The 111824-nt window shown below is 63.2% G+C and carries 107 protein-coding genes, 1 tRNA gene and 2 pseudogenes (1 of these 110 cut by a window edge); 63 read left to right on the top strand and 47 right to left on the bottom strand.

Going from position 1 to position 111824, the window contains the following annotated elements; all coding sequences use genetic code 11:
* Nucleotides 1-42: 42 nt before the first annotated feature.
* The 4 genes from IB275_RS24300 to IB275_RS24285 all read right to left on the bottom strand — a co-directional run bounded on the left by IB275_RS24300 (nucleotide 43) and on the right by IB275_RS24285 (nucleotide 4559).
* Nucleotides 43-621: a VTT domain-containing protein gene (locus tag IB275_RS24300; protein WP_138216173.1), complete on the bottom strand. Its 579-nt coding sequence runs from the start codon at nucleotides 619-621 to the stop codon at nucleotides 43-45.
* 10 nt (nucleotides 622-631) lie between these two features.
* A complete protein-coding gene (locus tag IB275_RS24295) occupies nucleotides 632-928 on the bottom strand; it encodes a winged helix-turn-helix domain-containing protein (protein WP_024762881.1) in 297 nt (98 codons plus the stop codon).
* 34 nt (nucleotides 929-962) lie between these two features.
* Nucleotides 963-2792 (bottom strand): SLC13 family permease, encoded by a 1830-nt coding sequence (locus IB275_RS24290; RefSeq protein ID WP_192291693.1) that lies wholly within the window; start codon nucleotides 2790-2792, stop codon nucleotides 963-965.
* 111 nt (nucleotides 2793-2903) lie between these two features.
* Entirely contained in the window at nucleotides 2904-4559 is a 1656-nt protein-coding gene (locus IB275_RS24285; RefSeq protein ID WP_192291690.1) for a thiamine pyrophosphate-binding protein, read from the bottom strand.
* A 248-nt stretch (nucleotides 4560-4807) separates the two neighbouring features.
* Between IB275_RS24285 and IB275_RS24280 the strand changes: the two genes are divergently transcribed.
* On the top strand, nucleotides 4808-6712 hold the full coding sequence (locus IB275_RS24280; protein WP_192291687.1) for a M14 family metallopeptidase: 1905 nt from the start codon (nucleotides 4808-4810) through the stop codon (nucleotides 6710-6712).
* Between the two features lie 62 nt (nucleotides 6713-6774).
* Here IB275_RS24280 and IB275_RS24275 read toward each other — a convergent pair whose 3' ends face one another.
* The 4 genes from IB275_RS24275 to IB275_RS24260 form a co-directional block, all read right to left on the bottom strand.
* Nucleotides 6775-9624 (bottom strand): valine--tRNA ligase, encoded by a 2850-nt coding sequence (locus IB275_RS24275; protein WP_192291683.1) that lies wholly within the window; start codon nucleotides 9622-9624, stop codon nucleotides 6775-6777.
* 132 nt (nucleotides 9625-9756) lie between these two features.
* A complete protein-coding gene (locus IB275_RS24270) occupies nucleotides 9757-10116 on the bottom strand; it encodes a DNA polymerase III subunit chi (protein ID WP_192291680.1) in 360 nt (119 codons plus the stop codon).
* Nucleotides 10117-10137: 21 nt separating this feature from the next.
* Nucleotides 10138-10566: a DNA polymerase III subunit chi gene (locus tag IB275_RS24265; protein ID WP_192291677.1), complete on the bottom strand. Its 429-nt coding sequence runs from the start codon at nucleotides 10564-10566 to the stop codon at nucleotides 10138-10140.
* A gap of 34 nt (nucleotides 10567-10600) precedes the next feature.
* Nucleotides 10601-12091, bottom strand: coding sequence for a leucyl aminopeptidase (locus IB275_RS24260; RefSeq protein ID WP_192291675.1), 1491 nt, complete (start codon nucleotides 12089-12091; stop codon nucleotides 10601-10603).
* 190 nt (nucleotides 12092-12281) lie between these two features.
* On the opposite strand from IB275_RS24260, the gene lptF reads away from it, so the two are divergent.
* Together lptF and lptG are read left to right on the top strand one after the other, a co-directional pair.
* A complete protein-coding gene (lptF, locus tag IB275_RS24255) occupies nucleotides 12282-13406 on the top strand; it encodes an LPS export ABC transporter permease LptF (RefSeq protein WP_151188145.1) in 1125 nt (374 codons plus the stop codon).
* Nucleotides 13399-14466, top strand: a complete 1068-nt coding sequence (lptG, locus tag IB275_RS24250; RefSeq protein WP_081516041.1) for an LPS export ABC transporter permease LptG — start codon at nucleotides 13399-13401, stop codon at nucleotides 14464-14466. The genes lptF and lptG overlap by 8 nt, the downstream gene beginning before the upstream one ends.
* 71 nt (nucleotides 14467-14537) lie before the next feature.
* Here the strand turns inward: lptG and IB275_RS24245 are convergent, their stop codons facing one another.
* Nucleotides 14538-15053: an RDD family protein gene (locus IB275_RS24245; RefSeq protein ID WP_081516039.1), complete on the bottom strand. Its 516-nt coding sequence runs from the start codon at nucleotides 15051-15053 to the stop codon at nucleotides 14538-14540.
* A gap of 161 nt (nucleotides 15054-15214) precedes the next feature.
* On the opposite strand from IB275_RS24245, the gene IB275_RS24240 reads away from it, so the two are divergent.
* The 7 genes from IB275_RS24240 to IB275_RS24210 all read left to right on the top strand — a co-directional run bounded on the left by IB275_RS24240 (nucleotide 15215) and on the right by IB275_RS24210 (nucleotide 23459).
* Nucleotides 15215-16762, top strand: coding sequence for an EAL domain-containing protein (locus IB275_RS24240; RefSeq protein WP_192291673.1), 1548 nt, complete (start codon nucleotides 15215-15217; stop codon nucleotides 16760-16762).
* 585 nt (nucleotides 16763-17347) lie between these two features.
* Entirely contained in the window at nucleotides 17348-17737 is a 390-nt protein-coding gene (locus IB275_RS24235) for a type IV pilin protein (protein WP_192223995.1), read from the top strand.
* A gap of 5 nt (nucleotides 17738-17742) precedes the next feature.
* Nucleotides 17743-18294 carry a type IV pilus modification protein PilV gene (gene pilV / locus IB275_RS24230; RefSeq protein WP_081516432.1) on the top strand — a complete coding sequence of 184 codons (552 nt, stop codon included), beginning with the start codon at nucleotides 17743-17745 and terminating at the stop codon, nucleotides 18292-18294.
* Nucleotides 18291-19409, top strand: a complete 1119-nt coding sequence (locus tag IB275_RS24225) for a PilW family protein (protein WP_192291671.1) — start codon at nucleotides 18291-18293, stop codon at nucleotides 19407-19409. The genes pilV and IB275_RS24225 overlap by 4 nt, the downstream gene beginning before the upstream one ends.
* Nucleotides 19406-19894, top strand: a complete 489-nt coding sequence (locus tag IB275_RS24220; RefSeq protein WP_192291669.1) for a PilX N-terminal domain-containing pilus assembly protein — start codon at nucleotides 19406-19408, stop codon at nucleotides 19892-19894. Before IB275_RS24225 ends, IB275_RS24220 begins: the two co-directional genes overlap by 4 nt.
* 2 nt (nucleotides 19895-19896) lie before the next feature.
* Nucleotides 19897-22947: a pilus assembly protein gene (locus tag IB275_RS24215; RefSeq protein WP_225601576.1), complete on the top strand. Its 3051-nt coding sequence runs from the start codon at nucleotides 19897-19899 to the stop codon at nucleotides 22945-22947.
* An 11-nt stretch (nucleotides 22948-22958) separates the two neighbouring features.
* Nucleotides 22959-23459, top strand: coding sequence for a GspH/FimT family pseudopilin (locus tag IB275_RS24210; protein ID WP_192291667.1), 501 nt, complete (start codon nucleotides 22959-22961; stop codon nucleotides 23457-23459).
* Nucleotides 23460-23693: 234 nt separating this feature from the next.
* Here the strand turns inward: IB275_RS24210 and IB275_RS24205 are convergent, their stop codons facing one another.
* The 5 genes from IB275_RS24205 to IB275_RS24185 all read right to left on the bottom strand — a co-directional run bounded on the left by IB275_RS24205 (nucleotide 23694) and on the right by IB275_RS24185 (nucleotide 28043).
* Complete coding sequence (locus tag IB275_RS24205; protein ID WP_192291665.1) at nucleotides 23694-24410, bottom strand: hypothetical protein; 717 nt, start codon at nucleotides 24408-24410, stop codon at nucleotides 23694-23696.
* Nucleotides 24411-24741: 331 nt separating this feature from the next.
* Entirely contained in the window at nucleotides 24742-25608 is an 867-nt protein-coding gene (locus tag IB275_RS24200) for a helix-turn-helix transcriptional regulator (protein WP_192291663.1), read from the bottom strand.
* Between the two features lie 189 nt (nucleotides 25609-25797).
* The gene (locus IB275_RS24195) at nucleotides 25798-26328 is read right to left on the bottom strand and encodes a hypothetical protein (protein WP_192291661.1); all 531 of its coding nucleotides are present in this window, start codon (nucleotides 26326-26328) and stop codon (nucleotides 25798-25800) included.
* A 59-nt stretch (nucleotides 26329-26387) separates the two neighbouring features.
* A complete protein-coding gene (locus IB275_RS24190) occupies nucleotides 26388-27443 on the bottom strand; it encodes a c-type cytochrome (RefSeq protein WP_192291659.1) in 1056 nt (351 codons plus the stop codon).
* 9 nt (nucleotides 27444-27452) lie between these two features.
* Nucleotides 27453-28043: a c-type cytochrome gene (locus IB275_RS24185; protein ID WP_192291657.1), complete on the bottom strand. Its 591-nt coding sequence runs from the start codon at nucleotides 28041-28043 to the stop codon at nucleotides 27453-27455.
* A gap of 431 nt (nucleotides 28044-28474) precedes the next feature.
* On the opposite strand from IB275_RS24185, the gene IB275_RS24180 reads away from it, so the two are divergent.
* On the top strand, nucleotides 28475-28879 hold the full coding sequence (locus tag IB275_RS24180) for a glycine zipper domain-containing protein (RefSeq protein WP_192291655.1): 405 nt from the start codon (nucleotides 28475-28477) through the stop codon (nucleotides 28877-28879).
* A 29-nt stretch (nucleotides 28880-28908) separates the two neighbouring features.
* On the opposite strand, the gene aspT is transcribed toward IB275_RS24180, so the two are convergent.
* Nucleotides 28909-30597 carry an aspartate-alanine antiporter gene (gene aspT, locus IB275_RS24175; RefSeq protein ID WP_192291653.1) on the bottom strand — a complete coding sequence of 563 codons (1689 nt, stop codon included), beginning with the start codon at nucleotides 30595-30597 and terminating at the stop codon, nucleotides 28909-28911.
* A 212-nt stretch (nucleotides 30598-30809) separates the two neighbouring features.
* Between aspT and IB275_RS24170 the strand changes: the two genes are divergently transcribed.
* The 5 genes from IB275_RS24170 to IB275_RS24150 all read left to right on the top strand — a co-directional run bounded on the left by IB275_RS24170 (nucleotide 30810) and on the right by IB275_RS24150 (nucleotide 36316).
* Nucleotides 30810-31406, top strand: a complete 597-nt coding sequence (locus tag IB275_RS24170; protein ID WP_192291651.1) for a paraquat-inducible protein A — start codon at nucleotides 30810-30812, stop codon at nucleotides 31404-31406.
* Nucleotides 31403-32038, top strand: a complete 636-nt coding sequence (locus IB275_RS24165; RefSeq protein WP_192291649.1) for a paraquat-inducible protein A — start codon at nucleotides 31403-31405, stop codon at nucleotides 32036-32038. The genes IB275_RS24170 and IB275_RS24165 overlap by 4 nt, the downstream gene beginning before the upstream one ends.
* A complete protein-coding gene (locus IB275_RS24160; protein WP_192291647.1) occupies nucleotides 32019-33659 on the top strand; it encodes a PqiB family protein in 1641 nt (546 codons plus the stop codon). The genes IB275_RS24165 and IB275_RS24160 overlap by 20 nt, the downstream gene beginning before the upstream one ends.
* A 29-nt stretch (nucleotides 33660-33688) precedes the next feature.
* Nucleotides 33689-34222 (top strand): PqiC family protein, encoded by a 534-nt coding sequence (locus tag IB275_RS24155; protein ID WP_192291645.1) that lies wholly within the window; start codon nucleotides 33689-33691, stop codon nucleotides 34220-34222.
* Between the two features lie 120 nt (nucleotides 34223-34342).
* Complete coding sequence (locus IB275_RS24150) at nucleotides 34343-36316, top strand: BCCT family transporter (protein ID WP_192291643.1); 1974 nt, start codon at nucleotides 34343-34345, stop codon at nucleotides 36314-36316.
* A 98-nt stretch (nucleotides 36317-36414) separates the two neighbouring features.
* On the opposite strand, the gene IB275_RS24145 is transcribed toward IB275_RS24150, so the two are convergent.
* On the bottom strand, nucleotides 36415-37026 hold the full coding sequence (locus IB275_RS24145; RefSeq protein WP_192291641.1) for a hypothetical protein: 612 nt from the start codon (nucleotides 37024-37026) through the stop codon (nucleotides 36415-36417).
* A 344-nt stretch (nucleotides 37027-37370) separates the two neighbouring features.
* On the opposite strand from IB275_RS24145, the gene IB275_RS24140 reads away from it, so the two are divergent.
* The 4 genes and pseudogenes from IB275_RS24140 to IB275_RS24125 form a co-directional block, all read left to right on the top strand.
* Nucleotides 37371-39266, top strand: coding sequence for a DUF1302 domain-containing protein (locus IB275_RS24140; protein ID WP_192291639.1), 1896 nt, complete (start codon nucleotides 37371-37373; stop codon nucleotides 39264-39266).
* 16 nt (nucleotides 39267-39282) lie between these two features.
* The gene (locus IB275_RS24135; RefSeq protein WP_192291637.1) at nucleotides 39283-40653 is read left to right on the top strand and encodes a DUF1329 domain-containing protein; all 1371 of its coding nucleotides are present in this window, start codon (nucleotides 39283-39285) and stop codon (nucleotides 40651-40653) included.
* Nucleotides 40654-40758: 105 nt separating this feature from the next.
* Nucleotides 40759-42975, top strand: a pseudogene (locus tag IB275_RS24130) (winged helix-turn-helix domain-containing protein); the annotation flags it as partial.
* Nucleotides 42976-43134: 159 nt separating this feature from the next.
* Nucleotides 43135-43323 (top strand): annotated as a pseudogene (locus IB275_RS24125) (response regulator transcription factor); the annotation flags it as partial.
* Nucleotides 43324-43335: 12 nt separating this feature from the next.
* Here IB275_RS24125 and IB275_RS24120 read toward each other — a convergent pair.
* Nucleotides 43336-44379, bottom strand: coding sequence for an AraC family transcriptional regulator (locus IB275_RS24120; protein WP_192291633.1), 1044 nt, complete (start codon nucleotides 44377-44379; stop codon nucleotides 43336-43338).
* A gap of 128 nt (nucleotides 44380-44507) precedes the next feature.
* On the opposite strand from IB275_RS24120, the gene IB275_RS24115 reads away from it, so the two are divergent.
* Nucleotides 44508-46091, top strand: a complete 1584-nt coding sequence (locus tag IB275_RS24115; protein WP_192291631.1) for a GMC family oxidoreductase — start codon at nucleotides 44508-44510, stop codon at nucleotides 46089-46091.
* A gap of 136 nt (nucleotides 46092-46227) precedes the next feature.
* On the opposite strand, the gene IB275_RS24110 is transcribed toward IB275_RS24115, so the two are convergent.
* Nucleotides 46228-46875: a TetR/AcrR family transcriptional regulator gene (locus tag IB275_RS24110; RefSeq protein WP_192294849.1), complete on the bottom strand. Its 648-nt coding sequence runs from the start codon at nucleotides 46873-46875 to the stop codon at nucleotides 46228-46230.
* Between the two features lie 341 nt (nucleotides 46876-47216).
* Between IB275_RS24110 and IB275_RS24105 the strand changes: the two genes are divergently transcribed.
* From IB275_RS24105 to IB275_RS24095, 3 genes are all read left to right on the top strand, one after another.
* Nucleotides 47217-48311, top strand: a complete 1095-nt coding sequence (locus IB275_RS24105; RefSeq protein WP_192294848.1) for a TauD/TfdA family dioxygenase — start codon at nucleotides 47217-47219, stop codon at nucleotides 48309-48311.
* Nucleotides 48304-49074, top strand: a complete 771-nt coding sequence (locus IB275_RS24100) for a class II aldolase/adducin family protein (protein WP_192294847.1) — start codon at nucleotides 48304-48306, stop codon at nucleotides 49072-49074. Before IB275_RS24105 ends, IB275_RS24100 begins: the two co-directional genes overlap by 8 nt.
* A gap of 63 nt (nucleotides 49075-49137) precedes the next feature.
* Nucleotides 49138-49722: an HD domain-containing protein gene (locus IB275_RS24095; protein WP_192294846.1), complete on the top strand. Its 585-nt coding sequence runs from the start codon at nucleotides 49138-49140 to the stop codon at nucleotides 49720-49722.
* Nucleotides 49723-49834: 112 nt separating this feature from the next.
* Here IB275_RS24095 and IB275_RS24090 read toward each other — a convergent pair whose 3' ends face one another.
* The 6 genes from IB275_RS24090 to IB275_RS24065 form a co-directional block, all read right to left on the bottom strand.
* Nucleotides 49835-50380: an arsinothricin resistance N-acetyltransferase ArsN1 family B gene (locus IB275_RS24090; RefSeq protein WP_192291627.1), complete on the bottom strand. Its 546-nt coding sequence runs from the start codon at nucleotides 50378-50380 to the stop codon at nucleotides 49835-49837.
* Between the two features lie 7 nt (nucleotides 50381-50387).
* Nucleotides 50388-51089 carry an arsenical resistance protein ArsH gene (gene arsH, locus IB275_RS24085; RefSeq protein WP_192291625.1) on the bottom strand — a complete coding sequence of 234 codons (702 nt, stop codon included), beginning with the start codon at nucleotides 51087-51089 and terminating at the stop codon, nucleotides 50388-50390.
* A 12-nt stretch (nucleotides 51090-51101) separates the two neighbouring features.
* Entirely contained in the window at nucleotides 51102-51572 is a 471-nt protein-coding gene (locus IB275_RS24080) for an arsenate reductase ArsC (protein WP_192291623.1), read from the bottom strand.
* A gap of 27 nt (nucleotides 51573-51599) precedes the next feature.
* Nucleotides 51600-52883, bottom strand: a complete 1284-nt coding sequence (locus IB275_RS24075; protein ID WP_192291621.1) for an arsenic transporter — start codon at nucleotides 52881-52883, stop codon at nucleotides 51600-51602.
* 20 nt (nucleotides 52884-52903) lie between these two features.
* Nucleotides 52904-53251, bottom strand: a complete 348-nt coding sequence (locus tag IB275_RS24070; protein ID WP_192291619.1) for a metalloregulator ArsR/SmtB family transcription factor — start codon at nucleotides 53249-53251, stop codon at nucleotides 52904-52906.
* A gap of 303 nt (nucleotides 53252-53554) precedes the next feature.
* Complete coding sequence (locus IB275_RS24065; protein WP_192291617.1) at nucleotides 53555-54442, bottom strand: LysR family transcriptional regulator; 888 nt, start codon at nucleotides 54440-54442, stop codon at nucleotides 53555-53557.
* Between the two features lie 96 nt (nucleotides 54443-54538).
* Between IB275_RS24065 and IB275_RS24060 the strand changes: the two genes are divergently transcribed.
* The 5 genes from IB275_RS24060 (at nucleotide 54539) to IB275_RS24040 (ending at nucleotide 58823) form a co-directional block, all read left to right on the top strand.
* Complete coding sequence (locus IB275_RS24060) at nucleotides 54539-55039, top strand: lactoylglutathione lyase family protein (RefSeq protein WP_138216959.1); 501 nt, start codon at nucleotides 54539-54541, stop codon at nucleotides 55037-55039.
* The gene (locus IB275_RS24055) at nucleotides 55036-56007 is read left to right on the top strand and encodes a zinc-binding dehydrogenase (RefSeq protein ID WP_192291615.1); all 972 of its coding nucleotides are present in this window, start codon (nucleotides 55036-55038) and stop codon (nucleotides 56005-56007) included. Before IB275_RS24060 ends, IB275_RS24055 begins: the two co-directional genes overlap by 4 nt.
* Before the next feature lie 11 nt (nucleotides 56008-56018).
* Complete coding sequence (locus IB275_RS24050) at nucleotides 56019-57116, top strand: NADH:flavin oxidoreductase/NADH oxidase (RefSeq protein ID WP_192291613.1); 1098 nt, start codon at nucleotides 56019-56021, stop codon at nucleotides 57114-57116.
* A 24-nt stretch (nucleotides 57117-57140) separates the two neighbouring features.
* The gene (locus IB275_RS24045) at nucleotides 57141-58163 is read left to right on the top strand and encodes a YncE family protein (protein WP_225607667.1); all 1023 of its coding nucleotides are present in this window, start codon (nucleotides 57141-57143) and stop codon (nucleotides 58161-58163) included.
* Nucleotides 58164-58310: 147 nt separating this feature from the next.
* Nucleotides 58311-58823, top strand: a complete 513-nt coding sequence (locus IB275_RS24040) for an SRPBCC family protein (protein WP_192292536.1) — start codon at nucleotides 58311-58313, stop codon at nucleotides 58821-58823.
* Between the two features lie 684 nt (nucleotides 58824-59507).
* Here IB275_RS24040 and IB275_RS24035 read toward each other — a convergent pair.
* Nucleotides 59508-63257, bottom strand: coding sequence for a hypothetical protein (locus IB275_RS24035; RefSeq protein WP_192291609.1), 3750 nt, complete (start codon nucleotides 63255-63257; stop codon nucleotides 59508-59510).
* A 441-nt stretch (nucleotides 63258-63698) separates the two neighbouring features.
* On the opposite strand from IB275_RS24035, the gene IB275_RS24030 reads away from it, so the two are divergent.
* A complete protein-coding gene (locus IB275_RS24030) occupies nucleotides 63699-64166 on the top strand; it encodes a hypothetical protein (protein WP_192291607.1) in 468 nt (155 codons plus the stop codon).
* 49 nt (nucleotides 64167-64215) lie between these two features.
* On the opposite strand, the gene IB275_RS24025 is transcribed toward IB275_RS24030, so the two are convergent.
* From IB275_RS24025 to IB275_RS23965, 13 genes are all read right to left on the bottom strand, one after another.
* On the bottom strand, nucleotides 64216-64392 hold the full coding sequence (locus IB275_RS24025) for a hypothetical protein (RefSeq protein WP_192291605.1): 177 nt from the start codon (nucleotides 64390-64392) through the stop codon (nucleotides 64216-64218).
* 167 nt (nucleotides 64393-64559) lie between these two features.
* Nucleotides 64560-64853 carry a hypothetical protein gene (locus IB275_RS24020; RefSeq protein ID WP_192291603.1) on the bottom strand — a complete coding sequence of 98 codons (294 nt, stop codon included), beginning with the start codon at nucleotides 64851-64853 and terminating at the stop codon, nucleotides 64560-64562.
* Nucleotides 64853-66397 carry a DUF3631 domain-containing protein gene (locus tag IB275_RS24015; protein ID WP_192291602.1) on the bottom strand — a complete coding sequence of 515 codons (1545 nt, stop codon included), beginning with the start codon at nucleotides 66395-66397 and terminating at the stop codon, nucleotides 64853-64855. Before IB275_RS24015 ends, IB275_RS24020 begins: the two co-directional genes overlap by 1 nt.
* Nucleotides 66394-67317 carry a toprim domain-containing protein gene (locus IB275_RS24010; RefSeq protein ID WP_225607668.1) on the bottom strand — a complete coding sequence of 308 codons (924 nt, stop codon included), beginning with the start codon at nucleotides 67315-67317 and terminating at the stop codon, nucleotides 66394-66396. Before IB275_RS24010 ends, IB275_RS24015 begins: the two co-directional genes overlap by 4 nt.
* Before the next feature lie 3 nt (nucleotides 67318-67320).
* Nucleotides 67321-67632, bottom strand: a complete 312-nt coding sequence (locus tag IB275_RS24005; RefSeq protein WP_192291600.1) for a hypothetical protein — start codon at nucleotides 67630-67632, stop codon at nucleotides 67321-67323.
* On the bottom strand, nucleotides 67629-67943 hold the full coding sequence (locus tag IB275_RS24000; RefSeq protein WP_192291598.1) for a hypothetical protein: 315 nt from the start codon (nucleotides 67941-67943) through the stop codon (nucleotides 67629-67631). Before IB275_RS24000 ends, IB275_RS24005 begins: the two co-directional genes overlap by 4 nt.
* A complete protein-coding gene (locus tag IB275_RS23995) occupies nucleotides 67930-68601 on the bottom strand; it encodes a KilA-N domain-containing protein (RefSeq protein ID WP_192291596.1) in 672 nt (223 codons plus the stop codon). Before IB275_RS23995 ends, IB275_RS24000 begins: the two co-directional genes overlap by 14 nt.
* Nucleotides 68598-68861 carry a helix-turn-helix domain-containing protein gene (locus IB275_RS23990; RefSeq protein WP_192291594.1) on the bottom strand — a complete coding sequence of 88 codons (264 nt, stop codon included), beginning with the start codon at nucleotides 68859-68861 and terminating at the stop codon, nucleotides 68598-68600. The genes IB275_RS23995 and IB275_RS23990 overlap by 4 nt, the downstream gene beginning before the upstream one ends.
* Nucleotides 68862-69107, bottom strand: a complete 246-nt coding sequence (locus tag IB275_RS23985) for a helix-turn-helix transcriptional regulator (protein ID WP_192291592.1) — start codon at nucleotides 69105-69107, stop codon at nucleotides 68862-68864.
* 112 nt (nucleotides 69108-69219) lie between these two features.
* Complete coding sequence (locus IB275_RS23980) at nucleotides 69220-69609, bottom strand: hypothetical protein (protein ID WP_192291590.1); 390 nt, start codon at nucleotides 69607-69609, stop codon at nucleotides 69220-69222.
* A 303-nt stretch (nucleotides 69610-69912) separates the two neighbouring features.
* On the bottom strand, nucleotides 69913-71082 hold the full coding sequence (locus tag IB275_RS23975; RefSeq protein ID WP_192291588.1) for a tyrosine-type recombinase/integrase: 1170 nt from the start codon (nucleotides 71080-71082) through the stop codon (nucleotides 69913-69915).
* Nucleotides 71069-71518, bottom strand: a complete 450-nt coding sequence (locus tag IB275_RS23970; protein WP_192291586.1) for an Arm DNA-binding domain-containing protein — start codon at nucleotides 71516-71518, stop codon at nucleotides 71069-71071. Before IB275_RS23970 ends, IB275_RS23975 begins: the two co-directional genes overlap by 14 nt.
* A 163-nt stretch (nucleotides 71519-71681) precedes the next feature.
* Nucleotides 71682-71767, bottom strand: a tRNA-Leu gene (locus IB275_RS23965).
* A gap of 105 nt (nucleotides 71768-71872) precedes the next feature.
* Between IB275_RS23965 and queA the strand changes: the two genes are divergently transcribed.
* From queA to IB275_RS23935, 6 genes are all read left to right on the top strand, one after another.
* Complete coding sequence (gene queA / locus IB275_RS23960) at nucleotides 71873-72916, top strand: tRNA preQ1(34) S-adenosylmethionine ribosyltransferase-isomerase QueA (RefSeq protein ID WP_192291584.1); 1044 nt, start codon at nucleotides 71873-71875, stop codon at nucleotides 72914-72916.
* A gap of 12 nt (nucleotides 72917-72928) precedes the next feature.
* Nucleotides 72929-74047 (top strand): tRNA guanosine(34) transglycosylase Tgt, encoded by a 1119-nt coding sequence (tgt, locus tag IB275_RS23955; RefSeq protein WP_138215487.1) that lies wholly within the window; start codon nucleotides 72929-72931, stop codon nucleotides 74045-74047.
* Nucleotides 74048-74085: 38 nt separating this feature from the next.
* Nucleotides 74086-74427 carry a preprotein translocase subunit YajC gene (gene yajC, locus IB275_RS23950; RefSeq protein ID WP_017522301.1) on the top strand — a complete coding sequence of 114 codons (342 nt, stop codon included), beginning with the start codon at nucleotides 74086-74088 and terminating at the stop codon, nucleotides 74425-74427.
* Nucleotides 74428-74491: 64 nt separating this feature from the next.
* Entirely contained in the window at nucleotides 74492-76354 is a 1863-nt protein-coding gene (gene secD / locus IB275_RS23945; protein ID WP_081515992.1) for a protein translocase subunit SecD, read from the top strand.
* Between the two features lie 10 nt (nucleotides 76355-76364).
* Entirely contained in the window at nucleotides 76365-77282 is a 918-nt protein-coding gene (secF, locus tag IB275_RS23940; protein WP_192291583.1) for a protein translocase subunit SecF, read from the top strand.
* Between the two features lie 159 nt (nucleotides 77283-77441).
* A complete protein-coding gene (locus IB275_RS23935) occupies nucleotides 77442-77978 on the top strand; it encodes a glycine zipper 2TM domain-containing protein (RefSeq protein ID WP_192291581.1) in 537 nt (178 codons plus the stop codon).
* A 205-nt stretch (nucleotides 77979-78183) separates the two neighbouring features.
* Here the strand turns inward: IB275_RS23935 and suhB are convergent, their stop codons facing one another.
* A complete protein-coding gene (suhB, locus tag IB275_RS23930; RefSeq protein WP_192291579.1) occupies nucleotides 78184-78999 on the bottom strand; it encodes a type III secretion system regulator SuhB in 816 nt (271 codons plus the stop codon).
* 146 nt (nucleotides 79000-79145) lie between these two features.
* Between suhB and trmJ the strand changes: the two genes are divergently transcribed.
* The 21 genes from trmJ to IB275_RS23825 all read left to right on the top strand — a co-directional run bounded on the left by trmJ (nucleotide 79146) and on the right by IB275_RS23825 (nucleotide 97816).
* Nucleotides 79146-79925, top strand: coding sequence for a tRNA (cytosine(32)/uridine(32)-2'-O)-methyltransferase TrmJ (gene trmJ / locus IB275_RS23925; RefSeq protein WP_017522296.1), 780 nt, complete (start codon nucleotides 79146-79148; stop codon nucleotides 79923-79925).
* Nucleotides 79918-80697: a serine O-acetyltransferase gene (gene cysE / locus IB275_RS23920; RefSeq protein WP_192291577.1), complete on the top strand. Its 780-nt coding sequence runs from the start codon at nucleotides 79918-79920 to the stop codon at nucleotides 80695-80697. The genes trmJ and cysE overlap by 8 nt, the downstream gene beginning before the upstream one ends.
* Before the next feature lie 140 nt (nucleotides 80698-80837).
* Complete coding sequence (gene iscR, locus IB275_RS23915; protein WP_017522294.1) at nucleotides 80838-81332, top strand: Fe-S cluster assembly transcriptional regulator IscR; 495 nt, start codon at nucleotides 80838-80840, stop codon at nucleotides 81330-81332.
* A gap of 28 nt (nucleotides 81333-81360) precedes the next feature.
* Nucleotides 81361-82575 (top strand): IscS subfamily cysteine desulfurase, encoded by a 1215-nt coding sequence (locus IB275_RS23910; RefSeq protein ID WP_045210541.1) that lies wholly within the window; start codon nucleotides 81361-81363, stop codon nucleotides 82573-82575.
* Between the two features lie 27 nt (nucleotides 82576-82602).
* Nucleotides 82603-82989: a Fe-S cluster assembly scaffold IscU gene (gene iscU / locus IB275_RS23905; protein ID WP_015478505.1), complete on the top strand. Its 387-nt coding sequence runs from the start codon at nucleotides 82603-82605 to the stop codon at nucleotides 82987-82989.
* A 26-nt stretch (nucleotides 82990-83015) separates the two neighbouring features.
* Entirely contained in the window at nucleotides 83016-83339 is a 324-nt protein-coding gene (gene iscA, locus IB275_RS23900; protein WP_017522292.1) for an iron-sulfur cluster assembly protein IscA, read from the top strand.
* An 8-nt stretch (nucleotides 83340-83347) separates the two neighbouring features.
* Entirely contained in the window at nucleotides 83348-83869 is a 522-nt protein-coding gene (gene hscB, locus IB275_RS23895) for a co-chaperone HscB (RefSeq protein ID WP_192291575.1), read from the top strand.
* Nucleotides 83870-83913: 44 nt separating this feature from the next.
* On the top strand, nucleotides 83914-85773 hold the full coding sequence (gene hscA / locus IB275_RS23890; RefSeq protein ID WP_192291573.1) for a Fe-S protein assembly chaperone HscA: 1860 nt from the start codon (nucleotides 83914-83916) through the stop codon (nucleotides 85771-85773).
* A gap of 6 nt (nucleotides 85774-85779) precedes the next feature.
* Nucleotides 85780-86118 (top strand): ISC system 2Fe-2S type ferredoxin, encoded by a 339-nt coding sequence (gene fdx / locus IB275_RS23885; RefSeq protein WP_081515975.1) that lies wholly within the window; start codon nucleotides 85780-85782, stop codon nucleotides 86116-86118.
* A gap of 14 nt (nucleotides 86119-86132) precedes the next feature.
* Complete coding sequence (iscX, locus tag IB275_RS23880) at nucleotides 86133-86333, top strand: Fe-S cluster assembly protein IscX (RefSeq protein ID WP_017522288.1); 201 nt, start codon at nucleotides 86133-86135, stop codon at nucleotides 86331-86333.
* Nucleotides 86334-86583: 250 nt separating this feature from the next.
* Entirely contained in the window at nucleotides 86584-87015 is a 432-nt protein-coding gene (ndk, locus tag IB275_RS23875) for a nucleoside-diphosphate kinase (RefSeq protein WP_024762960.1), read from the top strand.
* A 27-nt stretch (nucleotides 87016-87042) separates the two neighbouring features.
* A complete protein-coding gene (rlmN, locus tag IB275_RS23870) occupies nucleotides 87043-88191 on the top strand; it encodes a dual-specificity RNA methyltransferase RlmN (RefSeq protein ID WP_138215443.1) in 1149 nt (382 codons plus the stop codon).
* Between the two features lie 16 nt (nucleotides 88192-88207).
* A complete protein-coding gene (gene pilW, locus IB275_RS23865; protein WP_192291570.1) occupies nucleotides 88208-88966 on the top strand; it encodes a type IV pilus biogenesis/stability protein PilW in 759 nt (252 codons plus the stop codon).
* Nucleotides 88963-90000, top strand: coding sequence for a RodZ domain-containing protein (locus IB275_RS23860; protein ID WP_192291568.1), 1038 nt, complete (start codon nucleotides 88963-88965; stop codon nucleotides 89998-90000). The genes pilW and IB275_RS23860 overlap by 4 nt, the downstream gene beginning before the upstream one ends.
* Before the next feature lies 1 nt (nucleotide 90001).
* Nucleotides 90002-91114, top strand: a complete 1113-nt coding sequence (gene ispG / locus IB275_RS23855) for a flavodoxin-dependent (E)-4-hydroxy-3-methylbut-2-enyl-diphosphate synthase (protein WP_192291566.1) — start codon at nucleotides 90002-90004, stop codon at nucleotides 91112-91114.
* Nucleotides 91115-91132: 18 nt separating this feature from the next.
* Entirely contained in the window at nucleotides 91133-92422 is a 1290-nt protein-coding gene (hisS, locus tag IB275_RS23850; protein ID WP_081515967.1) for a histidine--tRNA ligase, read from the top strand.
* A 23-nt stretch (nucleotides 92423-92445) separates the two neighbouring features.
* Nucleotides 92446-93090, top strand: coding sequence for a YfgM family protein (locus IB275_RS23845; RefSeq protein ID WP_192291564.1), 645 nt, complete (start codon nucleotides 92446-92448; stop codon nucleotides 93088-93090).
* Between the two features lies 1 nt (nucleotide 93091).
* Nucleotides 93092-94234: an outer membrane protein assembly factor BamB gene (gene bamB, locus IB275_RS23840; protein WP_081515963.1), complete on the top strand. Its 1143-nt coding sequence runs from the start codon at nucleotides 93092-93094 to the stop codon at nucleotides 94232-94234.
* An 83-nt stretch (nucleotides 94235-94317) separates the two neighbouring features.
* Entirely contained in the window at nucleotides 94318-95805 is a 1488-nt protein-coding gene (gene der / locus IB275_RS23835) for a ribosome biogenesis GTPase Der (protein ID WP_192291562.1), read from the top strand.
* 80 nt (nucleotides 95806-95885) lie between these two features.
* Entirely contained in the window at nucleotides 95886-97034 is a 1149-nt protein-coding gene (locus IB275_RS23830) for a pyridoxal phosphate-dependent aminotransferase (protein WP_192291560.1), read from the top strand.
* Nucleotides 97022-97816 (top strand): amidohydrolase, encoded by a 795-nt coding sequence (locus IB275_RS23825; protein ID WP_192291558.1) that lies wholly within the window; start codon nucleotides 97022-97024, stop codon nucleotides 97814-97816. Before IB275_RS23830 ends, IB275_RS23825 begins: the two co-directional genes overlap by 13 nt.
* A gap of 154 nt (nucleotides 97817-97970) precedes the next feature.
* Here the strand turns inward: IB275_RS23825 and IB275_RS23820 are convergent, their stop codons facing one another.
* Nucleotides 97971-98924: an aldo/keto reductase gene (locus IB275_RS23820; protein ID WP_192291556.1), complete on the bottom strand. Its 954-nt coding sequence runs from the start codon at nucleotides 98922-98924 to the stop codon at nucleotides 97971-97973.
* A 129-nt stretch (nucleotides 98925-99053) separates the two neighbouring features.
* Between IB275_RS23820 and IB275_RS23815 the strand changes: the two genes are divergently transcribed.
* A complete protein-coding gene (locus tag IB275_RS23815; protein WP_081515953.1) occupies nucleotides 99054-99386 on the top strand; it encodes a DUF5629 family protein in 333 nt (110 codons plus the stop codon).
* A gap of 53 nt (nucleotides 99387-99439) precedes the next feature.
* Here the strand turns inward: IB275_RS23815 and IB275_RS23810 are convergent, their stop codons facing one another.
* The 4 genes from IB275_RS23810 to leuA all read right to left on the bottom strand — a co-directional run bounded on the left by IB275_RS23810 (nucleotide 99440) and on the right by leuA (nucleotide 104621).
* A complete protein-coding gene (locus tag IB275_RS23810; protein WP_192291554.1) occupies nucleotides 99440-100678 on the bottom strand; it encodes an OprD family porin in 1239 nt (412 codons plus the stop codon).
* 80 nt (nucleotides 100679-100758) lie between these two features.
* On the bottom strand, nucleotides 100759-102126 hold the full coding sequence (locus IB275_RS23805; protein ID WP_192291552.1) for a spinster family MFS transporter: 1368 nt from the start codon (nucleotides 102124-102126) through the stop codon (nucleotides 100759-100761).
* A 272-nt stretch (nucleotides 102127-102398) separates the two neighbouring features.
* Complete coding sequence (locus tag IB275_RS23800; RefSeq protein WP_192291550.1) at nucleotides 102399-102875, bottom strand: hypothetical protein; 477 nt, start codon at nucleotides 102873-102875, stop codon at nucleotides 102399-102401.
* A gap of 75 nt (nucleotides 102876-102950) precedes the next feature.
* Nucleotides 102951-104621 (bottom strand): 2-isopropylmalate synthase, encoded by a 1671-nt coding sequence (gene leuA / locus IB275_RS23795; protein WP_081515945.1) that lies wholly within the window; start codon nucleotides 104619-104621, stop codon nucleotides 102951-102953.
* A gap of 400 nt (nucleotides 104622-105021) precedes the next feature.
* Here leuA and IB275_RS23790 point away from each other — a divergent pair, with 400 nt between their 5' ends.
* The 5 genes from IB275_RS23790 to IB275_RS23770 all read left to right on the top strand — a co-directional run bounded on the left by IB275_RS23790 (nucleotide 105022) and on the right by IB275_RS23770 (nucleotide 110295).
* Nucleotides 105022-105486, top strand: a complete 465-nt coding sequence (locus tag IB275_RS23790; RefSeq protein ID WP_192291548.1) for a DUF2946 domain-containing protein — start codon at nucleotides 105022-105024, stop codon at nucleotides 105484-105486.
* Nucleotides 105487-105591: 105 nt separating this feature from the next.
* On the top strand, nucleotides 105592-107703 hold the full coding sequence (locus IB275_RS23785) for a TonB-dependent copper receptor (protein ID WP_192291545.1): 2112 nt from the start codon (nucleotides 105592-105594) through the stop codon (nucleotides 107701-107703).
* A gap of 52 nt (nucleotides 107704-107755) precedes the next feature.
* The gene (locus IB275_RS23780; RefSeq protein ID WP_192291543.1) at nucleotides 107756-109126 is read left to right on the top strand and encodes a PepSY-associated TM helix domain-containing protein; all 1371 of its coding nucleotides are present in this window, start codon (nucleotides 107756-107758) and stop codon (nucleotides 109124-109126) included.
* A gap of 138 nt (nucleotides 109127-109264) precedes the next feature.
* Nucleotides 109265-109753 (top strand): copper chaperone PCu(A)C, encoded by a 489-nt coding sequence (locus tag IB275_RS23775; RefSeq protein ID WP_192291541.1) that lies wholly within the window; start codon nucleotides 109265-109267, stop codon nucleotides 109751-109753.
* On the top strand, nucleotides 109753-110295 hold the full coding sequence (locus IB275_RS23770; protein WP_192291539.1) for a GNAT family N-acetyltransferase: 543 nt from the start codon (nucleotides 109753-109755) through the stop codon (nucleotides 110293-110295). Before IB275_RS23775 ends, IB275_RS23770 begins: the two co-directional genes overlap by 1 nt.
* Here the strand turns inward: IB275_RS23770 and IB275_RS23765 are convergent.
* The 3 genes from IB275_RS23765 to IB275_RS23755 all read right to left on the bottom strand — a co-directional run.
* Complete coding sequence (locus tag IB275_RS23765) at nucleotides 110276-110665, bottom strand: ribosomal maturation YjgA family protein (RefSeq protein WP_192291537.1); 390 nt, start codon at nucleotides 110663-110665, stop codon at nucleotides 110276-110278. The genes IB275_RS23770 and IB275_RS23765 overlap by 20 nt on opposite strands.
* Complete coding sequence (locus tag IB275_RS23760) at nucleotides 110665-111501, bottom strand: M23 family metallopeptidase (RefSeq protein ID WP_192291535.1); 837 nt, start codon at nucleotides 111499-111501, stop codon at nucleotides 110665-110667. Before IB275_RS23760 ends, IB275_RS23765 begins: the two co-directional genes overlap by 1 nt.
* Before the next feature lie 217 nt (nucleotides 111502-111718).
* Nucleotides 111719-111824 carry the end of a M15 family metallopeptidase gene (locus tag IB275_RS23755; RefSeq protein WP_192291533.1) on the bottom strand. It continues 650 nt past the right edge of the window, so only the last 106 of its 756 coding nucleotides appear in the window; its start codon lies beyond the right edge, outside the window; its stop codon occupies nucleotides 111719-111721.

Genomic DNA, 111824 nt, shown 5'->3' with positions numbered 1-111824 from the left:
GGGGCTGGGAGGCGGTGGGCGATTTTCCCACAGTTGCGCGCTTCAGCCGAGCAGCACGTTGCCCAGGCGGTCGAACAGCAGGCAGCAGAGCAGCAGCGGAATCGGCAGGCCGAGCAGGGTGCCGAGCATGTAGGGCCAGAAACCGATGCCCGAAAGCGCGAGGCTGTAGTTCAGCGTCGGCGAGGTGATGAAGGCGTGGCGCAGCAGGAACACGCTGCTCGCCGGGCGCTGGTCAAGGTGGCTGAACACTGCGCGGGTCAGCTTGTTGTTCAGCAGGCGCAGGCCATTGCCGCCGACGGCGCGCACGATCAGGAAGGTGAAGCCGCAGGAGAATACCGCCGCGCAATAGGTGATCAGCCCGCCCCACAGCTTGCCCATGGCCAGCACGGCGGCGGCGAGGAACAGCAGGCCGGGGATGTGCAGCAGGTTGCCCAGGGCGAACAGGCCGACGAACAGCAGCAGGCCGCGCAGGCGGTTGTCGGTCAGCTCGTTGCGCAGGTAGTCGAGGCTGAACTCCTCGTGCAGCCCGCTGGCGCGGTAGAGCAGCACCAGCACCACGGCGAAGGCGAGCAGCAGGATCAGTCGGCGCAAGCGCCAGAGGGCGGGTGGGACGGCAAGCATGCGGGCGGGCTCAGGGGTACTGCAGGATGTCCTTGATCTTTGGCAGGTGCGCGGCGATCCAGCGCGGATCGATGGCGCCCCAGTCGCGGATGCGGTAGTGGCCGGCGTTGTTGCGTTCGCCGTCGTGCTGCTCGAAGGCGCAGTCGATGTCCAGGTCGGCCAGCGCGGCCAGGGTGTCCTGGGCGGTGCGCCGGGGCATGCCGGTGGCTTCCATCAGCGCGGGGACGCTGGTCGCAGTGCCGCTGTCGATCAGCCAGGCGACGTAGAGGCGGCGGTAGAAACTGCTTTTGGTCTTGCTCACTTCCATCGAGACGATTCCTTGGCGATCTTGTAATGGGCGGCTACAGCGGCAGCAGCCAGGGTACCAGCACAACGCTGACGATCATCACCAGAATCGTGAAGGGTACGCCAACCTTGACGAAATCGGCGAAACGATAGCGCCCCGGCCCCAGCACCAGGGTGTTCACCGGTGAGGAAATCGGCGTCATGAAGGCGGCCGACGCGGCCAGCGCGACGATCATCGCGAAGGCTTCCGGGGAGGCGCCCAGGGCCTTGGCCGTGGCGATGGCGACCGGCGCCATGAGCACGGCGGTGGCGGTGTTGGAGATGAACAGGCCGATCACCGCGGTCAGCACGAACAGGCTGGCGAGTATGGCGTAGGGGCCGGCGCCGCCGAGTGCACCGACCAGGCCGTTGACCGCCAGGGTGATGCCGCCGGTCTTCTGCAGCGCCAGGGCGAAGGGCAGCATGCCGACGATCAGCAGCAGGCTCTGCCAGTGGATGGCGCGGTAGGCGCTGTCCATGTCGATGCAGCGGAACGAACCCATCAGCAGGCAGGCGATCAGTGCGGCCATGACGTTGGGCACCAGCCCGCTGACCATCAGGACCACCATTACCGCCAGGCTGAACAGTGCGTGGGGCGCCTGACTGGCGGCAGGGGCGGCTTCGTCCACCTCGGCGGGCAGGCTGAGCACCAGGAAGTCGCGGGCGCGCGCCTGCAGCTGGCGGATTTCCTTCCAGCCGCCGATCACCAGCAGGGTGTCGCCAACCTTCAGCTTGGCGTCCAGCAGGCCTTCCACCAGGGCTTCGCGGTTGCGCCGCAGGCCGACCACGTTGAGGCCGAACTGGCTGCGGAACTCCAGGTCCAGTACGCTCTTGCCAAGCAGGACGGACTCCGGCGGCATCGTCACCTCGGCCATGCCCACTTCGTGGGCGCGTTCGGTGAAGTAGTCACCCTGCAGGCTCAATGGCTCGAGGCCGAACTCGTGGTACATGCCCAGCAGGTCGCTGCGCTCGCCGTAGATATCCACCAGCAGCACGTCGCCGGCGTGCAGCACGATATTGGCGCCGGGGCTCAGTATCTTCAGGCGGAAGTGCACCATGCGCTCGATGGCCACCACGTTGGTGCCGGCACGGGCGCGCAACTCGATGTCGCCCAGGCTCTTGCCCACCAATTGCGAATCGGGGCGGATGCGCAGGCGGCGCTCGCGGCCGGCGAGCTGGTAGTCGCGGATCAGGTCGCCCAGGGTTCGGCGCTTGACGCGCTGCCCGTCGTCGTAGCCGTCATCGCCCAGCCAGCGCCGCGCCACCAGCATATAGCCGACGCCGAGCACCAGCACCACCAGGCCGAACGGCGTGAAGCTGAAGAAGCCGAAACCCTTCGAACCTTCGCGCACCAGCTCGCTGTGGATCACCACGTTGGGCGCGGTGGCGACCAGGGTGAGCATGCCGCTGATCAGCCCGGCGAAGCTCAGCGGCATCATCAGCCGGCGCGGCGACACGTGCAGGCGCGCGGCGATGCTCAGCACCACGGGAATGAAGATGGCGACCACGCCGGTGGAACTCATCACCGAGCCGAGCCCAGCCACGGCGAGCATCAGCAGCACCAGCAGGCGCGTCTCGCTGGCGCCGGCGCGGCGGGTCAGCCATTCGCCGATGCGGTAGGCCACGCCGGTGCGCACCAGGCCTTCGCCGATGACGAACAGCGCGGCGATCAGGATGACGTTGGGATCGGCGAAGCCGGCCAGTGATTCCTGCACGCTGAGGATGCCCGACAGCGGCAGGGCGACCATCACCAGCAGGGCGACCACGTCCATGCGCGGACGGTTGATGACGAACAGCCCGACGGCGGTGGCGAGCAGGGCGAGGACCCAGATCAGTTGCAGACTCATGCGCTTCCCTAGCGATTTCCCGGCGCCATTGTGCCCGCAGGAGCGGGCGCAATGCCTTGACCCGGTGCAGCTTAGCGAAGCCTGCGCTGCTGCGGGGGAAGCGAAAGGTCCTCAGGGCAGCCGTGCGACCGGGGTGATCTGCTGTAGATCGGTGCGCAGTTCGATCAGCGCGGGCTTGCCGCTGGCCTGGGCACGCTCGAAGGCGGCGGCGAAGTCCTCGGTTCTCTCCACCAGCTCGCCATGGGCACCGAAGGCGCAGGCGAGGGCGACGAAGTCGGGGTTGCGCAGCTCGGTCGCGCTGATGCGGCCGGGGTATTCGCGCTCCTGGTGCATGCGGATGGTGCCGAGCATGCCGTTGTTCACCACGATGACGGTCAGCGCCGCGCCGTACTGCACGGCGGTGGCCAGCTCCTGCGGGTACATCATGAAGCAGCCGTCGCCGGCGAAGCACACCACGCTGCGCTGCGGGTCGCGCAGCTTGGCGGCGATGGCGGCGGGAAAGCCGTAGCCCATGGCGCCGTTTGTGGGGGCGAGCTGGCTGCGCGGCGAGCGATAGCGGTAGAAACGGTGCACCCAGACGGCATAGTTGCCGGCGCCGTTGCTGATCACCGCGTCGTCCGGCAGGGTTTCGTTCAGGTACTGGACGACCCGGGTGAGGTCCACACCCTTCGGCGATTCTGCGTTCTGCGGCGGGGTGATATAGCTGAGGTAATCGGCGCGTGCCGCGGCGGTCCAGTCAGCCCAGGGCGTCTCGGCAAGGGGAGCGAGGTCGGCGAGGGCGGCGGCGATCTCCGGCATGCCGGCCTGGATGCTCTGGTCCGCCTGGTAGACGCGGCCCAGCTCGCTGGCGTCGGGGTAGACGTGGATCATGCCCTGCAGCGGGCGTGGGCTCTGGATCAGGCTGTAGCCGGCGCTGGGTGTTTCACTCAGGCGCGAGCCGAGCACCAGCAGCAGGTCGGCTTCCTGCACGCGCGCGGTGAGCCTGGGCGAGGCGCCGAAGCCGAGCTGGCCGGCGTACTGCTCGTCGCGGTTGTCGATCAGGTCCTGGCGGCGGAACGAGGCCACCAGCGGCAGGCGGTTGGCGTGGGCGAAGGCGCGCACCTGCGCGCAGGCCTCCGCTGTCCAGCCGGTGCCACCGACGATCAGCAGCGGGCGCCGGGCCTGGCTCAGGCGCTCGCGCAGTTCGGCCAGTGCGTCGGCGCTGGGGGCCGCACGCGTGATGGGCGTGGGCAGTACATCGGCGACCTGTGCTGCGCCGAACAGCACTTCCTCCGGCAGCCCGATCACCACCGGGCCGGGCCGCCCGGACTGGGCGACGCGGAAGGCGCGGGCGACGATCTCCGGCAGGCGACGGATGTCGTCGACCTCGGTGGCCCACTTGGCCAGGCCGCCGAACATCTGCCGATAGTCCACTTCCTGGAAGGCTTCGCGGCCCTTGAAGGCGCTTTCCACCTGGCCGATGAAGAGAATCATCGGCGTCGAGTCCTGCATCGCCGTATGCACGCCGTTGGCTGCGTGGGTCGCGCCCGGCCCGCGGGTGACGAAGCAGATGCCGGGGCGGCCGGTGAGCTTGCCGTAGGCATCGGCCATGTTCGAGGCGGCGCCTTCGTGGCGGGTGACGATGGTCTGGATGGCGGCCGCGTCGTGCAGGGCATCGAGCACCGGCAGGTAGCTTTCGCCGGGGATGCAGTAGACGGTATCCACCGCGTGGCGCAGCAGGGCATCGACGAGGATCTGGCCGCCGTTGCGGGCCGGAGTATCGGACATGGGCGTGGGGTTCCTTGGCAGGGGAGCGGGTGCAGCTGTGCGCTGATCTTCGGCGAACCGGCGCGGTGATCCAAGCGAGCATTCTTCGCAAGGTCATTCCTCCGGGGAATGAACGGCATTTGAAGAAGGTGCATGCCAGAGCGGGCGCGACGACGAACCGCGCTGGCATTTCCCCATGGTTGTCTATGGTTGTTGCACGGGCGCGGACGCGTCCGCAGGACGATATTGCTGCAAAAGGAGAACCTCCCATGTACCACCTCTCGTCCCGAGCGCTGCTCGCCGGCCTCTTCGCCACCTCCAGCCTGCCCCTGTATGCCGCCCTGCCTTCGGCGCCGGGGTACGTCGATGACAGCGGTTACAGCGCCGCCGCGAAAAGCCGCATCCTCCCGGCGATGTTCGAGCAGAAGCTCACCAGCACGAAGTACATCGCCAAGACCGACAACCCGCTGATCACCCTGGCCGAATCCACGGGCTTCAAGCAGACCTCCGATTACCACCAGACCCGCGCCTGGCTGCAGAAGCTGGCCGATGCCTCCGGCGGCGCCATCACCCTCAGCGACCTGCCGGAGAACAGCGCCACCGGCGAGCCGATGCTGCTGGTGACCGCCAGCCGCGAGGCGGACAAGTCGGCAGCGGGGCTGAACAAGTCCGGCAAGCCGACGATCTTCGTCGAGGCGGAAATCCACCCCGGCGAGGCCAACGGCAAGGACGCCATGTTCATGCTGCTGCGCGACATGACCACCGGCGACAAGCCGCTGGCTGCTCTGCTGGACAAGGTCAACATCCTCTTCATCCCCACCGTGAACATCGACGGCGACCTGCGCCGCAGCCCCTACGGGCGGATCAACCAGAACGGCCCGGACGTCACCGGCTGGCGGGTCAACGGGCTGAACTACAACCTCAACCGCGACTTCACCAAGCTCGACAGCGCGGAGATCCGCAACGTTGCCTCGGTGTTCAACCAGTACGACCTGAGCTTCTTCGCCGACACCCATTCCACCGACGGCGCCATGTATCCCTACGACAGCTCCTATTGCCACAACGGCAACGGCTGGTCGCCGGCTTCCAGCGAGTGGATGGACAAGGTGATGCGCGGCCCGGTTTACAAGGAGCTGGAGGGCGACGGGCATGTGGTCCATGAGTGCATCAGCTTCAACGACAACCAGGACCCGACCCAGGGTTACTACCCGTACCGCACCGACCTGGCGCGCTTCTCGAATCAGTACGGCGATATTCGCAACGTGCCGTCGATCCTCATCGAGCAGCATGCCCTGCACCCCTACGAAACCCAGGTGCTGGGCAACTACGTGATGCTCAAGGCGATGTTCCAGGTGATCGGCGACAACGCCGACTCGCTGAAGCAGGTGATTGGCAAGGACCGCGAACGGCTGGCGGCGCAGAAGGAGGTGATCCTCACCTGGAAGCCGGGCGAGCCGCAGCACACGCCGTTCACCGTGGGTGATTACCGCTATGAGGTGTCACCGATCACCGGCAAGAAGACCATCGTCTGGAGCAACAAGCCCAAGCAGCTGAACGTGCCGGTCACCGACAACTCGGTGCCGGACCTGGTGGTGAAGCGGCCGAAGCAGTATGTGGTGCCGGTGCAGTGGAGCGAGGTGATCGCGCGCCTGAAGTCCCATGGCATCCAGATGAAGACTCTGGACAAGGCGACGCCCATCGAGGTGACCCTGTACCGCATGGACAACATCAAGCTGGCCGGTGGATTCGAGCCCGACCGCGCCGCCACCAACGAGATTCCCGGTTATGAGGGGCATCTGCTGGTCAGTGGCGTCGGCAAGCCGTTCCAGCGCCTGCAGACCTACCCGGCAGGCTCGGTGGTGATCGATACCGACCAGCCGCTGGGCGTGCTGGCGGTCAACCTGCTGACGGCGGAGAGTCCGGATTCGTTCTGGTCCTGGGGCTTCTTCAACTCGACGCTGGTGGTGGCCGAGGAGCCAGAGGAGTACGTGATGGAGCCGATGGCGCGCAAGATGCTCGCCAAGGATCCGAAGCTCAAGGCCGAGTTCGAGAAGAAGCTCAGGGACGACAAGGCCTTCGCCAAGGACGCCCAGGCGCGGCTGCAGTGGTTCTTCGAGCGCACGCCGTTCCATGACGTGAATGCCTACGTGTACCCGGTGGGGGCGGTGTACTGAAGCCCGACCTGCAGAAATGACAACGGCGCCCGAGGGCGCCGTTGTTTATACCGTTCCAGGCCTTACAGGCTGGCGATCTTCTCGCGCTGCTGGATCAGGTTGGTCACGGCCTGCTCGGCTTCAGCCAGCTTGGCGCGCTCCTTCTCGATCACTTCCGGCGGGGCCTTGGCGACGAAGCCTTCATTGGACAGCTTGCCGCCCACGCGTTTGACTTCGCCTTCCAGGCGCTGGATTTCCTTGTCCAGGCGCGCCATCTCGGCAGCCTTGTCGATCAGTCCGGCCATCGGCACCAGCACCTGCAGGTCGCCAACCAGCGCGGTGGCGGACATCGGCGGCTCTTCGCCTTCGTCCAGCACGCGGATGGTCTCGAGCTTGGCCAGCTTCATCAGCAGCGGCTCGTTGTCGGCCAGGCGACGGTGATCCTCGGGGGATGCGTTGTTCAGCACCAGGTCGATGCGCTTGGCCATGGAGATGTTCATCTCGCCGCGGATCTGGCGGATGCCCAGCATCAGGGCCTTGACCCACTCGATGTCGCCTTCGGCGGCGGCGTCGATTTTCGCCTCGTCGGCGATCGGCCAGGGTTGCAGCATCAGGGTGTCACCGGACTTGCCAGCGGCGGTCTTGATGCGCTGCCAGATTTCCTCGGTGATGAACGGCATGAACGGATGCGCCAGGCGCAGTGCGGTTTCCAGCACGCGCGCCAGGGTGCGGCGGGTGCCGCGCTGACGCTCGATCGGCGCGTTCTCGTCCCACAGTACCGGCTTGACCAGTTCCAGGTACCAGGCGCAGTACTCGTCCCAGATGAACTCGTAGAGGGCCTGGGTGGCGAGGTCGAAGCGGAAGGCGTCGAGCTGGCGCGCGACTTCGATCTCGGTGCGCTGCAGGGCGGAGATGATCCAGCGGTCCACCGAGGACAGCTCGACCGGCTCGCCATTCACGCCGGTGTCCTTGCCATCGGTGTTCTCGATGACGAAGTTGGCGGCGTTCCACAGCTTGTTGCAGAAGTTGCGGTAGCCCTCGACGCGGCCCATGTCGAACTTGATGTCGCGACCGGTGGAAGCCAGCGAGCAGAAAGTGAAGCGCAGGGCGTCGGTGCCGTAGCTGGCGATGCCTTCGGGGAACTCGGCTTTCGTCTGCTTGGCGATCTTCTCGGCGAGCTTGGGCTGCATCATGCCGCTGGTGCGTTTCTCCAGCAGCTCGTCCAAGGTAATGCCATCGACTATGTCCAGCGGGTCGAGCACGTTGCCCTTGGACTTGGACATCTTCTGGCCCTGGCCGTCGCGCACCAGACCGTGGACGTAGACGGTCTTGAACGGGATCTGCGCGGTGCCATCGCCATTCTTGATCAGGTGCATGGTCAGCATGATCATGCGCGCAACCCAGAAGAAGATGATGTCGAAGCCGGTCACCAGCACGTCGGTGGGGTGGAAGGTCTTCAGGTAGTCGGTCTGCTCCGGCCAGCCGAGGGTGGAGAAGGTCCACAGGCCCGAGCTGAACCAGGTGTCGAGGACGTCTTCGTCCTGGCGCAGGTTGGCGTCGCCCAGGTTGTGCTTGGTGCGCACTTCGGCTTCGTTGCGGCCGACGTAGACGTTGCCGGCATCGTCGTACCAGGCCGGGATGCGGTGGCCCCACCACAGCTGACGGCTGATGCACCAGTCCTGGATGTCGCGCATCCAGCTGAAGTACATGTTCTCGTACTGCTTGGGCACGAACTGGATGCTGCCGTCTTCCACGGCGGCGATGGCGGGTTCGGCCAGCGGCTTGGTGGAGACGTACCACTGGTCGGTCAGCCACGGCTCGATGACGGTGCCGGAGCGGTCGCCCTTGGGCACTTTCAGCGCGTGGTCGTCGATCTTCTCGAGCAGGCCGGCGGCTTCGAAGTCGGCAACGATCTGCTTGCGCGCGACGAAGCGGTCGAGACCGGCGTAGGCGGCCGGCAGGCTGGAGTCCAGCTCCGCGTTGACGCTGCCGTCGAGCTTGAACACCTGGGCGACGGCGAGGACGGCGGCGTCCTTGTCGAAGATGTTGATCAGCGGCAGGTCGTGGCGCTTGCCGACTTCGTAGTCGTTGAAGTCGTGGGCCGGGGTGATCTTCACGCAGCCGGTGCCGAATTCGCGGTCGACGTAGTCGTCGGCGATGATCGGGATGCGCCGGCCCACCAGCGGCAGGTCGATGAAGGTACCGATCAGCGCGGCGTAGCGCTCGTCTTCCGGGTGAACGGCGACGGCGCTGTCACCCAGCACGGTTTCCGGGCGGGTGGTGGCGACGACCAGGTAGTCCTTGCCGTCGGCGGTCTTGTTGCCGTCGGCCAGCGGGTAGCGCAGGTGCCAGAGGTGGCCCTTCTCGTCGTGGTTCTCCACTTCGAGGTCGGAGATGGCGGTGTGGAACTTGGTATCCCAGTTGACCAGGCGCTTGCCGCGGTAGATCAGGCCGTCCTCGTGCAGGCGCACGAAGGCTTCCTTCACGGCGTTGGACAGGCCTTCGTCCATGGTGAAGCGCTCGCGCGACCAGTCCACGGAGGAGCCCAGGCGGCGAATCTGGCGGGTGATGGTGCCGCCGGACTGATCCTTCCACTCCCAGACCTTCTCCAGGAACTTCTCGCGGCCCAGATCATGGCGGGCGATGCCCTGGGCGGCCAGCTGGCGCTCCACCACCATCTGGGTGGCGATGCCGGCGTGGTCGGTGCCCGGCTGCCACAGGGTGTTGCGGCCCTGCATGCGGCGGTAGCGGATCAGCGCGTCCATGATGGCGTTGTTGAAGCCGTGGCCCATGTGCAGGCTGCCGGTGACGTTCGGCGGCGGGATCATGATGGTGTACGGCTCGCCGGAACCTTGCGGGGCGAAGTAGTTCTCTCTCTCCCAGAGGGGGTACCAGTGGGATTCGATGGCGTGGGGCTGGTAGGTCTTGTCCATGAGCGCGGCGGGACCCTGATAAGGCTAGACGGAAAACCGCTGAGTATAACGGGAGGCGGGCAGTTCAGGCCACCGGGGCGGTTTTCCGTGTGGCCACTGGGCGGCTACAAAAAAGCGGAATGGTTTGGGGCGTCAGGTCTTGCGCTGGGCCAGCAGGCGCTGCATGCGCGCTTCGAGCCGGCGTTGCAGTTCGGCTTCGATCTGCGGGGCGAAGTCGTCGAGGACGTCCTGCAGGATCAGCTGGGCCGCGGCGCGCAGTTCGAGGTCCAGGCGGTTCAGCTCGCTGGCGGCGGGAGTGGCCGGCGGCGCGGCGGCAGGCTCCGGCGCCTGGGGCGCCGGCGTGACAACGTCGGAGAGCAGGGGAATGTTGTCCGGCTCGAAGGATTCAGTGAGCAGGGGCGGCTCGGCGCCCGACTCGTCCAGCAGGTCCTGGATCTTCTTCAGGTCTTCCAGCAGGTGGTCGGGGTCGTGCGGGGGCTTGTGGTTGTCCATGGTGTCTTGGCTGAGACGCTCTCAAGGGCGCGGCAGGCGGTGATCCTGCAAAGGATAGCCCTGCTCGCGGTAGCGACGGAAATTCTCCCGCGCGGCCTGACGAATCGCCGGTTCCTCGATCACCAGCTCGGCGACCCGGTTGAAGCGGTCGACGAAGTCGGGAATGGCCAGGGTCAGGTTGATCAGCAGGTCCCGGTGGCTTTCCGGCGGCTCGCCGAGGGCGAGAACGATCGGCGAGTCGGCATCTTCTTCCACCGCGTTGTGTGGGATGAAGGTTTCGCCCCGGAAGTTCCACAGCCGGGCATCCAGCGCATCGCGCTGGGCTTCGTCGCTGCACAGCACGAAGATACGCATGCCTTGCCGCCAGGCTTTTTCAGCCAGGCGGCAGGCGATGGTCAGGCGTGCGTCGGGATCGGCGCTGGGAATGACGTAGAAATCCACACGCGTCATGCGTTCGATCCCATCGGCAGGTTGCACTGTGCCATTACTTGGCGCGGTCCAGCAGGTACTGGGTCAGCAGCGGAACCGGGCGGCCCGTGGCGCCCTTGTCCTTGCCCCCGCTGATCCAGGCGGTGCCGGCGATGTCCAGGTGCGCCCAGTGGAACTTCTTCGCAAAGCGCGACAGGAAGCAGCCGGCGGTAATGGTGCCGGCCTTCGGCCCGCCGATGTTGGCGATGTCGGCGAACGGGCTGTCCAGCTGTTCCTGGTACTCGTCGAACAGCGGCAGCTGCCAGGCGCGGTCATCAGCGACTTCACCGGCCTTGAGCAGTTGCTTGACCAGTGCGTCGTTGTTGCCCATCAGGCCCGAGGTGTTGGAGCCCAGGGCGACGATGCAGGCGCCGGTCAGGGTGGCGATGTCCACCACCGACTGCGGTTTGAAGCGCTCGACGTAGGTCAGTGCGTCGCACAGCACCAGGCGGCCTTCGGCGTCGGTGTTGAGGATTTCGACGGTCTGGCCGCTCATGGTGGTGACGATGTCGCCCGGACGGGTGGCGCCGCCGCTGGGCATGTTCTCGGCGCAGGCCATCACGCCCACCAGGTTGATCGGCAGCTGCAGCTCCAGCACGGCGCGGAAGGTGCCGAACACGGAGGCAGCGCCGCACATGTCGAACTTCATCTCGTCCATGCCCAGGCCGGGCTTCAAGCTGATGCCACCGGTGTCGAAGGTGATGCCCTTGCCGACCAGTACGTGCGGGGCCTCGTCCTTCTTCTTCGCGCCGTTGTACTGCAGCACGATCAGGCGCGGCGGCTGGTCGCTGCCCTGGGCGACGGCGAGGAAGGAGCCCATGCCCAGCTCGCGCAGTTTCTTCTCGTCGAGAACCTCGACCTTCAGGCCCTTGTATTCCTTGCCCAGCGCCTTGGCCTGTTCGCCGAGGAAGGTCGGGTGGCAGAGGTTCGGCGGCAGGTTGCCCAGGTCACGGGTCAGGGCCATGCCGTTGGCGATGGCCTGGGCTTCTTTGGCGCCTTGTTCGACAGCGGTGGCGTCGGCCTTGTCGGCGAGCAGGGTGATTTTCTTCAGCTTCGGCGCTTCGGCCTTCTGGCTCTTGAAGCGATCGAAGACGTAGGTGCCGTCGGCCAGGGTTTCCACCTGCAGGCGGGCCTTGCCATGGGCATTGCGGCCTTTGACGGCCAGGTCGCCCAGGGCCAGGACGGCGTCGGCGCCACCCAGGTTCTTCAGATTGCCCAGGACGGCGGAAACCAGTTTGCGGTAGGCGCGGTCGGAGAGTTCGCGCTCTTTGCCGGCGCCGACCAGCAGGACGCGCTCAGCCTTAATGTTGGGTAAATCTTGCAGCAGTAGAGTCTGGCCCACCTTGCCTGCCAGATCGCCACGCTTGAGCAGGTTGGCGATGGCGCCGCCAGTGGCTTCGTCGACGGCCTTGGCGGTGGCGCCAAGCTTGCGGCCTTCGCCCACGGCGATGACCAGGGTGGCGGTCTTGAGAGTTTCCGGACGTACGCTTTTTACAAGGAATTCCATGGCTGAGTGTCCCCGGGACAAAGAGCAGAAGGGTCTGCGAATGAAGGTGGACTGCGCAGTGACAGGCCTGGCGAATCGCAGGATAATGCCGGCTATTTGCGCTGGGTCGCGTCCGCGCGCACCCGGCAATGCTTCACGGCGGCTAGTTTGAGCGTAGCCGCCTGAGCGTGACAACCCTGGAGTGTCCGGTTTGATTGTCTTCCGTTACCTGTCCCGTGAAGTGCTGATCACCATGAGCGCGGTGAGCGCCGTGCTGCTGGTCATCATCATGAGCGGCCGTTTCATCAAGTACCTGGCGCAGGCGGCCCAAGGCCTGCTCGATCCGGGTTCGCTGTTCATGATCATGGGCGTGCGCCTGCCGGGCTTCCTGCAGCTGATCCTGCCGCTGGGCCTGTTCCTCGGCATTCTGCTGGCCTATGGCCGCCTGTACCTGGACAGCGAGATGACCGTGCTCACCGCCACCGGCATGAGCCAGCAGCGCCTGCTGGCCATTACCCTGGCGCCGGCGCTGTTCATCGCCCTGCTGGTGGCCTGGCTGAGCCTGTGGCTGGCGCCCCAGGGCATCACCCAGATGCAGTTGCTGCTGAACAAGCAGGATGCGATGACCGAGTTCGACACCCTGGCGCCGGGGCGCTTCCAGTCGATGCGCGATGGCACGCGGGTGACCTATACCGAGACCCTGGCCAACGAGCGCACCGAGCTGGGCGGCGTGTTCATTTCGGACAAGAACCGCCCGCGCAATGGCAAGGACGGCGGCACTTCGGTGCTGGTCGGCACCACCGGCGTGCAGGAAATCCATGCGGACGGCAGCCGCTACCTGATTCTCAAGGACGGCTATCGCTACGACGGCACGCCCGGACAGGCCGATTACCGCGAGATCAAGTACGACACCTACGCCGCCCTGCTGCCCAAGCCGGAAGTGAGCAGCGAGATCGACGACCGCGACGCCATCCCCACCTCCGACCTGCTGGGCAGCGACGATCCTCGCATGAAGTCGGAGCTGCAGTGGCGCCTGTCCATCCCGCTGCTGGTCTTCGTGGTGACCGTGCTGGCCGTGCCGCTGTCGCGCGTCAACCCGCGCCAGGGCCGCTTCCTCAAGCTGCTGCCGGCCGTGCTGCTGTACATGGCCTACCTGGCGCTGCTGATCGCCGGGCGCGGCATGCTCGACAAGGGCAAGATTCCCATGGCCCTGGGCCTGTGGTGGATCCACGGGATATTCCTGGCCATCGGCCTGTTGTTGTTGTACTGGGAGCCGCTGCGTCTGAAGCTGGCCGCCAAGCGAGCGAAGTCGGGCGGAGTGCTGAAGCATGCGTAAGCTGGATCGTTACATCGGCACCACTGTCTTCGTTTCCATTCTCGCGGTACTCGGGGTGATCCTCGGGTTGGCCGAACTGTTCGCCTTCGTCGACCAGCTGGGGCAGATCAGCGACACCTACACCCTCGGCGAGGCGCTCAAGTTTGTCCTGCTGACCGCGCCGAGCCGTGGCTACGACATGCTCCCCATGGCCGCGCTGATTGGCTGCCTGGTGGGCCTGGGTACCCTGGCCAGCAACAGCGAGCTGACCATCATGCGCGCCGCTGGCGTGTCGCTGCAGCGCATCGTCTGGGCGGTGATGAAACCGATGCTGGTGCTGATGTTCGCCGGCATCCTGGTGGGCGAGTACGTGATTCCCTACACCGAAACCGCTGCCCAGAGCGGTCGTGCCCTGGCGCAGAGCGGCAATGGTTCGCAAAGCTCGAAGTCGGGCCTGTGGCACCGCCAGGGGCATGAATTCATCCATATCAACGTGGTGCGCCCGGATGGCGTGCTGCTGGGCGTGACCCGCTACAACTTCGACGACAACCGTCGCCTGCAGAGCGCGAGCTTCGCCCGTCAGGCGGTGTTCGAGAACGACCAGTGGCAGTTGCAGGATGTGACCACCTCGGTGCTGCACGCGGCTGAAAAGCGCAGCGAGGTCGTAAGCAAGCCCAGCGAGACCTGGAACATCCAGCTCAGCCCGCAACTGCTCAACACCGTGGTGATGGAGCCGGAGGCGCTGTCGATCACCGGCCTGTGGAACTACATCCATTACCTGCAGGACCAGGGCCTGAGCTCCAACCGCTACTGGCTGGCGTTCTGGACCAAGATCCTGCAGCCGCTGGTGACCGCTGCCCTGGTGCTGATGGCGATCTCGTTCATCTTCGGCCCGCTGCGCAGCGTGACCCTCGGCCAGCGCGTGTTCACCGGTGTGCTGGTGGGCTTCACCTTCCGCATCGCCCAGGACCTGCTTGGCCCGTCCAGCCAGGTGTTCAACTTCCCGCCGCTGCTGGCGGTGCTGGTGCCGGCGGCGATCTGCGCCTTCCTCGGCACCCTGTTGCTGAAACGAGCAGGCTGAGTCCCATCGCGGGGTAGAACCCGCGCCCGCAAAAAAGCCGGCAATCGCCGGCTTTTTTATTGCCCGGGGTTTCAGCCCCGCCCCTGCGATGCCTTGCGTACCGCCTTGGGGATCTGGATCACCACGCTTTCCGAGTAGCGGTCCTGCCAGGTGCGCTGGTCCTTGTCCCAGAGCATCCAGAGGAAGCCCAGGCCGGCGCAGCCCCAGGAGGCGATGGCGATCACAAAGCGCAGCAGCGCCTGCATCAGGGTGATGCGCGTGCCGTTGGCGTTCTGCACACGAACGCCCCAGACCTGCATGCCCAGGGTCTGGCCGCTGTGGGTCCAGAACTTCGCGAAGAAGGCGAACACGCTGATGAACAGCAGGCTGGACAGCAGCGGGTCGCCGGTCAGCGCCCCCTGGTCGGCCAGCATCCGGAGCTTCTCGCTGCCATAGATCAGGCGCAGGAAGCCCTGCTGATAGGCCAGCGTCACCACCATCAGCAAGGCCACGCAGAGCAGGAAGTCATAGAACATCGCGGCAAAGCGACGGAGGAGCGTGGCGGGCGGGAAGTTACCCGCGGGCTGGAGCTGCTGCGGCTTGGACATGGGCGTCTTCTGTGGCGATCAGGATGGATGGGGCGGGGATTATACGGATTCCGCCGCGTGGCGCCCGGCGGCGGTGGCTGTTCTAAGCTCAAACCACGTCGCTGCCCATGGGGGAGTGGCAATGCGTCGCAGGTCGCGGCGCCGTCAAGCAAGGAACAAGGATGCCGCTTCGCAACTACACCCGGCGCCGGCTGCTGCCTCGCCTGGTCTTCTCCCTCTCCATGGCCCTGCTGCCGTTGCTGCTGGGCAGCGCCATCATCTATTGGCAGGCCTTGCGCACCCTGAGCGTCGAGGCGCGTACTGCCTCGAACGAGGCTGTTCGGCTGTTCGACGTGATGCTGAGCAATGCGGCTGGGGCCGCCCAGGTGGCTCTGCTGCATGTGGATGAGGGCTGCGACGAGGCGACACTCGTCCTGCGCGAACAGGTGGCGGTGGTGCCGTTCGTCCGGTCGGTCAATCTGACTCGCGATGACCAAATCTATTGCACCTCGCTGTTCGGCGACTTCGAGGCGCCGCTGGATTCGAGCCTGTATGTCGCCGGCCGGCTGCGGATGATGGCCGGTAACGAGATCACGCCGAACTACGCGCTGTTGATCCTGCGGCGTGTCGAAGGACGCCACGCCGCGCTGGCGACGGTGGATGGACGTTACCTGAGCAACACGCTGCAACTGGTCGATCAACGCAGCGACCTGCAATTGCAGGTCGGCGGGCAGTGGATGGATGAGGAGGGCAGGGTGTTCGACGGCAAGCCTGTCCGCCTGCCGCTGGGGCATGTCGAGCTGACCTCCGAGCGATTCCCCTACAAGGTCATCGGCGGCTTCCCCGAAGGGGCGCAATGGCGGCACATCCACGAAGACGCGTTGCCGCTGGTGGCGTTGATGCTGATGCTGGGTGGTGCATCGGGCGTGGCCTGCTACTGGCTCTGGGGGCGTTCGGCGACGCCAAGCCTGGAGCTTGAGCGTGCCTTGCTCGCCGGGGAGTTCGTGCCGTACCTGCAGCCGCTGGTCGATGCCCGGGACGGCCGCTGGGTCGGCGCGGAAGTGCTGATGCGCTGGGTCCATCCGCGCGAAGGCATGGTCGGCCCGGACCTGTTCATCCCCATGGCCGAGCGCTCCGGGCTGATCGTGGCGATGACCCGCGAGCTGTTCCACCAGGTCGCCGATGGGCTGGCACCGCACGGGCACCTGCTGGGCGAGGGCTTCCATCTGAGCTTCAACATCAGCGCCCGGCATTGCACGGAGCCGGGGTTGTTCGGTGATTGCCGCGATTTCCAGGCGCGCTTCCTGCCCCATCGGCCGGAGCTGACCCTGGAGCTGACCGAGCGCGAGCTGATTGTTTCCAGCGAGGTGACCGACGAACTGTTCGACAACCTGCATGCTCTGGGCGTCAAGCTGGCCATCGATGACTTCGGCACCGGCAATTCCAGCCTCGCCTACCTGCATCGCTTCAAGGTGGACGCGCTGAAGATCGACAAGAGTTTCGTGGCGATGATTGGCGTGGATGCCCTGTCTTCGCACGTTCTGGACAGCATCGTCGAGCTGTGCGGCAAGCTGGATCTGATGATCATTGCCGAGGGCGTGGAAACCGAGGAGCAGCAGGATTACCTCGCCCTGCGCGGTGTGGAGGTGCTGCAAGGGTACCTCTTCGATCGACCCATGCCGCTGGCCGCATTTGTCCAGGCACTTCAGGGACGGTCACTCGGGGGCTGATGCCGGCTTGCCGTCCCTGTTGCGGTGAGGGGGCGGCGCGCTGGGAAATTTTCCAGCCTGTGGAGTGGATGTGAACAGCCGGCTGTTCCTGTCTGGGAGCTGATTGACTCGATAGTTAGCTGATGAATAGTCGGATAAGCATAGTTTTAAAGATGTAATGGTTTCTCGTTCGTTATTGCGAGATGGCTACTTTTTAATAGGTTATCAGTGCTGATGTTATTAACTTGAAATGCACTATTGAGAGTTTGATTTTACGTTTTTTTCACAACTTCTTCATGTGTATTTCATGAATGGTGCGGTTGTTCTTTATATTGCTTTTCTGGCTGGCTACCGGGTGTTTATTTTGATGCGTAAGTGACTGATTTTCAGGGATTTTGGCCCTGGCGATGTTTCGTTCTAATACCCCGGATTCAGCGGGTGTTGGTATTTTGGCGCTCTGGAATTGGCCCTCTTTTCGTTAGCTATTTTTATATATGGCGATACGTCGGCGACGACTGGTATTGAATTACTGTGTCGGCGGGGTGGCGATTCGCCATTTAACTAATAGAGTCTTTGAAAAAGGCCCCGGCAAAGAGAGTCTCGATAATGCCTGTTAGTTCCCGTGGTTTTACCCTGATCGAGTTGATGGTGGTGGCGGCGATAGTAGCGATCCTGGCTGCAATCGCTTACCCCAGCTATCAGCAGTACGTCATCCGGGGCAAGCGGTCCGCGGCCCAGGCGCAGATGATGGATATCGCCAACCGCCAGCAGCAGTACCTGCTGGCCAACCGCGCCTACGCCAGCAAGTCGGCGCTGGAAAGCGGTGGCTATGCGCTGCCCAGTGAGGTGTCGGGCAACTACAGCTACGACATCACCGTGGGCAGCGGCACACCGCCGACTTTCACCATTACCTTCACCCCGAGCGGCGGGCAGGCCAGCGACGGCAACCTGACCCTGGCCAGCGACGGCACTCGGACGCCATCGGCGAAGTGGTGATCAACATGATGACCTCCCGGCACCGCGGCTTCACCCTGATCGAGCTGCTTGTCAGCATCCTCATCATCTCGCTGGGCCTGCTCGGCCTGGCCAAGCTGCAGATGCGCATGCAGCTGTCGGACATGGAGTCCTACCAGCGCGCCCAGGCGCTGCTGCTGCTCAATGACATGTCCAGCCGGATGAACGCCAACGCGAAGAACTCCTCCAGCTATGTCACCGGCAGCAGCTCGCCGGTGGGAGCGGGCATGTCCTGTCCGACCAGCAGCGGGACCCGTCAGCAGGCGGACCTCGCTGACTGGTGCAACAGCCTGCAGGGCGCGGCGGAAGTGGGCGGCGGCAGCGTGAAGGCCGGCGCCATGCTCGGCGGGCGAGGCTGCATCGAGTCGCTGGGCAGCAATCAGTACCTGATCACCGTGGCCTGGCAGGGCATGTCGCCGATCTCGGCGCCGCCTTCGAGCGTGGCGTGTGGCAGTAACAGCTACAACGGCAGCTCCGGATGCAGCAGCGACCTGTGCCGGCGCGTGGTCACCACGGTTGTGCGGGTGGCCTCGCTATGAGGGGCGCATCCCGCCACAGGGGCTTCACCCTGGTAGAGATGATGATCGCAGTGACCATCAGCCTGCTGATCATGGTCGCGGTGCTGACGCTCTACCTGAACCTGCGCCGGACCAGTGACGACATGGCCCAGACCAACTCGCTGATCGAGAATGGGCGCTTCGCCGTGGGCCTGCTGCAGGAAGACCTCGCCCACGCCGGGTTCTGGAATGGCTATGTACCGCAGTTCGATGACCTGACCGCGACCGATCCGCCGGCCGATTACCCGACGGCGTTGCCGCCGGTGTGCTCGGCCTTCTCGACCTGGACGCAGCAGGACAGGATCAACTCCGTCGGCATCGCGGCACAGACCTTCTCCGCGGTGCCCCCCGGTTGCTCGGCGATAGTCACCAACCTGGCGAGCAACTCCGATGTGCTGGTGGTGCGGCATGTCGATACCTGCTCACCGGGCGTTGGCAATTGCGATGCACTGGCAGCCGGCAAGGTGTATTTCCAGTCGTCCTTCTGCAAGAACGAGACCCTCGGGGCCTTTGTGCTGGACACCACCGGGTTCACCCTGACGAGCCTCAATTGCCTGACCATCGCCGAGCGTCGCAAGTTCGTCATCGATCTGTATTACGTGCGCGATTACGCGGTGAGCGCAGGCGATGGCATACCGACCCTGATGCGCTCCACCTTCGATCTTTCCGGTGGGGCCACGCCGGCCAACGCGCTGCAGGCAGCAGTACCGCTGATCGAGGGGGTCGAGGCCTTCCGCGTCGAGCTGGGCCTGGACAGCCTCAGCAAGTCGAACGATCCGACCGATTACCTCGCGGCGCCGCACTGGGATGACCCCAACACCCGGGTCACTGTGACCAACCGCGGCGATGGTTCTCCCGACGGCAGCTTTGTCCATTGCGGGGCCAGTTCCTGCACGCTGGACCAACTGGCGAACGTGGTGGAGGCCCGGCTCTACGTTCTGGCCCGCGCCCGTGCCCGGACGGCAGGCTACACCTCGGACAAGACCTATGCCCTGGGAGGCTCCACCCTGGGCCCGTTCACCGATGGCTATAAACGGCATCTGTTCACCTCCAGCGCCACGCTGGTGAACATATCCCGGCGGAGGCAGACGCCATGACGACGCAGCGCAATTCGAAAGCCCAGCGGGGCGCGACCCTGGTGGTCGCCCTGGTGATGTTGCTGATGCTGATGCTGATGGTCGGCAGCGCCTACACCCTCAGCGGCACCAATCTGAAGGCAGTGGGCAACATGCAGTTCCGAAACGAGGCCATCGCTGCGGCTGATGTGGGTATCCAGCGGGTCATCGGCTCGGCCTTCACTGCGGCGCCGACCGCCGAGCAGCTCAATGTCGACATCAATAACGACGGCACCACCGACTACCAGGTTTCCATGGCGTCGCCGGTGTGCATGAGCGCCAGGCCGAGTCCCTCCAATCTGGCTTGTGGTGGTGGTCAGGCAGCCATGTGTTCCACGGGGTGGGACACCGTCTGGGGGCTCAACGCCAATGTCACCGATGCCGTGACCGGCACCTCGGTAAGAGTGCGTTCCGGGGTGCGGGTGCACCTGACCGATTCGCAGAAGATCGCCGCGTGCGGAGCATGAACATGAACAAGAGCTGCCAGGCCGGAATGCTCCGGCGGATAGTTGCCCTCTGCCTTCTGTGCGTCGCCCAGTCGGCTGTGCGCGCCGAGGACATCGACCTGTTCGTCGGCACTCCCACAGGCGCCACGGATGCGCCGAACGTCCTGATCATCCTGGACAACACCGCCAACTGGACCACGCCGTTCAGCAACGAGATGACTGCGCTGGCGTCGGTGGTCAACGGGCTGCAGGTGAACAAGTTCCGCGTCAGCCTGATGCTGTTCAGCGAGACCGGGAGCGGCAACAAGGGTGACGACGGCGCCTATGTGCGTGCCGCCATGCGTCTGCTCGACAGTTCGACCAAGCCCAAGTACCAGGCGCTGGTCAGCAGCCTGGATGTGGGGAGCGACAAGTCCAATGGCGGCAAGATCAGCAAGGCGATGGAGGAGGCCTGGCTGTATTACTCGGCGGGCACGCCCAACTCCGGCAACCAGAAGGTCAAGACCGATTTCACCGGCAATGCCAGCGGCACCACGGCGTCCAAAGCCATCTATGCCCTGGGTGGCAACGCCCTGGCATCGAAGGACGCCACCACCTACAACAATCCGATCGTCGCTGGCTGCGCGAAAAACTTCATCATCTACATCAGTAACGGCGCGGCGCAGGACAATACCAACGATATCAAGCAGGCTACCAGCGCATTGACTACTGCCGGGGGCAACACCACGGCGATCCCCATTTCCCCCAGCGGCTCGCAGGACAACATGGCCGACGAATGGGCGCGCTTCATGAAGAAGAGCACCCAGGCCATCACCACCTACACCGTGGATATCAACAAGGAAACCACCGGGCAGGGCCCGGGTTGGACCGCCCTGTTGAAGAGCATGGCCAACGTCAGCAGTGGCAAATATTTCGACGTGACGGCCAGTGGCACGCAGATCTCCGATGCGCTGAATGCGATCTTCTCCGAGATCCAGGCGACCAACAGCGTGTTCGCCTCCGTCACCCTGCCGATCAGCGTCAGTTCGCAGAGCACGTACCTGAACCAGGTGTTCGTCGGCATGTTCCGTCCGGATTCCGACTCCTTCCCGCGCTGGCCCGGCAACCTCAAGCAATACAAGGTGGGCGTGGTCAGCAGCCAGCTCACCACGGTGGACGCCAACGGCGACAGCGCAATCAACAGCGGTACCGGTTTCATCACTGAATGCGCCCGCAGCTTCTGGACGCCGACGTCGCTGGACAGCTACTGGGCGTTCAAGCCCCAGGGCAACTGCCTGACCGTGACCGGGTCCGACGTATCCAACTATCCCGACGGCAACATCGTCGAGAAGGGCGCCCAGGCCTATGTATTGCGCCAGGCCAGTTCGCGGACCATGAAGACCTGCAACCCCACGACCTGCACGGCGCTCACCAACTTCAACACCGCCAACACCGCAGTCACCCAGGCCCTGCTGGGCGCGGCGGACGCCACCGAGCGGACCAACCTGATCGGCTGGGCCATCGGCGCCGACAATCAGGATGAGAACCTCAACGCCAATGTCACCGAGATGCGCTCGTCGGTCCACGGCGACGTCGTGCATTCACGCCCCGCAGCGGTCAACTACGGCACCACGTCTTCACCGCTGGTGGTGGTCTACTACGGCGCCAACGACGGACTGCTGCACGCCATCAACGGCAACCGCAGCGGAACCGTCGCAGGCGTCTCGGCCGGCAGTGAAATCTGGTCGTTCATGCCGCCGGAGTTCTACCCGCGGATCAAGCGCCTGCGCGACAACACCACCACCATCAGCTTCCCCGGCCATACCACGGGTACGCCCACGCCGCAGCCCAAGGACTACGGCATGGACGGCTCGGTTTCCGTGGTGCAGCAGGGCACCAGCACCTGGATCTACTCCGCCATGCGCCGTGGCGGTCGCTCCATCTACGCCTTTGACGTAACCACCCCGGCCAGCCCGACTCTGAAGTGGAAGATCGGTTGTCCCAACATGGCCAATGACACCGGCTGCGGTACTGGCCTCAGCGGCATGGGGCAGACCTGGGCGACCCCAGTTCCTGTCCTGGCGCAAGGCTACGGCAGCGGTGCGTCGACGATCCTGGCCATGGGCGGTGGCTATGATAATTGCGAGGATGCCGACCCCAATACCTGCACGACGTCCTCCAAGGGCAATCACATCTATCTGCTGGATGCCGACACCGGCGCCTTGCTGAAGACCTTCGACACTGATCGCGGAGTCGTCGGCAGCGTCGCCCTGGTCACCAACAGCAGTGGCTTGATCGCCTACGGCTATGCCTCCGACCTGGGGGGTAACGTCTACCGGATCTCCGGCGTCGATGCCTACAGTGCCATCGGCAGCACCGCACCGGCCAACTGGACCATGACCAAGATCGCTTCCCTGGGGTGCGCGACGGCGACCTCCTGTACGGCCAACCGCAAGTTCCTCTACGGCCCGGAGGTGGCCTCCGTCAACGGCGAGTACGTGATCCTGCTGGGCTCCGGCGACCGCGAGAAGCCGCTGCTCACCTACACTTCCGCCGCCAGCGTGGCGAACCGCTTCTATGTCCTGCGCGACAAGCCCAGCGACGTCAACTGGCTGACCCTGGAGAACGCCACCTGCGCCGCCAACCTGATCTGCAACAACTCGCTGCTGCCCATTACCTCCACGGCCACGCCCACCAATACGCAGATCGCGGCCTACCCCAAAGGCTGGTACCTGGGCCTGCAGTCCACCGAGCAGGTAGTGACCTCGGCGCTGCTGCTTTACAACAACATCACCTTCAGCACTCACCAGCCTGCCGTGGCCAGCCCCACCAGCTGCTCCAGCCTGGGCACCGCGCGCGTCTACAACATCAGCTACCTGAACGCCGCAGGCACCGGTGACCAGCGCTTCGGCGTCATCTCCGGCGGCGGCCTGCCTCCGTCACCGGTGGCGGGGCGCGTGCAACTCGACGACGGCAGCCTGAGGGACTTCATCATCGGCGGTTCTTCCGACTCGCCGTTGAAGGTCTCCGAGCCGACTGCGCCGGGCACCAGTCCTCAGCCCAAATCCTGGGTGTTCTGGGATATCGAGCGATAGGAGGGCGAGCCATGAAAGCGACCAACAGACGCCCTGCCAACGGTTTCACCTTGCTGGAACTGATGGTGACACTCGCGGTGCTGGCAATCCTGGTCGGCATCGCCGTGCCTTCGCTTAGTGATGCGACCCTTGCCGGCAAGCTTGCCTCCAGTGCCAACGATCTGGTGGCGGGCGTCGCCGTGGGGCGCAGCGAGGCGATCAAGCGCAACACGGTGACCAGCCTGTGCGTATCCAGCAATGGCACCAGTTGCGGCTCGGGCGGCTGGGAACAGGGCTGGATTGTCATTTCCGGATCTACCGTGATCCAGAAGCATCCCGCCGCGCCGACGGGGTTCAAGGTTACTTCCAGTGTCGCCAAGATCGATTTCCAGCCCAGCGGCGTGGGCAATACCCAGGCAAGCGTCACCGTGTGCCGCTCCGCGCCGTCTGCTGGTGCCCAGGAGCGAGTCGTCAACGTCAGCGCCACGGGCCGTGCCTATGTCAGCAAGACGACGACAGGTTCCTGTTCCTGATGCGATGAAATGCTTCTGCCAGCAACCGGCAGGGCAAATCGCAGACAACAAAAAACCGGCCCGAAGGCCGGTTTTTCGTGGGTTTCGACAGTTCATCGGAACTGCCGGAACGATGTGGTGGTGCCCCGGGAGGGACTCGAACTTATTGATGGAAGGCTCGTGGCATCTGACTTATGTTGAGAGTGGTTCGGGTCAGTGCCCCCAATTATGCCCCCAAAGAGAATTGTGCCCTGGCTACTGAGGTTCGGTAACGGTGGCCATCGTCGAGTTGCGGTCCTCTCGGATGCCGCTGGGAATATGTTCTGGGGTGCTCGGCCCATTGTCTGTGGGTGCTTCATTGCGTTCCAGGTACTTGCGAACGTTGTTCGCGCACTTGGCGCTTAAAAAGTCCTCACCGAGTAGGCGCGCGAGAATAACCAGACCGCCGAATGCAAGCAGCCCAAGCGCCAAGCCGTATGGCATTGTCATAGACAGGGAGAGGTACGCAAAAAAGAAGATGCCGGCGGTGATGCAGTAGAAGAGCGAGAATAGGCCGATCGCGGCGCCAACCCAATCGAGTCGAGTGATCCGGATGACGGGCGCGGCATCTTGTGGCCCTTGCTCAAGGTGCTTTGCCACCCAGCGTAGCTGCGTGCGGTTCCACAGTCCTAGCGAGGCAAGCTCTACTAGAAAATCCATCTTCTGCTTGCTTGCTGTTACGCCAGAGGCGACGCGGAAAGCCTCAAGCTCGATGGCGTCATCCAGGTACTGGGCGAGTGGGCGGTCATCCTTCTTAACACCTGCCCGCAACTCGTTGAGCCGCTTGAAGCGCTTCTGTACGAAGTTCTTGTCGTGAAAGTCGAAGGCAGAGCCAAGTGTCGAGATGGTTTTGGCGAATACCAGCGCGGCTATTACCAGCACGCTGTAGCCGCTGCCTAAAACACTCTGCGCCTGCTGAAGTAACGCTTCCATACACGGACTCCCTTTTCTTCCCTGAGGGTGCTGCTTCTCTTGGGCCGCATCGTACCGCATCAGAGCTCATAAACCCCGGACGAGCACGGCCCATTCTGGCGACCGTTTCCGGTTGGTATAGTGCCGCGCGCCCAGTCATTGCGCGGGTTCCGCTTCAAACCGGAACCGGAAACGGCTTGCCCAGGAAAAGCTGGTATGTAGTCCGAATTCGGGGCTCGAATTACCCGCATCTGCTCCTAATACTCTAGGGACCCTCGTTCGATTCCGACGGCAGCTTCCGACCCATAGCGGACGTCTCAGGAGACAAACAACAGGAATCGATTCTTTCCCGTCAAGCTTGCCCCGCACTTACCAACTGTGCCGAGAACTGGCTGCGAAACTCCGCTGGAGAGACTCCAAACCATCGCTTATGAGCTCTACAGAAGGAGCCTGTACGCCTATAGCCAAGCGCGCTGGCGATCTCGTTAATTCCTATGTTCGTTTGCTGGAGCAAATGGAGCGCTTGGCTGCGACGCACATTGTCTAACAGTTGCTCGAAGTCGGTTCGCTCATCAGCGAGTCGTCGCTGCAGCGTTCGAGGGTTCATACCGAGAGCTTGGGAAACAAGGTCAAGCGTCCCTTGGTGAAGGGGCATGAGTCTCAGAATGTGGGCTGTGACTAGCTCCTGTATATGACCTGAATAACTGGTCTGCGATTCAATGTAGAAGCGCATGATGGAGTGAAGTGTGGGGTCTCGCTCCGTGCAGACCTCATCGAGCGTTGCTGAGGACAGTACCAGCGAATTATTTCTCTGCCTGAAAAGTGCTGGGCAACCGAATCTCTTGAGGTAGTTGCCACGGTCACCTAGGGGCCCGTGGCGAAAGGTAGTCTGTTGAGGAGAGAACGGCCGGCCGAGAAGTATCCCGATCAAGCGGGTTGTGTGGAGCATCCAGGTTTCGACCACCAGTCCATCACCTTGAGAGGGACAGGCGCACTCGAAATGCATCTGAGCATGAGACGGTACGCGCTCCAAACGGCATTGGACTGTCTTTATGCAGCTGCTCATGTATCGAGCGAGTGATTCAAGGGCATCGCCGACTGTCGGGGCAGAGGTCATCAGATAACGAAGCTCACCAAAATGAGCTAGTTGGGAGCCTTCTTTGTCGGAGCATCCGATTGATGGACGGTTGAGATTTACCTTCGTCAAAGAAATTCGCATTGGCCTGACCTTGAGCTGTTCAGAGTATGCCTCTCTTCGGAATCGAAGATGGCATATGTCTAGGCTAGACCATTGGCGCGCAGGTCTACTGTGCCTGCAGCAAGTCGCATCTGCTCAACACCTTATTGAAAAATCGCCATTCACCGCCCTTTGATAGCTGTTACCTGATTTGTTTGGAAGATGCGCCGCCTATGGGACTGGGTTGTCGTTGGCGGTACGAGGTGGAAGCGGGCCGAGGAACATCTTCCTCAGGCGCTCATGGCCGATCACCCGTGCCAGCTCCGAAATGACGCAGTACATAAAGATCAGGGTGATTAACAGTATCTGCACCGCCCAGAAGCGCGGCCAGTTCATGGACGTCCACAGCATGGAGTTGGCGTCCAGCAGGCTGGGCGCTTCCTTCCAATACTCGTAGAGCCGCTCCAGGTAGTGCACGAACAGGGCGACCAGTGCGTACATCAGGGTCTTCCAAGTGACGTTCCAGATCAGAGGCTTCTCGGGAAAGCGATTGATGAAGGGCAGCATGTCGGCCACCAGTACCGACTTGCCGAGCACCAGCGAGGCGATCAGAACCGAAGCCGTCACGGGAAGCGGAACGCCGGTTCCCTTGATCATCAGCGCGCGAATGGCTGCGACGATGTGCAGGATGACGAAGAAGAAAATGGTCGGCGGCAACGCCTTCATGAACTCGTGCTTTGCCTTCTTCAGTATCGATGACATGCGGTCCCCTATTGGTTGTGATCTCTTGAAATTCGCATGGGTGGCGCGGCCTGCGTGGTTCAGTGACCGACGCCTGCTGGGTAGGCCTTGCTGCCCAGCAGCACGCCGTCGACGGATTGGCCGTAGTAGCCCTGGTCGGAGCCGTGAAAGCGTTTGGCTGTGCTGGCGACATTGCCGTCGAAGCGCGGGTCTTGCGGTCGCTCCCGGCTGTTCAGGTAGGCCGCAACGTCCCAGGCCTGCTGGACGTTCAGTTGCACCGCCTTGCCCAGCGGCATGTTCTCGTAGATGAAGGTGGCCGCTGTGTTGACGCGGTGCATGCCGGCGCCCCAGTTGTACGAGTCGGCTCCCCACAACGCCGGGATCACCGGCACGTCGGCCATCTTGCGTCCTTCGCCTTGCGCGCCGTGGCAGACGGCGCAATATTGCGTGTAAACCTCTTCACCACGCTGCGGCGAATACGCCTGGGGCGGCTCGGGCAGGGCGGCGAAGGCGCGCCCAGGCATCCGTTCGCGGCCTTCCATCTTCACCTTGCCGGTCAGCGGTCCCGGCAGCTTGAAGGATTCGTCGCGACCACCGCGCTGCAAAGCTTCATCGCTGAGTTCGGGCACCGGCTTGTCCTGCATGCCGTACATGTCCAGCAGGCCGCCCATGAGCAGCCAGTAGGAGTAGGCGGAGATGGCCACCAGCTCGGGTGAGCCCAGCTCGGGGGCCTTGCCATTCATGGAGTAGTTGAAGCAGCCCTGCACGCGTTCGGCGAAGTTGTTCACCCGGTTGTCTTTCTTGCGGAACGCCGGGTAGGCCAGGTAGGCCGCCCACAGGGGGGCGGCATAGGCCTTGGTGCCCGCATCCAGGTGGCAATTGGTGCAGTTGAGCTGGTTGCCGACGTAGCGCCCCTTGAGCTGTTGGGTGTTGACGATCAGCTGATAGCCGCGGCGGATCTTGTCGCCGAAGGCACCGTCCGGGATTCGTGAAAGATCGCGTGGTGTGAAGTAGTGGGCGTCCCTGGCCTTGGGCTGCGCACTGATTTCTTCCATGGCGGTGGTCACTGCATCGGCGGCATGTGCCGGCAGCGCGATGCATCCCGCCAGCGACAGGTAGAGCAAGGGCCTGTTCATGAGCGCTCCTCAGCGAATCGCTGCCAGATAGCTGGCCAGCGCAGTGATGTCCTTGTCGTTCAGACGCTTGGCGATGGCCGCCATCATGCCGTCGGGATCGCCGCTGCGTTCGCCCTTGCGCCAGGCGTTCAGCTGGGCTTCAAGGTAACTCGCCTGCTGCCCGGCCAGCCTCGGGAAGGGGCCGCCGCCGATGGCCGAGGGGCCGTGACAGCTGAAGCAGGCCGGGATGTCGCGAGCCATGTCGCCCTCGTAATAGAGCTTCTCGGCCGGGGAGGCCGCCAGATTCTGCCCCCGCACCTGCAGCGCTGGGGCCTTGCCCTGGGCGGCAAAATAGGCAGCGGCAGGCTGCAGCAGATCGGCCGAGGCGTAGGCTTCGGCCATCGGCCCCATCAGCGCATTGCTGCGACGTCTTGAATTGAAGTTCGCGATCTGCGCGGAGATGTAGCTGGCCGACAGCCCGGCCAGCACCGGGCCTTGCGCGGTGCCCTCGCCATGCATGCCATGGCAGACGCCACAGGCTTGGACGGCATCCGGGATTTCGTCGGCGACGGCCGCTCCGGCAATACATGAAATCAGTACGACAGAAGGCCATCTGAGCATCGAGTTTCCCGCCTCTACATGCTGCGACTGCGCTGAGTGTAGACGGCGTGATCCAGCGTGGAAGGAGTCCGGTCCTGCGCGAGGACGGACCTTGCTCCGTGGGCGCTGATGCAATAGACCTCAGGGCGCCGGGGTTCAGATGCGCGGCTGCTCGGGTCGGTTGGTCAGGGCCAGTCTTTCAGAAACATCGAGACGGTCGACTGCGTGGCCCGCAAATTGGCAAAAGGCAAGAGTGGGTGCGTCCGGGGTGAGGCGCATGCGAGCCACTGAACGGCCCAGCGCAGATCCCCGTGGAGGGTTCGCCGAAGCGACGGGCGGGGGCAGGGTGGACCAATCCATTGACTCAGGTCCATGAACCGCGAAGGTCGATTTGTTCGTAGGTTTCGCATCCTGCAGACTGGTCGACTTGTATACAGTTTCTGGAGTCGATGATGCGGAAGTCCCTCTCAGCACTTGCTTTCACCATCCTGGCGTCACAAGGCGTCATGGCCGGCGAGAACACCACCACGGCTGTTGGTGGAGGTATCGGAGGCGCCTTGGGCAGCGTAGTGGGTAATGCAGTCGGCGGCAGCACTGGCGCTGCGATTGGCGCCGGAGTCGGCGGTGCGGCGGGCGGTGCGATGTCGGCGAAGGATGGGAAGAAGACCGAGGCAGCACTGGGTGGCGGCCTGGGGGCGGCGGGTGGCCAGGTCATCGGGAGCAAGGTGGGCGGGTCCACGGGCGGCCTGGTGGGTGCAGGGCTAGGCGGCGCGGCAGGCAGCGCCATCGGCAACAATCTGGCCGACGACAAGCACGACCACCACGACAATCACCACAAGCACAAGCATCATCACTGACGCGCTCGCGGGTTCCGGCCGGCGACCATTCAGGGCGCAGTGAAGGCCACGATGATGGGGCCGCAGACTGCCAGCAACACGTTCGAAATGGCGTAGCAGACGGTGAAGCCGATGACCGGGGTGTTGCTGCCGGACTGCTCGATGATCTTGTTCATCGATGCAGCTTCCGTCTGGGCGCCGGCCAGGGCGCCGAACAGGATCATCGGGTGCAGCCCGAGCACATAGCGGCCGAAGTAGAGCGTTACCAAGGGCGGGACGATCGTGACTATCGCGCCTGCGATCAGCAGGGCGGCGCCCTGTTCCTGGATGGCGGTGATCGCGGCAGGCCCGGCCAGTAAGCCGACAACGGCGCCGAACGCCGTCAGACCGAACTCGGAGAAGGCCCATTGAGCGGCCGGAGGCAGCGCACCGAGTTCGGGGTGCCGTGAGTTGAACCAGCCGATCAGCAGGCCCGCCAGCAGCACGCCGCCGCCAATTCCCAGTTCTATCGGAATCATGCCGATATGCGTTGAGAGCATGCCGGCCAGGGAGCCGATCACCATCCCCAGAGCGTGGATGGCGATGTCGCTCTTGTAGTTGCTCGTGCGGATGCGGCCAATCTGCTCTGCCAGCGCTTCCACGCTGGCGGTACGGCCGACCAGGGTAATCACATCGCCCCGGTGCAGGACGGTTTCGGGAAGCAGCGGCAGGTCCAGTCCCTGGCGGGTAATGGTGCGGATGTAGCAGCCCATGCGCTCGGAGCCGATCAGCAGGGTCTTGATCTGGTGAATGGTCTTGCCGGCCAGCCTGCGGGAGGTCAGCACGATGTCGGCATCACGGGTGGGAAAGGACATGCTTTCCGGATTGTCTATTTCCGGGCCGATCCACTGGTTCAGCTGCGGCACGGCCTCGCGCAATGCGTAGACGGCGAGTATGTCGCCGGCGCTGAGCGTCAGCTCCGGTGTGCGCTCCAGTATCCGCCCATCTCGAATGACCCGTTCGATGCTCAGCGATGCATGCAGCGCTTCGATGTCCTCGATGCGCTGGCCAATGGCGGCAGGCACGCTCAGGCAGTGGGCCCGCACGACGATACGGGTATAGGGGATGCTGATGGCGTTTTCTTCCCGCTCGATACCCAGTTGAAGTTCCAGTTCCCTGGCCGAGTCCTTCAGGTCGACCCGCAGCAGTCCGGGGGCGATGGTCCCGACGAAGACGACCAGTCCGATGGTGCCGAATACATAGGTAATGGCGTAGGCGACCGCCATGTGGCTGTTGAGTTGGGATTTTGCGGCTTCATCGATGGCCAGTTGGGCAATCGCGCTGCTGGCGGTCCCCATGATCGCGGTATCGGTCAACGCACCAGCCCCCAGCCCTGCGGTAAAGCCCGCGTCGAATCGGAACAGGCTGTTCATGATCAGGATGGTGGCCAGCGCGGTGCCGCACAGTACGACGGACAGCACGACGAGCTTCAGCGTGCCGCGGTTGAGGCTGCCGAAGAACTCCGGCCCGCTCTTGAATCCGACGGCGTAGATGAACAGGGCGAAAAACACCGATTTCAGGACGTGCGGCACCTCCAGGCCGATCTGGCCGATCAGCAAGCCCATCAGCAGGGCGCCGGCAACCGATCCCAGATGAAATTCCCCGATGCGGACTCGACCCAGCAACACGCCCAATGCGATAGCCAGAAAGACCGCTATCTCAGGGTTGGCGCGCAACGCATGCAACATGAAGTCGACCATCGACGAATCTCCCTCTCGTAATGGGCCGCTATCGGAAAGCCTGGGCTGCACTCAGTATGGCTGGCGATGCAGAAACCGTGAGGCAGCTCGCCAGGCATTCAGCCCGGCCATCTTTACGGGTTCCCCGGCGATTATTCGACTAGTCTTCCCCCGACCTAAGCGTGGCGCGAATCGGGGGCAGTAGCGCGCACACGGAAATATCGAGAGTTCGTATGTCGACCTCCGTAGATCTGATCATTTGCGAATACTGCGATGCGGTGTACCGGCGCGAGCCGCTCCAGCGCCATCAGCGCGCCCTGTGCGAGCGCTGTGGCGGAGTGCTTCACCGACACAACGCGCTGACTGTTCAGCAGCGGCTGGCCCTGGCGATTACCGGTGCGATCCTGCTGGCCTTCGCCCACAGCTACCCGGTGATGACCATCAGCATGCAGGGGCTGAGCAACTCCGCGACGCTGTGGGATTCGGTGATGATCCTCAGCAGCGGCAGCATCACTCTCATCGCGCTGGTCGTGGCGCTGGCAATCATCCTCGCCCCGTTATTGCAGATAGCACTGCTGATCTGGGTGCTGGCGTACGCCCAGGCCGGGCGCCGGGCGCCGGCTTTCGCCTTCAGCATGCGCTGGCTGGAGGCATTGCGCCCCTGGAGCATGCTGGAAGTCTGCCTGCTGGGGACCATGGTCGCGGTGATCAAGCTGGCAGGCCTGCTCGATGTTATTCCCGGTATCGGCCTGCTGGCCATGGCGGCCCTCAGCGTGCTGATCCTCTACATCGCGGGCAAGGACATCCGCGAACTCTGGGAGCGGGTATGAGCCGGCCACCCCTGGCGCCAGAGCTCAACCTGTGCCTTTGCCATGGTTGCGGGCTGGCCTGCGATGTCCGCGAGCACGGCCACCGCTGCGGGCGCTGCGGGGCGCCGCTGCATGTTCGAAAGGGCGACGCTGTCACGCGTGGCTGGGCGTTTCTCATGGCCGCGCTGATCTTCTACATACCCGCCAACCTGCTGCCCGTCATGCATACCGAAATGCTCGGCCAGGGCATCGACAGCACCATCGGCGGCGGCGTGCTGGAGTTCTGGGAAAGCGGTGCGTGGGACATCGCGCTGATCATCTTCATCGCCAGTATCGGTGTGCCGGCAATCAAGTTCCTGGCCATGGGAATGCTCCTGCTGACCGTGCAGCGGCGCAGCAACTGGGCGCAACGCCAGCGTTCCCAGCTGTACCGCTTCGTCGAACTGATCGGCTACTGGTCGATGCTCGATGTGCTGGTCGTCGCGCTGGTGGCGGCCCTGGTGCAGATGCGTGAGCTGGGCACCATCGAGCCGCGAGCCGGGATTCTTTTCTTCGGCCTGGTGGTTGTATTCACCATGCTTTCCGCCATGAGTTTCGATCCACGGCTTATCTGGGACGACGGAGAACCCAACGATGGAGCAGGACACCCCTAGGCCTGGCATTCCAGGACCGGCACCCGTGCGAACGCGGCGCTGGAATGTGTCGATGGTCTGGATCGTGCCGATCGTGGCGCTGCTGGTTGGCGCATCGCTGATCGTGCGCAACTGGATGGAGCAGGGCCCGAGCATCGAGATTTCCTTCAGGACCGGCGAAGGCCTGGTGGCGCACAAGACGCAGGTCAAGTACCGCAGCGTGGTCATCGGCGAGGTCGAGGCGGTCGAACTGGCCAAGGACAAGAACAGCGTCAATGCCACGGTGAAGCTCAACAAGGAGGCCGAATCCTTCGCCACTCAGGGCGCCAAGTTCTGGGTCGTTCGCCCGCGTATCGGCGCCGGTGGCGTCACGGGCGTGGATACCCTGCTGTCGGGCAACTTCATCGGCGCCGATGCCGGAGAGTCTAGCGCGCCGCAGAAGCGCTTCACCGGGCTGGAGGCTCCTCCGCCGATCACCTATGGGGAGAAGGGCAAGAGCTTCTTGCTGCGCGCAGACGACCTGGGCTCGCTGGATATCGGTTCGCCGATCTACTACCGCAAGATCCCGGTGGGGCAGGTGACCTCCTATGCCTTGCGCAGCGACGGCAAGGGCGTGGACCTGGGCATCTTCGTCGAGGCGCCGAACGATGCCTTCGTCACCCAGAACAGCCGCTTCTGGAACGCCAGCGGCGTGGACGTCGATGTCGGCGCCAACGGCCTGAAGGTGAATACCGAATCGCTCTCGGCACTGCTGGTGGGCGGGCTGGCGTTCGGCACGCCCGAAGGCAGTGCCGATGCCGCCGCTGCCAACGACAACCAGGCCTTCGACCTGTATGCCGACCGTGAAGGCGCCCTGGCGCCGCCGTCGGGTATCGCGCAGTACCTGCGCCTGCGCTTCGATCAGTCCATGCGCGGCCTCAGCGTCGGTGCGCCGGTCGAGTTCATGGGCGTCGAGTTCGGCAAGGTCACGGGCATCCAGCTGGACTATGACGAGAAGCGGCAAAGCTTCCCGGTGCTGGTCGATGCGGTGATCTATCCGCAGAGACTGGGGCCAGTGCACCAGAAGATGCTCCAGGCGTTCAACAGTACCAAGGGTGATGAGGCTGGTGTCAGTCGCGTGATCAGCAGCTTCGTCGAGCACGGTATGCGCGCCCAGGCGCGCAGCGGCAATCTGCTCACCGGCCAGCTGTACATTTCCCTGGACTTCTATCCCGATGCCAAGCCCGTGGCGTTCGATGCCAGCGCCCGGCCGCTGCTGATCCCCACCGTACCCAGCAGCCTGGAGAAACTCCAGGAGCAGTTGCAGGCCGTGGTGGAGCGCATCCGCAAGCTGCCGCTGGAGCGCATCGCCAACAATCTCGACGGCAACCTGCGCGAACTGCAGAGCGGCCTCAAGCAGTTCAATACCCAGACATTGCCGGGAGTGGCCAGCACCCTGGCCGAGGTGCGCTCGACCCTGGCTACGGCCAACTCGGCACTGGGTGAGAATTCGCCGCAGCGGGAGAAGCTCAGCGACACACTGAACGAGCTGGATCGCATGTCACGTTCGCTGCGCGATCTCTCCGACTACCTCGGACGCCACCCCGAGTCGCTCATTCGCGGCAAGCCCAAGGGTGCGGATGCGGACAACCTGCAGCCATGAGCCAGCACCGTACACAGGAGAGAAAGCCAATGCCGAAGTCATCCTTGCTGCTATTGGCAGGACTGTTCCCGCTGCTCTGGGGCTGCAGCAGCGCGCCCGTGCACTATCACACGCTGGTGCCGGCCCAGCCCGGCAGTCCCGCCAGCGCCCAGGTGCGCGTCGAGCGCGTCATCCTGCCACCGCAGGTGGATCGCTCGCAGATGGTGATCCGCCAGGGCGGCAGTGGCCTGGTCATCCTCGAGACCGAATGGTGGGGCGCCAACCTGGTGGACGAGTTCGGCAATGCCCTGCAGGACCTGCTCGGGGCGCCGGGGCCCGGCGCATCGCTGTTGCGGGTGGAGGTCCAGCGCTTCGACTCGGTGCCGGGGCAGTACTCACTGCTGGTCGCTCAATGGCGCCTGCAGAAGCGCGGTAGCGACAAGTCACTGACGTGCCGCAGCAGCCAGCAGACCCGCGCGGACAACAGCGTGGACAGCCTGGTCACCGCACATCAGAGCAATCTGCGCAAGCTGGCGGAGCAGGTGGCGCGGGCCAATACAGGGGGCGCGAGCGCCTGCCCCTGAGTTCTAGCGGGGGAGGGCAGCGCGGCCCGTCGAGAATCTTCGATGCCGAAAGAGGTTACCCTTGGCAGCGCTTGCGCAGATTCTGGGCGCAGGTTGACGCGTTACAGGAGATAACACTTGATGGAGACTTCGTCCCGACCCCGCAGCACCCTCAACCCACCGGTTTTCTATACCAGCGCCGCGCTGATCTTCCTGCTCGTGCTGTACGCCGTGGTTTTCCAGGCCCAGGCCCAGGCGCAGTTCGACAGCGTGCAGCGGTGGATCTTCGGCAATGCCAGCTGGTTCTACATCCTCGCTGTCGCGCTGATCCTGATCAGCGTGGTGTTCCTCGCCATCAGCCGCTACGGTGACATCAAGCTCGGCCCCGATCACAGCGAGCCGGAGTACCGCAGCAGCAGCTGGTTCGCCATGCTGTTTTCCGCCGGCATGGGCATCGGCCTGATGTTCTTCGGCGTCGCCGAGCCGATCATGCACTTCACCAGCCCGCCGGTGGGCGAGGCGGGCACCGTCGCTGCCGCCCGCGAGGCAATGAAGATAACCTTCTTCCACTGGGGCCTTCACGCTTGGGCGATCTACGCCATCGTCGGCCTGATCCTGGCGTATTTCAGCTTCCGCAAGGGCCTGCCGCTGACCCTGCGTTCGGCGCTCTACCCGCTGATCGGCGAGCGCATCTATGGCCCCATCGGCCACGCAGTGGATGTATTCGCCATCATCGGTACCGTATTCGGCGTCGCCACTTCCCTGGGCTACGGCGTACTGCAGATCAACAGTGGTTTCCACCACCTGTTCGGCCTGCCGGTGAATCCCACGGTGCAGATCATCCTCATCACGGTGACCTGCGGCCTGGCCACGCTTTCGGTCGCCAGCGGCCTGGACAAGGGAATCCGCATCCTTTCCGAGCTGAACCTGGCGCTGGCCGTGATCCTCATGCTCTTCGTGCTGCTGCTCGGTCCGACCGTCTTCCTGCTGCAGACCTATGTGCAGAACACCGGCGCCTACCTGTCGGACATCGTCAACAAGACCTTCAATCTCTATGCCTATCAACCGACTGACTGGATCGGAGGCTGGACGCTGCTCTACTGGGGCTGGTGGCTGTCCTGGTCGCCCTTCGTGGGGCTGTTCATCGCGCGCATCTCGCGCGGCAGGACGATCCGCGAGTTCGTTTGCGGCGTGCTCTTCGTGCCGGCCGGGTTCACCCTGCTGTGGATGACGGTGTTCGGTGATTCGGCCATCCACATGATCCTCAACGAGGGGGTGCGCGACCTGGCGACAATCGTCGACCAGGACAGCTCGCTGGCGTTGTTCGCCTTCCTGGAGCACTTCCCGCTGTCGAGTGTGGTGTCCATGGTAGCGGTGCTGATGGTGGTGGTGTTCTTCGTGACATCCGCCGATTCCGGCGCACTGGTGGTGGATATGCTGGCCTCTTCCGGGCATGCCCATTCGCCACTGTGGCAACGTATCTTCTGGTCGGTGAGCATCGGTGTGGTCGCCGTGGCGCTGCTGCTGGCTAACGGGCTCAAGGCACTGCAGACGGCGACCATCGCCAGTGCGCTGCCGTTCTCGATCATCCTGCTGGCGTCGATCTGGGGCTTGTTCCGCGCCCTGCACCTGGACGCCACGCGGCGCGGCTTGCGCAACCAGGCGTTGCCCGCACCGCGCCATGCCCCCCATCACGAAGGCGGTTGGCAGCGTCGTCTGCGCAGCATTGCCATGAAGCCACGCCGCGCCCACGTCACCCGCTTCATCAGCGAGGTGGTCCGCCCGGCCTGCGAGGAGGTGGCAGCAGAGCTGCGCAAGCAGGGTCAGGAGGTCTCGGTGGTGGAGCTGGACGATGGCCGTGTCAGCCTCGACCTCTCGCCTTCGGGTGAAGCGCACTTCCGCTATGAGGTTCGCCCGCGGGCCTTTACCAGCCCGAGCTTCATGGTGCTCGACGACAGCGATGTCGGTGAAGCCCGCAAGTACTTCCGCGCCGAGGTCCATCTGCGCGAGGGCGGCCAGGATTACGACATCATGGGCTGGAGCCGTGACGACGTGATTGCCGATATCCTGGATCAGTACGAGCGGCATCTGCACTACCTGCATGTAGTGCGCTGAAGTCCCGCGATGCAGACCACTGGCCTCTCCGTACGCCAGCCTTGCGGGCGCGGGCGGCGATGCCTGCCGGGTAGCTTGCACGCTGGCGCGGGAGATCGTCAGTCACGTGCGGGGAACGCTTTCCCGTCCAGATAGGGCGCTGCCAGCTCCAGTGCGCCGCGCCCACCCCGGCGAAGGCAGGCCAGCAGCGAAAGCCAGGGGATGTCGGTCATCACCACGGCATCCGCGGTCAGAGTCTGCACCTCGCCAGCGGTGCCGCCTGCGGGGCCGCCGTCAGGCATGTAGACCAGCAGCCAGTCTTCCCGGCTTTCCAGGCACAGGCCGAACCTGTAGCCACTTTCCTGGATGACCATCACGACTCGCGCTCCCTCGATGTTCTCCATGCCGGTGAAGCGGGCTGTCGCGTCCTTGAGCAGCTGGTAGCCCGGCAGATTGCCGAGTAGCCGGTCTTCCAGCGCCCGTAGCGCGCTGGATGCCGCGGCGGTCCTGGCCAGCAGGCCTGCCAGGAAGCAGAAGAGCAGCAGCACGAAGATGGCCGCCACGGTGACGGAGGTGGCACCCGCGACAGAGAAGCCCTCGAAGATCGGCAGCACCTTCTGCAGAGGGCCGCTGAGCAGGTGGATGGCCTTCTCGATGAGGATGAACAGCAGTACCAGTGGAAGAATGAAGAGCAGTCCGCCGGCAATGGTGGTCTTGATGAATCTGAACATGCGCAGTCTCCTTGGCTTTGCGGCCCGACTCCATGGGATCGCCCCGGGCCCCTTGTGTCGCAAGAGCTTAGACGCGCGGTGAGGAAGCACCCGGAGGATCTGCCCGCCAGTCAGTCGAAGCAAAGAGCATTTCACGACAGGGCATATGTCAGGCGAAGGCTTGGGCGAGGGGCTCTGCCGCTCTATTCCTGGTGGCCAGATTCGGCAATTGCTGTCGCCAGCGGGCAATGCGATGGGCTGCACTCATACCTAAGTATGAGTTTCTGAATCCCTACTTCGTCGCTTACGTCGCTGTCTCGTACTGATTAGTTTTCCCGGGCCAACACCAACCACGGGAAAGCCGCATGACAACAACAAAAGCGCGCGCCGGATTCGCCCCTAACGCCCTGGCGCTTGCCGTCGCGCTGGGCTGTGCCGCACAGGCCCAGGCCGTCACGTTCAATATCGGTGAAGTCGAGGGAACCTTCGACTCGTCTCTGTCCGTGGGGGCCAGCTGGGCACTGCGCGGCGGCGATCCGGACCTGATCGGCGTCAACAACGGCGGCAAGGGCCTGTCGCAGACCACCGATGACGGGCACCTGAACTTCAAGAAGGGCAAGACCTTCTCGAAGATCTTCAAGGGCATCCACGACCTCGAGCTGAAGTACGAAGACACCGGCGTGTTCCTGCGCGGCAAGTACTGGTACGACTTCGAGCTCAAGGATGAAAGCCGGCCGTTCAAGGACATCGACGACAGCGGTCGCAAGGAGGGCGCGAAGTCCGCCGGCGCGCAGATGCTCGATGCCTTCGTCTACCACAACTACACCATTGCCGATCAGCCGGGCTCGGTCCGCCTGGGCAAGCAGGTGGTGAGCTGGGGGGAGAGCACCTTCATCCTCAACAGTATCAACTCGATCAACCCGATCGACGTTGCCGCCTTCCGCCGCCCCGGCGCCGAGATCAAGGAAGGCCTGATCCCGGTGAACATGTTCTACGTGTCGCAGAGCCTGACCGACAGCCTCTCGGCAGAAGCCTTCTACCAGTTGGAGTGGGACCAGACGGTCGTCGACAACTGCGGCACCTTCTTCTCCCAGGCGGACGTGGTGGCCGACGGCTGCAGCAACAACCTGCGCCTGCTGACCAACAACCTCGCCGCCGGCAATGCCATCAACGCCGCGCTGCCTGGAACCACCATGGACATCGACCAGAACGGTGAAGGCACCCTGGTGCGCCGCAGTGGCGACCGCGATGCCCGTGACGGCGGCCAGTGGGGCCTGGCGCTGCGCTACATGTTCGACCCGTTGAACACCGAGTTCGGCGCGTACTTCATGAACTACCACAGCCGTGCGCCGTTCCTCAGCGTGACCGCACCTTCGCAAAGCCTCTACAACGTGGCTGGCCGCACCGGTGCAGCGGCCCCCCTGGTGGTGGCGGGGAACTCCAGTTACTTCATGGAGTATCCGGAAGACATTCACCTGTACGGCCTGAGCTTCTCGACCACGCTGCCCACCGGCACGGCCTGGAGCGGCGAAGTCAGCTACCGTCCCAACGCCCCGGTGCAGCTCAACACCACCGACCTGCTGTTCTCCGGCGTCGGCCCGCTCGCGGCGATCAACCCGGTGGCCTATGCGGCCTACGGTAATGCCTCGGTGCTCCAGGCCACACCGGGTGGCGACCTGCACGGCTACCGCCGCAAGGAAATCACCCAGTTCCAGACCACCCTGACGCACTTCTTCGATCAGGTCATGGGCGCCGAGCGCCTGACCCTGGTGGGCGAGGTGGGTGTGGTGCATGTCGGTGGGCTCGACTCGACCAGCGAGGCGCGTTACGGCCGCGACCCGGTCTACGGGCCGGGACCGCTGCCCGCTACCGGCTCGGTCAACACCTGCCGCGCGCTCAACCAGACCACCATCGCTGGTGCGGTGGGCAACAACGACTTCACCAACCTGACCACCAACTGCACCGATGACGGCTACGTCACCGCCACCTCCTGGGGTTACCGCGCCCGCGCGATCTGGGACTACAACAGCGTCTTCGCCGGAGTGAACCTGCGGCCGAACATCAGCTGGTCGCACGACGTCCACGGCTACGGTCCCAACGGCCTGTTCAACGAGGGCAGCAAGGCCGTCAGCTTCGGCCTCGATGCGGACTACGCCAACACCTACACCACCAGCCTTTCCTACACCGACTTCTTTGGCGGCGACTACAACACGTCGGTCGACAGGGACTTCGTCGCGCTCAGTTTCGGCGTGAACTTCTAACCCAGGGGACCCTGCCATGCAGACTCAGAAAACACTGTTGAAATCCGGCGTTCTGGCCCTCTCGCTACTGGCCAGCAGCGTGATGGCTGCCGCCCCGGCGGCCGAAGTGGCGCAGCTGGGTGGAACCCTGACGCCCATGGGCGCCGAGAAGGCCGGCAACGCCGACGGCAGCATTCCGGCCTGGACCGGCGGCCTGCCGGTGAATGCCGGGGCGGTCGACGGCAAAGGCTTCCTGGCCGACCCGTTCGCCAGCGAGAAGCCGCTGTTCGTCATCACGGCGGCCAACGCCGAGCAGTACAAGGGCAAGCTTACCGAAGGCCAGATGGCGATGTTCAAGCGCTATCCGGACAGCTACAGGATCCCGGTATACCCGACGCACCGCACCGCGGCGCTGCCCGATGACATCTATGCCGCGATCCGGACCAGTGCCCAGCACACCGCGCTGGTCGGGGGCGGTAACGGTCTGCAGAACTTCGACAGCCACTACTACGCCTTCCCGATCCCGAAGACCGGCGTTGAGCTGGTGTGGAACCACGAAACACGTTACCGCGGCGGTAACATCCATCGCTACATCACCCGCGTGCAGCCGCAGGTGGATGGCTCCTTCTCGATGGTGCACTTCGAGGATGAAGTGTCCTATCCCGCCAACCTGCCGGATTTCGACAAGGCCAAGGGCGACAACATCCTCTTCTACTTCATCCAGCGGGTGACCGCGCCGGCGCGTCTGGCGGGCAACGTGCTGCTGGTGCACGAGACCATCGATCAGGTGAAGGAACCGCGTCAGGCGTGGCTCTACAACGCCGGTCAGCGCCGCGTTCGGCGTGCTCCGCAAGTTGCCTACGACGGCCCGGCAACCGCTGCCGACGGCCTGGCTACCTCCGACAACTACGACATGTACAACGGCTCGCCCGATCGCTACGACTGGAAGCTGGTCGGCAAGAAGGAGCTGTACATCCCCTACAACAGCTACAAGCTCGACTCGCCGTCGCTCAAGTACGACGACATCATCAAGCCGGGGCACATCAACCAGGACCTGACCCGCTACGAGCTGCACCGGGTCTGGGAAGTGGTGGGTACGCTGAAGGACGGTGAGCGGCACATCTACGCCAAGCGCCACATGTTCTTCGACGAGGACACCTGGCAGCTGGCCGAGGTCGACCACTACGACGGTCGTGGCCAGCTTTGGCGTGTCGGCGAGGGCCACGCGCAGCAGTATTACAACCAGAAAGTGCCGGGCTACACCGCCGAGACTCTCTACGATGTCATCTCCGGCCGCTACTCGGTCATGGGCCTGAAGAACGAAGAGAAGCAGAGCATCGTGTTCGGCGCCAAGGCGCTTGCCGCGGACTACACCCCGGCAGCATTGCGCCAGACGGGCGTTCGCTGACGTCATCAGTTCACCGAGCAACTCCGTGTTGGGCGGCCGAACAGCCGCCCTTTTTTATGCCTGATCGTCGGCAAGCCCAATACAGCCTCAAGGGCAAGCCGTACCATGGCGGACTTTGTATCAGCGAGTAACGCCATGCCCACGGCGAACATCTATTCAGACCCGTGCCGCGTTCCCTCGTTGCCTACCGGCTTTCTGCCGCGCCCCCGACTCAGCAAGACCTTGCTCGCTGCGCGCTGCCGGCTGCGGCTGATCTGCGCTCCGGCGGGAAGCGGCAAGAGCGTGCTGCTGCGCGAGTGCGCCCTGGCCCGTCCCGAACAGACCCAGGTGCTGTGGCTCGACCTGAAAGGCCTGGTGCTGGATGACGTGGCCTTGCTGCGCCTGCTCGCTTCGGCGCTGGAGCTCGTCGACAGCGATCCCATCTCGGTGCTCAACTGCCTGGCGCAGCGCGAAGGTGCGCTCTGGATCATGCTCGATGACCTGCCGCGAGCGGCAGACGAGCGCATCGACCGTCTCCTCGAGCTCCTGCTGCGGGCGTCGGCGCCGACGGTGTCCTGGTGGATCGCCAGTCGTCGCAGGCCTGCCTGCAAGCTGGAGCGCCTGTTGCTCGACGGCGAACTGCTGGAGATCGGCGCAGAAGACCTGGCCATGACGGCCACCGAATTGAGCGAGCTGTTGGGCAGCCTGTATGGCGAGGTGCCGGTTACCAGCGTGCAGACCCTGATGATGCAGACCGATGGCTGGTTCGCCGGCATCCGTCTGCGCCTGCATGGTCGAGACCCCGGGCAGTTGCCGGAAGCGATGCAGGGCAACGCACTGGTGAGGCGCTACCTGGAGCAGGAAGTGCTGGCGGAGCTTTCGGCGGAGTTGCGGGATGCGTTGTGCAAGCTGTCTTGCCTACAGGACTTCGACGATTCCTTGTGCGATCACGTACTGGGCGCAGGCGAAGGCAAGCAGCTGCTTCAGCAACTGCTCGACGCGGGTGTGTTCATCGAGACGCTCGATGCGGACCTGGGATTGCATCGTGTTCGTCCGGCGGTGGGTAGCATTCTGGCGACGGAAGTTGCCCAGGGCCTGAAGCGTGCCTTGTACCGCCACGCCTGCCAGTGGTCCGCCGGGCGCGAGCAGGTTCGCCAGGCAATCGATTACGCGCTGCTCGCGGAGCAGCCCGAGATTGCCGCCAGCCTGTTGCAGCACTTCACCCGCGACCGACTGCTGCACGGCAGCCAGATGGCCCGAGTGCTCCGATGGCGCAACCTGCTGCCTGGCGAGCTGATCTCCAGTACGCCGCGCCTGCTGATCCTGAACTCCTGGGCGCTGCTCATCAGCGGCCGCCTCGACGAGGCGGAAGTCTGCGCGGCGCAATTGCAACGTTTCCTGCCGCAGCCGACGGCACAGCGTCAGCGCGAGCTGCTCGCGCAGTGCCAGGCGCTGTCCGGCAAGCTCGAATACCACCGGGGCAAGGCCGACGCACGGCATATGCGCGAGGCGCTGGATCATCTGCCGGAGTCCGCCTGGGCGCAGCATGTGATCGTGCTCACCGCGCTGATCGAAGTGGAAATCGTCGACGGGCGAATGGAGACGGCCGAGCAGTTTCACCGCGATGCCATCAAGATGGCGCGCCGCCATGGGAGCCGCATGCTCGAAGCAGTATTGCTGCTGCAGCAGGTGCAGTTGCTGGAAATGCGCGGCGAACTCGCTCAGGCGCTGCACCTGACCGAGCAGTTGCACCGGGAGTTGTGCGTTGAAGGCAAGGGCGAGGCCAACCCCCTGCGCGGCCGGACACGACTGCGCCTGGGTGCCTTGCTGGCGCGGCGCGGCGACTACGCCGTTGCCCGCGGGCATTATGAAGCCGGGTTGCAGGAATGCCTGGACTGCGAAGACCCGGCTGCCTCCTGGGGCTACATCGGCCTGGCCGAACTCGATGCGATGCACAAGTCGCTCGGCCAGGCTCACCAGCGTCTGGCCGATGCGGAGCGCCTGCTGCAATTCCGCAACATCACTGAGCCGCTGTACCAGAACCTGCTGCTGCTCGGCTACGCCCGCCTGTGGATTCAGGAAGGCCATGCCGGCCGCGCTCGTGCCGCGCTGGAAGAGGGGCTTCGGCAGTACAGCGGCGCTGAAGGCAACAGACCTCCGTACGGCAATCCCGAACTGGTCCAGCATCTGCAGGTAGCGCTGCTGCATGCACGACAGGCGATGGGTGAAGAGGTCAGCGATGCCTTCGAGGGCATGCTCAAGACGGCCCTGCGGCAGGAGCGTCGCAGTCTTGCCATAGAGTTGTGGTTCGGCATGGCCGAAGCACTCTATGCCAAGGGTCAGCAGGGCGGCGCGCAGCGGGCGTTGCTCGATGCGATGGCACTGTCCCGGCAGACTGGCATGCTCAGCGCCGAGTACCACTGCAGCCTGCGCAATCCCGGCCTGATTCGCTGGGGCAAGGACTCGCTCAGGCCGAAGGACCAGCAGGCCGCAGCGGTGTTGCTCAGCCCGCGCGAGCTCTCGGTGCTGAAGATGATTGCCCAAGGGTTGTCCAACCAGGACATCGCCGAGCAGCTGTTCATTTCACTGCACACCGTCAAGAGCCATGCGCAGAAGATCAACTTGAAACTGGGAGTGGCCCGGCGCACACAGGCCATTGTCCGGGCCAAGGAACTGGGGCTGGTGCGGTAGCCTCCAACTGCGCTAGCGGTAGGGCGGATCTTCAGGGTCAATTGCGGCGCTGCCGTCGAGCAATTGTCGCCGGATCGCGCGCGGCGTGTCATCGAACCAGCGGCGACAGGCTCGGTTGAACACGCTCTGTTCGCTGTAGCCCAACAAGCCCGCGACCTGGGACATCGGCATGTGGCGCTCGGCAAGGTAGCGTTGCGCGCAGGAACGTCGAGCCTGTTCGAGCACCTGCTCGAATCCCGTTCCCAGCTCCGCCAGGCGACGTTGCAGCACCCGCTCATGCAGACCGAGTTGCTCGGCGATCAGGCCGATTCGGCAGCGCTGGGTGGGCAGCGTCCGCAGGATCAGGTTCTCCACCTGACGTACCAGGCCGGCGGCGGCCTGGGCATCGAAGGGCCGCAGGTAGTCCAGCATCACCCGGTGCAGCTGCGGGTCCTGTTGTTCGATGCGCATGCCCAGTTGCTCATTGCTCAGGACCAGGGCATTGCAATCCTGGTTGAAGTAGGCCGCGGTCTTGAAGTAGCGCTTGTAGCGCGCGGGGGGCAGTGCGCCGGAGCCGCTGAGCAGCAGGGAGCGGGCGCTGAACTGGCTGCCGCACAGGAGTTTCAGGGTGTTGTGGCCAACCCCCAGTGCCAGCTCCTGCATCTGCCTCAGGCGCGTGGGGCCGGGCAGGCGAATCTCGATCAGCAGCCGCGGCGCCTGGCGATCACTGCGGTCGAGCTGCACATCGATGCCGGGACTGTGATAGCCGATGAACCGCGAGATTTCCTCCAGCGCCTGGCCTACCGTGGCCGAATTCCGCGCGATCAGCGCCACCGGCCCGAGCACCTGGAGGTCCTGGTACTCGGCCATTCGCAGGCCCAGGTCGGGGCAGTCCAGTTCGTTGGCGGCACATTCGAGCACGCCCACCAGGGCGCGCAGCGGTACCCGTGCCTCGTCGTCTTCGAGTGCGGCGGGGGCGATCTGGAAGCGGCGCAGCAAGTGCTCGCAATCCCCGCCCAACTGAGCGATCAGTTGCGGAAAGCCGATGAACGAGGTCGTGCGGATGAGGGCGGTCACAGTCGTCTAAAGTCAAAAACTAGTCGTTGAAAGTCAATTAATGTGCGCCTCGGCGGCGAAGAATTCCAGCGGTCTGCGCCGAGAACTGCTGCTCGGTGCGTATCGCCCGCAAACCGAGAAGAACAAGTATGGAATTCGACTACATCATCGTGGGTGCCGGCTCGGCCGGCTGCGTACTGGCCAATCGTCTGAGTGCCGACCCCTCGGTACGGGTGTGCCTGCTGGAGGCCGGTTCGGAAGATACTTCGCCGCTGATCCACACGCCGATCGGCGTCGCCGCCATCCTGCCGACCCGCCACGTCAACTGGGCCTTGCAGACGGTCCCGCAACCCGGCCTGGGCGGCCGCATTGGCTACCAGCCGCGCGGCAAGACCCTCGGCGGCAGCAGCTCGATCAACGGCATGATCTACATTCGCGGGCATCGTAGCGACTACGACGACTGGCAGGACCTGGGCAACACGGGTTGGGGCTATGACGACGTGCTGCCGTACTTCCGCAAGAGCGAAGGCCATCACCTGGGCGGCTGTGACTACCACGGTGGCGATGGCGAGTTGTATGTCGGCCGGGTGCAGCCGCATGCGGTTACCAATGCCTTCCTCGACGCAGCCCAGTTGGCCGGGCACTCGCGCAACGCCGACTTCAACGGTGCCGAGCAGGAAGGGGTAGGGCACTACGACGTGACCATCCGCGAGGGCCGGCGCTGGAGCACCGCTTCGGCCTTCCTCAAGCCCATCCGCGAGCTGCGCGGCAACCTCACGGTGATTACCGGAGCCACGGCCCAGCGCATCCTACTGCAAGGCAAGCGCGCCGCGGGCATGCAGGTGTCAGTCAAGGGCGAGCGCCTGGAGCTCAAGGCACGCAAGGAAGTCCTGCTCAGCGCGGGGGCGTTCGGTAGCCCGCAGCTGCTGATGCTGTCGGGTATCGGCGCAGAGGCCGATCTCAAGCCGCACGGTATCGCCCTGCAGCATGAGTTGCCCGGCGTGGGCAAGAACCTCCAGGACCACCCGGACTTCGTCGCATGCTACAAGAGCCATGACACCAGCCTGTTGGGGATCTCCGCCAGGGGCACCTTGCGCATGGGCAAGGCCTTCTTCGATTACACCCGCGAGCGCACCGGCCCCTTCGCCAGCAACTGCGCCGAAAGCGGTGGCTTCCTGAAAACCTCTGGGAACCTGTCGCGCCCGGATATCCAGCTGCACGCGGTGATCGGCCCGATCGACGACCACGGCCGCAAGCTGCACTGGGGACACGGCTTCAGCTGCCATGTCTGCGTGCTGCGGCCGAAAAGTATTGGCAACGTAGGCCTGAACTCGGCCGACCCTTTCGCCGCGCCGCGTATCGACCCCAACTTCCTCGGCCATGACGATGACGTCAGCACGCTGCTCAAGGGCTATCGCATGGTCCAGGACATCGCCGGCCAGGCGCCGCTGGCCAGGTATGGCCTGAAGGACCTGTACGGCCAGAACCTCTCCAGCGACGAGCAACTGATCGAGCTGCTGCGCAAGCGCACCGATACCGTCTACCACCCGGTCGGTACCTGCAAGATGGGCAGCGACGAGATGGCCGTAGTGGACGGGCAACTGCGCGTGCACGGCATCGAAGGCTTGCGCGTCGTCGACGCCTCGATCATGCCCACCCTGGTCGGCGGCAACACCAACGCCCCGTCGATCATGATCGCCGAGCGCGCTGCGGAGTGGATCATCGCAGCGTGAGCGTCATTTGCCGAGCTGGAAGCTTAGGGAGCATGGAGAACGGCAGCCTTGCGCTGGCGTTCTATCGCTTGCCGTTCTGCTGGTTCAGGCAGCTACCGACCCATAGCGGACGCTCAGATATCTGGAATTCACCGACTCAGGCGAGCTCCTGAGTGACATACAGGTAGAACGCTCGCGCCATTTCCCGCTCCGTACTTCGATCAGTCAGAGCAAGAGTTCCGCCGTGGTTGACCAGTGCGTAAACCAGGGTGCCGAGCATCATCTGGAATGCGTAGAGGATGCGTTGCTCTACTAGGGGCGACGGCCCCGCCGGGTGGATTCGGGCCAGACGCGGCATTGTCTGCTCGACGTAGGCCATATTCAGGCGCTTCACCGGATCGTCCCCTTCACGAGCGCGCTGGATGATGGACGCCCGCAGCACGCCTTCGTGCCGATAGGCCCATAGGCGCAGATGGCGAGCAATCTGCTCGATCATCTCGCGCAACTCCCACTGTCGGGCATCAAACTGCGCCATGCGCAACGCCGTGGTATCGCGCAATTCGGCTTGAACCAGAACCTGCAAGGCATTGAAAAACACTTCCTTGCTTTCGAAGCGCGTGTAGAAAGCGCCGGTAGTCACCTCGGCGCGGGCGCAGAGGTCATTGATCGTCAGTTGCTCCAGCGACATCTGGCGAAGCAGGCGGCGCCCGGCTTCCAGCATGGCATGAGTGGTACGCAGGCCGGGGGCGTAGCGGGGCGACTGGTAACCGGCCAGGCCGTCCAGTTCGCTCAAGGCGGCTTTCATGGTCGATGCGACTCTCCTGGATCAATGGCGAGGAGCATACCTGCTCGCCTCCAGGGGACATAGCTTGCCGCCCTTGGAATTCCCAGTTTCCCGTAGCTGCCAGCATTGGTATTCCCAAGCGCTGTGGCGCGCGGCCCGCACCCACTCAATGAGTTCCCCCTTCATCCCGCGACTCCATTCCCTGCGTTGACAATGGCATTTTCTCGTGCCTATCGTAGAAAACATATTACAGATTATCAATTGATCATTTTGCAATCTGATCTGGGCTATGCATCTCGGTACAGGCCTTCGGCTGCCGAGCCACTTGAACGTCATCGAAAAACAAAAAACTGGAGAGAACGATGAATGCACCTGCTCAAGTCGCAGCAACCGCTGCGCGTGATTACACCCAGCCCACTGTCCATCCTGATCTGGGAAGTGAGGTTTGTGTCCACTTGCATCCCGAGGGTGTTCCGCTCTTCATCGAGCCAATCTCGGAGCGACTGAAAACGGACTTCACGGCGTTCAAGGCGTGGTTTGTCGGGCATGAGCAGGCTCTCGAAAAGTTGCTCCACCAATTCGGCGCGCTGCGTCTACGTGGTTTTCCGGTGAACGGCTCCGAAGATTTCGCCCAGATGATGGCCCACTACCCGAGCGCAGACATGGGCTACACCGGTGGAGGTACCCCCCGCGCCGCGCTGGCCGGCAAAGTGTTCGAGGCCACGCGATTCCCGAAGAACATCCGCCTGCCGCTTCACCAGGAGATGAGTTACCTGAAGCACTGGCCGCTGAAAGTTGGTTTCTACTGCCACCAGCCCTCGGAAGTGGGCGGTGCGACGGATATCGGACTGATCTCGCGCCTGGAGTCGCTGCTCGAACCAAGCTTCCTGGAACGCATCCGCCGGCATGGCCTGATCTACAAGCGCAACTTCCGCGACAAATACGTCGAGAGCGACGACCAGCTCCATCCGGATCTGGTGAGCCTGCACCGCCCCTGGCAGGAAGCCTTCTTCACCGAAGACCGCACTGAAGCTCAGGCCGCCTGCGAGAAGATGGGACTGGAGTGGCGCTGGCTCGAGGATGGGAGCCTGGAAACCCGCTACCGCAGCAGCGGCTTCGTCAATCATCCGGTACTGGGTACCCAGCACATGTTCAACCAGGCCAACACGATGAACACCATCGACAGCGGCGTGAACAGCATCAACTGGCCGGCCTACACCCAGCGCTACACCAATCGCCCGAAGCCGACCGAGTGCACCTTCGGCGATGACACTCCCATGACGCACGACGAAGTGATGATGTACCGCCAGGCAGGTCATAAAGCCACGGTGATCGTGCCTTGGCAGAAAGGCGAGGTGATGCTGATCGACAATATCCTCGTGCTACACGGCCGCTCTCCCTACGACGGTGAACGCAACATCCAGGTTCAGCTGTTCGGGAGCGGCAGCCATGGCTGAGCTGAAGAGCGTTCCGAAGGACGCGGCGGATCAGGCGGCCCTGGAATGGCAGACGCGCGTAGACCTGGCGGCCGCTTACCGTCTGGTGGAGTTGTTCGGCTGGAGCGACCTGATCGCCACGCACATTTCCGCGCGTGTGCCGGGGACGACCGACGAATTCCTGATCAATCCGTTCGGCATGATGTTCGACGAGATCACCGCGAGCAGCCTGATCAAAATCGATCTGGACGGTAACCAGCTCGGCGAGTCGCCGTACAGCGCCAACAAGGCCGGCTTCACCATTCATAGTGCGGTGCATCAGGCTCGGCACGACGCAGGGTGTGTGATTCACCTGCATACCACCAGCGGCATGGCGGTATCGGCGCTGGAGGAAGGGCTTCTGCCGCTGTTCCAGACAGCCATGTTCCTTACTGGCGATCTGTCGCACCACGACTACGAAGGGCCAGCGCTTCACCTGGAGGAGCGCGAACGTCTGCAGAAGGATCTCGGCAACACGCACCAGATGATCCTGCGCAACCACGGCACTTTGACGCTTGGGGCAACCGTGGCCGAAGCGTTCATCCGTATGCACATGCTTGAGCGGGCATGTGCCGCCCAGGTGTGCGCACTGGGGATGGGGCGACCGATACACAGGGTCTGCGACGAAGCGCGTATCACAACCGAGCAGATGTGCCACACCGGCATGCTGGGGCGCTTTGGCGCCCTGGCCTGGCCAGCACTGCTCCGCAAGCTTGACCGTGAACTGCCCGGCTACGACCAGTGAACCCAGCAGCCCCTTTCCGGCCGGAGAGGGGCTTTTCAATACTAAGAACAAGAGAGCTCTTTTATGCAGCACGAACGCGCGCGTTTCACGCACATGGAAGACGGCACGGCCGATGACTGGGCCATCATCAGCCGAGAGTTTCGCAGTAACTACGGCCCCTACCTGCCAGATCGAATCCTCGCCCACCTGAAACTGCTGGAAGGTGACTGCGGCGGCTTCGCTGTCGACCGCCTGACCCATTCTCTGCAATGCGCCACGCTGGCCTGGGAAGATGGTCGCGACGAGGAATACATCGTCTGCGCCTTGCTGCACGACATCGGCGACACCCTCGGCTCGTACAACCATCCGGATATCGCCACCGCGATACTCCGTCCTTTCGTCAGCGAGGAAAACCTCTGGATGGTGCAGCACCACGGGATATTCCAGAGCTACTTCTTCTTCCACCTGATCGGCAAGGATCGCAACCTGAGGGAGCAGTTCCGGGGTGACCCAAACTTCGAACGCACTGTGGAGTTCTGCGTGAAGTACGATGCACCGGCCTTCGATTCGATGTTCCCGACGAAGCCCTTGGAGTTCTTCGAACCAATGCTTCGCCGGGTGTTCGCGGAACCGAAGCGCTCGATGTATACCCCTGCTAAATCGGCTTGATTCGTGGGGCGGGGCTGAGGCTCCGCTCGACGTTCCCGTATGCCGTGTCCATGTCCGCTATTGGCCGATTGCAGCCTCTAGCGAGAGGCCGCTACCGACCCATAGCGGACGCTCAGCGAGTGATTTCCGGATATCGACGGGGATCGCTGGGCGAGTTGCTTGGCGTACCGAGTTCCACTCGCCAATAGCCCACGTCGTGCCACTCGCCCAGCTTGAATCCGACCTGCGGGAAGGTGCCGATGTGCCGGAATCCCAACCGTTCATGCAGACCGATACTTCCAGCGTTGGGCAGCGCAATGCCGGCATAGGCTGCGTTGAATCCCTGTTCGGCAAGGATGGGAAGCAGCTCGCCATAGAGTCTGCGGCCCACTCCAGCACGACGCTCACCCTCTGCGATGTAGACGGTCACATCCACTGCCCATCGGTATGCAGCACGTGCCCTGTGCTGGCTTGCATAGGCGTAGCCAACCAGGCGCCCATCACGCATCGCGACGAGGTACGGGTAGTTCTGCAGCGTCGTGACGATGCGCTGCCGCATCTCCTCGATGGTCGGCGGTACTTCCTCGAAGGAGATTGCCGTGCCAGTCACTATGGGGGCGTAGATGAGCTGGATTGCCGGCGCATCTTCAGGGCGCGCTTGTCTGATTTCGATGGGCATGGCGACCTCAGATCGAGCGCTGATTCACGCGGGTGGAAAGTTGCTCGGCGCTTTCCTTGCGCTCCGAATAACGATCCACCAGGAACTCCTGGCGATCGCGCAGCAGCAGGGTGAACTTCACCAGCTCCTCCATCACGTCCACCACACGGTCATAGTACGCCGAAGGCTTCATGCGCCCCGCGTCGTCGAACTCCAGGTAAGCCTTGGGCACCGAGGACTGGTTGGGGATGGTGAACATGCGCATCCAGCGGCCGAGTACGCGCAGCTGGTTGACCACGTTGAACGACTGCGAACCGCCGCAGACCTGCATCACCGCCAGCGTCTTGCCCTGGGTGGGGCGCACGGCGCCAAGTGCCAGGGGAATCCAGTCGATCTGCGCCTTGAACACCGCAGACAAGGCGCCATGTCGCTCCGGTGAGCACCAGACCTGGCCTTCCGACCACAGCACCAGGTCACGCAGTTCCTGCACCTTGGGATGCTCCACCGGTACGTCGTCAGGTAGCGGCAGACCAGAGGGATTGAAGATGCGCGTCTCGGCGCCGAAGTGCTCCAGCAGGCGCGCGGCTTCCTCCACCAGCAGGCGGCTGAAGGAGCGTTCGCGGGTCGATCCATAGAGCAGCAGGATGCGTGGCTTGTGCTCACTGGTGCGGGTTGCCGCTGGCGGCAGGTCGAACAGCGAAAGGTCGAGGTTGGGCAGTTGCTCGGACATGGTTCCTCCTGCTCAGAGAGCGCCGATGCGATCCAGCTCGCGCTTGAGCTCGTCGCGGCCGAGGGTGGCGAAAGAAAGGGCGAAGAAGGCCCGGCAGCGCAACTCGATGCGGGCCAGCGTGGCGCGGAAGGCGGCGTCGATGGCGGGCTCATCACCCACCACATCGGATGGGTCTTCCAGCCCCCAGTGGGACTTCAGCGCCGGCCCGAAGTACACCGGGCAGGCTTCGCCGGCGGCCTTGTCGCAGACGGTGATGACGATGTCCGGCGGATTGCCTTCGAACGCGTCGTTACCCTTGCTGCTCAGGCCTGCGGTGGAGATACCGGCCTGCTGCAGGGTGGTGAGGCTGCGCGGCAGCACCTGGCCCTTGGGGAAGCTGCCGGAGCTGACCGCCTCGAAGCCTTCCGGCGCCAGGTGGTTGAACAGCGCTTCGGAGAGGATGCTGCGGCAGCTGTTGGCCGTGCACATGAACAGGACTCGCATGGAGGTCTCCTCCGCTTGACGCGGACTTCAGAGGCTCAGGCGCAGCGCCAGGGCCGAAAGGGTGATCAGCAGGACGGGCAGGGTCAGCAGGACGCCGACCTTGAAGTAGTAACCCCAGGTGATGCGCATGCCCTTGCGCTCCAGCACATGCAGCCAGAGCAGCGTGGCGAGGCTACCGATAGGGGTGATCTTCGGGCCGAGGTCGCAGCCGATCACGTTGGCGTAGATCATCGCCTCGCGTACCAGGCCGTCCGCGCCACTGGCCTGGATCGACAGGGCGCCGACCAGCACGCTGGGCATGTTGTTCATCACCGATGACAGCATCGCCGAGAGCAGGCCGGTGCCGATGGCCGCGCTCCACAAACCCTGTTCGGCAAGGCGGTCGAGCAGGTGGGTGAGGAAGTCCGTGAGGCCGGCATTCTTCAGGCCGTACACCACCAGGTACATGCCGAGGGAGAAGATCACCACCTGCCAGGGCGCTTCGCGCAGCACGCGGCGGGTGGAGATGCGGTGCCCGCGAGCGGCGACGGCAAACAGAATGGCCGCACAGGCAGCGGCCACCGCGCTGACCGGAATGCCCAGCGGTTCCAGGGCGAACAGGCCGACCAGCAGCACCAGCAACGTCCACCAGCCGACGATGAAGGTAGCGCGGTCGTGGATCGCCGCCTTCGGCTCCTTCAGTGCATCGAGCGCGTATTGCCTCGGGATGTCGCGACGGAAGAACAGGAACAGCACCAACAGGGTGGCGGCGACACTGGCGAGGTTCACCGGCACCATCACCGAGGCGTACTCGGCGAAGCCCAGGCCGAAGTAATCAGCCGAGACGATGTTCACCAGGTTGGAGACCACCAGCGGCAGGCTCGCTGTGTCGGCGATGAAGCCTGCAGCCATGACGAAGGCCAAGGTTGCGGCCGGCGAGAAGCGCAGGGCGAGCAGCATCGACATGACGATGGGAGTGAGGATCAGTGCCGCACCATCGTTGGCGAATAGCGCCGAGACAGCAGCGCCGAGCAGTATGCAGAAGGCAAACAGCCGGTAGCCGCTGCCATTCGCCCAGCGCGCGACGTGCAACGCGGCCCACTCGAAGAAGCCAGCCTCATCCAGCAGCAGGCTGATGATGATGACGGCGATGAACGTGGCGGTGGCGTTCCAGACAATGGCCCACACGGTCGGGATGTCATGCAGCGAAACCGCGCCGGCGGCCAGGGCAATGATCGCACCCAGTGCGGCACTCCAGCCGACGCCGAGGCCCTTGGGCTGCCAGATGACCAGAACGAGGGTGAAAACGAAGACAGCAACGGCGACCAGCATGGAGGACTCGCTCGAAGGGATCAGCAGCAGGCGGCATCACGGACCGGGCGACCGTCCATGTTCTGCAGGCGGAAGGTGTTGTCGGCCAACCATTGCGCGTTGGCCAGCAGGGTGACCTGCAGCATCTCGTGCACCCAGGCGGGCAGCTCGGGGTTGAGGCGGTAATAGACCCACTGGCCCTGGCGGCGATCCAGCAGCAGCCCGGTGCTGCGCAGTTGCGCTAGGTGACGGCTGATCTTCGGCTGGCTGTCGTCCAACGCGCACATCAGCTCGCAGACGCAGAGTTCGCCCAGACTGGCGATGAGCAGGGTGGCGCGAACACGGGTCTCGTCGGCCAGGCTCTTGAAGACTTCGGGTGGAGTGATCATGGCTTCACCTTACATATGGAAAATCGAATATACGGATTTCCATATGTTTTGGGCAAGCCTCATTGGACTTGAGCGTCCGCTTCTGGCCGATCTCAGACGGCGGCGCCGTAGTGCCCACGACCATGTGGGTCGAGTTCATCCAGCCTCTAAATGCATGTGGAATTGGGTGATTGCTGCTTCTGACCGCTTGCGGCCAACGGTGATGGGCAGCTGCCGACCAATAGCAGACATAGACGGCAAAGCTTCCACGCCTCGTTTGCGGTTCCAGCCGATAATTAATGCGATTGAGAGGTGCTAACTGCTTCAACTCGGCCGAGTAAGCGAGGAAATATGAAGAGTGAGTCTTTCGATCGATTTAGCTGCCCGCCGTGAGAGGGGCCACTCCGCTCGATGGATCAGCCAGAGTTTGTCCACCACCGGGGCGCCACATTCCATTACGGCGATCTCGTCCTGCCGGACGAATGCCTGTCGGGCGTAGCGCGGCAAGACGGTGAAGCCGAGGCCGCGGGCGACCGGCTCGAGGATCAGCCCGATCTGGTTGCTGAAGCCGTGCAGCGGCAGATTACGGAGCCCAGGGTTGCCGGGGAAACGGCGGCTCAGCAGGCGGCCAGCCATGGCCTGGCCGTCGGGGTGGTCGATGAAACCCAAGCGCTCCAGGCTTTGCCAGTCGTGCACCTCGATTCCCGCCGGCACCACCAGTTCCAGCGGTTCCTCGGCAAATAGCCTCGCGCTCAGGCGCGGGTCGTCAGGCTTGAAGCTGAGCAGGCCCAGTTCATAGTGGTTTTCCAGCACAGCGCTCAGCACCTCGCTGTCAGGTGCGAAACGGTGGCGTACGACCAGCCCAGGCGTGGCCTTCTGCATCTCCAGTAGCAGCGGATAGAGGAACAGGCCGATGCTGCCGGGGCTGATCAGAGCGATTTCTCCGTGTTCGGCATCGGCGCCTTCCAGCTCTTGGCGCAGGCGGCGATCCGCCTGGTTCACCTCGGCGCAGTAACGCAGCAGTGCCTGACCGGCAGGCGTCAATTCCAGCAGGCGCGGCCGGCGGATCAACAAAGGGCCGAGTTGTTCTTCCAGATGGCGGATGTGCTGGCTGACGGCGGCCTGGGTGAGGTCTAGGCGGTCGGCGCTGCGCGTGAAGCTGCCGACCTCAGCCAGAGTGGAAAAAGTGCGCAGCCACTGGGGATTAAGCATAACGATCTCTTATTGGTTCAATAACATCTGCGTTGTTTTCATTATAGCGGTTCGTCCCTAGGCTGGTGATACATCCGTATCATCGAGGCCTGAGCCATGAGCGCCACCTATCCCCGCAGCTTTTCCCACATCGGCCTGGCCGTCACCGACCTGGACGCCGCCGTTGAGTTTTACACCCAAGTCCTGGGTTGGTACTTGATCATGCCGCCCACCACCATCAGCGAAGACGACTCTGCCATTGGCGTGATGTGCACCGATGTGTTCGGCGCTGGCTGGGGCTCGTTCCGCATCGCCCACCTGTCCACTGGTGACCGCGTTGGCGTGGAGATATTTCAGTTTCCCAATGCCGAGCGTCCGCAGAACAACTTCGAGTACTGGAAGACCGGCGTCTTCCATTTCTGCGTGCAGGATCCGGACGTCGAGGGCTTGGCCGCCCGCATCGTCGCCGCCGGCGGCAAGCAGCGAATGCCGGTGCGTGAGTACTTCCCCGGCGAGAAGCCCTTCCGCATGGTTTACATGGAAGACCCCTTCGGCAACATCCTGGAGATATACAGCCACAGCTACGAGCTGACCTATTCGGCTGGTGCCTACCAATGAGTTCATCCCGGGCCTGGACTTGGCAAGGCGGTGCGCAGGCGCAGCAGTTGCAGTTGCAAAGCCGCGCGTTGCCCGTTCCTGCGCCGGGTGAAGTGCTGGTGCGCAACGCTGCCATCGGCCTGAACCCCGTGGATTGGAAGGTTCTAGGCGGTGAGCTGGTGGATTGGCAGCCGGGGAAAATCCCCGGCGTTGATGGCGCTGGCACCGTAATAGCGGTCGGTCAGGGTATCGATGAAGACTGGCTGGGGCGGCGCGTGGCCTATCACCAGGATCTGAACAAGCCGGGTAGTTTTGCCGAGCACACGCCCGTTGCCGCGCGAGTGCTGATGTGTCTGCCGGATGCGCTGGATTTCGCCCGTGCCGCCGGCTTTCCTTGCCCGGCACTGACCGCCTGGCAGGCCCTCGACAAGCTGCCGCTGCACGAAGATGACCTTCTGCTAATCAGCGGGGCCGGCGGCGCCGTCGGCCAGTACCTGGTGCAGTTCGCCAGCGAACGCTGTGTGCAGGTCAGCGTCATGTGCCATTCGCGACACTGGCAGCGGCTGCAGCGGTTGGGCGCCGCCCAGGTGCTACCCGGCCCGCTGGCCGATGACGAAGTCTGGGCCGCCGGTGAGCGATTCCATGCCTTGATCGACTGCATCGGCAGCGACCATGCGCAGCGATTGGCGCCAGCTCTGCGCGCCAATGGCCATCTGCTGTGCATCCAGGGGCGCGTCAGCGATTGGCCTAACCCGCCATTCGGTCGCGCGCTATCGATGCATGAGGTGGCCCTGGGAGCACTACACCGGCACGGCGACGACGTCGACTGGGCGCGCCTGGTAGCCGCCGGTGAGCGATTGCTGCTGGCCGCCTCCGAGGGACAACTGCAAACCGAACCGCTGGTCATCGGCGAATTCGAATCGTTGCCCGAGCGCCTTGCAGACCTGCGGCAGCGCAGTTTCTCCGGCAAACCTGTCATTCTTTTCTGAGCGAGAAGTCCATGTCCGCCCTGTTCTCTCCGTTCCGCCTCAAAGACGTCGAACTGCGCAACCGCATCGCCGTACCGCCCATGTGCCAATACATGGCCCGCAACGGTTTCACCAATGACTGGCACCCAGCCCACTACGCCGGTATAGCCCGCGGCGGCGCCGGACTGGTTATTGTCGAGGCGACCGCGGTGTCGCCCGAAGGACGCATCACACCAGCCTGCACCGGCCTGTGGAATGATCAGCAGGCCGAGGGCATGGCGCAGATCGCCGCCTCGATCAAGGCCGCTGGCGCAGTGCCGGGCATCCAGATTGCCCACGCGGGACGAAAAGCCAGCGCACACCGACCTTGGGAAGGCGACGATCACATCGCCGAAGGCGACCCCAGCGGCTGGCAGACTATCGCACCGTCTGCTTTGGCCTTCGGCGCTAATCTGCCGAAAGTGCCGCGCACCATGACCAGGGAAGACATCGAGCGCGTCCAGCGCGATTTCGTTGCCGCTGCAAGGCGGGCCCGTGACGCAGGCTTCGAATGGCTGGAGTTGCATTTCGCCCACGGTTACCTGGCGCAAAGCTTCTTCAGCGTCCACGCCAACCAGCGCAATGACGAATACGGCGGGGACTTCGCTGGACGCAGCCGCTTCCTCTTGGAAACCCTGCGTGCGGTACGCAAGGTCTGGCCCGAATACCTGCCGCTGACCGCACGGTTCGGAGTCATCGAGTTCGACGGCCGTGACGAGCAGACCCTCGCCGAATCCATCGAGCTGACCCGCCTGATGCGCGATGAAGGTCTAGACCTGCTCAATGTCAGCGTCGGCTTCTCCATCCCGCAGACCGACATCCCTTGGGGGCCGGCCTTCCTCGCCCCGATTGCCGAGCGCGTGCGCCGTGAAGCGCGGCTTCCCGTAGCATCGTCCTGGGGCATCGAGCGGCCGGCGGATGCCGAGCGCGTCGTCGCTCAAGAGCAGATGGACTTGGTAATGGTGGGGCGCATGCACCTGGCAGATCCGCATTGGCCGTTGCGTGCGGCGCAGGCGTTGGAGATCGAGCGGTCAACGTGGGTGTTACCGGCGCCATACGCACACTGGCTGGAACGCTACCAGAGCCGCTGAAATACACCCCAGGAGATGCGCTCGATGAAGCTGAGTGAACTACTGCTGTCGGCTCTGCTGGTGGTGCTACCTGTCGCCGCCATGGCAGCGGAAACGCCTAAGCAGTTGCTGCTGATTGCCTCCAAGACCGACCACCAGCTCCAGCTCCGTGATCCACTCAACTTCGAGCTGATCGCGCAGGTTGCGCTAGGGCCTGACCCGCACGAAGTGGAAGTCACGACTGATGGGCGTGTGGCCTACGTTTCCAATCCGGGGTACGGGGCCTTCCACGAAATCGATGTGATCGACCTGGCTCATGCCGTCGCCCAGACGCCGATCAGCACCTTGCCGCTGATCGGCCCGCATGGACTGGCCTACGTGGGCGGAAAGCTCTGGTTCACCGCTCAGGGCTCAAAGGCCGTGGGGCGCTTCGATCCGGCGCAGGGACGCGTGGACTGGGTCATGGGCACAGGACAAGACACGACGCACATGCTGTACGTGAGTCAGGACGCTAAGCATATGTACGCCACCAACGTCGGTTCCGGTACGGTCAGCCTGCTCGAGCAGCGCATGGTAGCCCCGGCCATGCCGCCAACAGGAGTCCTACCGCCAGCGGCAAAGCCGCGGCTGGACTGGGTGCAGACCTTGGTGTCGGTGGGCAAGGGCGCCGAAGGATTCGACGTCTCTCCCGATGGTCGGGAGCTTTGGACTGTTACGCCCGGCGGCATCTTGTCTATCGTCGATGTGCAGGCGGAAAGGCTAACGTCACAGATTTCTACCGGGCTGGACGGCGCCCATCGATTGAAGTTCACACCCGATGGCAAGCAGGTATTGGTGGTCAGTGTGAAAACCGGCGCGCTGGTGTTCTATGACAGAGCCACTCGCAAGCCGCTCAAGCGTCTGCAAATCGGGCGCGGCGCCGGAATCTTCATCGATGCAGCGACAGGACGCGCGTTCATTTCCTGTACGCCCGACAGCGTGGTTTCGGTGATTGATCTGGCAAGTCAAGAAGAGGTAGGACGCATCCCTGTCGGACGCCCTGACGGTGTCGGGATAGCCCGGCGTTGAAACCCGGCTGATTCGCAGCGGGTATTAGTAATGACTATGCCTGGTGTTAGAAGTGATCATTGGTGCTAATGGCTGTGTGTCGTCATCCTTTTGCCATGAGCTACCCATACCCGGCGGTTCAATCCTCACAGGAGCAAAAGCGTGACCATGAATTCGATCCATTGGCCGGAAGGATTCGTCCCCGGCTTCACCGAAAATTTCGCCTCCAACGAGGTGATAGTCACCGGCCTCAGCGCTCAGGACATCTGGCCGCTGCTCAGCGTACCGTCGCGCTGGCCTAGCTATTACGCCAACTCCGCCAATGTGCGCTTCTACGACGACAAGGGCCCCGAACTGGCGGATGGTGTGCGCTTCTACTTCGAGACCTTCGGCTTCCCTGTCGAGGCGCAGTGCAACGAGTACGTCCCGCCGGCGAACGGCCGGCCAGGGCGGGTTGCCTGGCACGGCTGGGCGGGAGAAGGCGAGACGCGCCTGGACGTTCATCATGCCTGGCTGGTGGAAGACCTCGAAGGCGGTCGCGTGCGCATCCTCACCCAAGAAACACAGAAGGGTAAGCCGGCTGAGGAACTGCACCGGACTAAGCCCAACCCTATGATCAACGGTCACCAGGATTGGCTGGATGGCCTTGTCATAGCCGCTAGCAACGAACAGAGCAGTTAAGTCGGTTGAAAGGGCAAAGGTGAGATAAGGAGCTTGGTCAGACGGGCGGACATCTGGTTCAGTGCCCGCTTCTGGCCGGTTGCGGCCATAGGATAAGAGATCGAGGGCAGTTGCGGGATTCACGGCCAAGGTTGGTGTATCGCTCGCCTGGAGGCCCCGTTACTACGGTATTTCAGGCGTGGGACAAAACAACAACCAACCGCCGATTTTTGGTCATACATAGTGTGTGTGCGGGGCTCGAATTACCCTCATAGGGGGGTGCCCCCGGGAGGACCCAAAGCCCATAGGCAGGCCCCATCGACGGGTGCGTCGGGCCTCGGCGACTGCCTTCACGGCCTCGTCGCGCAGCCTCGCCTCAGCCTCGCGCTGGGCGATCTGATGGAAGTCGAAGGTCTTGCGATAGGTGGGCTTCGAGACGAAGGCCAGGACCATCGCCAGGCCGCCCTTGCCCTTGGCTGTACGCTCGGCGATGCCGATGGGTTGACGATCAGTGCCATGCATCACGAAGTAGCGGCGGTAGTTGCCCTTCGGTGCCGTTCGGAACGCTTCGTCTGCCGCTCCTAGTGAGGCCGGCAAGTGGCGGGCTCACCGTCCAAATCTGGCTGACGAGCTTGCGCCCTACATCGTGGTAAACGGGGCTCGAATTACCTCAGTAACTTCGGATTCATCAAGGCCCCGGCACACTCATCTCCTCATTTTGTCCCTTTCTGCGCGGAGATCTTCATCATTGGCTTGGCGTAACCAGTTATCAGCGATGCGAGCCAGCATTGCTGATGCCATGGGAAAACGTGCGGCATGCGCGGACCATTCAAAATATTGATTCGCCAATGCTCTTTCTTGGGACCCACCCTCAAATATAGCCTTTGAATAAGCCCCACGCTTGTTGAAACACTCCAACTCGAAGCCCTTTTCTATCTCTGCTGCACGTACTCGCTCTATCACTTGACAAGTAGTTAGAAGAGGCCACTTACCGTCCTCGCCTAATGGGGAGTGAGCCAATACTTGGCCAATATACTGATCTGCAATGTCGCCCAGATCTTTAGTTGCAGCCTCTTTCCTTACAGCCTCTATCCAGTTTGCAAGGAATTCGTATTCCCAAAAGAAGGAAATCTCAGTGACTGCTTTCTTAAATGAGGCAAGCAAGCTATAGGAAACCCGAGCTCTTGACTTCTCTTGATCGGTCAAACTGGGTTTAGGGGCAGAACTCTTCCCCCTAAAGACACTAGCTAGTGTTCCAACATAAAATGCTGGCTCGCTAGCCAGATAATTGTACAAGAGGAGGTTTCTTTTGCTGCTTTCTAGAATATGAAGATAGGAAAATTCTCGCCTCGCAATATCCTCCTGAGGAAGACCATTGCGGCCCTCTAGCTCCTTAAACACGCCATCCAAGTAATAGGCGAGCATGGTATGGCTTTCGGAGACGGCTCCGTTATTAATCAAATCGATGCCGTCATCCAGTAATCTGAGGATTACCTCTGTTGGAACTTCTGAAATTCGATCGCGAGCCATGCATAAGGCGTCAATACCTCTACCTGAATGGTGAAGCCTCTCTATCGCGTATAACAGCGAATCAACTGGACCATTCTGAGGCAAAAAACTTATATGCTTCCAGTATGCAGACTGCGTATCATTGTCCAGATTTTTTATTAAATTCCACGTCGAGTTATCCAGGGGCCATCCCAAAACAAGCCCCGCCCGGTCATCGGCCGAGGCGATTTTTGGAAACACTTTTCCAAAAATCAACTTCGGCCAAGCTACTGGATCTCGCCTCATTCCAATTGCAGATGCATACCTAACCAGGTCTCTTGTTGATTGAACTGCCTTTGACTCATTAATCAATAAAAATAACTCGTCATTAGTGATATCTATATTGGGCAAAGTTTGAGCTATTAAGTGAGGTAGCTTGGACTTTTCTGTTAGTTCTATAATTCCAGCCACACCATCCCTTTGCAGAACTCGATTGAGAGCCTCCTTGCGCGCCGAAGCGTAATCCTCCATTGAATCGGCTGAATACCTTCCGATATGAGGAAGCCATTCATCAAATAGCTGCTTTTCTTCTTCCAATGGGTCTGTCGGACGAAAACGCTCTATTATTTGAGAGATCTCCGTGCGCTCAGCCTCGCTTATTGCCCAATCGCTATCGGCAAAAAAAGCATTTCTATTAAGCTCTGCTCGCAATGAATTCCAAATAAAATTCCGCTCTGTCTCCGCGCTTTTTGACAGTTGCTCCTCAATAAAAGAAATGAATATTTTTCGATCGTCAGGGCGGAATACTGAGAAGCGGCGCACCAATTCGGTCACACGTTGAGCTTGGCCGTTCGCTAAGTCCATCGCGAGTGAAATTGATGCGTGCTGCGCATCCCACACTACACCGAATGTCAGAGTCTCTGGATTCTTGGGAGCAACATCTCTCAATTTTGGTTTTTGAGTCTGGGAACCACTGTCGTGGCTTGCCGGAAGTAGCTTCAGCACCAAATCCCATCCAAGCTCTGGATTTCTTTCGACTATTTCATTTAAACATGCGGTTCTTTGATGCAGGGTTGCATAGGTGTTTGGAGCCCAGCTTAATAGTATCTCTCTTAAGCTGTTTATGGGGCGATTTGTTATTCTTGAGTTTGGTGTTGGGTCAAATTCTGCTAATCGAGCAATCAAAAGCGTTGCTCGCTTAAAATACGCAGGGTCCCAGGCTATTGTTTCTAGCGCCCATAGAATTCTAATGTGAGGACTAGGCGTGGAAAACAGGATGTCGTCCTGTTGAGCAAAAAGGCGAACGGCTTCGTCACGTTCGCCCTCGAGAATAGACTCGAGGGCCTGCAAAAAAGGGTTTGGAGCTGCTTCTGCTAGAACTGCAGTTTGCTCTGCAAGACCGACTATTATTCGATGGCTTTTCCCCCACTCCGGAAGTGAAGATATTAAGTCATCAACATATTGCTGGGCTGTGCTTGACACCATTTGAAGCCCGCCAACAGTGCTCATTGTTGCAATTACGAGCAAGGTTAGCGAAAGTCCTTCACGGAGCCACTCACTATAGTCGGCAGGTGATTTGTAAGTCAGACTAAACTTTTCGTCTCGGCTAGGCGGATCAACAACGTGACTAAAGACACGGACGAATACAGATTTCAATTTAGCGAGATCGCTCTCTCCTATCAAATGGCCGTAGAAGCTAAATGCATCTACTGGTGCCCTGACCTGCCAGCTGTCTGCTATCCGATCAAATGGCGGGTCGGACAGAATCGTGGTGGGTAGTAGGTGGCGCTCCAAGTCAGCGTAGGAGTTGAGTCCAGACAGTTCGCACAGGGCACTTTTATCTAGCTCCTGTCTATCTGACCAGCCACCGGCCAGCAGGCCGGCTTTCAATTCGCCCGCCATCCTCACCCACTCAGGACTGCTAATAGGTTGGTTGGGTATTAGCCGTTCTAAAATAGTTAGACTGCGACCACACCTATGTGCAAGCTCATACGCCGAGTCTCGCTCAAAACCCATTTCGGTGAATCCATCTACCATGCCGTTCGCAGAGGATCGCTTCAGCGCCCACTTTCCTCTTGCTTGGGCGCCCGTAACTGCAGACAGCGTAGCTGCATTCCTTGCGAGGAAGCCCGACATCCTCTCCCCCTCCCCCATAGTTATAAATATGAGGTTTTCATGCTCACATAGGAATCTTGCAGCCGGCTCGCTTTCGATGATTAGGACTCTAGCCTCAATGGTCTTCCTTATTTCCTCATTTGCAGTGCGAATTGCTGCTGCGGCGAAAGCTATAACCTCAATTGAAGACTCTGCGCCAAGCTCTATCCATTGTGGCGGGCCCAAAAGCTTTTGTATGAGCTCGCTGGCAATTTCCTGGCGATCGCCAATGACAACTTTTTCGTTTAGTGCCGGCTTGAATCTTGAGCTATATATTTCCCAAAACTCGTCGACACTTAAAGCGCCTGATTGAGGTGCGGACTTAAGCACTCGCCTGGCATATAGAGCAGCAACCGCAGGGTGCTTATCCAGCCAATGCACTAATTCGATGGCATCTATATATCTAACTTCTTTCCATTTTTTCTGTTCGTTCTTCTCCGCCTCCCAATCAGGAATCTTTTTCTGAGGAGTGTCCCATTTTTCTAGATTAACCAATACAAAGGTGGTATCAGCCATCTCTTCAGGAGGGGTTTGATTTGTTCGTTTTTCATAGTCAGCGTTCGCTTTCGCGACACCTGCGCCAGAGCCAAACTCCCATTTTGATTTCCCAGCAGGGACGAACTCATGCGCCTCATTTGTTTCCAGCGTGCCGTCCCAGCCCCGGACTTGAGAAGCGTCGCCACCTGGAAATCGGAATCGGCTGGCATCTGAGATGGAGGCGCGAATTAGGTCGGCGACCATGTCAGGAAGGTAGGCGCTTGCGTCCAATCGCTTCGCCCAATTGGCGAGATCTCGCTCATCAATCCATTGCATCTCATCAGCTCCTTTCAGAAGGGGGGTTGCTTCCCTGTGCCGGCCGGGCCAGTCCCGCGTACATTCCCTCACGGGAACTTCGTTTGTAAAGATCGGCGTCCAAGGATCCAATGGACTGACGATGTACAGGGCAGTGTTTTAGGCGATAGCTCTGGAGGCCGCACCGGGTGTGGCTTTCACCAGCTATCTTCGCTGGATCGACCTGTACATCGATTTTTCAATGCTCAACGTGTACATCAACTGAAAATCCCTGCAGCCCTTGCCAGATGCATCTTTCAGGCGTTTTTTAATTGACCTGTGGTGGAGCATCCGAAAAATCGAAAATTTCTGCCTTACCGCGCAGCTCGACGCCTCCCCGCGGTAGGGGGGGAGTGGCTCAGGGCCCCCGCCAATATCGAGCCTGCTCTATGATGCGTCGAACCGTTTCCACAGGGATGATGTATGGCCGCCAAGAACATTGAGAGATTCAACGAAATTACAGGGCAAGTATTTGCTCTTTTGTACGAGTCCTTCCCCTTGCCGATGGCACTTCGACCGAAGATGCTCGGCATCGAGGAACATGAAGGGGGAGAGTACAGCCCTGAGCTGGGGGAGGTTTTAGGTGTAGAGCCACAGTCAGCGGATGAGGTGCTCTTCAAGCACAGCATCACCTGGCTAATACAGGCGGGGTACATCGCATCGAAGACACCAGACTACGACAGACACTTCTTCGCTGAGGCGCGGCTCACCGCGAAGGGGTTAGAGGTGCTCAATGCAATACCTGAGAACCTCACCAAGCGCGAGCCGCTGGGAGAGCAATTGGCGGCAGCGTCGAAAAGTGGCGCTAAAGAACTGATGCGCTCCATTACAACGGAAGTGCTCGGCGCTGGGGTGCGTTTGGGGCTTAAGGCGGTCGGGATGGACGGCTGACCCTATCAAGGAAGCCGAGGTGCCACTGGACACCTCGACCGCCAGACGATCAGCACATGCCCTTTACCAAATTATCCAGAGCGATCTCGTCAGAGGCGTCCACCGCCTCCGTACGGGTCAGGGTCTCGCGGTCCTGAGTGCCGAACAATGGGAGCTTCGTCAAGTGCGCGCCCCAGCCGCCGTTGACCCGATCCGCTGCAATCAGGTGAGCACCGATGCCGGCCATGTCTTGGCTGCAGCGTTCCGCTCCTCTGCGTACTTGCTCCACAGCGCTTCCGACAGCAGCCCTGGCCACCTGTTTGCGCTGCCTGGAGGGCTTTAGGAGTTGCAGCTTTCATGTGACCTCCATTGCTCAATGTGAGCGCCAGCCCTGCGGCCAGCGCAGGGTTGGTATTACTCAGTGATCTCGGCGCCTGGCCATCGCCAGCGCGCTTCGATCAATGCCTCTTCGAAGGTCAGGGGCGGCGTGATCATCGTACAGAGCGGCTTGCCGTCCAACGTGATCGCCCAGTGCATGCGGCGCGTTTTGCCATCCATCGAGCCCAGTTCGGCGAGCAGTTCGAGGCGGTGCCGGCGGACGTACTGGCGGACCTCTTCGGTGAGCCGGCTACCAGGTGAAATGCTGACCTTGTTGCCGCTGATGCGGGCGGCGAAACCGCGTTCGGTGAGGAAGTCGAGAGCTGACATCAGAACTCCTCCCTGTCGGTTTCATCGTGGGAAGTCGCCTCTGCCTCTCCTGCTCCTTTCCGTGGAGGGGGCGTTTTATCCGTGACAACGTGACAGCCCGCGTGGTTACTGGGCTGTAGCGGTTTTTCATCCGTGACAACGACACCCTCCGTCGCGGAAGGAAAATCGCTGGAAGCCTTGTGGGAGTAGGCGTGTCGCGTTGTCGCGGATAGAGAGGGGGTGTCAGCAGAAAGGTAGCGGCTGAAGGCGTCGCGGAAGTCGCCCTTGTCGTACCCCTTCTTGTTGATCGAGCCGACCCGAATGTCCTTCGACTTGATACCGAAGTCGGCCAGCCTCGCAGACAGCTGACGGGCTGACATTGCCTTTCCACGGTTCCATGTCGCCCACGGTGCTTCGTCATCCGCGACCAGTTGTTCCAGCAGATCAGCACTGAACATCTTGGAAGCGCTGCGGGCTTCGAACGCCGCCTTCACATCAGCCAGCAGCTCGACGCCGACACTGGGTGCGTCACCCTCCAGACCATGCAACGCAATTGCGGCAGTGCGTGCCGACTTCGGCCAATGCGCGCCGGCTTGATCCGCGATCGCCAGCAGCGGTTCCCAGGAGTCGTTGGCGCGATCGTTCAGGCCTTCGATGGGCTTTGGACGTGCCTTGCCGATCGCCTCGGAGTTGTCCTGTGCGAAGCGCGCCATCCGCGAGCGCAGTTGCTCCCATAGGGCTGGGTCAGAGTGGCGCAGGTTCTCCACGCTCTCGCCGGGAGTGCGACGGCGCAGGCGCAGGGGCACGCTCCGATCAGCCAGCGTGTCGGCAATGCGGCCGATGCCACACAGAGCCTTCGCGCCCCACACGCTGAACGGTGTAGGTATATGGTCGTCACCTACGCAACGGATGACCACTGCGCTATCCCGAGTGAAGCCAGCATTGAGGATGCCGCGGGCGTCTTCGTGTGCCGCGAGGAAGGCGTCCACCTCGTCGATCAGCAGCGTCGGCGACCACAGTTCGATGGAGCGGAACAGCGCTGCCGGCCCGATGTTCGACACCTGCAGCGGGCGGTTGACCAGCTTGCCCAAGGCAGTGAGCAGGACCGACTTACCGCAGCGCTTCTCCGGAGCCGTGATGTTGGCGATGGGGGCGATCTGCACTACATCGACCAACCAGGTGAAGGTGGCCCACAGCGCTGCGGCTCGGAGCGTTTCCTTCTCTGCAATGACATGCCGGGCAAGCGCCTGGGTGACGTCATCCAGCAACTCGGCGCCATCCACCGGCTTCGACCAGGGCTCCACGTCCGCAAAGATGCTGTGCCCCGCAGCAGCTCCCGCTTCCGATTCGGCCGAGACGGTCAGGCGATCGAACTCCGCCATGCTCAGCATCTTGGTCTCCTTCACCTGGATGCGCAGGCGGGCGAATGCTGCCGGGTCCTTGCTGCGCATCGAACGCAGCTCCTCGAGCACCGCAGGTGCGTACAAGGCGCCAGCGTCCTCGGACAGGTTGTGGATGGCCTCCTGGATCGGGCTCTTGGCCTTCAGGGTGATGGGGCTACTCATGCGCCAGCCCTCCATACGTGCAGATCGTTGAAGTCGGTGAGCGATGGCGGCGCATCGTCTGGCCACTCAGGGAACGTCACCAGTGCGCCGGCAGCGAGTGCTGCAGCGGTGGCCGCAGTTCGCCCCGGATTGCCCGGGGTGTTGCGGTCGTCGTCCCCAGCAATCACCAACTGCACCTGGTCGCCGTAGCGGGCCGTGAGCGCCAGCGCCACGGGCATCAGGTTGCCGGCGTTCATCGCGCAGGCGACGGCCATGCCGGAGCTCTCGTGAATCGTTGCGCCAGTGGCCCAGCCCTCGCAGATGTACAGCAGCTTGCCGGGCGTGATCTGGCCGAGCGGCGAGTAGCAGCCGGTGACACGGCCACCGAAGAGGAAGCGCTTGCGGCCGGTGGTGCTGATGCGCTGCAGGTTGACCAACTCGCCGGAGTGGTAGAGCGGCACGAGCAGTTCGCCGGCTCGTTGCCGCAGCGCGTAGGAGCGGATGTGCTTTCTGGCCAAGTAGGCGTGAGCGGGATCTGCGCGGCGGGCATTACTCCACCAACGCTGGGCAAGTTCTGCTGCATCCTGCTGGCGTTGTTGCTGTTCGGCTTGCCGTTGCGCGCGGGCCTGCTCGATCCGCTGCCGGCTTTCCTCAAGCTCAGTGGCGGACAGTTCGCCGGCGCTGCTCCAGTGATGTACCTGGGCGCTCTTCCATGTACCGAAGGCGCCAGCGGCTACCCCATCCACGAACAGCACGTACCAGCCATTGCGGCTGCCGACACGATCACCCGGCACGTGGAAGCGGTGGATGCTCCCATCCCCCTCAGGCAGCCAATCCAACTGCCCGAAGATGCCCTGCAGGGCCTCGCGGAAAGCGTGTTCCACTTTCTGCAGGCAAGCCGATCCCGTCAGCGCTTCGCGGCGCTGTTGAAAAGTCGTCATGGATTACTCCTTGGTCAGGCCGTTGAATGCCTGGGCAGTGGGAGTGGGCGCCTGCAGCATGGCGCTCAGTTCATCGCGCGCTCGCAGTCGGGCCTGGGTCATCGCCTCGCAGGTCTGCGCGACGCCGTACACCGTTCCGCCGTACACGTTCAGCACGCTCTCAGGGCGAACGCCCCGCAACTTGCTGGCGGCCTTCTTGGCTTCTCGGCGCTTGGCGAAGGGGCCGCACACACCGAAGGGCAGGACTGGCCGGCGCTCATCGAGGACGAAGAAGTAGCCAACGGCCTGGCTGCGCTTAGGAGCAAATGCCTTCATGCCACACCTCCCTGCGCCAGCGCCTTGGATGGGCCAGTGCTGAGAATGTCGCGAGCATCGTGAGCAGCGCCTACATGGCGATGGCGCCAGCAGAAGTTGGAGGACAGCACCTGGACGTTTTCCAGATGGGCGCCGAGCTCTTGGCTGAGCGGCGATTGCCAACCGCCTACCGCGGGAATGACGACAAGCCGGATAAGGTTGGCCAAGTGCTCGAACTCCGCGCGAGCGGCGTTCATGTAGGCCATGTCCATGTCGCTGAGGCGAGCGTCGCCGAGCAGTTCGATGAAGCCGAGGTGATTAACTTGCTGCATGGTCCACCCCCTGCGCTTCGAGCGCGCGGACTTTGGCCATGGCGGCGTTGTAGCGAGCGAGACGAACAGAGAGGGAGGAATCGGCACGGAGTGCGGCCAGGGCGATAGCCCGGAGAGCTGCAGCATGTGCAAGCGGATTGCGGGTGTGCATGGGTGTAGCTCCAATTTCGTTGTAGGAGCTGCCACGTACCGTCGCCAAACGGTAGGAGGTGGCAACTGTGCGCAGGTTGGCGAACCGGGGAAATTGGAACCCGGCAGACCCGAGGGTCTCCCACGCACAGCCGCCACCATAGAGCGACATAGCAGGCACAAAAAAAGCGCCAGCAATGGTCTTGGGGCGCTTGTGCGCCAACTTCATTTCCGAGTCGCCAAACCCGGTCACGGGATTTACCGTGACGGGCAAACCATACCCCTGGCGGGAGGTGAGCGCAAGGGCGTCCATTTGCACATCGCACCTCACGGCGAAATCAGGCGTGAGCCAGCGGGCGAAGGCAATGGCCAGTTTCGAACGGGTCCACTTTCCGCTACCAGTGTTGGTCGATTTCCGTTCGGTGATGACAACGTCGGTGCAGTTGTTCAATTCGGGGCGGAAACCCGAATTGACGCCGAAGCTCACAGCCTGGCCTTCAAATTTTGCGGGGATAGTTCGAGCGATCATGCGACGGCCCTCCCTGCGTTCTGAGGCAGCGCGCCGATGTAGTACAGCGCTACCCACTGATGCTTGCGGCCGTGCTCGTCGGTCTTGGTTATCAGATGGGTCTTGATCGGATAGCCGCGGTCGCAGAAGTCTTGGGTGCCTGCGGCGGGGGGGAGGATGTCGAACTCGGTTCGCTCGCTCAAGGTATCGATGGGGCTCTCCTGGACCCGAGCCAAGAGGCGAGCGCGTTGCGCTTCAGTCGCGCTGCCAGAGGTCTGCATTTAGACAACCTCCCCGCGGCTCTCCGCAATGCGTGCCTCGCACCACTGGATAATCTCGTCCTCGATCCATACCGCGGACTTGGGGCCGAGCATGATCTGTTGGGGGAATTTTCCAGCGCCGATTCGGCGGTAAATTTCGGAGGTGGAGAGAGTGGTCAGGGATTTGACCGACGCCAGTTTGATGAAGCGACGCTGAGTCGCGGACTGCACTTGGGAAGGAGCGGAGAGCTTGCTTGCAGTAGCCATCGTTCGTGCCTCCTTGGGCGTGATTGGTAACGATGGCTACGGATTGAATCTCCCTTGGAGTAGTGACATACAACACTGACATGCTGACGTGTCAGTACGTCACGATCTACTGTCACCTCTCGTTGGGCGCGTCTGCCGGTCTGATCGCGGCGGCGAGCGTGTCTGTAGTGCGATTCGGTGCATCCATCCCTAATTGTTCGGCAATGAAACTGGAGACAGTTTTCTGAAGGGGAGGGCGTTGCTTGTCGTAGTCCACCCAGAAAAGGGCGGCAGCCTTCCTCATCGCCTCGATACGGTCCGTCACATAAGGAAAAGCAGCAGCCGACACCGGGTCTGGTGTGCCTTTTAGAATCCCCTCCGGCATGTCTTTCTGCAGCATGGCCCCATGTCGAGGAACCCAAGCGAGTCCGAGCGGCTCGATGTAATCCAGCAAGCTTCCAGGGTTGAAGGTGATGAGGTCATCACTCACTTGGTAATACTGCTCGTCGGCGCGCTGGCACATCACCACGCTGGGAAAGTCGCATCGGTCCAGATAATCGATAAGGTCCCTGGTGGAAACTCTCGTGGTATCTGAGCCCGCAACCCAGCAAACCTGCTGCGGTAGTACGGCACTTTCTGTGTGGTCTGCGATGAGTTGGAACAATTTCCGAACATGTAGGACAGCGTCCAGTTTTCCGCAGGAGAATTCTGCAGGAGCGCCCTCAACGATCATTTCTCTGAGAGTGATAGGCGATTATCGGCGTCCTATCGCGTTTTTGAACTCCAAAGCCATTATCTTCTCCTGTTGCCTTAAAAATGCGCCAACTCATTGAGCATTGATCGAGTCAGCCCAAGCCTGCATCATCTCGCGCCGTTGCTCGAGGTAAGTTGCGTGGTTGTAGGTATCACGCATCTCGTCCTTATCACCGTGCGCTAGCTGCTTTTCGATCCAATCTCGGTTGTAGCCTCGGCTGTTCAGCTCGGTGCTGAGCAGGTGCCGGAAACCGTGACCGGTCTGCCTATCCTTGTACCCAGCTTCGCTCAGCGCCTTATTAATAGTGTTCTCGCTCATCGGGCGCTTGGTGTTGTTTCTGCCCGCGAAGACCAGTTCATATTCCCCGGTGACCTGGTGCAGTTCCTTGAGGATTGCGACGGCCTGGCGGGGGAGGGGGACGACGTGGGGGCGGCGAGCCTTCATCCGTTCCTTCGGAATTGTCCAAGTGGCCTTCTTCAGATCGAACTCGCTCCAGGGCGCCATACGGAGTTCACCAGGTCGAACTGCTGTGAGCACCAGCAAGTTGATTGCATGCTTGGTCAGCAGGTTAATTCGTGCCTCCTCGATTCGCTGCAGTAGCTGGGGAAGCTCTTGGAATGAAACGTGGGGGTGATGCCTGAGCGTGGGGCCATGAGCAGCGACTACGTCCAGATCCGTGGCAGGGTTCAGCTCGATTACTCCCTTGGCCAACCCGTAGCGGAAGATCTGGCTAAGCCACTGACGCGACTTCTTCGCGACGTTGAATGCGCCGCGCGCCTCGATGCTTCGAACCAGCGCTACCAGATCCGGCCGGGTGATTGCCTTGAATGGTTTCTTGCCCAGCGCTGGAATCAGGTCCGATTCGAGGTAGGCCATGGTTTTGTCTGCGGTGGATTTAGCCCACCGCGGGCGACGGTACTCATGCCACTCGCGAGCTATTACCTCAAAGGTGAGGCTGTCGATTATCTCCGCCTCTCGCTGCGCCTTTCGCTCTAGGGAGGGGTCTTTGCCCTCGGCTAGTTGCTGGCGTGCATCGTCGCGCTTCTTGCGCGCCTGCAGCAGGGTTACCGTTGGATAGGTGCCGAGTGCCAGCCCTTTCTCAGTTCCCCGCACCCGGTACTTGAGCCGCCACAGCTTCGAACCGTTGGGATTGATCAGCAGGTAGAGGCCCTGAGCGTCGCTGAGCTTGTACGGCTTTTCCTTCGGCTTGGCCGCCTTGATGGCGCTATCAGTCAGAGGCATCGGGGCCTCCCGCGGGGACGGCGTGAAGGAAGGCGCGAATGGCTGCTGTCTGGGCTGGGTTGAGATTGAGTATTTGCGCTGTGGTTTCGATGGTGAGCGCGCCATCCAGTGACATAACCAAGCGGAAGGCCTTCGCCCTTGCACGTTGATTCTGTTGCTCAGCTTTCGCCTCCTTCCGCACTGCGCTCGGATCGAGGCCGGCTTTCAGCATTGCGCGAGCTTCATCTCGAGCTTGGAGTGCTTGCTCCAAAGAGACAGCAGGGAAGGCGCCCAGGGAGATCCTGTTTTCCTTGCCGCCGAACCGGTATTTGAGGCGCCACAGTTTCGAGCCGTGGGGGTTCACCTCCAGGAAGAGGCCGGCGCCGGCGCTTACCTTATAGGGGCGGTCTTTGGGCTGCAGGGCTGAGAGGCCCGAGTCGTCTAGGGTTGCGCTCATTCTGGGGGAATCGTCGGTGACCGAACTCAGATTCCCCCATATATGCCCCCAAATCGATGGGCTTACAAGGGTTTGGTTGGGAATTGCAGGCAACAAAAAACCGGCCAGAGGGCCGGTTCTTCGTGGGTCTCGGGATTTCTTGGGAAGTCCTGAAACTATGTGGTGGTGCCCCGGGAGAGACTCGAACTCTCACTCTGTCGCCAGAAACGGATTTTGAATCCGCCGCGTCTACCATTCCGCCACCGAGGCAATGGCGCGGCAGTATAGGGAGGCGCTCTGCGCCGGTCAATCGGCTCGCATGGTCAGAAATCGGCATATCCAGTAAGATGTGCGCCCCTTCGAGAAAGCTCCCCCATGCGCGTCGCTGACTTTCATTTCGACCTGCCCGAGGCGCTGATCGCCCGCCATCCGCTACCTGAACGCCGCTCCAGCCGTCTGCTGGTGCTGGACGGTCCGAGCGGCGAGCTCAGCCACCGGCAATTCGCTGACATCCTCGGCTTCCTCAAGCCGGGTGACCTGATGGTGTTCAACAACACCCGGGTAATCCCTGCCCGCCTGTTCGGCCAGAAGGCTTCCGGCGGCAAACTGGAAATCCTCGTGGAGCGCGTGCTGGACAGCCATCGCGTGCTGGCACACGTGCGCTCCAGCAAATCGCCCAAGCCGGGATCGAAGATCCTCATCGACGGCGGTGGCGAGGCCGAGATGCTGCAGCGCCATGACGCGCTGTTCGAACTGGGCTTCAGCGAGGACGTGTTGCCGCTGCTGGAGCGCGTCGGCCACATGCCGCTGCCGCCCTATATAGACCGCCCGGATGAAGACGCCGACCGCGAGCGTTACCAGACCGTCTATGCCGAGCGCGCGGGCGCCGTGGCGGCACCGACCGCCGGCCTGCACTTCGACGAGGCGCTGCTGGAGTCGATCCGCGCCAAGGGCGTGGATACCGCGTTCGTCACCCTGCACGTCGGCGCCGGCACCTTCCAGCCGGTACGCGTGGAGCGCATCGAAGACCACCACATGCACAACGAATGGCTGGAAGTCAGCCAGGATGTGGTCGACGCCGTGGCCGCCTGCAAGGCACGCGGCGGTCGCGTGGTCGCCGTCGGCACCACCAGCGTGCGTTCGCTGGAAAGCGCGGCCCGTGACGGCGTGCTCAAGCCGTTCAGTGGCGACACCGATATCTTCATCTTTCCCGGGCGGCCGTTCCATGTGATCGACGCCCTGGTCACCAACTTCCACCTGCCCGAATCCACCCTGCTGATGCTGGTCTCCGCCTTCGCCGGCTACCCCGAAACCATGGCCGCCTATGCGGCGGCGGTGGAGCAGGGCTATCGCTTCTTCAGTTACGGCGATGCCATGTTCATCACCCGCAACCCGGCACCGCGCGGCCCCGAGGACTGATCCATGAGCTTCATGAAATTCGAACTGCTGGCCACCGAGGGCAAGGCCCGTCGCGGCCGCCTGACCTTCCCCCGTGGCGTGGTGGAAACCCCGGCGTTCATGCCGGTGGGTACCTACGGCACCGTGAAGGGCATGCTCCCGCACGATATCGAGGGCATCGGCGCGCAGATCATCCTCGGCAACACCTTCCACCTGTGGCTGCGTCCGGGCACCGAAGTGATCCAGAAGCACGGCGACCTGCATGACTTCATGCAGTGGAAGGGGCCGATCCTCACCGACTCGGGCGGCTTCCAGGTGTTCAGCCTGGGCGCGCTGCGCAAGATCAAGGAGGAGGGCGTGTACTTCGCCTCGCCGGTGGACGGCGCCAAGGTCTTCATGGGCCCGGAAGAGTCCATGGCCGTGCAGCGTGCGCTGGGCTCGGACATCGTGATGATCTTCGACGAGTGCACCCCGTACCCGGCCGAGTTCGACGTCGCCAAACGCTCCATGGAGCTGTCGCTGCGTTGGGCCAAACGCTCGAAAACCGCCCACGGCGACAGCCCGTCGGCGCTGTTCGGCATCGTCCAGGGCGGCATGCACGAAGAGCTGCGCATGCGCTCGCTCGAAGGTCTGCAGGAAATCGGCTTCGACGGCCTGGCCATCGGCGGCCTGTCGGTGGGCGAGCCCAAGGAAGAGATGATCCGCGTACTGGACTTCCTGCCGCGGCACATGCCGGCTGACAAACCTCGTTACCTGATGGGTGTGGGCAAACCCGAAGACCTCGTGGAAGGTGTGCGCCGGGGCGTCGACATGTTCGACTGCGTCATGCCCACCCGCAATGCGCGCAATGGCCACCTTTTCGTTGACACCGGGGTGATCAAGATCCGCAACGCGGTGCACAAGCACGATGAGTCTCCGCTGGACCCGACCTGCGATTGCTACACCTGCAAGCACTTCTCCCGCGCCTACCTCTACCACCTGGACAAGTGCGGCGAAATGCTCGGCAGCATGCTCAATACCATCCATAACTTGCGGCATTATCAGCGGCTTATGGCTGGTTTGCGCGAGGCAATCCAACAGGGTACATTGGCGAACTTTGTCGACGCCTTCTACGCCAAGCGCGGCCTTCCCGTGCCGCCGCTGGCGGACTGACCTTATTCATCGAAAAAGCTTTGAGACAGGAGTTTCCAATGAGTTTTCTGATTCCCGCTGCCTACGCTGACGCCGCAGCTCCCGCCGCTGCTGCAGGCCCGGCCGGCACTGGCTTCGAGTGGATTTTCCTGGTCGGTTTCCTGGTCATCTTCTACCTGATGATCTGGCGTCCCCAGGCCAAGCGCTCGAAAGAGCACAAGAACCTGCTGTCCGGCCTGCAGAAGGGCGATGAAGTCGTCACTTCCGCCGGTATCGCCGGCAAGGTGACCAAGGTCGCCGAGGACTTCGTCGTCGTCGAGGTTTCCGACAACGTCGAGCTGAAGTTCCAGAAGGCCGCGATCGCCGCGACCCTGCCGAAAGGCACCCTGAAGGCGATCTGATCCTCCACCTAGAAACCCAACCGACGGGGCGCAAGATGCGCCCCGCGTCATAACGGGCGGTGTCATGCTCAACAAGTATCCCCTGTGGAAGTATCTGCTGATCCTGGCGGTCCTGGCCGTCGGTTTCATCTATTCCGCACCCAACCTCTATCCGGACGATCCGGCCGTCCAGATCAGTGGCGCGAGCACCGCGTTGCAGGTCACCCAGGCCGACGTCGACAAGGCCAGCAAAGCGCTCGCCGATGCGGGCATCGCCGTCAAGGCCGGCTCGCTGGGCAAGAACAGCGGCCTGATCCGTCTGGTCAAGCAGGAAGATCAGTTGCCGGCCAAGGACATCGTCCGCCGCGCGCTGGGTGACGACTATGTGGTCGCCCTGAACCTCGCCCAGACCACGCCGAACTGGCTGCGCAACATTGCCGCCCACCCGATGAAGCTGGGCCTCGACCTGTCCGGTGGTGTGCACTTCCTGCTGGAAGTGGACATGGAAAAGGCAGTCGACGCTCGTATGAAGGTGTACGAGAACGAGGTCAAGAGCGCCCTGCGTAAGGAGCGCGTGCGCTACCGCAGCCTGCCTGTGCAGGACGGCGGCATCCAGCTGGGCTTCACCGAAGAAGCCGACCTGGACAAGGCCAAGTCGATCATCGCCAAGGATTTCCGCGATTTCGAAACCGCCCAGAGCGAGCGTAATGGCATGCAGGTCCTGCGCCTGGCCATGACCGCCACCAAGCTGGCCGAAATCCGCGAATACTCGATCAAGCAGAACCTCACCACCGTTCGCAATCGCGTGAACGAGCTGGGCGTGTCCGAGCCGCTGGTACAGCGCCAGGGCGCCAACCGCATCGTCGTCGAGCTGCCGGGCGTGCAGGACACCGCTGAAGCCAAGCGCATCCTCGGCAAGACCGCCAACCTGGAGTTCCGCCTGGCCGCCGAGCCGGATGCGATCAAGTCCTCCACCGAGACCTTCGATTTCCGCGAGCCGCGTCGCCCGCCGGCGAGCCTGGAGCGTGGCGTGATCATCACCGGTGACCAGGTCACCGACGCCAGCGCCAGCTTCGACGAGAACGGCCGTCCGCAGGTGAACATCCGTCTGGATGGCCACGGTGGCGAGCTGATGAACCGCGCGACCCGCAACAACGTCGGCCGCAGCATGGCTGTGGTGTTCATCGAGCAGAAGCCGATCACCCGCTACACCAAGCAGGTCGTCGACGGCGTCGAGCAGGAAGTTGCTGTTCCGGCGTTCAAGGAAGAGAAACAGATCATCAGCCTGGCGACCATCCAGTCGCCGCTGGGCAACCAGTTCCGCATCACCGGCCTGGATGCCCCGGGCGAGTCCTCGGAACTGGCCCTGTTGCTGCGCGCCGGTGGCCTGGCTGCGCCGATGTACTTCGCTGAAGAACGCACCATCGGCCCGAGCCTGGGTGCTGACAACATCGCCAAGGGTATCGACGCTTCCCTGTGGGGTATGGTCTTCGTTTCCCTCTTCATCATCGTCATCTACCGCTTCTTCGGCGTGATCGCCACCGTCGCCCTGGCCTTCAACATGGTCATGCTGGTGGCGCTGATGTCGATCCTCGGTGCGACCCTGACCCTGCCGGGTATCGCGGGTATCGTGCTGACCATGGGCATGGCGGTGGACGCCAACGTGCTGATCTTCTCGCGGATACGCGAGGAACTGGCGGCGGGCATGTCGACGCAGCGAGCGATCCATGAAGGCTTCAACCGTGCCTTTACCGCGATCATCGACGCCAACCTGACTTCGCTGCTGGTCGGCGGCATCCTCTACGCCATGGGCACCGGCCCGGTGAAGGGCTTCGCCGTGACCATGTCCCTGGGTATTCTCACCTCGATGTTCACTGCCATCATGGTCACCCGCGCAATGGTGAACCTGATCTACGGCGGCCGCGACGTTAAGAAGCTGTGGATCTAAGGGGCCAGAGATGAATATCAAGATCGGTACTATCAACTTCATGGGCGTGCGCAACATTGCGTTCGCCGCGACCCTGATCCTGACCCTGATCGCCCTCGGCAGCTGGGTCTTCAAAGGCATCAACTTCGGCCTGGACTTCACCGGCGGTACGTCGATCAAGCTGACCTACGAGCAGCCTGCCGACCTCTCCAAGGTGCGTGAGCAACTGGTCGCCGCTGGTTATAGCGAAGCCGTGGTGCAGAGCTTCGGTGACACCCGTGACGTCCTGGTGCGCATGCCCAGCGAAGACCCGGAACTGGGCAAGAAGGTCGCCACTGCGCTGCAGAAAGCCGATGCTTCCAACCCGGCCAAGGTCAACGGCGTCGAGTATGTCGGTCCGCAGGTGGGTGAAGAGCTGCGCGACCAGGGCGGCCTCGGCATGCTCCTGGCGCTGGGCGGCATCCTCCTGTACGTAGGCTTCCGCTTCCAGTGGAAGTTCGCCCTGGGTGCGATCCTCTCGCTGATCCACGACGCCATCATCGTGATGGGCGTGCTGTCGTTCTTCCAGATCACCTTCGACCTGACCGTGCTCGCCGCAGTACTGGCGGTGGTGGGTTACTCGCTGAACGACACCATCGTGATCTTCGACCGGGTGCGCGAGAACTTCCGCGTACTGCGCAAGGCCAGCCTGATCGACAACATCAACATCTCGACCAGCCAGACCCTGCTGCGGACCATCGCCACCTCGGTGTCGACCCTGCTGGCGATCGCCGCTCTGCTGTTCTTCGGCGGCGATAACCTGTTCGGTTTCTCCATTGCCCTGTTCGTCGGTGTGATGGCGGGTACCTACTCGTCGATCTACATCGCCAACGTGGTACTGATCTGGCTGAACCTGTCCACCGAGGACCTGATTCCGCCGCCGAGCAAGGAAGTCGACGAGCGCCCGTAATAGAGCGTTTCCGGTCTTTCAGAGAAAACTCCCGCTTCGGCGGGAGTTTTCATTTGTAGGTGCTGTGTCACGGAATGGTCGGAACTTCTTACAAATCGATTGCTCCAAGGCAAGGTAAAGGGCGAGGCCCGATATGAGAAGAAAGACCAGGAGAACCCTATGAACAAGTCGTTGCTAATCGGTACCGTGCTGGGCGCTGTAGGCGTGACTGCCGGTGGCGCCGTGGCTACCTACAGTCTGGTGGACCGCGCGCCGCAATACGCCGAGGTGCTCGCCGTTCAACCGGTCAAGGAAACCATCAAGAATCCGCGCCAGGTCTGCAAGGACGTGGCAGTGACCCATCAGCGTCCGGTCAAGGACACCCACCAGATCGCCGGTACGGCGATCGGCGCCATCGCTGGTGGCCTGCTGGGCAACCAGATCGGCGGCGGCAACGGCAAGAAGATCGCCACCGTGGCGGGCGCCATTGGCGGCGGCTACGCGGGCAACAAGGTGCAGGAAGGCATGCAGGAGCGTGATACCTACACCACCACCGAATCCCGTTGCAGCACTGTCAACGACACCAGCGAGAAGGTCGTCGGTTACGACGTGAAGTACCTGATCGACGGCAAGGCCGGCCAGGTCCGCATGGACCGCGATCCGGGCTCGCAGATCCCGCTCGACAAGAGCGGTCGACTGATCCTGGGTCAGCAATAAGCAGTCGCCAGGTGTGGAGCGAGGAGGGCGCCCGATGGGCGCCTTTTTCTTTTGCTCTATGTGGGAGTGAGCTTGCTCGCGAATCGGCCAAGGCTGTGGCTACGGATGGAAAGGCTTCGCGAACAAGCTCGCCGCCTCAGGATTTGGATTATCGCAGGCACAAAAAAGCCCGGCATTGCCGGGCTTTTTCTGTCGTGGCTCAGGCTCAGCGCTTGAGCGACGGCGGCAGGTGCGGCTGGATGCTGGTCAGCAGCGCCTTGAAGCACTTGGTGTTGCCGGCGACGATCTGGCCTTTCTCGAGGAACTCGTGACCGCCGGTGAAATCGCTCACCAGGCCGCCCGCTTCCTGGATCAGCAGGGCGCCAGCGGCCATGTCCCACTCGGACAGACCGAACTCCCAGAAGGCGTCGTAGCGGCCGGCGGCAACGTAGGCCAGGTCCAGGCTGGCGGCGCCGGCGCGGCGGATGCCGGCGGTCTGGCCGACCAGGCTGCGGAACATGCCCAGGTAGGCGTCCAGGTTATCCATCTGGCTGTCGCGGAACGGGAAGCCGGTGCCGAGCAGGGCGCCTTCCAGGCTCTTGCGGTTGCTGACGCGCAGGCGACGGCCGTTCAGTGCGGCGCCACGGCCACGGCTGGCGGTGAACTCTTCCTGGCGGACCGGGTCGAGGACCACGGCGTGCTCGAGGCGGCCGCGGTATTTGCAGGCAATGCTGACGGCGTAGTGCGGAACACCGTGGATGAAGTTGGTGGTGCCATCCAGCGGATCGATGATCCACAGGTAGTCGGCGCCTTCGCCGCTGCCTTCGAGCACGCCGCCTTCTTCGCCCATGATCCCGTGGTTCGGGTAGGCCTTGCGCAGGGCGGTGACGATGGAGAGCTCGGCCGCGCGGTCGACTTCGGTGACGTAGTCGTTGGCTTCTTTCTCGTTGACCGACAGGGTATCCAGGCGTTCGATGGAGCGGAAGATCAGTTCACCGGCGCTGCGAGCGGCGCGCAGGGCGATATTCAGCATAGGCTGCATGGAGAGGTCACCTGGGTCGTTAAAGAAAGCCGGACATTCTAGCAGAAAGCCATGGAGTTAATAGAGCGACCTGTCGCCTGCGTGGCGCAAGCCCCACTGCTGCGGTAGGATTCCCTCCCTTTTTCGCTTTTGTGTGGAGTCGCGCGTTGCTCGACAAAATTCGCGTGGTGCTGGTCAACACCAGCCATCCCGGCAATATCGGCGGTACGGCCCGTGCGATGAAGAACATGGGCCTGTCGCGCCTGGTCCTGGTTGATCCGATGGATTTCCCCAGTGGCGAAGCGCGCGCCCGTGCCTCCGGTGCCGATGACATCCTTGATGCGGCCGTGGTCGTGCCCACGCTGGAAGATGCCCTGGCTGGCTGCAGCCTGGTGCTCGGCACCAGTGCGCGCGATCGCCGCATCCCCTGGCCGTTGCTCGACCCCCGCGAGTGCGCCACCACCAGCCTGGAACACGTCCAGCAGGGCGGTGAGGTTGCGCTGGTGTTCGGTCGCGAGTACGCCGGTCTGACCAATGAGGAACTGCAGCGATGTCAGTTCCACGTGCACATCCCGGCCAATCCCGAGTTCAGCTCGCTGAACCTGGCGACGGCGGTGCAGGTGCTGGTCTATGAGGTGCGCATGGCCTGGCTGGCCGTTCAGGGGCAGCCCACCAAGCAGGAGAAGGTCGAGTCCACTGCCATGCTCAACAGCGTTCCGGTGACGTCGGACGAGCTGGAGCGCTTTTACGCGCATCTGGAGTCGACCCTGGTGGACATTCAGTTCCTTGACCCGCAGAAGCCGCGCCACCTGATGTCGCGCCTGCGCCGCCTGTATGGCCGTGCCGGTGTCAGCAAGCTGGAGATGAATATCCTGCGGGGTATTCTCACCGAGACACAGAAAGCTGCCCGCGGGGAGCTTTCCAAGCGGAGTGATGAAGATGTTTGAGCGTGTACGCGAAGATATCCAGAGCGTATTCCATCGTGACCCGGCGGCGCGCAATGCCTTCGAGGTGCTCACCTGCTATCCGGGTCTGCATGCCGTCTGGCTGCATCGCCTGGCTCATGGTCTTTGGGCGTCCGGCTGGAAGTGGCTGGCGCGCATGGTGTCGAATTTCGGTCGCTGGATGACCGGCATCGAGATCCATCCGGGTGCGAAGATCGGTCGCCGCTTCTTCATCGATCACGGTTTGGGCATCGTCATCGGCGAAACCGCCGAGATCGGCGACGATGTGACCATCTATCAGGGCGTCACGCTGGGCGGCACCAGCTGGAACAAGGGCAAGCGTCACCCGACCCTGGCCGACGGCGTGGTGGTGGGGGCGGGCGCCAAGGTGCTCGGTCCGTTCACCGTCGGTGCTGGCGCCAAGGTGGGTTCCAATGCCGTGGTTACCAAAGAGGTGCCGCCTGGTGCCACTGTGGTGGGTATTCCCGGCCGCATCATCGTCAAGGATGACGCGGATCAGGCCGCCAAGCGCCAGGCCATGGCAGAAAAGCTCGGGTTCGATGCCTACGGGGTCAGCCAGGACATGCCCGACCCGGTGGCCCGTGCCATCGGTCAGTTGCTCGATCACCTGCAGGCGGTCGATGGCCGACTGGAGGGCATGTGCAAGGCTCTGACAGCTCTGGGTAGCGACTACTGTGCGAAAGATCTTCCGGTTCTGCGGGAAGAGGACTTCGCCGGCGTCAAGGACGAGGAGAGCAGCAAGTCGGCGCAGTGATGCGCCGGCCCTTGCATTGCTGCTACAATATGCCGCCGTTCGCTGGCTAATTCCGACTAAATTAATAGGTCTTATAGTTGACTTAAATAGTCGGAAAAGAGCATACTCCCGCCATACCAGCGATTCTTCCGGATTTCCCCATGCGATTGACCACCAAAGGCCGCTATGCCGTCACCGCCATGCTCGATCTGGCGTTGCACGCCCAGCGTGGCCCGGTTTCTCTCGCCGATATCTCCGAGCGCCAGGGTATCTCCCTGTCCTACCTGGAACAGCTGTTCGCCAAGTTGCGCCGTGGCAACCTGGTGGTCAGCGTGCGTGGTCCGGGCGGCGGCTACCAGCTGTCCCGCGACATGACCGGCATCCACGTCGCCCAGGTGATCGATGCAGTCAACGAGTCGGTCGACGCTACCCGCTGCCAGGGGCAGGGCGACTGCCACTCCGGCGATACCTGCCTGACGCATCACTTGTGGTGCGACCTCAGCCAGCAGATTCATGAGTTCCTCAGCGGCATCAGCCTGGCCGACCTGGTCGAGCGCCGCGAAGTTCAAGAGGTCGCCCAGCGCCAGGACGAGCGTCGCTGCTCGGGCACCAAGCCGCTGCGCCTCGACAAGATTGAAGCGTCCGCCATCGATTGAGCGAACGCCCGCCTGTAGGAGTTACCTGATGAGATTGCCGATTTACCTCGACTACTCCGCCACCACCCCGGTGGATCCGCGTGTCGCTCAGAAAATGGCCGACTGCCTGCTGGTTGACGGCAACTTCGGCAACCCGGCTTCGCGCTCCCACCTCTTCGGCTGGAAGGCCGAGGAAGCGGCTGAGAACGCCCGTCGCCAGGTCGCCGAACTGGTCAATGCCGACCCCCGCGAGATCGTCTGGACTTCCGGTGCCACCGAGTCCGACAACCTTGCCGTCAAGGGCGTCGCGCACTTCTACGCGACCAAGGGCAAGCACATCATCACCTCGAAGATCGAGCACAAGGCGGTTCTGGATACCTGCCGCCAGCTGGAGCGCGAAGGCTTCGAAGTGACCTATCTGGAACCGACCCCCGAGGGCATCATCACCCCGGCGATGGTCGAGGCCGCCCTGCGTGACGACACCATCCTGGTTTCGGTCATGCACGTGAACAACGAAGTCGGCAGCATCAACGACATCGCCGCCATCGGTGAGCTGACCCGCGCCCGCGGCATCCTGCTGCACGTCGACGCTGCTCAGTCGGCCGGCAAGGTGGACATCGACCTGGAGAAACTCAAGGTCGACCTGATGTCCTTCTCTGCCCACAAGGTCTACGGCCCCAAAGGCATGGGCGCTCTTTACGTGCGCCGCAAGCCGCGCGTACGCCTGGAAGCCCAGATGCACGGTGGCGGCCACGAGCGCGGCATGCGTTCGGGCACCCTGGCGACCCATCAGATCGTTGGCATGGGTGAGGCCTTCCGCATCGCCAAGGAAGAAATGCACCAGGAAATGGCCCGCATCGAAGGCCTGCGCAAGCGCTTCTTCGATCAGGTACAGGACCTGGAAGAGCTGTACCTCAACGGCAGCCCGACTTCCTACGCGCCGAACATCCTCAACGTCAGCTTCAACTACGTCGAGGGCGAGTCGCTGATGATGTCGCTCAAGGATCTGGCCGTTTCGTCCGGTTCCGCCTGCACCTCGGCCTCGCTGGAGCCGTCCTACGTGCTCCGCGCCCTGGGTCGCAACGACGAACTGGCGCACAGCTCCATCCGTTTCAGCTTCGGTCGCTTCACCACCGAAGAAGAGGTCGATTACGCCGCCAAGAAGGTGGTGGAAGCCGTTTCCAAGCTGCGTGAACTCTCGCCGCTGTGGGATATGTTCAAAGAGGGTGTCGACCTGTCCAAGGTCGAATGGCAGGCCCACTGACCCGCCCCGTAGAAGTGAGGATTAGCCATGGCTTACAGTGACAAGGTCATCGACCACTACGAAAACCCGCGCAACGTCGGCAAGCTCAACGCCGAAGATCCGGACGTCGGCACCGGCATGGTCGGCGCGCCGGCCTGCGGCGACGTAATGCGCCTGCAGATCAAGGTCAACGAGCAGGGCGTCATCGAAGATGCCAAGTTCAAGACCTACGGCTGCGGTTCGGCCATCGCCTCCAGCTCCCTCGCCACCGAGTGGATGAAGGGCAAGACCCTGGACGAAGCCGAATCCATCAAGAACACCACCATCGCCGAAGAACTGGCCCTGCCGCCGGTGAAGATCCACTGCTCTGTACTCGCCGAGGACGCCATCAAGGCGGCCGTGCGCGACTACAAGCAGAAGAAAGGTCTGCTCTGAAGCGATTCGTTGAGTAAGGAGTTCCCATGGCCATCAGCATGACCGAATCCGCCGCCAACCACGTTCGCCGCTCCCTTGAAGGGCGTGGCAAAGGCGAGGGCATTCGTCTTGGCGTGCGCACCACCGGGTGTTCCGGTCTGGCCTACGTGCTGGAGTTCGTCGACGAGCTGGCAGCCGAGGATCAGGTCTTCGAGAGCCACGGCGTGAAGGTCATCATCGACCCGAAAAGCCTGGTCTACCTCGACGGCACCGAGTTGGACTTCACCAAGGAAGGCCTCAACGAGGGCTTCAAGTTCAACAACCCGAACGTGCGCGGTGAGTGTGGCTGCGGCGAAAGCTTCAACGTCTGAGGCTGGGTGTGGGTAGTCCCTGTCACTTCGCGCTGTTCGACCTGCAGCCGGGCTTCCGGATCGATCTGGAAGCCCTTGGCAATCGCTACCGTGAGCTGGTGCGAACCGTCCACCCGGACCGTTTCGCCGATGCTTCCGAGCGCGAGCAGCGACTGGCGCAGGCCAAGGCCGCTGAACTCAACGATGCCTACCAGACGCTGAAGAGCGTTCCGCGTCGTGCCCTGTACCTGCTGGCCCTGCGCGGCGATTCGCTGCCGCTGGAAGCCACGGTGCAGGACCCGGAGTTCCTCCTGCAGCAGATGCAGCTGCGCGAGGACCTGGAAGACCTGCAGGAAAGCGCCGATCTCGACGGCGTGGCGCAGTTCAAGCGTCAGCTGAAGTCCGCCCAGCAACGGCTGGAAGAGGATTTCGCCGATTGCTGGGATGACGCCGCCCGCCGCGACCTGGCCGAACGCCTGGTGCGTCGCATGCAGTTCCTCGACAAGCTGGCGCAGGAAGTGCGACAGCTGGAAGAGCGACTCGACGATTAATCCGCGCGGCCCGCGCCGCGCCCGATAGCCTGATTAGAAACCGCATGGCCCTACTGCAGATCGCCGAGCCCGGACAAACCCCCCAGCCGCACCAGCGTCGTCTGGCTGTGGGGATCGACCTGGGCACCACGAATTCCCTGGTCGCTGCCGTGCGCAGCGGCGTCGCGGCTCCGTTGCCGGACGACCGCGGCGAAGTGATCCTGCCTTCGGCGGTGCGTTACCTCGCCGATCGCATCGAGGTGGGTGAGAGCGTTCGCGCCACCGCCTCGCAAGACCCGCTGAACTCCATCATCTCGGTCAAGCGCTTCATGGGTCGCGGCCTGGAAGATGTGAAACAGCTTGGCGGCCAGTTGCCGTACCGCTTCACCCAGGGCGAATCGCACATGCCCTTCATCGAGACCGTCCAGGGCGCCAAGAGCCCGGTGGAAGTCTCCGCCGAAATCCTCCGTGTCCTGCGTCAGCGCGCCGAATCCACCCTGGGTGGCGAGCTGGTGGGTGCGGTGATCACGGTTCCCGCCTACTTCGACGACGCCCAGCGTCAGGCCACCAAGGATGCTGCGCGTCTGGCCGGCCTGCACGTGCTGCGCCTGCTCAATGAGCCGACCGCAGCCGCCGTTGCCTACGGCCTGGACAAGAACGCCGAAGGCCTGGTCGCCATCTACGATCTGGGCGGCGGTACCTTCGATATCTCCATTCTGCGCCTGACCCGTGGCGTCTTCGAAGTCCTGGCTACCGGCGGCGACACCGCCCTGGGTGGCGACGACTTCGACCATGCCATTGCTGGCTGGATCATCGAGCAGGCCGGAATCTCGGCCGACCTCGATCCGGGCGCCCAGCGCCGTCTGCTGCAGACCGCCTGTGCCGCCAAGGAAGCCCTGACCGATAGCGCCAGCGTTACCGTCGCCTACGACAGCTGGACCGGCGAGCTGACTCGCGCCCAGATGGGCTCCCTGATCGACCCGATGATCCAGCGCAGTCTCAAGTCCTGCCGCCGTGCGGTGCGTGATTCCGGCATCGAGCTGGAGGAAGTCAGCGCCGTGGTCATGGTCGGTGGTTCCACCCGCGTGCCGCGCGTTCGCGAGCTGGTGGGTGAGCTGTTCGGTCGCGAGCCGTTGACCGATATCGACCCGGACCAGGTGGTCGCCATCGGCGCCGCCATCCAGGCCGATGCCCTCGCCGGCAACAAGCGCGGTGAAGAGCTGCTGCTGCTGGATGTGATTCCTCTGTCGCTCGGCCTGGAAACCATGGGCGGGCTGATGGAGAAGGTGATTCCGCGCAACACCACCATCCCGGTGGCACGTGCCCAGGAGTTCACCACCTACAAGGATGGCCAGACGGCCATGATGATTCATGTGCTGCAAGGCGAGCGTGAGCTGGTCAAGGACTGCCGGTCCCTGGCGCGCTTCGAGCTGCGTGGCATTCCGCCGATGGTGGCGGGCTCGGCGAAAATCCGCGTCAGCTTCCAGGTCGATGCCGATGGCCTGTTGGGTGTTTCCGCCCGCGAGCTGTCCTCCGGCGTCGAGGCGAGCATCCAGGTCAAGCCGTCCTACGGCCTGACCGACGGCGAGATCGCCCGCATGCTGCAGGATTCCTTCCAGTACGCCGGCGACGACATGGCTGCCCGCACGTTGCGCGAGCAGCAGGTCGAGGCTCAGCGCCTGCTGGAGGCCGTGCAGTCCGCGCTGGACGCCGATGGCGAGCGCCTGCTCGACGCTGATGAGCGCCTGGTCATCGATGCCGGCATGGATTCGCTGCGCGAGCTGGCTACCGGCAGCGATGCCACTGCCATCGAACTACAGATCAAGCGTCTGTCCCAGCTGACCGACGCCTTTGCCGCGCGCCGTATGGACGCCACCGTCAAAGCCGCACTGGCCGGTCGCCGGCTCAATGAACTCGAGGAATAAGCGAAGATGCCGCAGATTGTCTTTCTGCCCCACGCCGAACACTGCCCCGAAGGCGCGGTGATCGAAGCCCAGCCGGGCGAAACCATCATGAAGGCGGCGCTGCGCAACGGCATCGAGATCGAGCATGCCTGCGAGATGTCCTGTGCCTGCACCACCTGCCATGTGGTCGTGCGCGAAGGCTTCAACTCCATGGAAGCCTCCGACGAGCTGGAAGACGACATGCTGGACAAGGCATGGGGTCTGGAGCCGGATTCGCGCCTGTCCTGCCAGGCCGTGGTCGGCGAGACCGATCTGGTGGTGGAAATTCCGAAATACACCATCAACCAGGTGTCCGAAGGTCACTGAGGCGGAGCGCTCACATGAGTCTGAAATGGGTTGATGTGCTCGAAATCGCCATCCAGCTGGCCGAATCCAAGCCGGACGTCGATCCGCGCTACGTGAATTTCGTCGATCTGCATCGCTGGGTGCTGGCATTGCCGGAGTTCAGCGACGATCCCTCCCGCGGTGGGGAGAAGGTGCTGGAAGCCATCCAGGCCGCCTGGATCGAAGAAGCCGACTGAGGGTGCGGCTCACCAGAGCCGCGTACCCATTTTTCATGAACCCGCGTATAATTCGCGGGTTTTATCTTTAGGTGAGCTGTCGAAAATTTCCCCGGGGGAATTTTCCAGTCGCCGGCCCTGTCGCAGTCGGGCCGGTTTCGCGGCTTCCGCCCCACGGGCGCAGCGCGCGGCAAACCCTAGAATCGCAGGAGCTCCTGGCCACGCCAGGGGCTTCTTGGCATTACCAACCTTGCTTTTCGGAGTTATTTCCATGGCCCTGCAACGTACCTTCTCCATCATCAAGCCCGACGCCGTTTCCAAGAACGTCATCGGCGAAATCCTGACCCGCTTCGAGAAAGCCGGCCTGCGCGTTGTCGCTTCCAAGATGGTTCAGCTGTCCGAGCGCGAAGCTGGCGGTTTCTACGCCGAGCACAAAGAGCGTCCCTTCTTCAAGGACCTGGTTTCCTTCATGACCTCCGGTCCGGTCGTTGTTCAGGTTCTGGAAGGCGAAGACGCCATCCTGCGCAACCGTGAACTGATGGGCGCTACCGATCCGAAGAAAGCCGACGCTGGCACCATCCGCGCCGACTTCGCCGTTTCCATCGACGAGAACGCCGTACACGGTTCCGACTCGGAAGCTTCGGCTGCCCGCGAAATCGCTTACTTCTTCTCCAGCACCGAGGTGTGCGAGCGCATTCGCTAATCCAGGCGAATGAGCGAGGGTGAATCCATGACTGATACCGCTGTAAAGGCCAACCTGCTGGGCATGACCAAGCCCCAGCTCGAGGAATTCTTCGAGTCCATCGGTGAAAAGCGCTTCCGCGCCGGCCAGGTGATGCAATGGATTCACCACTTTGGCGCCGTCGACTTCGGCGCCATGACGAACGTCGGCAAGGCCTTGCGCGAAAAGCTCGAGGCCGTTGCCGAAATTCGCCCTCCGGAAATCGTCAGCCAGGACATTTCCGCTGACGGTACCCGCAAGTGGGTGGTGCGTGTGGCCTCGGGCAGTTGCGTCGAGACCGTGTACATCCCGCAAGGCGGCCGCGGCACCCTGTGCGTGTCGTCGCAGGCCGGTTGCGCGCTGGACTGCAGCTTCTGCTCCACCGGCAAGCAAGGCTTCAACAGCGACCTGACCTCCGCCGAGATCATCGGCCAGGTGTGGATCGCCAACCAGTCGTTCGGGACCATCCCGGGCAAGATCGACCGTGCCATCACCAACGTGGTGATGATGGGCATGGGCGAGCCGCTGCTGAACTTCGACAACGTCGTGACCGCCATGAGCATCATGATGGAAGACCTCGGCTACGGTATTTCCAAGCGCAAGGTGACCCTGTCCACCTCAGGCGTGGTGCCGATGATCGACAAGCTCGCCGAGGTGACCGACGTGTCCCTGGCCCTGTCGCTGCACGCACCCAACGACGAACTGCGCAACAAGCTGGTGCCGATCAACAAGAAGTACCCGCTCGAGATGCTGCTCGATTCCTGCTACCGCTACATCACGCGCCTGGGCAAGGAGCGCGTGCTGACGATCGAGTACACCCTGCTGGCCGGCGTCAACGACCAGCCCGAGCATGCTGAGCAGCTGATCGCACTGCTCAAGGATTTCCCTTGCAAGATCAACCTGATTCCGTTTAATCCGTTCCCGCATTCCGGTTACGAGCGTCCGAGCAACAATGCCATTCGCCGTTTCCAGGACATGCTGCACAAGAGCGGCTTCAACGTGACCGTTCGTACCACCCGTGGCGATGATATCGATGCCGCCTGTGGTCAGCTGGTAGGCCAGGTGATGGACCGCACCCGCCGCAGCGAACGCTATATTGCCGTACGTCAGCTGGCGGCCGATGCCGACCAGACCGCGCCTGCTACCAACCGAAACTGAACTAGGGAGGATTCCGATGACCCTGCGCGCCGCGCTGTGCTTACTGTTGGCAACCGTGCTGACGGGTTGCGTGACGACTGGTAAACAGGATCCTCTGAAGACCGAGAAGGGCCGGGACGAGGCGCGTGACGCCTATATCCAGCTCGGCATCGGTTACCTGCAGATGGGCAACACCGAGCAGGCCAAGGTGCCGCTGCGCCAGGCCCTGGATCTCGACTCTTCCAGCGCCGATGCCCATGCTGCCCTGGCCGTGGTCTATCAGGTCGAGAAAGAGCCCAAGCTCGCCGAGAGCGAGTTCCGCAAGGCGTTGTCCTCGCGCTCGGGCGATGCGCGCATCCTGAACAACTACGCGGGTTTCCTGTTCGAGCAGAAGCGTTACCAGGAAGCCTACGACACCTACATGAAGGCCACCGAAGACGGCCTCTATTCCGAGCGTTCGCGCATCTTCGAGAACCTCGGCCTGGTGAGCATGAAGCTCAACAACCGCGCTCAGGCCAAGGAATACTTCGAGAAGGCCATTCGCCTGAACCGCAATTCGACGGGTGCGCTGCTCGAACTGGCTGACCTGACCTACCAGGACCGCGAGTACGTGCCGGCTCGCGGCTATTACGAGGAATACCTCAAGCGGGGCCCGCAGACCGCGCGCAGCCTGTTGCTGGGGATTCGACTGGCCAAGATCTACGACGACCGGGATACCGCTGCCAGCTACGGGCTGCAACTCAAGCGCCTGTATCCCGCTTCTCCTGAATACCAGGCATACCAGGCGGATAAATGATGAATACGTCGCAGTCCGATGTCATCGGCACGACCCGCGCCAACCCTGGCGAAACGCTGCGCCAGGCGCGCGAGAACAAGGGCTGGAGCACCGCTCAGGTCGCCGGCCAGCTCAACCTGACCGAAAACGCCCTGCGTTCGCTGGAACAGGGCTCGTTCGAGCAGTTGCCGGGTCACACCTTCGCCCGTGGTTACATCCGTGCCTACGCCAAGCTGCTGGGTATGGACCAGGCCCAGATGGTTACCGCCTTCGACCAGTACACCGGCACCGACGCCACTGGCAGCAACGTCCAGGCACTCGGCCGTGTCGTCGAGCCGGTACGCCTGTCGCGTAACCTGCTGCGCCTGTTCAGCCTGGCGCTGCTGGCCGTACTCATCGGCTTCGGCTACTTCTGGTGGCAGGAGCGTTCTGCGCGCCCGGCCGAGACTGGCAGCCTGAACATGGAGCATGTCGAGGTCGAGAGCGCCGACGGCACCACCGAAATCCACACCCTCGACGAGCCGGAAGACCAGGCTGTCGCCGAGGACCAGGCCAACACTCCGGCGGTTCCCAGTGAGCCGGCCGGCGACAACGGCAGTGCCGAGGTTCCGGCCGAAGGCACTCCGCCGCTCGCTGCAAGCCCGTCAGTACCCGGCGCCCCGACCGCTGCCGAAACCGCTCCGGCGCAGGCGCCCGCGGTTCCGGCTCAGCAACCGGCTGCGCAGCAGCCCGTCGCTCCGGCCAGCCCGGTTGCTCCGGTTGCCCCTGTGGCTCCGACCGAGGCGCCTGCCGCCCCGGTGGTCGCTTCCGCAGGACAGGGCGTGGTCAAGGTTCAATTCAGCGCCGATTGCTGGACCCAGGTGACCGATGCCGACGGCAAGGTTGTCCTTGAGGGCCTCAAGCGCAAGGGAGATTCACTGGAAGTCGCCGCCAAGGCGCCAGTCCAGCTGCGACTGGGCTTCGCCCAGGGCGCCCAGGTCAGCTACAACGGCCAGCCGGTCGAAGTCACGCCGGCGCGCGGTGGCACCGCTCGCCTGAAGTTGGGTGGACAGTAAGATGCATTGCGAGTCTCCGATCAAACGCCGCCTGTCCCGCAAGATCTGGGTAGGTAACGTGCCGGTGGGTGGGGATGCTCCCATCGCCGTGCAGAGCATGACCAACACCGATACCCTCGATGTGGCCGCCACCGTGGCCCAGATCCGTCGTCTGGAAGACGCAGGCGCCGACATTGTCCGCGTCTCCGTGCCAGACATGGACGCCGCCGAGGCGTTCGGCAAGATCAAGCAGCAGGTCAAGGTGCCGCTGGTTGCCGACATCCACTTCGACTACAAGATCGCCCTGCGCGTGGCCGAACTGGGCGTCGACTGCCTGCGCATCAACCCCGGCAACATCGGTCGCGAAGACCGCGTTAGGGCCGTGGTGGATGCCGCCCGCGAGCGCAATATCCCGATCCGCATCGGCGTCAACGCCGGCTCCCTGGAGAAGGACCTGCAGAAGAAGTACGGCGAGCCGACCCCTGAGGCGCTGCTGGAATCGGCCATGCGTCATGTCGATCACCTCGACCGTCTGGACTTCCAGAACTTCAAGGTCAGCGTGAAGGCCTCCGACGTGTTCATGGCCGTCGCCGCCTACCGCCTGCTGGCCAAGCAGATCGAACAACCCCTGCACCTGGGTATCACCGAAGCCGGTGGCCTGCGTTCGGGCACCGTGAAGTCGGCCGTCGGCCTGGGCATGCTGCTCGCCGAGGGCATCGGCGACACCATTCGCATCTCGCTGGCCGCCGACCCGGTGGAAGAGATCAAGGTCGGCTTCGACATCCTCAAATCACTGCGCCTGCGCTCCCGTGGCATCAACTTCATCGCCTGCCCGAGCTGCTCGCGGCAGAACTTTGATGTGGTCAAGACCATGAACGAGCTGGAAGGCCGTCTGGAGGATCTGCTGGTGCCGCTGGACGTCGCCGTGATCGGCTGCGTGGTCAACGGTCCGGGTGAAGCCAAGGAGGCCCACATCGGCCTCACCGGTGGCACGCCGAGCAACCTGATCTACATCGACGGCAAGCCGGCGCAGAAGCTGCAGAACGATAACCTGGTGGATGAGCTGGAACGGCTGATCCGCGAAAAAGCGGCCGAGAAGGCCGAGGCCGACGCCGCACTCATCGTGCGCGGCTGACCGCAACAAGGATCCTAAGTGAGCAAGTCCCTGCAAGCCATCCGTGGCATGAACGACATCCTGCCGGACCAGACCCCGGCCTGGCGCTATCTGGAACGCACCTTCGCCGGCCTGCTGGACCGCTACGGCTACAGCGAGATCCGCCTGCCGATCCTCGAGTTCACCGAACTCTTCGCCCGCGGCATCGGCGAAGGCACCGACGTGGTCGACAAGGAGATGTACACCTTCCTAGACCGCAACGGCGAATCTCTGACCATGCGTCCGGAAGGCACTGCGGGCTGCGTGCGCGCCGTGCTGGAGCATGGCCTGTCGGGCGGTGGCCAGGTACAGAAGCTGTGGTACACCGGCCCGATGTTCCGCTACGAGAAGCCGCAGAAAGGCCGCTACCGCCAGTTCCACCAGATCGGCGTGGAAGTCTTCAACCTGCCCGGTCCGGACATCGACGCCGAGCTGATCATCCTCACCTGGCGCTTGTGGCAGAAGCTGGGCATGGCCGACGCCGTGACCCTGCAGCTGAACACCCTGGGCTCCAGCGAAGCCCGCGCGCGCTATCGCGACGACCTGGTGGCCTACCTGCAGGAGCGCTTCGAGCAGCTGGACGAAGACAGCCAGCGCCGCATGACCACCAACCCGCTGCGCATCCTCGACAGCAAGGTCGAGAGCACCCAGGCCCTGCTGGTCGGCGCGCCGAGCCTGCACGACTACCTGGACGAAGAGTCGATCGCCCACTTCGAGGGCCTGAAGGCCCGTCTGGACGCGGTCGGCCTGCGCTACGAGATCAACCAGAAGCTGGTGCGTGGCCTGGACTACTACTGCCGCACCGCTTTCGAGTGGGTCACCGACAAGCTCGGCGCCCAGGGCACTGTCTGCGGCGGGGGCCGCTACGACGGCCTGGTCAGCCAGTTCGGCGGCAAGCCGACTCCGGGCGTGGGCTTCGCCATGGGCGTGGAACGCCTGGTCCTGCTGCTGGAAACCCTGGGCGTGGTGCCCGCCGAGCTGAACCGCCCAGCCGATCTCTACGTCTGCGCCTTCGGCGAGCCGGCGGAGCTGGCTGCACTGACCCTGGCCGAACAGCTGCGCGAGGCCATTCCGGGCCTGCGCCTGCTGGTCAACGCCGGCGCCGGCAGCTTCAAGAGCCAGTTCAAGAAGGCCGACAAGAGCGGTGCACAGTTCGCAATGATTCTGGGTGACGACGAACTGGCCAACCGCGTGGTAGGTTTCAAGCCCCTGCGTGGCGAGGGCGAACAACAGAATATCGCCTGGGATGCTCTGCCCGAGCACCTGGCTGCCTGCCTCAAGCAGGCCTGAATCGAGCGGATAGGAGTATTGGGGTGAGTAACCGTACCGAAGAAGAACAGATCGCTGACATCAAGGACTGGTGGCAGCGTAACGGCATGCCCCTGCTGACCGGCGCCGCTCTGGCGCTGATCGTGGTGTTTGGCTGGCAGGCCTGGAAAAAGTACCAGAGCAACCAGTCCCAGGGTGCCTCGATCATTTACCAGGCCCTGCTGGAAACCGCGCTGAACCCGGCCGGCAAGCCCGACACCGCCAAGGTCGCCGAGCTCGCTGGCAAGCTGAACACCGATTTCGCCGGCACACCGTACGCCCAGTACGGCCGCCTGTTCGTCGCCAAGGTTGCGGTGGACAGCGGCAAGCTGGATGACGCCGTCCTCGAACTCAAGGCCGTGGTCGACAAGCCGGTTGACGCCACCCTCGGCGAGCTGGCGCGCCAGCGCCTGGCACGTGTCCTGGCTGCCCAGGGCAAGGCCGAAGACGGTCTGAAGCTGCTCGACGGCAACGTCGACAAGGCCTACGTCGCCACTCGCGAAGAACTGCGCGGCGACCTGCTGCTGCAGCTCAAGCGCAACGACGACGCCCGTGTCGCCTACGAAAAGGCCAAGGCTGCCCTGCCGGAAGACGCCGCCGTTGGCGCCCTGCAGATGAAACTCGACGACCTGGCCAAGGGAGACGCCTGAGATGTTGCGTTGGAAACACGTTGCACTGCTGGCACTGACCCTGATGGCTGTGGGTTGCAGCAGTAATAGCAAGAAAGAACTGCCGCCGGCCGAGCTGACCGATTTCAAGGAAGAGGTCCGCCTGGAGAAACAGTGGAGCCGTTCGGTCGGTGACGGCCAGGGCGACCTGTACAACCTGCTCGAGCCCGCCGTGGATGGCCAGACCATCTACGCCGCGTCTGCCGAAGGCCGCGTCATGGCCATGCAGCGCGAAACCGGCGAAGTGCTGTGGAAGAAAGACCTCGATCTGCCGATCTCCGGCGCCGTCGGTGTGGGCAGCGGCATGGTCCTGCTGGGCACCCTGCGTGGCGACGTGATTGCCCTGGATTCCGGTTCGGGCGAGCAGAAGTGGCGCGCCAAGGTCACCAGCGAAGTGCTGGCTGCTCCGGCTACCAACGGTGACGTGGTGGTGGTGCAGACCCAGGACGACAAGCTGATCGGCTTCGATGCTTCTACCGGCAACCAGCGCTGGATCTACGAAGGCACCGTACCCGTGCTGACCCTGCGCGGCACTGGCGCTCCGTTGATCGCGGGCCGACTGGCCCTGGCCGGTCTGGCCAGCGGCAAGGTCGTTGCAGTAGACGTGGAGCGTGGCTTGCCGGTCTGGGAAGCGCGCGTTGCGATTCCGCAAGGCCGTTCCGAGCTGGACCGCGTCGTCGATATCGACGGCGGCCTGCTGCTGGTCGATAACGTGCTCTATGTCGCCAGCTACCAGGGCCGCGCCGCGGCACTGGACGTAGGCACCGGCCGCGTACTCTGGCAGCGTGAAGCTTCCAGCTACGTCGGCGTCGCCGAAGGTACCGGCAGCGTGTTCATCAGCCAGTCCAGCGGCACCGTGGAAAGCCTCGACTCCCGTGGTTCGTCCTCGCTGTGGAGCAACGACGCCCTGGCTCGCCGCCAGTTGTCCGCTCCGGCCGTGCTGTCGAGCAACGTGGTCGTTGGTGACCTGGAAGGTTACGTGCACCTGCTGAGTCAGGTGGACGGTCGTTTCGTTGGCCGCGAGAAGGTCGACGGTGACGGCGTGCGGGTTCGCCCGCTGGTAGTCGGCAGCTGGATGTACGTGTTCGGCAACAGCGGTAAGCTGGCCGCCTACACGATTCGCTAAGCTGAGTGTTACTGCCGGCCGCTGCCGTGAAAAACGGCAGCGGCCGTCGTGTTTTCTGAAAATCAAAATTCCTGGAGAGCCGCATGGTTCCCGTAATAGCCCTGGTGGGCCGTCCGAACGTCGGCAAGTCCACCCTGTTCAACCGCCTGACCCGCACCCGTGACGCCATCGTCGCCGAGTACGCAGGTCTGACCCGAGACCGCCAGTACGGCGAGGCCAAGTGGCAGGGCAAGAAATTCATCGTCATCGATACCGGTGGTATTTCCGGTGACGAAGAGGGTATCGACGCCAAGATGGCCGAGCAGTCGCTGCAGGCCATCGAAGAGGCCGATGCCGTCCTGTTCATGGTTGACTCCCGCGCCGGCCTCACCGCCGCTGACGAGATGATCGGCGAGCACCTGCGCAAGAAGAACAAGCGCACCTACCTGGTGGCCAACAAGGTCGACACCGTCGATCCGGACATCGCCCGCGCCGAGTTCAGCCCGCTGGCCCTGGGGCATGCGATCCCGATCGCCGCCGCCCACGGCCGTGGCATCACCCAGATGCTCCAGGAAGCCCTGGGCGAGATGTTCGCCCCGGAGCCGGAAGCGCCGGAAGACAACGACCTGCCCGGCGAGCTGGAAGAAGTCGCCGAGGGCGAGGAAGCCAAGCGCATCCCCGGTCCGAGCGAGAAGGATGGCATCAAGATCGCCATCATCGGTCGCCCCAACGTCGGCAAGTCCACGCTCGTGAACCGCATGCTCGGTGAAGAGCGGGTGATCGTCTACGACCAGGCCGGCACCACCCGCGACAGCATCTACATTCCCTTCGAGCGCAACGAAGAGAAGTACACCCTGATCGACACCGCCGGCGTGCGCCGCCGCGGCAAGATCTTTGAGGCGGTCGAAAAGTTCTCCGTGGTGAAGACCCTGCAGGCGATTCAGGACGCCAACGTGGTCATCTTCGTCATGGACGCCCGCGAGGGCGTGGTCGAACACGACCTCAACCTGCTCGGCTTCGTGCTGGAGACCGGTCGTGCGCTGGTCATCGCGCTGAACAAGTGGGACGGCATGGAATCGGCCGAGCGCGACTACGTGAAGACCGAGCTCGAGCGCCGGCTGATGTTCGCCGACTTCGCCGACATCCACTTCATCTCGGCGCTGCACGGCACCGGCGTTGGCCACCTGTACAAGTCGGTGCAGGACTCCTTCCGTTCCGCCGTGACCCGCTGGCCCACCAGCAAGCTCACGCAGATCCTCGAGGACGCCATCCAGGTTCACCAGCCGCCGATGGTCAACGGCCGCCGCATCAAGCTGCGCTACGCGCACCTGGGGGGCGCCAACCCGCCGCTGATCGTGATCCACGGCAACCAGGTGGATGCGGTGCCCAAGGCCTATACCCGCTACCTGGAGAAGACCTTCCGCCGCGTGCTGAAGCTGGTCGGTACGCCGATCCGCATCGAGTACAAGGGCGGTGACAACCCGTTCGAGGGCAAGAAGACCCAGCTCACCGATCGCCAGGTCAACAAGAAGCGCCGCCTGATGTCGCACCACAAGAAGGCGGAGAAGAAGAAGAAGGACAAACGTAAATAACGTCTGTCAGTCTTTAGACCGCAAGCCGCAGGCGATAGAGTAGGGACTTCCTCTCATCGCCTGCAGCCTGTAGTCACACCATGCTTACCAGCAAACTGCCGAATGTCGGCACCACCATCTTCACCCGCATGTCCCAGCTCGCCGCGCAAAGCGGAGCGCTGAATCTCTCCCAGGGCTTCCCGGACTTCCCCGGCCCCGCACCGCTGCTCGAAGCGGTCGCCCGCCACGTCATGGCCGGGCAGAACCAGTACAGCCCGATGACCGGCCTGCCGGCGCTGCGCGAACAGGTCGCGATCAAGGTCGCGAGCCTGTATGGCCGCAACGTCAGCTCCGACACCGAAGTGACCATCGTTCCCGGCGCGACCGAAGGGATCTTCTGCGCGGTACAGGCGCTGATCCGCCCCGGCGACGAAGCCATCGTCCTCGATCCCTGCTACGACAGCTACGAGCCTTCGGTTGAACTGGCCGGTGGCCATTGCGTGCACGTTGCGCTGAGCCAGCCGGGCTTCCGCATCGACTGGCAGCGCCTGAGCGATGCCATCACCCCGCGCACGCGCCTGATCTTCCTCAACAGCCCGCACAACCCCAGCGGCGCGTTGATCGACCGTGCCGACCTGGATCGCCTGGCCGAGCTGATCCGCGACCGCGAGATCTACGTGATCAGCGACGAGGTCTACGAGCACCTGATCTACGACGGCGTACAGCACGCCAGCGTGCTGGCCCATGACGAGCTGTATCCGCGCGCCTTCGTCATCAGCTCCTTCGGCAAGACCTACCACGTCACCGGCTGGAAGACCGGCTACGTGGTGGCGCCACCGGCGCTGTCGGCGGAGATGCGCAAGATCCACCAGTACGTGAACTTCTGCGGCGTGACTCCGCTGCAATGGGCGCTGGCCGACTTCATGGCCGCGCACCCCGAGCACTTGCGCGAGCTGCCGGGCTTCTACCAGGCCAAGCGCGATCTGTTCTGCAATCTGCTGGAAGGCTCGCGTTTCACCTTCCAGCGTGCCGCCGGAACTTACTTCCAGGTGGTCGATTACTCGGCGATTCGCCCGGACCTCGATGATGTCGCCATGTCCGAATGGCTGACCACCGAGCATGGCGTGGCGGCCATTCCGGTCTCGGTGTTCTACCAGCAGCCGCCGGCGGACATGCGCCTGGTGCGCTTCTGCTTCGCCAAGAAAGAGGAGACGCTGCGTCAGGCAGCGGAACGACTATGCGCGATCTGACTCAACTGGCCGACCTCAAGCTCGCCCTCGTGCAGACCACCCTGGTCTGGCACAACGCCAAGGCCAACCGCGAGCGCTTCGAGGCGCTGCTGGAAAGCGCCCGTGGCGCCGACGTGGTGATCCTGCCGGAGATGTTCACCACTGGTTTTTCCATGGATTCCGAGACGCTGGCCGAGGCGGAGGAGGGCGCGACCTACGCCTGGCTGCGCGAGCAGGCTTCGAGGCTCGATGCCGTGGTCTGCGGCAGCGTGATCATCCGCGCCGCCGATGGCAGCCATCGCAACCGGTTGCTCTGGGCGCGCCCGGACGGCGAGATGCAGCATTACGACAAGCGCCACCTGTTCCGCATGGCCGGCGAGCACAAGCACTACACGCCCGGCGACCAGCAGGTGCTGCTGGAATGGAAGGGTTGGCGGATTCGCCCGCTGGTCTGCTACGACCTGCGCTTCCCGGTCTGGAGCCGCGATCCCCAGGATACCGACCTGCTGCTCTACACCGCCAACTGGCCGGCTGCGCGCCGCCAGCACTGGAATCGCCTGCTGCCGGCACGGGCTATCGAGAACCTCTGTTATGTCGCGGCGGTCAACCGCGTCGGTGAAGATGGCAAGGGCCACGCCTACTCCGGCGACAGCCAGGTGCTCGACTTCCAGGGTGACAACCTGCTGGCCGCCGGCAATGCCGACGGGGTCTTCCAGATTGCCCTGAGCGCAGCGGAGCTCGCGGCCTACCGCGAGCGATTCCCGGCAAACCTCGACGCCGACGAGTTCGATATCCGGGCGTAACGGATTTCCCTGGAGGGGCGGGCTTTGGCGCGCTCCTGCAGGGAGTCTCCAAGTAGGATGGTGTGGAGCGAAGCGATACCCATCAATTGCAGCGCTGACAGCATGGGTATCGCTGCGCTCCACCCATCCTACGGTCAGATTTCCCGTGACTTCCTCAGTAGGCGCTGGCGGTATCCAACCGCTGGATCGCCTCGTCACTGAGCTTCAGCTCCACCGCTGCGATCAGGTCGGGCAACTGCTCCAGCTTCGACGCACTGGCAATCGGCGCGGTAATGCTCGGGCGGGCCATCAGCCAGGCGAGTGCGACCTGGGTCGGCGTGGCGTGCAGTTCGCCGGCCACTTCCTCCAGCGCATCGAGGATCGCGAAGCCGCGCTCGTTCATGAAGTTCTTCACCTTGTAGCCGCGCACGCTGCTCTTGCCCAGGTCGTCCTCGCGACGGTACTTGCCGGTGAGGAAGCCCGCCGCCAGGGAGTAGAAGTTGATCACGCCCAGGCCCAGCTGTTGCACCGTGGGCTCCAGTTGCGTCTCGTAGTTGGCGCGGTCGTACAGGTTGTAGTTGGGTTGCAGGCTCTGGTATTGCGGGAGCTTCAAGCGGGTGCAGAGCTCCTGGGCTTCGCGCAGGCGCTTGGCGTCGAAGTTGGAGGCGCCGATCACCTGCACCTTGCCGCGCTCCACGGCCTCGGCGAAGGCGCCCATGGTTTCCTCCATCGAGGTGTGCGGGTCGTCGCAGTGGGACTGGTAGAGATCGATGTAGTCGGTCTGCAGGCGCTTGAGCGAGCGCTCCAGTGCCTGCTCGATGTACACCGCCGACAGCCCCTTGTGGCCGTTGCCCATGTCCATGCCAACCTTGGTCGCGATGATCACCTGGTTGCGCTTGCCGGTTTTCTTCAGCCACTTGCCGATCAGGGTTTCCGACTCACCGCCCTCGTGGCCCGGCACCCAGCGCGAGTAAACGTCGGCGGTGTCGATGCAGTTCAGCCCCGCGTCGAGCAGCGCGTCCAGCAAGCGAAACGAGGTCGCCTCGTCGGAGGACCAGCCGAACACATTGCCGCCGAAGACCAGCGCCGGAATCTTCAGGCCCGATTGTCCGAGTTCGCGTGTACGCATCTGCTTTGACTCCTGAGGGGCGGGAACCCTCAGTGTAGACGCGCTGCCTTGCGCCGCGGGGCGGATTGGCCGGCAGCGGTACGCCAGCTGGTCTATCATGGCGGCCAGCCCAATTGCCGAGTGCCCGTCATGACCACGACTCCCTACCTGCTGGACCAGCTGGAAACCGCCGACATGCTGTTGATCGACGGTCTGCACGCCTGGCAGTTCGAGCTCAACGAGGCATTGCTGGACCAGGCCGACGCCGCCGCCCACGCCGACCAGCCCTTCGCCAGCGAAGACGTGGTGCTGCAGATCGAGTCCATCGATGGCCGCGACCGCCGCGAGTGGCGCTTCAGCTACAACCAGGTGATGGAGGCCAGCTACCAGGCCGAAGACGAGACCTGGCTGCTGCAGGCCGGCGACCAGCAGCACCGACTGTGCTGCCTTGGCGCAGTCGCCGCCAGCGGCGACGACGAGTAAGCGTCCCCTGACAATGAAGAAGGCCCCGTGAGGGGCCTTCTTCGTTTCTGGCTTCAGAATGCCAGCGGGTAGCTTGTGATGAAGCGCACCTCGTCGTAGTCGCTGGCATAGCTGCTGCGCACTGTGGAGGTGCGCATGAGGAACGACAGCGTCTTCAGCGGGCCGCTCTGAATGGTGTAGCCCACATCGGTATCGCGCTCGTATTCGTGGCCGTCGCTCTGGCCCGGCCGCGAGATGTCGGTGCCCTTGGTGTAGCGCGTCATCAGGGTCAGGCCCGGCAGTCCGAGGCTGGCGAAGTCATAGTCGTAGCGCAGCTGGTAGGAGCGCTCCTGCGCCCAGAAGAAGCCGCCATTGGTGACCCAGTTGACCAGGTACGGCTGTGGTGTGTTGCCCAGCAGCATGGGGAACATGTCTTCGCCGAGCATGCGCTGGTAGGTGGCGGAAAGCATGTGGCTGCCGTGCTTCACGCCGAGTCGCGCGCCATAGGCGCGGTTGTCGATGCGCCCGGCCAGCGCCTGCCCGGATTCCTCGTTGTGGAAGTAGCTCAGGGTGCCGAGCAGCGCGGTGTTCTCGCCGATCGGTTGCTTGAGGTTGGCACCGACGTAGTGCTGGTCGTAGATGTCCTCGAGCTGGGCGAAGTAGTAGCTGGTGGACAGGCCGGACGTCCACTGCGCATCGACGCCCCCCAGGTTCAGCTTGTTGCTGTCCTGGCTGGCGGGGCGGGTAGCCAGATAGAACGACTCGCGGTCGCTGGAGGCGCGGGTACTGGTGTTCCACAGTTGCGCGGCGGTGAACCTGAAGCGCTCCGACTCCTTCGACTCCAGCATCACGCCCTGGAACGTCTGCGGCAGCACGCGCACGTCATCCTGGAAGATTACCGGCAGGCACGGCTCCAGCAGGCCGACCTTCAGCGTGGTCTTCGAATAGCGCAGCTTGAGCGTGGCGCCGCCCCGGCTGAAGTCATCCACCGGCTCACCCGTCGTGCGGTCGTAGGGCAGGTTGCTGTCGTTGCTGGTGCCTGCGCCGCCGTCGAGCTTCAGGGCGTAGAAGCCGGTGAAGTCCACACCGACACCGATGGTGCCTTCGCTGAAGCCGGAGCTGAAGCGCGCCAGCACGGCCTGGGACCAGCTGCCGGCCTGGGATTGCGGGGCATTGTCCTGGCGGTAGTCGCGCAGCATGTAGAAGTTGCGCAGGGTGGTGTCCAGGCGGCTGTCGTCGATCAGGTCGGCCTGGGCGCAGAGGGGCATCAGCGCGCTGCACAGCAGCGCACCGGTAAAGCGATTACGGAACATCGTCATCTCCTGGGCGCCGTTCGCCGGGGCGCGGGGCGCCACGCCGGCGAACGGGCGTAAATCTTGTCGAGGCGGCGCGATCAGTTCGCGGTGGCGGTGCTGTCCAGCGGTGCGGCTTCAGGCTGGGCTGTCTGCTCCTGGCCCAGGCTGCGACGGAAGTGCTTGCGTCCGTTGCCGAGCAGCCACAGGCAGAGCAGGCCGGCGAGGGTGACGATGATGCCGATGGACGAGCCGACGGCCTTCGGGTCCTTGAAGTACTGGTCGGTGAGCAGCGCCACCAGTGTGGTGCCGACACCCAGGCCGATCAGGTTGGAAACCAGCAGGAACAGCGCCGACACCTGCGCGCGCAGGCGGTTGGGCGTGAGCACCTGCATGGCGGCCGCCGAGGTGGAGATGCAGAAGGCGCAGAAGAACATCGCCGGGCCCATCAGCAGCACCGACAGCTGCAGGCTGCTCGCTGTCACCGAACCGATGACGAAGGGAATGGTGCAGGCCACGCCGAGCATGCCGCTGATCATCGCGGCGTCGCTGCGCCCGCGCTTCTGCAGCACATCCACCAGCCAGCCGGCGCAGAACACCCCGGCGGTGTTGAGCACCAGCAGGATGCCGCCGAGGATGTAGCCCACCTCCAGCGGCGTCAGGCCGTACTGGCGGATGTACATGGCCGGCGCCCAGCCCATCAGCGCGTACTGGCACATGGCGAAGAACGAGAAGCCGAGGTAGTGGCAGGTGAAGGTCGCGCGGTGGCGGCGCAGGAAGCGCAGGCCGTCGCCGATGGTCGCCTTGTGCTGCGGGTTCGCCTCCTTGCGCGCCGGGTCGCGGATGGTCAGCGCGATCAGCAGCGCCACCAGCACGCCGGGCAGGCCGACGATGAAGAATGCGATCTGCCAGGAGCGCACCTGGCCCAGCCAGCCCAGGTCGATGGCCGGCACGTCGCGCAGCGCCTCGATCACATAGCCGCCGACCAGGAAGGCCAGGCCGCCGCCGAGGAACGCCCCCATGGAGTACAACCCCAGCGCGCGGCCGAGTTTCTCCCTGGGGAACAGGTCGGCGAGCATCGAGTAGGTCGCCGGCGTCAGCGCGGCCTCGCCGACGCCAACGCTCATGCGTGCCAGGAACATCTGCAGGAAGTTCTTCGACAGGCCGCAGGCGGCCGTGGCAAAGCTCCAGAACGCCACGCCGATGGCGATGATCTTCACCCGCGAGGAACGGTCGGCGAGATAGGCGATAGGCAGGCCCATGAAGGCGTAGAACAGCGAGAAGGCCAGCCCGCTGAGCAGGCTGAACTGGGTATCGCTGATCTGAAGGTCGGCCTTGATCGGCTCGATCATCAGCGAAAGGATCTGCCGGTCAACGAAGGAGAAGATGTACGCCACCATGCACAGCACGACGACATACCAGGAATAACGCGAGGTCTGGACGGATTTCGAGTGGGATTGCGGGTTCACGGTTACTGGCTCCTGAAGCGGGTGAAGGCAGATGGCCAAGCACGTCGAGCTCGTTGTTGTTGTAGGTAACCAGGCGCCTCTGTACGCAAGGCAGGGGCAGCCGAATGTGTCTGATTGCGTGACACGGTTTTTTGTTTGCCTGCCGCTTTCACGGCAGTGCACGCAAGACTAGGGAAGGGGCGAGGCAGGGGTAATCGGGGCGAGTACCAGCATTGCGGAGACTGCCCCCTAGGGGACTAGGGGGAATCTTTAGGCGGTGCGAGGAGGTTGGGTCAGATCAGGCCGAGCAAGGAAAGGATCACTGTGCCGACGAAGAGCACGGCCAGGACGCCGAGCAGAAACAGCAGGCTGACGCCGAAGGCGCGCCAGTTCGAGGCGAACCGGCCTGCGGCAGCGGCATGCTCCTTGAGTGCTGATTCGCAGCGCTGCTTGGCAAGGCCGACCATGAAAACCAACGTGGCTATCGCCATCGGCATGCCGGACATGTTGGCGGGCAGGAGTTGGCCGATGACGAATATGGCCGCGGTCAGCGCTATGCCGGTAAACCAGATGTTCCTCGCTTCCTGCGGCCGACCGAGCCGCTTGAGGTTCTGGGTGATGACCCAGGCCCCGGCGACGGGCAGGCCAAAGAAGGTCGCGATGCCGACGGCACTGATCTTGTAGAGGGAGACGCCTGCAGCGATGGAGGGTAAGTCGTGAAGGGGCGCAGCGGGCGTCTGGAAGGGATTGTCCTGCGGGGTGTCCGTCATGTTTTCGCTCCTTCGAAAACAGCCCCGGACGCACGAGGCGTCCGGGGCAAAGGGACTTTCAGGTTAGCTTAAGGCTTACGCGGCTTTCGCGTGGCCCAGCGTCACGGCGCGGTTCAGGGCGCTGAACAGCGCACGGAAGCTCGCGGTGGTGATGTTTTCATCGATGCCGATGCCGTGCAGCGAACGACCACCCTCGACGCGCAGTTCGATATAGGCGGCCGCGCGGGCATTGGTGCCGGCGCCAATGGCGTGCTCGTTGTAGTCCATGATCTCGACGTCCACCGGCAGCGAGGCGACCAGGGCTTCCAGGGTGCCCTTGCCCTTGCCATGCCAGCGATGCTGCTCGCCCTTGTGGGTCACGTCGATGTCGATGGCGCAGACGCCGTTCTCTTCCTGCAGGCGGTAGTTCTTCAGGCCGAACGGGGAGACGGCCTGCAGGTACTCGGTCTGCAGCAGGGTGTAGATCTGCTCGGCGGTCATCTCCAGGCCGAGACGGTCGGTCTCGTTCTGCACCACCTGGCTGAACTCGATCTGCATGCGGCGCGGCAGGCTGATGCCGTACTCCTGCTCGAGCAGGAAAGTGATGCCGCCCTTGCCGGACTGGCTGTTCACACGGATCACCGCTTCGTAGCTGCGGCCGATGTCCGCGGGGTCGATCGGCAGGTACGGCACTTCCCACACGGCATCGTCCTTCTGCTGGGCGAAGCCCTTGCGGATGGCGTCCTGGTGGGAGCCGGAGAAGGCGGTGTGGACCAGGTCGCCGACGTAGGGGTGACGCGGGTGCACCGGAATCTGGTTGCACTCTTCCACCACCTTGCGCACGGCGTCGATGTCGGAGAAGTCCAGCTCGGGGTCGATGCCCTGGGTGTACATGTTCAGCGCCATGGTCACCAGGCAGAGGTTGCCGGTGCGCTCGCCGTTGCCGAACAGGCAGCCTTCGACGCGGTCGGCGCCGGCCATCAGGGCCAGTTCCGAAGCAGCCACGCCAGTACCACGGTCGTTGTGGGTGTGCAGGCTGAGCAATACGCTGTCGCGCTTGTTGATCTGGCGGCCGAACCACTCGATCTGGTCGGCGTAGTTGTTCGGGGTGGCGCACTCGACGGTGGCGGGCAGGTTGAGGATCAGGCGGTTGGCCGGGGTCGGCTGGAACACGTCGATCACCGCATTGCACACCTCGACGGCGAAATCGGTCTCGGTGGAGCTGAACACTTCCGGCGAGTACTCGAAGCCCCACTGGGTTTCCGGCGCGGCTTCGGCCAGGCGCTTGATGGTCTGGCCGGCGGCCACGGCGATGGCTTTCACGCCAGCCTTGTCCTGGTTGAAGACGATCTTGCGGAAGCTCGGTGCGCAGGCGTTGTAGTAGTGGACGATGGCCTTCTTCGCGCCCTTGAGGGACTCGAAGGTGCGCTCGATGAGGTCGTCACGGGCCTGGGTCAGTACCTGGATGGTGACGTCATCGGGAATGTGGTCGTTCTCGATCAGCTCACGAACGAAGTCGAAGTCGGTCTGCGAGGCGGACGGGAAGCCCACTTCGATTTCCTTCAGGCCGACCTGAACCAGGCACTTGAAGAAGCGCATCTTCTTCTCGGCGTCCATCGGCTCGATCAGCGACTGGTTGCCGTCGCGCAGGTCGGTGGACAGCCAGATCGGCGCCTTGTCGATGATCTTGTCCGGCCAGGTGCGGTCGGGCAGGGTGATCTGGGTGAAGGCGCGGTATTTCTTCGACGGGTCTTTCAACATGCTCATGAGCGGAATCCTTGTTCTCTGCGGCCTGCGGGGCCTGCGCATAAAAATCTGAATGAGGCGGAACCGGGGAGGGGGGGCTCAGCCACGCAGTCGCGGGCTGACCAGGCGCAGGCAGGCGTGTTGGCGAAGCAGAATGAGGGTGTGTGCGGTTTTCATGAGTGCCAAGCTAAAGGCCTGGGAGACCAATGGCAAGCATTTGGAAAAATTTGGTAGGAATAGTCTTTCAAGTCTATTTATCGAGAAATAATTGTCAGAAATATGCCATTTCAGCAATTTATCCTGAAGCTTGTCGCTGTGCTTAACTGATTCTGCGTCTTCGTGCCGCAGCGAAGCTTTGTAACTCCGTGCGATCATTGCGCACCCGCCCCAGGTGGGAACTCTCCATCCGCAAGGACATTTCGTGACCCGTCGTACACGACAAGGCGTAGGTACCTGGCTGGCGTTGTTCGCCATGCTGATGATCTATGTCGGCCCGCTGGTCTCCCAGTCGATGCCGATGGATCACGCCATGCCCATGTCCATGCCGATGGACCACGTCATGCCGATGGAGCATGGCAAGGCCATGTCCCACGACATGGCCGGCATGGAGGACATGCACTGCTCCGACAGCCAGCGTGCTGCGGACCATCAAGCCGCCCAGGTTTCCCACGGCGAGCAGCCGCTTACCGCCGACGCCTTCATGGAGAAGTGCGGCTATTGCAGCCTGCTGATCCACAGCCCGCCGCTGACGCCGCCACCGGTCGTGCTCGACCACGGCCTGCCCGCTGTCGGCGCGCCCGTTGCCCTGTTCGTTGCTTCCCGCATTCCCGCCTCGCCGGTCTTCCCCGGCGCCCGCTCCCGCGCACCCCCGTTCCTGATCGGCTGACCCGCAATCCCGACTCCCCGACCCCGGCGCGGATGCCTGCATTGGTATGCGCGCCGTGCGAGTACGCGTGGAGCGGGCGTCATCATCGATCATGGAACTCATGGAATGACCCGCATGCCCCTGCGCCGTCGGCAAACTGCCGTCGGCCTGCGCGCCCTGTGCGCGCTGACCGCCCTTGGCGGTCTCACTGCCGTTCCGGTACTGGCCGAGGAAGAAGATCACTCGGCCCACGCCACCAATGCGTCGGTTACCGAGCTGTCGCCCAGCGTCATCACCGCCGTGGCGCAGAGTTCGCCGCTGACCGTGGTCACCGACCCCAAGCAGCCGCGCCAGCCGATCCCCGCCAGCGACGGCGCCGACTACCTCAAGACCATCCCCGGCTTCTCCGCCATCCGAAACGGCGGCACCAACGGCGACCCGGTGCTGCGCGGCATGTTCGGCTCGCGCCTGAACATCCTCACCAACGGCAGCACCATGCTCGGCGCCTGCCCGGCACGGATGGACGCGCCCACCTCTTATATCTCGCCGGAAACCTACGACAAGCTCACCGTGGTCAAGGGCCCGGAGACCGTGATCTGGGGCCCCGGCGCCTCGGCCGGGACCATCCGCTTCGACCGTGAGCCGGAGCGCTTCGGCGAACTGGGCATGCGCGTCAACGGCAGCCTAACCGCCGGCTCCAACGGCCGCTTCGACCGCGTGCTGGACGCCGCCGCCGGTGGCCCCGAGGGCTACCTGCGTTTCACCGGCAACAAGTCGCAGTCCGATGACTACGAAGACGGCAGCGGCAACACCGTGCCTTCGCGCTGGAACAAATGGAACGGCGACGTGGCCGTGGGCTGGACGCCGGACGCCGACACCCTGGTCGAACTCACCGCCGGCAAGGGCGATGGCGAGGCGCGCTACGCCGGGCGTGGCATGGACGGCTCGCAGTTCAAGCGAGAAAGCCTCGGCCTGCGCTTCGAGAAGTCCAACATCGGTGGCGTGCTCGACAAGCTGGAGGCGCAGGTCTACTACAACTACGCCGACCACGTGATGGACAACTACAGCCTGCGCACGCCCTCGGGCACCGGCATGATGGCCGGCCCCATGGCCTCCAACGTCGACCGCCGTACCCTCGGCGGGCGCCTGGCCGCCACCTGGCGCTGGGACGATTTCAAGCTGATCACCGGCGTCGATGCGCAGACCAACGAGCACCGCGAACGCAGCGGCATGGGCATCAACACCTATGACGAGCAGCCGTGGGACAAGGACGCCGTGTTCCACAACTACGGCGCCTTTGGTGAGCTGACCTGGTACGCCGCCGACCGCGACCGCGTGATCACCGGTGCGCGCCTGGACCGCGCCTCGGTCAAGGATTACCGGCAGAGCACCGGCTCGGGGATGATGGCGATGCCCAACCCCACCGCCGACGACACCCGCGCCGACACCCTGCCCAGCGGCTTCGCCCGCTACGAGCACGACCTGGCCGACACGCCGACCACCCTCTACGTCGGCCTCGGCCACGTGCAGCGCTTCCCCGACTACTGGGAGCTGTTCTCCCCGGACAAGGGCCCGACCGGCTCGGTCAACGCCTTCGACAGCATCAAGCCGGAGAAGACCACCCAGCTGGACTTCGGCGCGCAGTACGAGGACGAGAAGCTCAAGGCCTGGGCTTCGGGCTACGTCGGCGTGATCCGCGACTACATCCTGTTCGACTACATGCCCGGCGGCATGATGGGACGCACCTCCCAGGCGCGGAACGTCGACGCCCGCATCATGGGTGGCGAACTGGGCGCGGCTTATGCGCTGACCAGTAACTGGACCGCCGACGGCACCCTGGCCTACGCCTGGGGCAAGAACACCACCGACGACACTGCGCTGCCGCAAATGCCGCCGCTGGAAGCGCGTTTCGGCCTGACCTACGTGGAAGGCGACTGGAGCGCCGGCGGACTCTGGCGCGTGGTCGCGCACCAGGGGCGGATCGCCGAGAACCAGGGCAACGTGGTCGGTTACGACTTCGACGAAAGCCCCGGCTTCGCGGTGTTCTCGCTCAACGGCGCGTACAAGCTGAGCAAGAACCTCAAGGTCAGCACTGGCGTCGACAACCTGTTCGACAAGGACTACGCCGAGCACCTGAACCTGGCGGGCAACGCCGGCTTCGGCTATCCGGCCAACGACCCCGAATCGATCCACGAGCCGGGACGTACGTTCTGGACCAAAGTGGACTTCAGCTTCTAAGCCCGACCGGCCCCCGCCGGACGGGGGCCTCCTTGCGTGAGGAGACCAACGAATGCAGAAGAAGACATTCGATTTCTACAACCTGGCCTGGCGCTGGCACTTCTATGCCGGGCTGTTCGTCGCGCCGTTCATGATCCTGCTGTCGATCACCGGGATCATCTACCTGTTCAAGCCGCAGCTCGACCCGCTGATGTACAGCGACCTGCTGCGGGTGAAACCCGGAGAGGTGCGGCTGTCCGCCGACGAGCAACTGATGCACCTGCATCACCAGAACCCGCAGTTGCAGGTCAGCCAGTACCTGCCGGCGCCGGCCGCCGACCGCAGCGCGCAGTTCGTCTCGCAGCTGGATGGACGCGAGGTGAATGCCTTCGTCGACCCCTACAGCGGCAAGCTGCTCGGTGTGCAGGACGGCAAGTCCAACCTGCAGGCGATGGCCCGCGCGCTGCACGGCGAACTGATGATCGGCACCGTCGGTGACCGGTTGATCGAGCTGGCCGCCGGCTGGGGCATCGTGCTGGTGGTGTCCGGCCTGTACCTGTGGTGGCCGCGCCAGCGCTCGCTGCGGGTGCTGCTGTGGCCGGACCTGTCGCGTCGCGGTCGCGCGCTGTGGCGCGAGGTGCATGTGGTGGTCGGCTTCTGGGGCTCGCTGCTGATGCTGTTCATGCTGCTCACCGGGATGACCTGGACCGGTTTCTGGGGCAAGACCTTCGCCGACGTGTGGAACCGCTTCCCGGCGCCCATGTGGAACGAAGTGCCCAAGTCGGACCTGGAGGCGCGCACGCTCAATGACGCGCACCGCCAGACCATCCCCTGGGCCATGGAAAACACCCCGATGCCGATGTCCGGCGGCGCCCACGCCGAGCACATGGCTCACGCCTCCGGCGGTATGGCGATGCCGCAGATCAGCCTGCAGCAGGTGGTCGATACCGCCGACCAGGCCGGTGTGACGCCGGGCTACGCCATCGCCCTGCCCAAGGGCGAGCAGGGCGTGTTCACCGTCTCGGTGTTTGCTGACGACTCGCGCAACGACGCCACCCTGCACATCGACCAGTACACCGGCAAGGTACTCGCCGACGTGCGCTGGAAGGACTACGGGCTGGTGGCCAAAGGCGTCGAATCCGGCGTGATGCTGCACGAAGGCAAGATGTTCGGTCTGTTCAACCAGCTGCTCATGCTCGCTGTCTGCCTGATGATCCTGCTCAGCGCGGTCAGCGGCCTGTGGATCTGGTGGAAGCGCCGCCCGCAGGGTCGCCTCGGTGTGCCGCCGATGCCCCATGCGATGCCGGTGTGGAAGGGCGGGGTGGCGATCATGGTCATCCTCGGCGTTGCCTTCCCGCTGGTGGGCGCTTCGCTGCTGCTGGTGCTGGCGCTGGATTGGGCTGTGCTGTCGCGGATCAAGCCGCGCAGCCCTGCCTTGAGTTGAGCGTTGCGGGTGGGACGTGCTTCCACCCTGACGCCTGCCGCGAGGCAGGCTATGCTGCGGCGCGATCGTTGCGCCCGCGGCCCGATGGATTCCCGCCGTTGCGGCGGACCTGATCACAAGCCAACTGGAGTCTCGAACATGCGTAAAACCCTGCTCGCTTTCGCTGTCCTGCTGGGCTTCTCCGGCGCCGCCATGGCCCACGAATACGAGGCCGGCAACCTGCACATCGACCACCCGTGGTCGCTGCTGCTGCCGGCCAACTCGGTGAACGGCGCCGCCTACTTCATCGTGCAGAACCACGGCAAGGAGGCCGACCGCCTGCTCGGCGCCGACACCGAGCGCGCCGCCAGCGCCGAGGTGCACCAGCACATCGAGAAGGACGGCATGATGAAGATGGTGAAGGTCGAGGGCGTGGACATCCCCGCCGGCGGCAAGATCGTCTTCGCGCCCGGCCAGTATCACCTGATGCTGTTCGGCCTGAAGAAGCCGCTGGCCGATGGCGAGCGCTTCCCGCTGACCCTGCACTTTCAGAAGGCCGGCGACGTGAAGGTCGAGGTCGCGGTGCAGAAGGAAGCACCGAAAGGTACGGATATGGGCCACGACATGCACGGCATGCAGATGAACTGATGAGCGACCGGCTCCTGCGCCCGCTGGTGTGGGCGCAAGACGGCGAGTGGCTGCTGGGCTTCGACGGCAGCTACTCGAGCGACTCGATCCTGCGCATCGAGAGTGCCGCCGATGGTTTCATCCTGCGCGAGGAGCGTCTGACCGAGCCGCAGACCAAGCGCTATCCCTTCGCCGACCTGAAGGATGACGTCACGGCGGCCGACTGGACCGCCGTGGCCGTCGACGAGGAGGGCGAGCGCCTGGGCTTCGCCATCGCCCGCTACGAAATCTGGAATCGCCGCGCGGTGCTGGACGACCTTTTCGTCCTCGCCGATGCGCGCGGCCAGGGCGTCGGCCGGCAACTCCTGGAAGGCTGCGTGGACTGGGCCCGGAGCACCGAGGCGCGCCACCTGTGGCTGGAGACCCAGAACCTCAACCTGCCGGCGGTGGGTTTCTACCGCTCCCGTGGCTTCGCCCTCAGCGGGCTGTCCACCGACCTCTACGACCCGGCGCAGGTGCTGCCCGGGGAAATGGCGCTGTTCTTCAGTTACCCGCTGGCCTGAGGGCCAGGCGCGTCTGCCGTGCCGCGAGGATCAGCACGAAGCCGATGCAGTAGGCCAGCACATCCAGCCAATCCGGCGTGGCGCCGAGCACGATGCGCAGAGCGCGGTTGCCGATCTGCCAGTGGAAAGTCGCGGCGAGGTACTGGCCGAATTCGATGATCAATCCACAGCCCAGCGCCGCAGCAGCCAGCCAGTGGGCAGGCGCATCGATAGCTGCGCGCAGCAGGCAGTACAGCCAGATCACCGCCAGCACATCGCCGCCGAAGCCGCGCAGCCAGCCGAGGTGCGCCCCGGCCGTGGCCAGCCAGACCAGTACGGCGAACCAGAGCAGCGCGAAGAGGGCGCTGCGTCCATCGAAGCGAAGCCGCATCAGGGCTTGAACGCGCCGATGAAGATCGCCGGGTCGACGCGGGCGTCGTTCAGGCTGACGTTCCAGTGCATGTGCGGCCCGGTGGCGCGGCCGGTGGCGCCGACGCGGCCGACCACGCCGCCGCGCGGGACCGCATCGCCGACTCTCACGTCGATCTTCGACATATGGCAGAACATGCTGATGAAGCCCTGGCCGTGGTCGACGAACACGGTGTTGCCGTTGAAGAAGTAGTTGCCGATCAGGATTACCTTGCCGGCGGCCGGTGACTTGATCGGGGTGCCGGCGGGCACGGCGAAGTCCAGCCCGGAGTGCGGATTGCGCTCCTCGCCGTTGAAGAAGCGGCGCAGGCCGAAGGGGCTGGAGAGCGGGCCGTTGACCGGTTTGTCCAGTACCAGGTTGCTCGGCGTGCCGGGGCTGAAGCTGCGGTAGGCGGCGGTCTGCTCGGCCAGCTCGCGGTTGATGCGCTTGAGGTCTTCGGGCAGCGGATTCACCTGGCGGGTGTTCTTCAGGGTGATGCGCTGCTCCTTGTAGTGCTTGCTGCCCACGTTGAAGCCGAGGTTGCGGCTGGCGCCGGCCTGCTTCACGACGATCTGCTGGTTGCCGGCCTTGGCGGTCAGCGGGATGCCGACCACAGCGATCCAGTCGCGGCCTTCCTCGCGCACCACCAGCACCTGCTTGCCCTGGTAGGTGGCGGTCGGCACGGCGGCGCCCTGGCCCAGTTGCACCACGGCAACGCCGCCGGGTACGGGTTTGTTCAGCGTGCGGCTGATGAAGCCTTCGGCGTGGGCAGTCAGGGTGAAGAGTGAGGCGATGAGCAGGCAGGAAAGTCGGAACATTGCGCTATCCGTGGACGTGTCGGCGGATGAAACGGGCAGTCTACACGGGCGGCTCCGGCGGGCGCGGCGATTTCGTCGAGAGCGGAACCCAGTTGTGCTGCGGACTAGTCCAGGAGCACGAACGTAGGATGGGTGGGGCGCAGTGATACCCATCGATAATCCAGCTGCGCCATTGATGAGTATCGCTGCGCTCCACGCCATCCTACAAAAGCAGTTGCTAGCGGCGCAGCCCTTCCAGCTGCTGGCGCCACAGCTGCTCCAGCGACTGCACCTGCGCCGGGCCGTAGATGGCGTGCGGCTTGCCCAAGTGCGCGGCCCACAGC

The organism is Pseudomonas sp. PDM21 (assembly GCF_014852505.2).
In the GTDB taxonomy this organism is placed as follows: domain Bacteria; phylum Pseudomonadota; class Gammaproteobacteria; order Pseudomonadales; family Pseudomonadaceae; genus Pseudomonas.
The sequence above is the reverse complement of the archived record's forward strand: the minus strand, read 5'-3'. Positions and strand labels throughout refer to the sequence as shown.

Bases quoted from the DNA above. Each gene is read 5' to 3' on its own strand.
- IB275_RS24300 (WP_138216173.1), bottom strand. From the start codon at position 621: ATGCTTGCCGTCCCACCCGCCCTCTGGCGCTTGCGCCGACTGATCCTG.
- IB275_RS24295 (WP_024762881.1), bottom strand. From the start codon at position 928: ATGGAAGTGAGCAAGACCAAAAGCAGTTTCTACCGCCGCCTCTACGTC.
- IB275_RS24290 (WP_192291693.1), bottom strand. From the start codon at position 2,792: ATGAGTCTGCAACTGATCTGGGTCCTCGCCCTGCTCGCCACCGCCGTC.
- IB275_RS24285 (WP_192291690.1), bottom strand. From the start codon at position 4,559: ATGTCCGATACTCCGGCCCGCAACGGCGGCCAGATCCTCGTCGATGCC.
- IB275_RS24280 (WP_192291687.1), top strand. From the start codon at position 4,808: ATGTACCACCTCTCGTCCCGAGCGCTGCTCGCCGGCCTCTTCGCCACC.
- IB275_RS24275 (WP_192291683.1), bottom strand. From the start codon at position 9,624: ATGGACAAGACCTACCAGCCCCACGCCATCGAATCCCACTGGTACCCC.
- IB275_RS24270 (WP_192291680.1), bottom strand. From the start codon at position 10,116: ATGGACAACCACAAGCCCCCGCACGACCCCGACCACCTGCTGGAAGAC.
- IB275_RS24265 (WP_192291677.1), bottom strand. From the start codon at position 10,566: ATGACGCGTGTGGATTTCTACGTCATTCCCAGCGCCGATCCCGACGCA.
- IB275_RS24260 (WP_192291675.1), bottom strand. From the start codon at position 12,091: ATGGAATTCCTTGTAAAAAGCGTACGTCCGGAAACTCTCAAGACCGCC.
- lptG (WP_081516041.1), top strand. From the start codon at position 13,399: ATGCGTAAGCTGGATCGTTACATCGGCACCACTGTCTTCGTTTCCATT.
- IB275_RS24245 (WP_081516039.1), bottom strand. From the start codon at position 15,053: ATGTCCAAGCCGCAGCAGCTCCAGCCCGCGGGTAACTTCCCGCCCGCC.
- IB275_RS24240 (WP_192291673.1), top strand. From the start codon at position 15,215: ATGCCGCTTCGCAACTACACCCGGCGCCGGCTGCTGCCTCGCCTGGTC.
- IB275_RS24235 (WP_192223995.1), top strand. From the start codon at position 17,348: ATGCCTGTTAGTTCCCGTGGTTTTACCCTGATCGAGTTGATGGTGGTG.
- pilV (WP_081516432.1), top strand. From the start codon at position 17,743: ATGATGACCTCCCGGCACCGCGGCTTCACCCTGATCGAGCTGCTTGTC.
- IB275_RS24225 (WP_192291671.1), top strand. From the start codon at position 18,291: ATGAGGGGCGCATCCCGCCACAGGGGCTTCACCCTGGTAGAGATGATG.
- IB275_RS24220 (WP_192291669.1), top strand. From the start codon at position 19,406: ATGACGACGCAGCGCAATTCGAAAGCCCAGCGGGGCGCGACCCTGGTG.
- IB275_RS24215 (WP_225601576.1), top strand. From the start codon at position 19,897: ATGAACAAGAGCTGCCAGGCCGGAATGCTCCGGCGGATAGTTGCCCTC.
- IB275_RS24210 (WP_192291667.1), top strand. From the start codon at position 22,959: ATGAAAGCGACCAACAGACGCCCTGCCAACGGTTTCACCTTGCTGGAA.
- IB275_RS24205 (WP_192291665.1), bottom strand. From the start codon at position 24,410: ATGGAAGCGTTACTTCAGCAGGCGCAGAGTGTTTTAGGCAGCGGCTAC.
- IB275_RS24200 (WP_192291663.1), bottom strand. From the start codon at position 25,608: ATGCGAATTTCTTTGACGAAGGTAAATCTCAACCGTCCATCAATCGGA.
- IB275_RS24195 (WP_192291661.1), bottom strand. From the start codon at position 26,328: ATGTCATCGATACTGAAGAAGGCAAAGCACGAGTTCATGAAGGCGTTG.
- IB275_RS24190 (WP_192291659.1), bottom strand. From the start codon at position 27,443: ATGAACAGGCCCTTGCTCTACCTGTCGCTGGCGGGATGCATCGCGCTG.
- IB275_RS24185 (WP_192291657.1), bottom strand. From the start codon at position 28,043: ATGCTCAGATGGCCTTCTGTCGTACTGATTTCATGTATTGCCGGAGCG.
- IB275_RS24180 (WP_192291655.1), top strand. From the start codon at position 28,475: ATGCGGAAGTCCCTCTCAGCACTTGCTTTCACCATCCTGGCGTCACAA.
- aspT (WP_192291653.1), bottom strand. From the start codon at position 30,597: ATGGTCGACTTCATGTTGCATGCGTTGCGCGCCAACCCTGAGATAGCG.
- IB275_RS24170 (WP_192291651.1), top strand. From the start codon at position 30,810: ATGTCGACCTCCGTAGATCTGATCATTTGCGAATACTGCGATGCGGTG.
- IB275_RS24165 (WP_192291649.1), top strand. From the start codon at position 31,403: ATGAGCCGGCCACCCCTGGCGCCAGAGCTCAACCTGTGCCTTTGCCAT.
- IB275_RS24160 (WP_192291647.1), top strand. From the start codon at position 32,019: ATGGAGCAGGACACCCCTAGGCCTGGCATTCCAGGACCGGCACCCGTG.
- IB275_RS24155 (WP_192291645.1), top strand. From the start codon at position 33,689: ATGCCGAAGTCATCCTTGCTGCTATTGGCAGGACTGTTCCCGCTGCTC.
- IB275_RS24150 (WP_192291643.1), top strand. From the start codon at position 34,343: ATGGAGACTTCGTCCCGACCCCGCAGCACCCTCAACCCACCGGTTTTC.
- IB275_RS24145 (WP_192291641.1), bottom strand. From the start codon at position 37,026: ATGTTCAGATTCATCAAGACCACCATTGCCGGCGGACTGCTCTTCATT.
- IB275_RS24140 (WP_192291639.1), top strand. From the start codon at position 37,371: ATGACAACAACAAAAGCGCGCGCCGGATTCGCCCCTAACGCCCTGGCG.
- IB275_RS24135 (WP_192291637.1), top strand. From the start codon at position 39,283: ATGCAGACTCAGAAAACACTGTTGAAATCCGGCGTTCTGGCCCTCTCG.
- IB275_RS24115 (WP_192291631.1), top strand. From the start codon at position 44,508: ATGGAATTCGACTACATCATCGTGGGTGCCGGCTCGGCCGGCTGCGTA.
- IB275_RS24110 (WP_192294849.1), bottom strand. From the start codon at position 46,875: ATGAAAGCCGCCTTGAGCGAACTGGACGGCCTGGCCGGTTACCAGTCG.
- IB275_RS24105 (WP_192294848.1), top strand. From the start codon at position 47,217: ATGAATGCACCTGCTCAAGTCGCAGCAACCGCTGCGCGTGATTACACC.
- IB275_RS24100 (WP_192294847.1), top strand. From the start codon at position 48,304: ATGGCTGAGCTGAAGAGCGTTCCGAAGGACGCGGCGGATCAGGCGGCC.
- IB275_RS24095 (WP_192294846.1), top strand. From the start codon at position 49,138: ATGCAGCACGAACGCGCGCGTTTCACGCACATGGAAGACGGCACGGCC.
- IB275_RS24090 (WP_192291627.1), bottom strand. From the start codon at position 50,380: ATGCCCATCGAAATCAGACAAGCGCGCCCTGAAGATGCGCCGGCAATC.
- arsH (WP_192291625.1), bottom strand. From the start codon at position 51,089: ATGTCCGAGCAACTGCCCAACCTCGACCTTTCGCTGTTCGACCTGCCG.
- IB275_RS24080 (WP_192291623.1), bottom strand. From the start codon at position 51,572: ATGCGAGTCCTGTTCATGTGCACGGCCAACAGCTGCCGCAGCATCCTC.
- IB275_RS24075 (WP_192291621.1), bottom strand. From the start codon at position 52,883: ATGCTGGTCGCCGTTGCTGTCTTCGTTTTCACCCTCGTTCTGGTCATC.
- IB275_RS24070 (WP_192291619.1), bottom strand. From the start codon at position 53,251: ATGATCACTCCACCCGAAGTCTTCAAGAGCCTGGCCGACGAGACCCGT.
- IB275_RS24065 (WP_192291617.1), bottom strand. From the start codon at position 54,442: ATGCTTAATCCCCAGTGGCTGCGCACTTTTTCCACTCTGGCTGAGGTC.
- IB275_RS24060 (WP_138216959.1), top strand. From the start codon at position 54,539: ATGAGCGCCACCTATCCCCGCAGCTTTTCCCACATCGGCCTGGCCGTC.
- IB275_RS24055 (WP_192291615.1), top strand. From the start codon at position 55,036: ATGAGTTCATCCCGGGCCTGGACTTGGCAAGGCGGTGCGCAGGCGCAG.
- IB275_RS24050 (WP_192291613.1), top strand. From the start codon at position 56,019: ATGTCCGCCCTGTTCTCTCCGTTCCGCCTCAAAGACGTCGAACTGCGC.
- IB275_RS24045 (WP_225607667.1), top strand. From the start codon at position 57,141: ATGAAGCTGAGTGAACTACTGCTGTCGGCTCTGCTGGTGGTGCTACCT.
- IB275_RS24040 (WP_192292536.1), top strand. From the start codon at position 58,311: ATGAATTCGATCCATTGGCCGGAAGGATTCGTCCCCGGCTTCACCGAA.
- IB275_RS24035 (WP_192291609.1), bottom strand. From the start codon at position 63,257: ATGCAATGGATTGATGAGCGAGATCTCGCCAATTGGGCGAAGCGATTG.
- IB275_RS24030 (WP_192291607.1), top strand. From the start codon at position 63,699: ATGGCCGCCAAGAACATTGAGAGATTCAACGAAATTACAGGGCAAGTA.
- IB275_RS24025 (WP_192291605.1), bottom strand. From the start codon at position 64,392: ATGGCCGGCATCGGTGCTCACCTGATTGCAGCGGATCGGGTCAACGGC.
- IB275_RS24020 (WP_192291603.1), bottom strand. From the start codon at position 64,853: ATGTCAGCTCTCGACTTCCTCACCGAACGCGGTTTCGCCGCCCGCATC.
- IB275_RS24015 (WP_192291602.1), bottom strand. From the start codon at position 66,397: ATGAGTAGCCCCATCACCCTGAAGGCCAAGAGCCCGATCCAGGAGGCC.
- IB275_RS24010 (WP_225607668.1), bottom strand. From the start codon at position 67,317: ATGACGACTTTTCAACAGCGCCGCGAAGCGCTGACGGGATCGGCTTGC.
- IB275_RS24005 (WP_192291600.1), bottom strand. From the start codon at position 67,632: ATGAAGGCATTTGCTCCTAAGCGCAGCCAGGCCGTTGGCTACTTCTTC.
- IB275_RS24000 (WP_192291598.1), bottom strand. From the start codon at position 67,943: ATGCAGCAAGTTAATCACCTCGGCTTCATCGAACTGCTCGGCGACGCT.
- IB275_RS23995 (WP_192291596.1), bottom strand. From the start codon at position 68,601: ATGATCGCTCGAACTATCCCCGCAAAATTTGAAGGCCAGGCTGTGAGC.
- IB275_RS23990 (WP_192291594.1), bottom strand. From the start codon at position 68,861: ATGCAGACCTCTGGCAGCGCGACTGAAGCGCAACGCGCTCGCCTCTTG.
- IB275_RS23985 (WP_192291592.1), bottom strand. From the start codon at position 69,107: ATGGCTACTGCAAGCAAGCTCTCCGCTCCTTCCCAAGTGCAGTCCGCG.
- IB275_RS23980 (WP_192291590.1), bottom strand. From the start codon at position 69,609: ATGTGCCAGCGCGCCGACGAGCAGTATTACCAAGTGAGTGATGACCTC.
- IB275_RS23975 (WP_192291588.1), bottom strand. From the start codon at position 71,082: ATGCCTCTGACTGATAGCGCCATCAAGGCGGCCAAGCCGAAGGAAAAG.
- IB275_RS23970 (WP_192291586.1), bottom strand. From the start codon at position 71,518: ATGAGCGCAACCCTAGACGACTCGGGCCTCTCAGCCCTGCAGCCCAAA.
- queA (WP_192291584.1), top strand. From the start codon at position 71,873: ATGCGCGTCGCTGACTTTCATTTCGACCTGCCCGAGGCGCTGATCGCC.
- tgt (WP_138215487.1), top strand. From the start codon at position 72,929: ATGAAATTCGAACTGCTGGCCACCGAGGGCAAGGCCCGTCGCGGCCGC.
- yajC (WP_017522301.1), top strand. From the start codon at position 74,086: ATGAGTTTTCTGATTCCCGCTGCCTACGCTGACGCCGCAGCTCCCGCC.
- secD (WP_081515992.1), top strand. From the start codon at position 74,492: ATGCTCAACAAGTATCCCCTGTGGAAGTATCTGCTGATCCTGGCGGTC.
- secF (WP_192291583.1), top strand. From the start codon at position 76,365: ATGAATATCAAGATCGGTACTATCAACTTCATGGGCGTGCGCAACATT.
- IB275_RS23935 (WP_192291581.1), top strand. From the start codon at position 77,442: ATGAACAAGTCGTTGCTAATCGGTACCGTGCTGGGCGCTGTAGGCGTG.
- suhB (WP_192291579.1), bottom strand. From the start codon at position 78,999: ATGCAGCCTATGCTGAATATCGCCCTGCGCGCCGCTCGCAGCGCCGGT.
- cysE (WP_192291577.1), top strand. From the start codon at position 79,918: ATGTTTGAGCGTGTACGCGAAGATATCCAGAGCGTATTCCATCGTGAC.
- iscR (WP_017522294.1), top strand. From the start codon at position 80,838: ATGCGATTGACCACCAAAGGCCGCTATGCCGTCACCGCCATGCTCGAT.
- IB275_RS23910 (WP_045210541.1), top strand. From the start codon at position 81,361: ATGAGATTGCCGATTTACCTCGACTACTCCGCCACCACCCCGGTGGAT.
- iscU (WP_015478505.1), top strand. From the start codon at position 82,603: ATGGCTTACAGTGACAAGGTCATCGACCACTACGAAAACCCGCGCAAC.
- iscA (WP_017522292.1), top strand. From the start codon at position 83,016: ATGGCCATCAGCATGACCGAATCCGCCGCCAACCACGTTCGCCGCTCC.
- hscA (WP_192291573.1), top strand. From the start codon at position 83,914: ATGGCCCTACTGCAGATCGCCGAGCCCGGACAAACCCCCCAGCCGCAC.
- fdx (WP_081515975.1), top strand. From the start codon at position 85,780: ATGCCGCAGATTGTCTTTCTGCCCCACGCCGAACACTGCCCCGAAGGC.
- iscX (WP_017522288.1), top strand. From the start codon at position 86,133: ATGAGTCTGAAATGGGTTGATGTGCTCGAAATCGCCATCCAGCTGGCC.
- ndk (WP_024762960.1), top strand. From the start codon at position 86,584: ATGGCCCTGCAACGTACCTTCTCCATCATCAAGCCCGACGCCGTTTCC.
- rlmN (WP_138215443.1), top strand. From the start codon at position 87,043: ATGACTGATACCGCTGTAAAGGCCAACCTGCTGGGCATGACCAAGCCC.
- pilW (WP_192291570.1), top strand. From the start codon at position 88,208: ATGACCCTGCGCGCCGCGCTGTGCTTACTGTTGGCAACCGTGCTGACG.
- IB275_RS23860 (WP_192291568.1), top strand. From the start codon at position 88,963: ATGATGAATACGTCGCAGTCCGATGTCATCGGCACGACCCGCGCCAAC.
- ispG (WP_192291566.1), top strand. From the start codon at position 90,002: ATGCATTGCGAGTCTCCGATCAAACGCCGCCTGTCCCGCAAGATCTGG.
- bamB (WP_081515963.1), top strand. From the start codon at position 93,092: ATGTTGCGTTGGAAACACGTTGCACTGCTGGCACTGACCCTGATGGCT.
- der (WP_192291562.1), top strand. From the start codon at position 94,318: ATGGTTCCCGTAATAGCCCTGGTGGGCCGTCCGAACGTCGGCAAGTCC.
- IB275_RS23830 (WP_192291560.1), top strand. From the start codon at position 95,886: ATGCTTACCAGCAAACTGCCGAATGTCGGCACCACCATCTTCACCCGC.
- IB275_RS23825 (WP_192291558.1), top strand. From the start codon at position 97,022: ATGCGCGATCTGACTCAACTGGCCGACCTCAAGCTCGCCCTCGTGCAG.
- IB275_RS23820 (WP_192291556.1), bottom strand. From the start codon at position 98,924: ATGCGTACACGCGAACTCGGACAATCGGGCCTGAAGATTCCGGCGCTG.
- IB275_RS23815 (WP_081515953.1), top strand. From the start codon at position 99,054: ATGACCACGACTCCCTACCTGCTGGACCAGCTGGAAACCGCCGACATG.
- IB275_RS23810 (WP_192291554.1), bottom strand. From the start codon at position 100,678: ATGTTCCGTAATCGCTTTACCGGTGCGCTGCTGTGCAGCGCGCTGATG.
- IB275_RS23800 (WP_192291550.1), bottom strand. From the start codon at position 102,875: ATGACGGACACCCCGCAGGACAATCCCTTCCAGACGCCCGCTGCGCCC.
- leuA (WP_081515945.1), bottom strand. From the start codon at position 104,621: ATGAGCATGTTGAAAGACCCGTCGAAGAAATACCGCGCCTTCACCCAG.
- IB275_RS23785 (WP_192291545.1), top strand. From the start codon at position 105,592: ATGACCCGCATGCCCCTGCGCCGTCGGCAAACTGCCGTCGGCCTGCGC.
- IB275_RS23780 (WP_192291543.1), top strand. From the start codon at position 107,756: ATGCAGAAGAAGACATTCGATTTCTACAACCTGGCCTGGCGCTGGCAC.
- IB275_RS23775 (WP_192291541.1), top strand. From the start codon at position 109,265: ATGCGTAAAACCCTGCTCGCTTTCGCTGTCCTGCTGGGCTTCTCCGGC.
- IB275_RS23770 (WP_192291539.1), top strand. From the start codon at position 109,753: ATGAGCGACCGGCTCCTGCGCCCGCTGGTGTGGGCGCAAGACGGCGAG.
- IB275_RS23765 (WP_192291537.1), bottom strand. From the start codon at position 110,665: ATGCGGCTTCGCTTCGATGGACGCAGCGCCCTCTTCGCGCTGCTCTGG.
- IB275_RS23760 (WP_192291535.1), bottom strand. From the start codon at position 111,501: ATGTTCCGACTTTCCTGCCTGCTCATCGCCTCACTCTTCACCCTGACT.